We start from the raw sequence: 115,343 nt of genomic DNA on the forward strand, positions 1-115,343 counted from the left end.
CGGCAATGTTTCGACCGAGAATATCGGTGGACCTATCACGGTCGTACAGATTGCAGGCCAGGCAGCCCAGACGGATGTCTCGAGTATCCTCCTGGTCTTGGCGTTCCTGAGTATTCAGCTGGGAATTCTCAACCTATTGCCCATCCCTATTCTTGACGGAGGACATATTGTTTTTAATTTGTTTGAGCTTATATTCCGCCGCCCCCTTTCAACTCGGACCAGGGAAATCGCTCAGCAAATCGGTTTGATGCTGCTTATCCTGTTGATGATCCTGGCTTTTTATAATGACCTCATGCGCATTTTCGGTGGGATCAGTGGATGAAAGTGACCCTTCTCGCCATTGATACCGCCAGCTCCGCGGGCAGCATCGCACTGTGCCGCGATGAAAAACTCTGCGGTGAAATTCTTTTCAACGTACACAGCACCCACTCGGAACGCTTGATGGTCGGCGTGCGTCAAGTGCTTGCCGACACCGGCACTGCATTGGAATCCGTAGACGCCTTTGTCGTGGTACACGGCCCCGGCTCATTCACCGGACTCCGGGTCGGCATGGCGACGGCCAAGGGCTTGGCAATGGCGACAGGCCGACCCCTGATTGGGGTGTCCTCTCTGCAAACTCTGGCGATGAATGTCGCCGAAACCGAATACCCTGTGTGTGCGCTGCTCGATGCGCGCAAAAAGGAAGTCTACGCAGGACTCTTTCGCATGCGCCGCATGCATCCGGTGCCTCTTGCGAGTGAGCGAGTCATTGCCCCTGCAGACCTGGTGCGGCAGATCAAGGAACCGATGCTGTTTGTCGGCGAGGGCGCAGTCGTTTATCGGAGTCTGATCGAGGACCATCTTGGCGTTCAGGCTCACTTTGCGCCCTGGGTTTTGAATTCACCACGGGCGTCACTTGCCGCGCTGCTCGCCCTGGAGCGATTACGGCTAGGCGAAACGCAGACGCCACTGACCTTGATTCCCGCCTATATTCGACCCTCCGAAGCCGAGATCACCTGGGCTCTCAAGCATCCGGGCCAGGGTTCTTGACGGTTGACAAGCAGAGCGCCATCCGATATTTTAAGATCGTGCTTTCCAAACTCTTTCAACCCTCTAACCGTGCGGGAGGTGTTACATGGAGGAACTGGACATGGAGTTGGTAGGGCAACTGGTGAGCGAAAGTCCTAAATTTCGCATGCTTTTTGAAGAACACCGGTTGCTTGAGAAAGAGCTGGATGAATTTGACAAGAAAAAATATCTGACTCCCGAAGAGGAGATGGAGCGCAAGAAAATCCAGAAGATCAAGTTGGCCGGAAAGGACGAGATGATTCGTCTCCTGCGCGGATACAGCGCGACCGTCAACTAACACAAATCAATTTATGGGGGGGTTGGGGACAAACACCCGACTCCCCTTTTTGTCTGAGCCGGTTTTTCGGCCGTGACCGATTCCGGCCAACAGGTTTATCAGGGCAGGGGTCTTTTTCAGGACCCCTGTTGTTTTTGGATCCGACAACCGAATTCATTTTCCGCAAAGGCAGTGAACAATCATGGCATCCAAACGCAGCGACGTCATCACTAAAGGGTTCGAGCGCACCCCACATCGCGCGCTTCTCAAGGGCACCGGCGTACCCGGCGAGCAAATGGATAAACCTTTTATCGGTATCGCCAGTTCTTTTACCGACTTGATCCCCGGACACATCGGCATGCGTGATCTGGAGCGCTTCATCGAAAAAGGTGTGCACACGGGCGGTGGATTTTCATTTATATTTGGGATTCCAGGTGTTTGTGACGGGATTTCGATGGGACATAAGGGCATGCACTATTCCCTCCCGACGCGTGAACTCATCGCCGACATGATTGAGTCCGTCGCCGAGGCCCATCGTCTCGACGGCCTGGTGCTGCTGACCAACTGCGACAAGATTACGCCCGGCATGTTGATGGCCGCGGCGCGTCTCGACATCCCCTGTATCGTCGTCACTGCGGGACCCATGCTTGCCGGGCGGGGGCGGGGCGGGCGTGCCTTCTCCTTTGTGACGGATACTTTTGAAGCCATGGCCCAGTTTAAGGCCGGGGTTATCGATGAGCAGCAACTCCAGGTCTGCGAGGACAAGGCCTGCCCCGGGGCCGGTTCCTGCCAGGGGTTGTTTACGGCGAATACCATGGCGATTCTCACCGAGACCATGGGCATGAGCTTGATGCAATGCGCCACGACCCCCGCCGTCTCCGCTTATAAGCGACGGTTGGCCTTTGCCTCCGGGCAGCGCATCGTGCAATTAGTGCATGACAACATCACGCCGCGTCAAATTATGACCCGTGAAGCTTTTGAGAACGCCATCCGCGTTGATCTTGCCCTGGGTGGATCGAGCAACACGGTTCTGCATCTTCTGGCTATTGCCCGCGAAGCCGGAGTGCCTCTGCCTTTGGAGGAATTTGACCGTCTTAGTCGCGAAACTCCTCAGCTGGCATCGATGAATCCGGGCGGGAAATATTTCATGGAAGACCTGGATGCCGCCGGCGGTGTGTCGGGAGTCCTCTATCAATTGCGCGACCGCATTCTCGATAACCCCACACTCAGTGGCTTGACTGTGAAGCAGGTGATCGATCAGGTGCGTGAGGTGGACGAGGAGGTTATTCAGCCTTTGAGTCGCCCGGTGCGTGCCGAAGGCGGAATCGCTATCCTCGCCGGCAATCTTGCGCCCAAGGGCGCTGTTGTCAAGCAATCCGGCGTTTCGGAAAAAATGATGCATTTTGAGGGGCGCGCGCGCTGTTTTGAATCGGAAGAGGCGGCCATGGCGGCGCTCATGGGCGGGCAGATCCGTGGCGGCGAGGTTGTGGTGATTCGCTACGAAGGTCCCAAAGGTGGCCCCGGCATGCGGGAAATGCTGGCTCCGACCGCCACCCTGATGGGTCTGGGTTTGGGAGACAGCGTGGCGCTCATAACCGACGGACGCTTTTCCGGTGGAACGCGAGGCCCTTGCATCGGTCATGTTTCTCCTGAAGCCGCTGAGGGTGGACCCATCGCGCTGGTTGAAGATGGTGATGTCATTTGTCTGGACATTCCCGGGCGCAAACTTGAGCTTAAGGTTGATGATGAAACCCTGGCCGCACGCCTGGAGAAGTGGCGCAAGCCCGAACCGAAGATCAAAACCGGCTGGTTGGCCCGTTATGCCAAAGTTGTTACCTCGGCGTACACCGGCGCGGTGACCAGTATCGACGAGTAAGCAAAAAGCCTATGTCGTGTGCCGGCGGGGAGGTCGTCGCACGGTTTTCTGCAGTGATCCAATGGCTCATGGAGGAACTTGATTTTGAAAATGACCGGATCCAAAATTCTGCTGGAATGTCTGCAACGCGAAGGTGTGGATACCATCTTCGGTTATCCCGGCGGCGCAGTCATCAACATCTATGACGATCTCTTCGATTCGCCCATTCGCCATATCCTGACGCGTCACGAGCAGGCCGCGGTGCACGCGGCCGATGGCTATGCGCGGTCCACGGGCAAAGTTGGAGTCGCCCTGGCCACCAGCGGTCCCGGCGCAACCAATACGGTAACCGGCATCGCCACTGCCTACATGGATTCCATCCCTTTGGTGGTTATCACCGGCCAGGTGCCCACGCCCTTGATCGGCAACGACGCTTTTCAGGAAGCCGACATGGTCGGGATTACACGCCCCATCACCAAACATAGTTACCTGGTCAAGAACGTCAAGGACCTTGCGCGTATCGTCAAGCAGGCCTTCTTTATCGCCCGCACCGGACGCCCCGGGCCGGTTCTCATCGATTTGCCCAAGGATGTGCAGGTCGACAGCACCCGCTTTGAGTACCCCGGAGCGGTGGAGCTGGCAGGCTATAAACCGACCTTTGGCCCCAACGCGCGACAGGTCGAGAAGGCCGCGTCCATGATCCTTGAAGCGCGCCGGCCGGTGCTTTACGTGGGAGGCGGTGCCGTTCTCTCCGATGCCGCCGACGAGCTCATGGCCTTGGCCGAACTGATTCAGGCCCCGGTGACCACCACTCTTATGGCCAAGTCGGCCTTTCCCACGCGCCATCCATTATGTCTGGGGCTGTTGGGCATGCACGGTACCTACTGCGCCAATATGGCGGTGACCAATGCCGATGTTCTGATTGCCGCAGGCGCTCGTTTCGACGATCGGGTCACGGGGCGTATCGCAAGTTTTGCTCCCAATGCCAAAATCATCCACATCGATATCGATCCCACCTCCATCAAAAAAAATGTGCGCGTCGATTTGCCCATCGTCGGCAATCTGCGCGACGTGCTCTCGAAGATGGCCACCGGGTTGGGCCAAAACCAGGACGGACTGTCCACCCTGATTGAGGCTACCTCCGCTTGGCGCAGCCAAGTCAACGATTGGAAGCAAGCGCAACCCTTGTCCTACCAGAATTCGGAAACTGTAATCAAGCCGCAGTTCGTCATTGAAAAAATCCGAGAGCTGACGCGTGATGACGCCATCATTACCACCGAGGTGGGACAGCATCAGATGTGGACGGCCCAGTTTTTCGATTTTATCCAGCCCCGCACTTTTCTTACCTCGGGCGGACTCGGGACCATGGGCTTCGGTTTGCCGGCGGCTCTCGGAGCTCAGGTCGCCTTCCCTGACAGGCAAGTTATCGATATCTCCGGCGACGGCTCTTTTCAGATGAATTCGCAGGAACTGGCGACCCTGGTGCAATACCGTCTGCCGGTGAAAATCGCCATCCTCAATAATAATTTTCTTGGCATGGTGCGCCAGTGGCAGCAGATGTTTTTCGACCGTCGCTACAGCCAAACATGTATGGAGCTGCCCATCGATTTTGTTAAGCTGGCCGAGGCCTATGGCGCCGCCGGCCTGCGGGCCGAGAGGCCAGACGAAGTCGCGCCCTTGATCCGCCGGGCTCTGGAAATCCCCGGCCCGGTAATCATGGAATTCAAGGTCTCTCGCGAGGAGAACGTGCTGCCCATGGTGCCGCCGGCGGCCGGCCTCAATGAAATGGTGCTCTCCAGCTGATATCTGATGTAATTCGGTTTGATCGTCTATCCAACTAACGAGGTATGTCCATGAAACACACCATATCGGTCCTGGTTGAAAATGAGTTCGGCGTGCTTGCGCGGGTGGCGGGGCTTTTTTCCGGCCGTGGCTTTAATATTGAAAGCCTATCGGTGGCCACGACTCTTGACCCCAGCATTTCGCGCATGACCATTGTGACCTCGGGCGATGACCAGATACTTGAGCAGATTACCAAGCAGCTCAACAAGTTGATCGACACCATCAAGGTCATCGATTTCACCGGCGGTGATTTCGTCGAGCGCGAAATGGCTCTGGTTAAGGTTTGTGCCGAAGAAGGTACGCGCGCCGAGGTGCTGCGCGTGGTCGATATCTTTCGCGCCAAAGTGGTGGATGTCACAGCCAAATCCTATACCGTTGAGGTCACCGGCGCGCCCGGTAAAATCAATGCCATTATCGAGCTTCTGCGTCCCCTGGGGATCAAGGAGATTGTCCGCTCGGGCCCGGTCGTCATCGGTCGCGGCCCCAAAGGATGGAAAAACGTATAGCCCCCGGGCGCCGCTAAAAGGTTGGCAGCTGGTCCGCACCTATGCTATAAGGTTCCGCTATTCGCGATTTATCAAGAATTAATCCAGCAGGAGGACGACCATTCATGAAGGTATACTACGATCAGGACGCCAACCTCGGCGTGCTCAAAGGTAAAAAAGTCGCAATCATTGGCTACGGCAGCCAGGGGCACGCACACGCCAACAATCTCAAGGATAGCGGCATCGACGTTATCGTCGGTCTGCGCAAAGGCGGGAGTTCCTGGCCGAAAGCCGAAAAAGCCGGGTTGCCCGTTATGGAAACCGCAGCCGCGGTTCAGGCTGCCGACGTGGTGATGATTCTCGTCCCCGACGAACTGCAGAGCGATCTCTATTACGCCGAGATCGAGCCCAATCTCAAGCAGGGCGCCTATCTCGCCTTTGGCCACGGCTTCAATATCCATTTTGGTCTGATCGTGCCGCGAGAAGACATCAATGTGTTCATGGTCGCTCCCAAGGGGCCCGGTCATCTGGTGCGCCACGAATACACCCGCGGCGGAGGGGTTCCGAGCCTCATCGCTCTCTATCAGGATCCGGCCGGCAACACGCGCGACGTTGCCTTGGCTTATGCCAGCGCCAATGGCGGTGGCCGCGCCGGGATTATCGAAACCAATTTCAAGGAAGAGACAGAAACCGATCTGTTCGGTGAGCAGGCGGTGCTGTGCGGTGGTGCCAGTGCCTTGGTGCAGGCCGGGTTCGAGACCCTGGTCGAAGCCGGTTACGCTCCTGAAATGGCTTATTTCGAGTGTCTGCACGAACTCAAGCTGATCGTCGATCTGATGTATGAAGGCGGCATTGCCAATATGCGCTATTCCATTTCCAATACGGCCGAATATGGTGATCTGACCCGTGGCCCGCGCGTTATTACCGATGCCACCAAAAAAGAGATGAAGAAAATTCTCGACGAAATCCAATCGGGTCAGTTCGCTCGCGAATGGATGCTGGAAAACAAGGTCAACCAGCCGACCCTCAAAGCCATGCGCCGGCGGGGCATGGACCATCCCATCGAAGAGGTGGGCGAGAAGCTGCGCTCGATGATGAGCTGGATCGGCAAGAACAAGATCGTCGACAAGGATCGCAACTGATTTTCATTTGGCAAGGCGAACGAGGGCAATTTTGCCCTCGTTCTGTTTTTGCCCTGGAGGCCGCAGGGATACAACATGCGCAATCAAAATCAACCCATTGCTGTTGAAGGCTATCCGTTCATCGGTCTTTTTGCTTTCGTCACCATTGTCTTCGGACTTCTGGGCTGGGGTTTTCTGACTTTTGTTCTGTTTGCCCTCACCCTTTTTACCATTTACTTTTTTCGCAATCCCGAGCGTCTTGTTCCCGCCGAGGAGGGCGCGGTGGTGGCCCCCGCCGACGGCAAAGTGATCTTTGTCGGCGAGGTTGAGGAGTCGCGTTATTTTCAGGGTCCGGCCGTCAAGGTCAGCATTTTCATGAATGTCTTCGATGTTCATGTCAACCGCTTTCCTTGTGACGGCAAGGTTATCGACTCTTTTTACAACAAGGGCATGTTTCTCAACGCCTCGCTGGACAAGGCTGCGTTGGAAAACGAACAATCGGGGTTGCTGATTGAAGCCGTCAACGGGCAGCGCTTGCTGTGTGTGCAGATCGCAGGGTTGGTCGCTCGGCGCATTGTCAGTTATCCCGAGGTGGGCGAGCAGCTCAGGCGGGGTATGCGCTACGGCCTGATCCGTTTCGGCTCGCGCGTTGATCTTTACCTGCCGGTCGGCACGCCCGTGCGTCTGAGGGTCGGGGATCGCACCGTGGCCGGGGAAACCCTCATCGCCACCCTGTCCTGATTTGGCGCGCAGCCGATGCGCCAAACGCTGCTGGGGGCGAAGGGCAGTCAGTTTAAGTTCGACTGATTTTTCGGTGAGCGTAAAGACGAATGTGGCGATACCGAAAAAACGTCCAAGGTTCCGGGATCCCTGGAAATGTCGCTTGACAGAAGCCCGCTATCTTTGATCTACTTTGCGATATAGTGTTTTAAAAGCTGTGAAGAGGAGTAGTAGACCTCAACTTTCGTCACAGAGAGCCGGCGGTTGGTGCAAGCCGGTACGAAAGCGGTCGAACTCGCCTTGGAGCTGCTCGGGTCAAGCCGCAGCCATGCGGCCAGCTCGGGTCGTGAACCTGCGTTAAGGGTGAATGAAGGGCTCGGTCAAGCCGGGCTGAAACAGGGTGGTACCGCGAAGTCTCAAGGCTCTCGCCCCTGAAGTGGGTGAGAGCTTTTTTTATTTCAACGGATAAGTGGTTAGTTGTTTAGAGTCGGATCTGAGTCACTTGGGCAAACCTCGGGTATTGCCGTACCGGTAACGCCAAATCCGTCGCAGGATAAGTCACCCTGACAACCAGGAGGAGCCATGAGCAGCGAACGTATTATCAAAATTTTCGATACCACCTTGCGTGATGGAGAGCAGTCACCCGGCGCCAGCATGAACATGGACGAAAAGCTGCGCATCGCCCATCAACTCGAAAAGCTCAATGTCGATGCCATCGAGGCCGGTTTCCCCATCGCTTCTGACGGGGATTTCGAAGCGGTTAAAAAAGTTGCGCAGACCATCAAGGGACCACAGATCGCCGGACTGTGTCGCGCCAACAACATGGATATCGATCGCGCCTGGGAGGCGCTCAAGTACGCCAAAGAGCGTGGGCGCATCCACACCTTCATCGCCACCAGCGATATTCATATGAAGTACAAGCTCAAGATGAGCGAGCAGCAGGTGCTGGACATCGCTGTGAAAGCCGTGCAGCGTGCCAAGGGCTATACCCACAATGTGGAATTCAGCGCCGAGGACGCAGTACGCACCCGTTTGCCCTTTCTCGCCAAGGTGGTACAGGCAGTGATCGAAGCCGGCGCCACTACGGTGAATATTCCCGACACCGTGGGCTATACCATCCCGTCGGAATTTTTCGAAATTATCAGTTACCTGCGGGGCAATGTGCCCAATATCGATCAGGCCACCATTTCCGTGCACTGCCATAACGACCTGGGGCTGGCCGTGGCCAACAGCCTGGCGGCCATTCAGGCGGGTGCCGGGCAGATCGAGTGCACCATCAACGGGATCGGCGAACGTGCCGGCAACTGCTCTCTGGAAGAGGTGGTGATGACTTTGCGCACCCGCCAGGACGTGCTGCCGTACAAGACCAACGTCGTTACCGAACACATTTACCCAACCAGTCGCATGCTCTCAACGATTACCGGTATTGTCGTGCAGCCCAATAAGGCGATTGTCGGTGCCAACGCCTTCGCCCATGAGGCCGGAATTCACCAGCACGGCGTGATCATGGAGAAATCCACCTACGAAATCATGACTCCCGAGTCCATCGGCCTCAACCAGAGCAAGCTGGTTCTCGGCAAACACTCCGGACGCCATGCCTTTAAGCAGCGCCTGGAGGAAATGGGCTATGATCTGAACAAAGAAGACGTTGAAAAGGCTTTCGTGCGCTTTAAATCGCTGGCCGATGCCAAGAAGGAAATCTTCGACGAGGATCTCGATGCCATCATCGCCGACGAGATCGTGCGCATGCCTGAAAAATACAAGCTGTTGCAGATGAACGTATCTTCTGGCTCTTTTGCCGCGCCCACCGCCACGGTCGAGATGGATGTCGCCGGCAAGGTGAAAAAGGTCGCGGTCATGGGCGTGGGGCCGGTAGACGCTGCCTTCAAGGCGATCAAAAAACTCACCGGCAGCAAAGCCCAGTTGCTCGCTTTCAACGTCGGCGGCATCACCGGCGGAACCGACGCTCAGGGTGAATGCTCCGTGCGTCTGCTCGCCGATGGTCGCGAGACCATTGGCCAGGGCGCGCATCCTGATATCATCGTCGCCAGCGCTCGGGCATATGTAAACGCCCTGAATCGCCTGGCCTCGACCCTGGAGCGCAAAAGTCCGCAAATTTAAAGCGGCGGACTTTCACAAAGGATTTTCGGGCGGCCTTAGGGCCGCCCTGCCTTTGCCAAACAGGTGGCAGACGTTCGTTGCGTTGCCGTCAACGCCGGATTTAGGTTAAACTGCCTGCGTTTTGTCTTATTTCGTTTAAAGGAGCTGTTATGGGAAAGACTATCGCCGAAAAGATTTTCGACGCGCACCTGCGGGACGAGCCGTTTCCGGGAACCTGCGTGCTCGACCTCGACCGGGTCCTCTGCCATGAAATCACCACGCCCGTGGCTATCGCCGACCTTGAAGCGCGCGGCAAGGACCGGGTGTTCGACAACACCAAGATCAAGGCCGTTATCGATCATGTGACGCCCGCCAAGGACAGCAAAACCGCTCTGCAAGGCAAGATGCTGCGTGACTGGGCCCATCGGCATGCGATTAAGGATTTTTTCGATGTTGGGCACAACGGTGTCTGTCATGCCCTGTTTCCGGAAAAGGGCTATATTCGCCCCGGTTTCACCGTCATCATGGGCGATAGTCATACCTGTACCCACGGAGCCTTCGGCGCTTTCGCTGCCGGTGTCGGCACCACCGATCTGGAAGTCGGCATTCTCAAGGGGGTGTGCGCCTTTCGCAAACCCAATTCCATTCGCGTGAATCTGACCGGCACCCTGGCGCCGGGCGTCTACGCAAAAGATGTGATTCTTTTCGTTATTGGCAGCATCGGGGTCAACGGCGCCACCGACCGCGTCATCGAGTTTCGTGGCAATATCGTCGATGAAATGTCCATGGAAGCGCGCATGACTTTGAGCAACATGGCCATTGAGGCCGGCGGTACCAGTGGCATCTGTCTGCCCGACATGACCACCGTGGATTATCTGTGGCCTTTTATTCAGAGTGATTATGCGAGCAAGGAAGCGGCGTGCGAGGACTTTCGTCGCTGGCACTCCGACGCGGATGCGACCTACGAAAAAATCCTCGACTTTGACGTGTCAGATCTTGAGCCCATGGTGACTTACGGCTATAAACCCGACTGCGTCAAACCGGTGGGCGAAATGGCCGGAGGTCGGGTCGATCAGGTGTATATCGGCACTTGCACCAACGGTCGCATTGAAGACTTGCGGGTCGCGGCTCAGGTGCTCAAGGGCAAAAAAATTGCCGAGCATGTGCGTGGCATCGTCTCGCCCGCCACGCCTAAAATTTTCAAGGATGCCCTGCATGAAGGGATTATCGATATCTTCATGGAGGCGGGTTTCTGCGTCACGAATCCGACCTGTGGCGCCTGCCTGGGCATGAGCAACGGGGTCTTGGCCGAAGGTGAAGTCTGTGCCTCGACCAGTAACCGCAATTTCAACGGGCGTATGGGCAAGGGCGGCATGGTGCACCTGATGAGTCCGGCGACCGCTGCGGCCACGGCCATTGCCGGGGTGATTGCCGACGCGCGCAAAATTTAGATCGGCTCTAATGGTGACGTAGGGGCGTACCCTGTACGCTCTGGGCGGACGCGGTCCGTCCCTGCATGAATCTTCACATGGAGTAGAGAGACCATGAAAAAGACTTTCGGCGGCCCGGCGATTTATCTCGACCGCTCCGACATCAATACCGATGAAATCATTCCTGCCAAATACCTGACGGAAGTGACCAAAGAGGCGCTCAAGCCCTATATCCTCGAAGATCTCAAACTGGACGGCTTTGATCCCAAGGGTGAGAAGCTGAAAAATGCCCGGGTTCTGATTACCCGTGAGAATTTCGGCTGCGGCTCGTCCCGCGAGCATGCCCCCTGGGTGTTTGAAGTCAACGGCATCCACACCATCATCGCGCAGAGTTACGCGCGCATTTTCCGCCAGAACACCTTCAATGGCGGCATGCTCGCCATTGAGTTGCCCAAGGCCGACATCGATCAGCTTTTTGCCCTCGATCAAGAGGGTGAAGTGGAAATTGCCGTCGATCTTGATAATCAGACGCTCAAGGCGCGTGCTGGTGGGCGCGAAGAGGTTATCCGTTTTGACATCAGTCCGTTCGACAAGGCCCTGGTTGAGGCGGGAGGATGGGTGGAGTTCGCCGACGCGCGTTATTGAAAAATTGTAACTGTTCAGCATGCACCGCCGCACGTTGCAGCTGAATAGCAACGAAAAATTATTGATTCACCGCGGCGGACGCCAAGAACGCAGAGTTTTTAAACTTTTCCCCTGAGATTTTCTCAGCGCGCTTAGCGCCCTCTGCGGTGAAAATTTTCTTTCGGTTTCCTGTTAATTTTTCAAGGAGAGAGTTTCATGTCCAAGTCATTTAAAGTTGCGGTACTGCCTGGTGACGGCATTGGTCCCGAAGTCATGGCCGAGGCCCTGCAGGTGCTTGATGCCGTTGAGAAAAAGTACGCTGTGCGCTTCGAGCGGACCTTCGCCAACGTCGGCGGCGCCGGCATCGATGAGGAGGGCAAGGCCCTGCCGCAGACCACCGTGGATATTTGCAAGGGCTCCGATGCCATTCTTTTCGGGTCCGTGGGCGGCCCCAAGTGGGAGAGCCTGCCCCCCGACGAGCAACCCGAGCGCGGCGCGCTTCTTCCTCTGCGCAAGATTTTCGGTTTATATGCCAATCTGCGTCCGGCTATTATTTTCCCGGCGTTGACCGGCGCTTCGAGTCTTAAGGAAGAGGTCATCGCCGGTGGTTTCAACGTTCTGGTGGTGCGCGAACTGACCGGCGGCATCTATTTCTCCCAGCCCAAGGGGATTGAAGGACAGGGGCGCGATCGCGTCGGCATCGACACCATGCGCTACACCGTGCCTGAAATCGAGCGTATCACCCATGTTGCATTCCAGGCAGCACGCAAGCGCGACAAGCGCGTGACCTCCATCGACAAGGCCAACGTGCTCTCGTCCTCCATCCTGTGGCGTGAAATCGTCGAAGGCGTGGCCAAAGAGTATCCCGACGTCAAACTCAGCCATATGTACGTTGACAATGCCGCCATGCAGTTGGTGCGCTGGCCCAAGCAGTTCGACGTCATTCTCTGCGAAAACATGTTCGGTGATATCCTGTCGGATGAGGCGGCCATGCTCACCGGCTCCCTGGGCATGTTGCCCTCGGCCTCTCTGGCGCAAGGCAGCTTCGGCATGTACGAGCCTTCCGGTGGCAGCGCCCCGGATATCGCCGGGCAGGGCATCGCCAATCCCATCGCCCAGATCCTTTCAGCGTCCATGATGCTGCGTTATTCCTTTGCCATGGTCGAGGCGGCCGACGCTATCGATGGCGCGGTGGAAGCGGTTCTCAATCAGGGCTTGCGCACCGGCGACATTTTTCAGGATCGTCCCGGTGAGAGGCGTGTCAACACCAAGGAGATGGGCGAAGCGATTGTCGCAGCGCTTTAACCTGCCAAAGGAAATTGCTATGCTCAAAACTTTCAAGGTCGCTATTGTCGGCGCCACCGGCGCGGTCGGCACTGAAATTCTCCAGATTCTGGGCGAACGCAACTTTCCCGTGGCGGAGTTAAGACTGCTGGCCAGTGAGCGCTCAGAGGGCAATTTCCTGGAATTCCAAGGCGAACAGATTCTGGTCGAAAGACTGACCGCAGATTCTTTTGCAGGAATTGATATCGCCATATTCTGTGCTGGCGATGTTCGCAGCAAGGAGTACTGCCTCGCTGCGAGCGCCGCCGGCGCGGTTTGTATCGACGATTCCAATGCCTGGCGTACGGATCCCGAGGTCCCCCTGGTGGTGTCCGAGGTTAATTCGCAGGATATTGCCGGGTTCAGAGCCAAGGGCATTGTCGCCAATCCGAGCGGCTCCACCATCGCGTTGGCTTTGGCGCTTAAGCCGCTGCACGATTTTGCCAAAATCCGCCGAGTCGTGGTTTCGACCTATCAGTCCGTATCGGCAAGCGGGCTCAGGGCCGTTGAAGAACTACGGGTGCAGACGGGTGAACTGCTCAATGGCCGACCGGCTGTCAACCAGGTTTATCCGCATCAGATCGCCTTCAACTGTTTGCCTCACATCGATGGCTTTCTGGATAATGGTTGCACTCGCGAAGAGATGGCGTTGGTGCAGGAAACCCGCAAGATTCTGGGTATGCCCTCCCTGGGGATCTCTGCGACCGCAGTGCGCGTGCCGGTGTTTTACGGCGACAGTGAAACCGTCAATATCGAGACAGAAGCAAAGATCAGCGCCGCGCAGGCGCGGGAGTTGCTGAGCGCGGCACCCGGGTTGCGGATTGACGACGAGTCGGAGCAAAATATCTATCCCCTCGCGATAGACGCCGCCGGGCAGGATCTGGTACTGGTTGGGCGTATCCGCGAGGACCAATCCCTTGAAAACGGACTCAACTTATGGGTGGTCGCCGACAATCTGCGCAAAGGCGCCACCAATGTGGTGCGGATCGCCGAGATTCTGGCTGCTGACTATCTCTGATTTCCCCGAATGTTCCCTGGGCGCAGGGGGGAAATCCCCCTTTGCGCGGTCTTGTGACGATGCCCATTCTTGACGACTTGATTCTTGGGCGGTTTGAGCCCGGCGAATCATTGCTTCATCGCTTTGACGCTCCGTTGAAGCTGATCCTGATGCCGGTTCTGGTGATTTGCTCCTTTGCCGTCACCCGGCCTGCGGCTTTGACGGCATTGAGTGCCCTGGCGCTGATTCTTGCCGCGTGCAGCGGTTATCCCTGGCGCACCTGGTGGCGCGGATTGTTGGTTTTTCGCTGGCTGTTTCTCTTTACCTTGTTGCTGCATCTGTGTTTTTCTCCCGGGCGAACTTTGTTCGGCGTCGCATTCCTCTCGTTTGATGGGTTGCTCCAGGGTCTTCGGGTCATCTGGCAGCTAAGTTTGGCCGTGGTATTTTCTTCCTTGCTCACCCTGACGACTTCTCCTGCGCGAATCGCCCGGGCTTTTATCACCTTGGCGGCGCCTTTGCAGAAGTTGCGCCTGCCGGTGGCGCGAGCGGGTGAATTCATCCTTTTGACCTTGCATTTTCTCCCATTGCTCCGTGAGGAGCTGATTGTGGCGCGCACGGTCGGTGCCGGCCAGCCTGCCGGTGTCGCTGCAAGTGTGCGACGTTTGCGTGAAAATCTCGGGCCCTTATTGTTGCGCCTGGTGGACAGGGCTGAGGAGATGGCCCTGGCTCTGGCCCAGGGCCACGCCCTTCCTGCTATTGTCGACCCCGCCCCCAAGCGGAGTCTGTCATCCTGGCTGAACTGGACTCTTTTCGGCGCGGCTATGCTGGTGCCGGTTTTCCTGATTGGCTTACGTCTATGGCCAACATCCGCTTAGTCTTGGAGTTTGACGGGAGCAATTACGCAGGCTGGCAGCGCCAACCCAACGGGCTTGCCGTTCAGCAGGTTGTGGAAGAGGGGCTCGGCCGGCTTCTCGGCGCGTCCGTGACCCTGATATCTTCGGGGCGCACCGACGCCGGGGTGCATGCCCGCGGCATGGTGGCCAACTTTCACACGGAACGCATTCTGCCTCTGGCCGCTTACCGCGAGGGACTCAACGGCCTGCTCCCGCCGGATATTGCGGTGCAGGAAGCGACCCTGGTGGCCGACGATTTCCATGCCCGCTTCGATGCCCGCGGCAAATGGTATCGCTACTGCCTGTGTCTCAATCCCGTGCGCTCTCCACTCAATGCGCGCTATAGCTGGCAATTGCGGGCGAATCTCGACGTTGCGGCAATGACTGCCGCGGCAGCCGATCTGGTGGGGGTTCACGATTTTCAGGCGTTTCGCACCTCAGGCTGTGCGGCGCGGACGACCACGCGGGAAATATTCTCCATTGATCTGCTTGCCGCCGAAAAGTTGCTTTATATCGATGTGCGCGGCAGCGGATTTTTGCGCAACATGGTTCGCGTTATGTCGGGCACCCTCGTGGAAATTGGTCTAGGTAAGAGGCCTGTGAACGATGTCAAACGTCTTTTGCTTCAGGACCAGGGTCAGGCCGGCCGCACCGCTCCGCCCCAGGGACTGTGCCTGATGGAGGTCTGGTACTGAGGATTTCCGATTTCTTGCAAATCAGCCGCTGCCGGTTATAGTCACTAAAAAGTTCTGAATGGCGGCGGTTATGCAGATGAAGAAAAGTTTAAAAATTCTCGTTCCCATTGATTTTTCAAAGCACAGCCTTGAGACCCTGAGGTTTGCTCTGACCTTGAGAGATTATTTCGATCCGACCTTCTTTCTTCTCTATGTGGTCGTCGATGGTGAATTTGAGTATTTCACCCAGATGTCAGGCACTCCGCGTGAAGAGCAACGCCGGCAGATGCAAGCGGCACTAAGTCAATTGGAACAGGAAGCGCAGCGCATTCGCGAGATAGTTCCCGATGCGCGCGTTGAAGCAACGGTGCTCACCGGCACGCCCTTTAAAGAAATCTGCCGCTACGCCGAGCAACAGAGCGTGCAGCTGATCGTCATCGGCACCCACGGCCGCACCGGGCTCTCTCATTTGCTCATCGGCAGTACCGCTGAGCGCGTGGTGCAACAAGCTTCCTGCCCGGTTCTCAGTGTTAAGCCTTCCATTCTCTGAGCGTCTCGACAAAATACCCCAGGGCTCGGGGAAAATCCCTTGACATCAGATTTTCTTTCGGATAAGTTCTCAACTTCTGTGAGCCCCGTTCATACATCACAGATGACTGATAGAGAGGAAATTCATGAGCACCCGAGTCGTTTCAAATTCACAAGTCGAAAAGAGCTGGTACGTCATTGATGTCGAGGGCAAGGTTCTCGGCCGTGCCGCCACCGAAGTCGCCCGTATTCTGCGCGGCAAACACAAAGCGATCTACGCCCCGAGTGTCGATACGGGTGATTTCGTTATTATCCTCAACGCCGATAAGATTCGCCTGACCGGCAACAAGATGGCCGATAAGATGTATTATCGGCACTCCGGTTATCCAGGGGGCATCAAGTCGATCAACGCGGAAAAACTGCTGGCGACCAAGCCGGAAGAGTTGATCAAGAAAGCTGTCAAGGGCATGCTGCCGAAAAACAAACTTGGTCGGCAAATGTTCAAGAAGCTCAAGGTCTACACCGGTGTTGATCATCCGCATCAGGCTCAGCAGCCTAAAGAATTGACTTTTTAAGGTCCAGGAGATAGATGAATGGCTCAGGAAACCTTTAATGCCACAGGCAAAAGAAAAACCTCCGTGGCCCGGGTACGCATGATGCCCGGTCAGGGCAGGATCATGGTCAACAATCGTACGCTGGACGAGTACTTTGGTCGTGAAACCTCCAAGATGGTGGTGATGCAGCCTCTGGAACTGACCCAGAAGGTTGGGCAGTTCGATATTTTCGTCAACGTATTCGGCGGTGGGCCTTCGGGTCAGGCCGGTGCCATCAAGCACGGCATCACCAAGGCGCTTCTCGCGGTCGATGCGGAACTGCGTGGAACCCTGAAAAAAGCCGGGTTCATAACTCGCGACAGTCGCATCAAGGAACGCAAAAAGTACGGTTTGCGTGGGGCGCGGCGCAGCTTCCAGTTCTCCAAACGTTAAGTATTGCGTTTTTTGCGGCATTCAAAGGGAACCCCCACGGGTTCCCTTTTTGCTTTCAAGGAGTCCTTCATGGTCAATGTGGCGATTGTCGGTGCCAGTGGTTATACGGGTGTGGAGTTGGTGAGATTGCTTCATGCTCACCCGTCGGTGGAAATTACCTGTGTAACCTCAAGGCAGAGCGTCGGCGAAGAGTTGGCTGCGGTCTTTCCATCCCTGTTTGGACGAATTGCGCACGTTTGCGACGATGTCGACGTTGATCTGGTCTGCGCCAAGTCCGATGTCGTTTTCACCGCCTTGCCCCACCAGACCGCCATGGCCGTGGTCCCCGCGTTTCTTCGGGCGGGTAAGCGGGTCATCGATCTCTCCGCCGACTATCGGCTGCGCGATGTCTCGGTTTATGAGCAATGGTATCAGGCGCATACCAGCCCGGAGTTGCTGAGTGAAGCCGTTTATGGTCTTCCCGAACTCTACCGGGAGAAAATCGCCACAGCCCGCCTGGTGGCCAACCCGGGCTGTTATCCCACCAGCGTGGCGCTCGCCCTTAAACCCTTGCTCCAGCAGGGCTTGGTCGATGTCTCGACCCTGGTGGTTGATGCAAAATCCGGAGCCAGTGGCGCTGGGCGTTCGGCCAAGCTCGGCAGTCTTTTCTGTGAGGTCAATGAAGGTTTTAAGGCTTACGGCGTTGCCGGGCACCGACACACGCCGGAAATCGAACAGACCCTCAGTGACGTGGCCGGCACTCCGGTACGCCTGACCTTCACGCCCCATTTGTTGCCGATCAATCGCGGAATTCTTTCAACCTGCTACGCACAATTCGCCGCGGCGCTTTCGATTGGGGATCTGCGCGATATTTACCAGCAGCAATACGGCGACGAACCTTTCGTGCGGGTTCTTCCCGAAGGTGTTTGGCCCAATGTCGCTTTTGTGCGCGGCAGCAATTTCTGCGACATCAACCTGACACTTGACCCCCGCACCGGGCGGGTCATCGTCATTGCGGCCATCGATAATCTGGTCAAGGGAGCCGCCGGGCAAGCCGTCCAGAACATGAATCTGATGCTCGGCATCAATGAACGACAGGGTTTGGAGCAATTGCCGCTGTTTCCCTGATTGTGCGAGCGTTTTCCTGCCCGGCGCGGACCCTCTGGGCGGCTTTGTTGGGCCCGATTCAAGTTGACTTAGACAACCATTTATGGTTTCCTACGAAGCTGTATTTTCAGTCTTCGGGCAGTTCTCTTGGGCCCGTCGACAGGCGGTTTCATGCATCTGAACGACTTTAATTTCGAGCTTCCCGAACATCTGATCGCTCAACACCCCGCGCAACAACGCGATGGGTCGCGTTTGATGACCCTTGATCGCGCCGCGGGCTCGTTGCACCCGGGATATTTCCCCGACGTGGTCGGTGCGTTTCGCCCCGGCGATTTACTGGTTATCAACGACACCCGCGTGATTCCCGCTCGGCTATTGGGGCGCAAGGTGTCCGGGGGGCGCATCGAGGTTTTTCTGGTGCGCCGGCTTGTGGGAGAGGACGAAACCTGGCTTTGCCTGACCAGGTCTTCCAAGCCAGCTCGCCCGGGCACTCGGGTGCTGTTTGAGGGAGGGCTTGAAGGCGAGGTTCTCGGCGCTGACGAGCAGGAACCCGGTCAACGTCGGGTGCGGTTTAAGGTGCAGGGCGAATTTCTTCAAGTCCTGGAAAAAGTGGGGCGTATGCCCCTGCCGCCCTATATCAGCCGTCCGGATCACAACCTGGATCGGGAACGCTATCAGACGGTTTTCGCCCAGGAACCCGGGGCGGTTGCCGCGCCCACGGCGGGATTGCATTTCACCGAGCCCATTTTGCGACAACTTCGCGAGGTGGGCGTGGATATCTGTCCGCTGACCCTGCATGTGGGACCGGGAACTTTTCTTCCCGTCAGGGTCGACGACATTCGTGACCACCGCATGCATGCCGAGCATTACCGCGTACCCGTGGCGACCGCCGAAGCGGTTAATCGCGCCAAGCAGCAAGGTCGTCGAGTCTTCGCTCTCGGCACGACTGCCACTCGTGTGCTGGAATTCGCTCTGGACGATGCCGGTCGCTTGCTGCCGGGAGAGGGTGTTTCCGATCTTTTTATCTATCCGGGATTTCGTTTTCGCGTGGTCGATGGATTAATCACCAATTTTCATCTGCCGCGCTCTACTCTGCTCATGCTGGTTTGCGCCTTTGCCGGCCGGGAACTGACCTTGGAGGCCTATCGACGGGCCGTGGAAGAGCAGTTCCGGTTTTTCAGCTACGGCGACTGCATGCTTATTCTTTGACAGGCGGTTGCAACAGAACCTTGAATCATTTCCAGTTCTCTCTTTTAACTGCCGATCCTGAATCCGCAGCTCGCCGTGGGCGCATTCAAACACCCCGCGGTGTTATCGAAACGCCGATCTTCATGCCGGTGGGTACACAGGGGACGGTCAAAGGGATGTTGCCCGAGGCGCTTAAGGATATTGGCGCGCAGATTATTCTGGCCAACACCTATCACCTTTTTTTGCGCCCCGGGCATGAAAGGGTGCAGCGACTCGGTGGCCTGCATCGCTTCATGAACTGGGATCGGCCGATTCTTACAGATAGTGGCGGCTTTCAGGTTTTCAGCCTCGGCGAGTTGCGGCGCATTACGGAAGAAGGGGTTGTGTTCCAGTCGCACCTCGACGGCAGTGCCCACCTCCTGTCTCCCGAACTCTCGATTGGCGTGCAGCAGGCTCTGGGGGCCGACATTATAATGGCCTTCGATGAGTGCATTCCTTATCCGGCTACGCGTGAATATGTTTTGCAGTCGACGCTACGCTCGACCCGCTGGGCCCTGCGCTGCAAAAACGCTTTAGGGGAAAAGGGTCAGCAGGCGTTGTTCGGAATTGTACAGGGCGGAATGCATTCCGATCTGCGCCGCCAGAGCAGCGATCAATTGCAGGAAATCGGTTTTGATGGTTATGCCGTCGGTGGGCTTTCCGTGGGGGAAGAGGCCGAAGTCATGTACGAGGCCATGGATTTCACTCTCCCCCTGCTGCCTCAGGATCGACCCCGCTATGTCATGGGTGTCGGAACTCCGGAAAATCTCATTGAGGGCATCCGTCGCGGGGTAGATATGTTCGATTGTGTCATGCCGACCCGCAACGCACGCAACGGCGTATTGTTCACCTCATTCGGCAAAATCAGCATCAAACAGGCTCGCTACATGGACGATCAGCAACCCGTCGACTCCGTCTGTAGCTGCTATGTATGTCGCAATTACAGTCGTGCCTACCTGCGGCATCTTTATCAGAGTGGTGAAATTCTGGCGTCGGTTCTTAACACCCACCACAATCTGCACTATTATCTGGACCTGATGACACAAGCCCGACAAGCGATAGAGGAGGGTTCTTTTTCCCGGTTCCGGCGGGAATTTTACCGAATCCGCCAAGAACAGAATTTACTTTCGGAGAGCTAGGCCGCGACTAAGCGTCTTTTCTCCACCAACTGCCCATAGAGGAGGAATAACAAAATGGTTTCTGAAGCTTTTGCCATGGCTGGGAACGGCGCACAACAGGGTAACCCCTATTCGGGCATCATCATGCTGGTGCTCATGTTCGCCATTTTCTACTTTTTGCTGATCCGGCCTCAACAGAAGCGGGCCAAGCAGCACCGGGAGTTGCTTGACGCGCTGCAGGTCGGCGACCGAGTAGTGACAGCCGGAGGACTTCACGGCCGCATCGCGACTTTGGAAGATTCCGTGGTGACCCTGGAAATCGCCACCGGCGTGAAGGTCAAGGTTAATCGCGCATCGATTGCCAACAAAAAAGCGGAATAATCGCGGCGTCCGCAATTTGGCCCCGGCGGCTTTCACCCTTTGGAGACGCCGGGGGATTAAACAACGCAAGGAGAGTTGAACGATATGTCCAAAAGCCTCAAGATGCGGGGTGCGGTCATCCTGCTGCTGGTGATTCTGTCCTTCTTCGCCCTGGGGCCCACTCTTTTCGGCGATAAGTTGCCGGAGTGGTGGACCAGGACTTTTGACCCCATTCATCTGGGGCTCGATCTGCAAGGCGGGATGCACCTGATCCTCGGTGTCGAGGTCGACAAGGCCGTTGAGAGCCGGTTGGACAGCCTGGTGGATCAGGCGGAATCTCTGCTGCGCGAACGCGATCTGATCTATCGCAGTGTCTCGCGCGATCTGGCCGCCGGTGGAATCAGCATCACCGTTTATGACGAAGAATCGGCGCGGCAGGTTGAAAGAATCATGCGCGATAGCTTCCCCAATCTTGAGGAACAGACCCAACCCCTGGACGGCGGCTATATTGCCAAACATTTCCGCTTCACTGAACGTGAAATCGAACAGATCAGGGATTATGCCCATCGGCAGGCATTGGAAACTTTGCGCAATCGTGTCGATCAGTTCGGCGTGACGGAACCGGTCCTTCAGCGTCAGGCGGATCACCGCATTCTCATTCAGTTGCCCGGCGTGGATGACCCCCATCGCGCCATTGCGTTGCTCGGCAAGACCGCTCGGCTGGAGTTTAAAATGGTGGCCGAGGATGTGACCCCCACCGACATTGCCGAAGGGCGATTGCCGTCTGGAACCGAGATTCTTTACGAGCGGCGCGTCGATCCGCGCACCGGCGCGGTGACGGAAACTCCTGTTGCGGTACACACCGCGACTCTTATGACCGGGGATCTGCTTGCCGATGCGCAGGTGCGTATCGATCCGCGTTTCAATGAGCCCTATGTCGCCATCGATTTCAATGCCCTAGGGGCGCGGCGCTTCGATCAGATCACCGCGGCCAATGTTGGCCGGCGCATGGCCATCGTATTGGATGATACCGTCTATTCTGCGCCCGTCATCCGAGAACGGATCTCAGGAGGAAGCGCGCAGATTTCCGGGGCCTTCACCGAGCGCGAGGCTACCGATCTCGCCATCGTACTGCGCGCCGGTTCTTTGCCCGCGCCGGTGCAGATCATGGAAAACCGCACCGTGGGACCATCCTTGGGGCGCGATTCCATACAACAGGGCATCGTTTCGATTACTGTCGGTGGCGCCCTCGTCGTGGTGGCTATTGCCGTTTACTACGGGTTGTCCGGGCTGGTGGCCATTCTTGCCCTGGTGCTCAATCTGGTCTTTATCATGGCGATGCTGACCTTGTTCAAGGCCTCTTTGACGTTGCCCGGAATCGCCGGAATCGTGCTGACGGTCGGGATGGCCGTGGATGCCAACGTGCTGATTTTTGAACGTATCCGTGAAGAATTGCGGATCGGCAAGACGGCGCGTGCCGCTCTTGAGGCCGGCTACGCCAAGGCATTTTCAACTATCATCGACGCCAATATCACCACCCTGGTCGCCGCCCTGGTTCTTTTTCAGTTCGGTACCGGCCCGGTCAAAGGCTTTGCCGTTACTCTGTCAGTGGGTATCATTGCCTCTCTGTTTACCGCTATTTTCGTAACGCGGACGGTTTTTGATTACTTTCTGACCAGCGGCCGAGCCAAGCGGTTAAGCATCGGCTGAGGAATAAGGAGCGATTCATGCGGTTGATCAAGTCCGACACCAACATCGATTTTATCGGTAAGCGCAAGCTCGCCGTTGCGTTTTCCCTGGTGATGATCCTGGTCGGGATCGTTTCGCTCATCGCCAAGGGCGGTCCCAATTACGGCATTGACTTTGCGGGTGGCATGCTCGTTCAGGTCAAATTTCAAACCGACACCACCCCTCCCGAGATCAGAGAGGCTCTTGCCGGTGTAGATCTCGGCCCCATCGGCGTCCAGCAGTTCGGGGACGAAGCCAACGAGTTTCTGATCCGTACCCAAGTCACGACGACTGAAATCGAGGGTTTGGCCCAGCAGGTTGACCTGGTTCTTGAGCAGTCTTACGGCGCGGATATGGTTGAATTGCGCCGTGCCGAAATGGTCGGCCCTCAGGTCGGTCAGGAATTGCGCACCAAGGGGATGCTTGCCATTCTCTACGCCATGGTCGGAATTTTGATCTACGTCACCTGGCGTTTCGAGTTTCGCTTTGCGCTGGGTGCCATCATTGCGCTGATGCACGATGTGCTCATTACCCTGGGTCTTTTCTCGTTGTTCGGGCGCGAGATTGACCTTCCCATCGTCGCGGCCTTTCTGGCCATTATCGGTTATTCGCTCAACGACACCATCATCGTCTATGACCGCATACGAGAGAACATGGCCAAGCATGGCCGCGAGGGTCTGCCCGCGGTAATCAACAAAAGTATCAACCAGACCCTGTCGCGCACCATTTTGACATCGGGTACGACCCTGATGGTGGTTCTGGCCCTGTTTATTTTTGGCGGCGGGGTGATTCACAACTTCGCCTTTGCCCTGCTCATCGGGGTTATCGTCGGGACCTATTCGTCCATTTTTGTCGCCAGCCCGATCCTGATTTTCTGGGAAAACTGGCGGCCGAGGAAAGAGTCGCAGGCTGAAGACGTTGCGCAGGAGGTTGCATCATGAAGAAAGAGACTTGGATTCTGGCGGGCGCAGCCCTGATCATCGGTGTTCTGCTCGGTGTCATTCTCACCAAGGACGGCAGGGATTCGACGCCTGCCCGCACCGCCGCGCCTCCATCCTCGGCGCCCAATGTCAACTTGTCGCAGAACATCCAGATGCTTGAAGAAATTGTGCGCAAGGAACCCGGCAATCGCAGTGCCTGGGTTCAACTCGGGCACAATTACTTCGACAGCAACCAGCCCATGAAAGCCATCGAAGCCTACAATAAGGCTTTGGAGCTTGATCCGAACGATCCGGACGTCATCACCAATCAAGGGGTTATGTTTCGCCGCGTCGGCTGGTACGATCGGGCCATCGAGAACTTTCGCAAGGCCAACGACATGAATCCTTTCCACCCGCAGAGTCTCTACAACATGGGTGTCGTATACCGCTACGATTTGCAGGATCTGGACAAGGCCTATCAGGCCTGGTCGCGCTATGTTGAGCTGCATCCCACCTCGCAGGGCACCGAGCAACTCCGCGGCGAATTGCGTGCCATAGAAGCTCTTCGCCAATAGTCGCTCGGGGAGGGTGCCGCCGTTTGTCAGCTATTGCGAAAGGCCGGGATTTTTCCCGGCCTTTCGTCTATGTGGGTGCATGACCACAAAGGGGAAGCAGATATCATGAAATCCAGATGTTTCATCTGCGCACTGCTGCTGTTGGCTCTGTCCGGATGCGCCATGTCGCAGCGCCCGGTGACGGGCGTTCTTTTTGGTGAGATCCTCTGGGAGAACACCGTGTACGTGCGTGGCGACGTCACCCTCGAGGAGGGGGCGACTCTGCATATCGCACCAGGCACACAAGTGCTGTTTCTACCTCCCCTTGAGGGTGAAGATCTTCTTCAGGTTCATCCCTTTTTCCCCGGCAGTGAACTGATCATTCGGGGGCGCATCCTGGCACGGGGAACTGCCGATGAGCCTATCGTGTTTCGCTCCGCACAGGCCGATGCCGGTCGTGGGAGCTGGGGGGCGGTTAATTTGCGGCAGAGCCCGGAGGCAATTTTTTCTCATTGCATCTTCACCCAGGCCGACAGTGCTATCCATAGCTTCGATTCCCTGGTGCGGGTTGAGCACAGCCTGTTCGAAAATAATCTGGTTGCCCTGCGCTTCAATACCAGCGACATCCGCATCGAGCATAATTTGATCCGTGACAACGCGGCCGGGATTCGGTTTCACTACGGTGCGCCAATCATTAATAACAACCACCTGGTGGACAATGGCAAAAGTTTTTTCATCACTTCCCATCCTCGCGATTATTTGATCCGGAACAACAATATCCTGCGCAGTCGCGAGTATTCCGTGGTGTTTGGCGAAGAGGTCCCCGAAGATGTGCAGATGGCCGACAACTACTGGGGTAGCACGGATCCGGCGCAGATCGAGGCAAGCCTCTTCGATGGCCGGCGACTTGCTTATCTTGGTCAGCTCATCTATTTGCCGGCGGCCACCCAGCCTTTTGCCGAGGCGGGGCCCTCATGGATCCGGTGAGCCTGCGGCGCTGGTTGCCGCGCCGCTCCGATTGCACACCGCTGCAGGTTGCGAACCTTGCCGCTGAACTCAATCTCTCCTCCCTCTGCGCACGTGTGCTTGCCGGCCGCGGATTGACTGACCCCGCACAGGCGCAAGGGTTTCTCGAAGCGCGTCTTGCGGCGCTGCCCGATCCCTCGCTGTTGAGCAACATGGATCTTGCCGCAGAGCGTCTGGCGCACGCGGTGCGTGAGCAGCAAAAGGTGACGGTGCACGGCGACTACGATGTGGACGGCATCAGTGGCGCTGCCCTGCTTGTTGAAAGCCTGGGCGCCATGGGTGCGCAGGTTGATTTTCACATTCCCCTGCGTCTGCGTGATGGTTACGGTCTCTCTGCCGATGCCCTGCGCGCGGCCCATGCTCAAGGCAAGAATTTGGTGGTGTCCGTCGACTGCGGCATCAGCGCCCATGAAGAAGCCGATTTAGCGCGCGAATTGGGGCTGGATCTGATCATCACCGATCACCATCAACCCCCGAATGCTCTGCCCCGTGCGTTTGCTCTGGTCAATCCGCATTTGCCGGGTGATGCATTTCCCGACAAGCAGCTCGCCGGAGTTGGCGTAGCATTTTTTCTGGCTCTGGCGGTGCGCAGGCAGTTGCGCGCCCAAGGCTGGTTTAGCCTGCGTCCCGAGCCGGATCTGCGGCAGGTGCTCGACTTGGTGGCGCTGGGCTCTATTGCCGATATCGTGCCCCTCACCGGGGTCAATCGTATCCTGACCCGGGCCGGTCTGGAGCTGATGGCCCAGGATCGGCGGCCGGGTCTGGCTGCGTTGCGCCAAGTGGCCGCCGTGCGCGAAATGAACTGCGGCGCTGTGGGGTTTCAGCTGGCGCCGCGGCTCAATGCCGCCGGGCGCTTGGATGATGCTGCCTTGGCCGTTAGATTGTTGCTCACTGCCGACGTACAGGAGGCGCAAGGCATCGCGCGACAATTGGATGAGTGCAACCGAGAGCGCCAGGGAATCGAAACCGAAACCTTTGCCCAGGCGCTGGAGCGCCTTACAGCCCTTGATCAACCGCAGCGGCGTTCCATCGTGCTGGCTGATGAGCGATGGCATCCCGGGGTCATCGGCATTGTCGCCAGCCGAATGGTGGAACGCTTTCACCGCCCAGCCGTGCTCATTGCCCTTGATCAGGGTCGCGGCAAGGGTTCGGGCCGTTCGATTCGTGGGTTCCACTTGCACCGTGCCCTCGTCGAGTGCAGTGCGCGTCTGCAAGGGTACGGCGGGCACGAGTATGCCGCCGGCTTGACTCTGGCAGAGGATCAAGTGGAGAGCTTTGCCGCGCAATTCGAAAACCTGGCCCAGGATCGTCTTGGCGAGGAGGATCTTATCCCACAGTTGCTGCACGACGGCGAGGTCGATCTGACGGCGTTTGCTCAACAGGATGTCGCGGAACTTGCGTCCCTGGCGCCCTTTGGTCCCGGCAACGCCGAGCCCCTTTTTTGTGTTCGGAACGCGGAGTTTCATCAACCGCGCTGCGTTGGCCGCGATCATCTACAATTTCAGTTGCGCCAAGGATCGCTCAGGTTGCCGTGCATTGCCTTCGGGGTGGCGTCACGCTGGGAGGGGATTACCGGGCGGGTCGATGCTCTTTGCACGCCCCAGATCAACAACTGGCGAGGGCGTGAATCCGTGCAGTTGCGCGTGCGGGATTTGCGAAAGATTTTGTAACTATTCAGCTGCAACGACCCACAGTGCCGCCGCACCCTGCGGTGCGTGCTGAACAGTTGCAAAATTACTTGATGAAAATAAGAAGGGCCGGTCCTGCAAGACCGGCCCTTGGTTTTTCAAGCAGAAAGGGTCTCGGCGGCCAATTTATCCCAGGCCGGCAGACTAGCTTCAATCATGGCCAGGTCGACGCAGTAGGCAATACGGAAAAATCCCGGAGCGCCGAAACCCGACCCCGGCACCAGCAGCAGGTTGTGTTTCTGCGCCTGCTTGACGAATTCAACATCGTCGGCCAGGGGCGATTTGGGGAACAGGTAAAAACCGCCGTCGGGTTTGACCATCTGAAAGCCGAGGGCGCTCAGGTGGTTGTAGAGCAGGTCGCGCTTTTTCTGGTATTCGGCCACATCCACGCTGGCGCGCTGCAAGCCGGCCACCAGCAACTGCATGAGAGCCGGCGCATTGACGAACCCCAATACGCGGTTGCAGAATATCGCCCCTTCCATGAATTGCTCGACCTCACGCATCTGCGGGTTGGCGGCGAGATAGCCGATGCGTTCACCCGGCAGGGCCAAGTCCTTGGAATGGGAGGTGGCGATGACCGCGTTGCGGATGCAGGCAAAGATGGATGGTACTTCCTTGCCGTCGTAACTTAAACGTGCGTAGGGCTCATCGGAAATCACGTAGATCTGGCGGCCCAGTTCCTTTTCCTTCTGCTCCAGCATCCGCCCCAGTGCGGCCAGGGTTTCGCGCGGATAGACGACGCCGGTGGGGTTGTTGGGCGAATTGAGAATAAGGGCTCGGGTTTTTGGGCCGATCGCCGCGGAAATTGCCTCAATGTCGGGCTGAAAAGTCTCCCGGTCGGTCCACACCTCCACCGGCACGCCGCCGTGATTGTCGATATAGAACTTGTACTCAACGAAATAGGGGGTGAGGATAATGACCTCTTCCCCCGGGTTGAGAATGGTCTTGAGAATCACGTTGAGGGCGCCGCCCGCGCCGCAAGTCATGATCACATGGCGGGCGGCCACCGGCAAACCGCTTTTCTCGGTGAGAATATCGGCCACGGCGGCGCGAGTCTGTTCATGCCCGGCGTTATTCATGTAACGGTGCATGCCGCTCAGAGGTCGTTGCGCCAATTCCAGCAACTGCACGCGAAATGCCTCGGGCGGCTCCACGGCGGGATTGCCCAGGGTGAAATCAAACACATTCTCCGCGCCGTATTTTTCGCGCAGGGTCGCGCCTTCCTCGAACATTTTGCGGATCCACGAGGCGCGCTCGATAAATCCCTGGACCTTGTCGGCTATGGCCATGTCAATCAACTCCTTGAGGTAGGTGAGGGCTACGCAGAATACACCGCAGCTCACAATCGGCGCAGTTTAGCTTTATGTGCGCAACGGGGTCAAGAACTGCGGTGGTGAATTTAGGGCCTTGGAGCGATGTGGAACTGGTCCGGCACTGAGAAATTCTTCCGGCCCGAAGTTGCATTTTGCCTTGGATTAAGCTAAATTGCCTGCTTTCCAACTGATGGAGAGGTGTGACATGGCAGAGGATAAGCTCGGCCCGCTGCGGCAGAAAATCGATGAAATCGATGACCGGATTCTGGACCTTCTCAATGAGCGGGCGCGGGTGGTCATCGAGGTCGGTCACGCCAAGGCCGGTGAGCAGAAGGAATTTTATGTTCCCAGCCGCGAACAGGCGATCTATCGACGTCTGAGCGACGGCAACCCGGGGCCGTTTCCCTCGGAGGCGATTCGTAGCGTTTATCGCGAGATCATCTCCGCCTGCCTATCGCTGGAAGAGCCCATGAAGGTTGCTTTTCTCGGGCCTCAGGCGACCTTTACCCATGTCGCCGCCATGCAGCAGTTCGGACTCTCCGCGCGCCTGGTGCCGCTCAAAAGCATTTCCGCGGTTTTCGAGGAGGTACAGCGCGGGCGTGCCCATTACGGCGTGGTGCCTGTCGAGAACTCCAATGAAGGCATCGTCTCCCATACTCTGGACATGTTTATGGGGTCGGATCTCAAGGTCAGTTCCGAGATTCTCTTGGAGATTTCCCACGATTTGCTTTCGCGTAGTGGGCGTCCCGAAGATGTGCGCAAGGTTGTCTCACATCCTCAGGCCCTGGCCCAGTGCCGCCGCTGGCTGGAGGAAAATCTTCCAGAGGTGCCGTTGGTCGATGTGGCCAGTACGGCGTTAGCTGCGCAGATGGCGACCGAGGACGAGAGTGCCGCGGCTATTGCCAGTGAGATGGCGGCATCTTTTTATGGCCTTAAAGTCGTGAAGGCCAAAATTGCCGATAATCCAAATAATTTTACGCGCTTTCTGGTAATCGGGCGTAACACCCCCGAACGTAGCGGCAAGGACAAAACCTCCATCATGTTCAGCGTCAAGGACGAGCCGGGCATTCTTTACCGCATGCTCGAGCCGTTCAGCAAACGCCAGATCAATCTGAGTAAAATCGAAAGTCGGCCTCTCAAGTCAAAGGCTTGGGAATATATCTTCTTTCTTGACCTGGAAGGACACCTTGACGATCCGGCGGTTGCCGAGGCGATTGCCGAACTGCACAACTACTGCCAGTTTCTGAAGGTCCTCGGTTCCTATCCCAAAGCGCGCCCCTGAGGTTGATTGTGACGAATACTGATTTTTTCATTCCCCGCCTGGCAATTGTCGGCGTCGGCCTGATCGGAGGGTCTCTGGCGTTGGCGTTGCGCCAAGCCGGAGCGGTGGGCGAGGTCATCGGCATCGGCCGCGGTTTGGCCAATCTCGAAAAAGCCCTGGAGTTGGGCATCGTCGATGAAATCACCCAGGATGTGGTGGCGGGCACCCGCGAGGCCGACGTGGTGTTTCTTGCCACCCCGGTTTGTAAGCTGGGCGAGGTGGCAGCGGCGATCATCCCGTCTCTGAAGGACGGCGCGGTCGTCACCGATGGCGGCAGCGTCAAGGCCAGTGTCATTGCCGAGATTGAGCCGCTATTGCGACCCGAGGTTTCTTTCGTGCCCGGTCATCCCATTGCGGGGACCGAACAGAGCGGTGCCGAGGCGGCCTTTGCCAGCCTGTATCGCAACCGGCGCTGCATTCTCACGCCAACGGCGCGCACCTCTGGCGAGGCACTGGAGCTGGTGCAGCGCATGTGGCAGACGAGCGGCAGTGAAGTGGTGGTCATGGAGGCTGAAAAGCATGATCGCATTCTTGCCGCCATCAGCCACCTTCCGCACATGGTCGCCTACTCCTTGGTCAATGCGGTGGGATCCTACGATCGCTACGAAGAAAACATTCTTGAATACTCCGCTGGTGGATTTCGTGACTTCACCCGCATCGCCTCTTCCGATCCCAGCATGTGGCGCGACATCGCCTTGACCAATCCTGAGGCCCTCATCGAGATGATGGAGCGCTTTGAGTGCTTTTTCGCGGAACTCAAGGAAGATGTGCGCAGCGGCAAGGGTGAGCGACTCTATGAGTTTTTTCAGCGTTCCAAGGAACTGCGCGACAACATCCTGTGAGGCGGCAGTTTTCCGGCCGCCAGTGAGAAGCAAGCCATGACCCAGTCTTTGACTCTGACCGCCTCGGGCGGACTGCGCGGCGAAATTACCGTGCCCGGCGACAAATCCATCTCTCATCGCTCCATCATGCTCGGATCCTTGGCCGAAGGCACGACCCGGGTCCATGGTTTTCTCGAGGGCGAGGACAACCTCTCCACCCTCAAGGCGTTCCAGGCCATGGGCGTGGACATCATCCGTCACGCCGGCGGCATGCTTGAGATTCAGGGCCGCGGCCTGCATGGGCTGCGCGAACCGGGTGATGTGCTGGACTGTGGCAATTCGGGCACGACCATGCGCCTGATGACGGGGCTGTTGGCCGCCCAGCGGTTTTTTACGGTACTGACGGGTGACCAGTATCTGCGGCGGCGACCCATGAAGCGTGTGGTCGAGCCTCTCTCTCTCATGGGCGCCCGCATCTGGGGCCGCGACGGTGGGGAGCGGGCTCCTCTGGCGATCAACGGCTCTGCCCTGCAGGGCATTGAATATCGCTCGGCGATTGCCAGCGCCCAGGTCAAGTCGGCCCTGTTGTTGGCGGGTCTCTATGCTCAAGGGGAAACCTCGGTGTATGAGCCGCATCTCTCTCGCGACCATAGTGAACGCATGCTCGCTTTCTTCGGCGCCGATTTGCGCACTCGTGACGGTGGTGTGACGCTCTCTCCACAGCCACGCCTGGAGGGACGCGAAGTTCAGGTTCCGGGGGATATCTCGTCGGCGGCGTTTTTTCTGGTGGCGGCCCTGATTGTGCCGGGTTCGGAGTTGCTGGTGCGAAATGTCGGCATCAATCCGACCCGCAGCGGGGTGATCGATATCCTGCAACAGATGGGCGGCGATCTGCGCTTGCTTGACGAACGCAACCTTTCGGGCGAACCGGTGGCCGATATCCTGGTGCGCGGAAGTTCCCTGCGCGGCATCGTGATCGGTGGCGACCTGGTGACGCGGGCGATTGACGAGTTTCCGGTAATCAGCGTGGCGGCGGCGCTGGCTGAAGGCACCACACTCATCCGTGATGCCCAGGAGTTGCGTGTCAAGGAAACCGACCGCATCGCCGCCATGGTCAAGGAACTCTGCGTCCTCGGCGCTCGCGTTGAAGGTCTGGAGGACGGTATGCGCATCGAGGGCGTCGCTGATTTACAAGGTGGTCGCGTGGGTTCACATGGCGATCATCGCATTGCCATGAGCATGGCTGTGGCTGCTCTGCGAGCCAGGGCACCGGTGACCATCGAGGATATCGGCTGCACAGCCACTTCTTTTCCCAACTTCTGGCAACTTCTTGAGCAGGTGAGAAAGTAGAGTTTCTCATTGGGCCCTGGTTGTTTGTAAGGTGCTAAAAGCAGACAACTGACCGAGCGGGTGTCCAAGATCAGGGACAAAGGACAAAGGACGGAATGAAAAGACAACCCATTGTCGCCATCGATGGTCCTTCTGGAGCCGGCAAGAGCACCATCAGCAAGCTTCTTGCGCGCCGCCTCGGTTTTGCCCATATTGACACAGGGGCCATGTATCGCTGCGTTGCCCTGGCGGCATTGCGGCGCGGCATCGATGCCGAAGATGAGGTTTCTCTTGCAGAATTGAGCCTGGCGTTGCGTATTGAATTCCGCCCCGTTGGTGACGAGCAGCAGGTTCTGCTTGACGGCGAAGATGTCAGCGGCGCCATTCGTACCCCCGAAGTCAGCCTGCTGACCTCGCGCGTATCCTCGGTATCCGAGGTGCGCGAGAATCTGGTGGAGCTTCAGCGGCGCATGGGCGAAGTGGGGGGCGTGGTGCTTGAGGGGCGCGACATAGGCACGGTGGTTTTCCCCCAGGCCCAAGCCAAGTTTTTTCTTACCGCTTCAGCGCGGGAACGAGGTCGTAGGCGCTATCTGGAACTCAAGGGCAAGGGGCTTGACGTGGATCTGGAGACAACCATCGCTGAGGTCGAAGCCCGTGATGCCGCCGACAGTACGCGACAGCACTCACCTTTGGCCCAGGCGCCGGACGCGGTGCTGATCGATTCAACGGGGCTGAGTATTGATCAAGTGGTTGCGCGTATGGAAGCGGTGGTGGTCGCGCGCCGCAAAATGCAGGAGTAAGGCGTATGCCCATAAACATTCTTCTGGCGCGCAGTGCCGGCTTTTGCTTTGGTGTTAAGCGTGCGACTCGCATGGCTTTTGAGGCCGCCGAATCCCATGACGGCATCTGTTCCCTCGGCCCCATCATTCATTCGCCGCAACTGGTGAAAAAGCTCGAAGAAAAAGGCGTGGTGGTGGTTGATAGGGTCAATGAAATCCCCGAGGGAGCGGTCATCATTCGCTCCCATGGCGTCACCAGCGGTGAACTCAAAGAGATTAACGACCGCCATTTAGAAGTGGTGGATGCCACCTGCCCATTTGTTAAAAGTGCCCAGGACCATGCCGCCTTGCTGAGCCGTGAGGGGTATGCGGTGGTGCTGGTCGGGGAACGTGAGCACCCTGAGGTGCAGGGCATTCTCTCTTATGCTGAGAGTGGAGATGTGTTTGTTGTCGGGGCAGCGGCCGAGGCCGAGGCGATTTCGCGCCGCAAACGTCTAGGGCTCATCGCGCAGACAACGCAATCCTTTGAAACTTTTCGTCAGGTCGCCGCTATCTGCCTTGATAAATGTCAGGAACTTCGAATCTTTAATACCATCTGCGATGCAACCAGTGTCCGCCAGGACGAGGCGCAAGAAATCGCACACAGATCTGACCTGGTGCTTGTCATCGGTGGTTTTAACAGCGCCAACACTTCCCGCCTTGCGCAGATCTGCGCCGATATCCAGCCGCGCACTCAGCATATCGAAACCGCCGAGCAGCTGCGCAAGGAGTGGTTCGAAGGGGTTGAAACCGTCGGGATTACGGCCGGTGCATCGACTCCGCGCTGGTTGATTGATGAGGTGATCCTCGGGGTTCAGAAGATCTCCAATTAAAGAGTTTGTTTTTTCCTTCAGTTTATGCTACTTTCCGGTCCTATTGTTTCGAGAAACAAAGGAAACCTGCCGAACGGCGGCAGGAAATTCGCTAGGGGGAACCGCTTTAATGGTCGAAAACAAGGGTCAGTTTAACGAAAACGAAGACGAGTTTATGGACGGCGACGACGAGTTGGAAGACGCGGAAACGTTTGCCGAACTCCTTGACAGCACGCATAAGGCGCTCAAGCCGGGTGAAGTCGTCAAAGGGGTCGTGGTGCAAAAGAATCCCGATTCCGTCGTGGTTGATGTCGGGTACAAATCGGAAGGGATCATCTCCCTGAACGAGTTTGTCGAGGATGGTGTCGCCGCTGACATCGGCGTCGGCAGCGAATTCGATGTGCTCTTCGAAGGCACGGACAACGAAACCGGTCTGGTTCGCCTTTCCAAGCGCAAAGCCGATCAGCAGAAGGTCTGGAACGGCCTGGAAGAAGATGCTGTCGTGGAGGGTCGCATCCTGTCGCGCATCAAGGGTGGCCTTTCCGTTGATATCGGAGTTAACGCATTTCTGCCTGGATCCCAAGTTGATCTGCGGCCGGTGCGCAATCTGGAGAAGATGATCGGCGAAGTTTTCAAATTCAAGATCATCAAGCTCAATAAAAGACGCGGAAATATTGTGTTGTCGCGTCGTGTACTGCTTGAGGACGAGCGCGAGAATATGCGCGGCAAAACCCTCGAAAATCTTGAGGAAGGCAAAGTTGTCGAAGGGGTTGTTAAAAACCTCACCGATTACGGCGCTTTTATCGATCTTGGCGGTATCGACGGTTTGCTGCATATCACCGACATGTCGTGGGGCCGGGTCAATCACCCCTCCGACATTCTCAATGTCGGCGATCGCATCAATGTCAAGATCCTTAAGTTTGACCAGGAAAAAGAGCGGGTTTCTCTGGGTCTTAAGCAGATTACCCCGGATCCCTGGGAAGAAGCTTCCGGCAAGTATCCCGTGGGAGAGCGGGTTGTCGGCAAGGTTGTGAGTCTTACCGATTACGGTGCTTTCGTCGAGCTTGAAGAAGGCGTCGAAGGCTTGATTCACGTTTCGGAGATGAGCTGGACCAAGCGCATCAAGCACCCCAACAAAATCCTCAATATCGGTGATGAGGTCGAGTCTCTGGTGCTCGCCGTTGATGCCGATAACCGTCGCATTTCCCTGGGGCTGAAGCAGGTTGAGCCCAATCCCTGGGATATCATCGGCGAGAAATTCCCGGTCGGCACCATTATTGAGGGACAGGTCAAGAATATCACCGATTTCGGTATCTTTGTCGGGGTCGATGAAGGCATTGACGGTTTGGTGCATATCTCCGACATCTCCTGGATCAAGCGGATCAAGCATCCCTCCGAAGTTTATAAGAAGGGCGACACGGTCAAAGCCGTGGTTCTCAACATCGATCGCGAGAACGAGCGCTTCAGCCTAGGCGTCAAGCAACTGGCCGCGGATCCCTGGGAAACCATTCCCCAGCGTTACCGCCCCGGTACGATCGTCAAGGGCCAGGTCACGTCCGTCACCGATTTCGGCATCTTCCTTGAGATTGAAGAGGGGATTGAAGGTCTGATTCACGTCTCTGAAATCAGCAAGGAAAAAGTCGATTCGCCCAAGAATTTCGCCAAAGTCGGTGATGATCTTGAAGCGGTGGTGCTCAATGTCGATATGGATGACCGTAAAATTGGTCTTTCCATCAAAAAGATCTCCGACCAGAAGGAAAAGGCCGAGGTCGATGCCTATCTTGGCTCGCAGAAAGAGGCGACCTCAAGCCTTGGCGCCCTGCTTCAGGGAGCCATGAGCAAGGCCGCCGGGGATAAAAAAGAAGACTGATTCCCCTTCGGATGACTCTCCGGATCCCCGGCCCGTGCGCCGGGGATCCGCTTCGGTCCGAAAGAAATTATGAATAAACGTCCCTTCCTGATGGCGCTTGCAACTTTTGGCGCCATTTTCCTTGTATTTTTTTTGATTATCCTCGCCGTCGGCAGCCTGACGGGGCGCTCCGCCTCGTTTCCTCTCGGAGACAGAGTTGGGGTGGTTCCCATTACCGGGGTGATTTTATCCTCTGAAAAAATAAACGAGAGTATCGTTAAATTCCGTGACGACCCTTCCATCAAGGCTGTTGTTTTGCGTATCGATTCGCCTGGAGGAGGAGTAGGGCCATCTCAGGAAATTTTCGAGGAGGTGCGACGTACCGCAGAAATAAAGCCGGTTGTAAGCTCCATGGGGTCGGTTGCAGCTTCGGGAGGATATTATGTCGCTGCACCATCCACACGCATCGTGGCCAATCCTGGAACGATTACCGGCAGTATCGGGGTGATCATGGAGTTCACTAATTTTCAGGAACTTCTGGGAAAAATCGGACTTAAGACGCAGGTGATTAAAAGTGGGGAGCACAAGGATATCGGATCACCTGTACGCCCCATGACCGAGGAAGATACACAAATCCTGCAAGCCCTTATCGACGATGTCCACGACCAGTTCGTGGCAGCCGTGGCGCAAGGTCGTTCTCTGGAGTACGCCGAAATTCTCGCACTTGCAGATGGGCGTATTTTCAGCGGGCGTCAGGCCTTGTCCTTAGGGCTTGTCGATGAAATGGGCAATTTGCGCGATGCCATCCAATTGGCTGCTGAATTGGCTGGTATTAAGGGCGATCCCCGAACCGTTTATCCGGCGGCGGAAAAGCCTAAACTCTTTGATTATCTGATTCAGGAAAGCGCGGCACGATTGCGCCAGAGCCTGCAGGGGCAGAATGCCGATGGCCTGCAATATTTGTGGCAGGGGAATTGACCAGGAGAAATGAAACCATGACTAAAAGCGAGTTGATTGAGCAATTGGCTGTTGAGAATGTGGCTTTGAGTAAAAAAGAAGCCGAACTGGTTGTTAACACTATTTTCGACAGCATCAGCCAGGCATTGATTGGAGGCGATCGTGTTGAAATCCGCGGATTTGGCTCCTTTACCATTCGCGAACGTGATGCTCGTGAGGCACGCAACCCCAAAAGCGGTGATCTTGTGAAAATTCCGCCGAAAAAGACCCCTTTTTTCAAGACCGGAAAAGAACTGCGGGAGAGAGTAAACAACGGATCCTGCTGCTGAAAGGCCACGGCGACGTTAGGACCCGAAATTACATAAAGCCCCGCGATCGTCAGATTGCGGGGCTTTATGTGTTGGAAAGCAATTGGCAGATGCGCTGGAGCACTTTCTTCACCCGCTATCAGGCGCTTGTTGTTTCTTCCAGGACCAACTTCGTGTGAATCCAGCGCCGGAAGATCAAACGTTGCACCTGATTTGGGAAGTCGCTGCTTCAAGCGGGTGAGACTTTACGGGCATTGCCGCTGCTCCGCGACCTGCCAATTGCTTATTCGCCTCCGGAATGCCGATCGCCAGCTTGTCGTCGTGACCTTGAAAAATTCGCGGAATTTCACCGGAGGATCACTTCAGGCGTCCCACTCGATGATGGGCAGGCTCACCATGATCACTGGCCGGATGCTTTGCACAAAAAATGTTGGTCACCCCGATAAGGTCCGTATCGCGCATCCCAGAGAAACTTTCAAAGATCCATTACTCTTATCTGTAACACAGGTTTTTTATCTGTCAATAGGGAGGGATTTTTTTTCACCTTCGCTTTGGTTGGGTTTTTCGGGATAATGTTTTTCGCGGCAGGCTGAATTTTGAAAATTTGGTAACTTTTCAGCAAGCGTCGCGGTTGATTATTTATAAACAGAGTCCGTGAAAAATTCCGGGTATAGGTTTTGGTGACTGGAAAGCCTGATGAAGGATCGCAATGAGTTGCACCGTTTTGAGGTAAGGGCAGAAGAGGCTGGTCGGCGCCTTGACCAGGTTATGGCAGCACATCTGCCCGGGCGCTCGCGTACTGTTTGTCGGTGCCTTATTGACCTGGGCGGTGTGCATGTCGATGGACGGCGTACTTGCCGGTGTTCCTTCCAGGTTAATGCCGGTGCGCAAATAGAGGTTTTTATTGACGGCTTGCCTCTGGAACCTTTTTCTCTGGAAATGCGTCACATTATTTATCGTGATCGCCACCTGCTCGCCGTCGACAAATCGGCGGGTATTGATACGCAGCCGACCCATGCCCGCTATAAGGGGACTCTCTATGAGGCGCTACTGCGCTTTCTTCAGGATCCTTTTCGGCCCCATTGCCGTCCGGAATTAGGCATGATCCAGCGTTTGGATCGTAACACTTCGGGAATCATGGTATTCTCCGTACACCCGCAGGCGCACAAAGCCCTGACCCTTGCCATGACCTCACGAGAGATCGAAAAGGTCTATCTTGCACTGGTTCAGGGCGTCCCAGCACAAGGCCAGGGCGAAATCCGCTCACTGCTGGCGCGCGGTCGGCGCAACAATCTGATGAAATCCGTCGAACGTGGCGGGCGTGAAGCAGTGACCCGGTATCGTGTTGTGCATGCCTGGGAAAAGACGGCCCTGGTCGAGGTGCGCATCCCTACCGGCCGCTCTCACCAAATTCGGGTGCACATGGCCGAATTGGGTCATCCGCTGCTCGGGGACACAGCCTATGGCGGATTTGACCATGTCGGGGACTTTCCCGTTGGTCGCCATATGCTTCATTCCTACCAACTGAAATTAAGGCATCCTGTCCGTTCTGATCTCCTCCAATTGGGCGCCCCCATCGCTGCTGACATGCAGGCACTCTTGGCCCATCTCGGCTTGCGGTGCAGCTCAATTGCAATTATGCCTCCTAAGGAACAAAGCTCATGTTGAATTTTCCTCAAATTGATCCTGTAATCGTAGAAATCGGTCCGTTGGCCCTACGCTGGTACGGAATGATGTACCTCCTCGGTTTTTTTGTGGCCTATCTGCTGATTTCCCATCTCAGCCGGCTGCGGGGACTGCCTCTTAAACGTGACGATATATCGGATTTGATCTTTTATGCCGTGGTCGGGGTCATTGTCGGCGGACGCCTTGGGTATGTAATTTTTTATAACCCTCTGCATTTTCTCAGTCATCCCCTGGAAATTTTCGCGATATGGACAGGGGGAATGAGTTTTCACGGTGGGCTGCTCGGTGTGGTGGTGGCCGCCGTCTGGTTTGTACATAAGAAACAATTGCCCCTCTTGCTCACTGGCGACATCTTGGTCATGGCTTCTGCCCCAGGCCTTGGTTTTGGCAGGTTGGGAAATTTTATCAATGCCGAACTCTGGGGGCGCACCACTGACATGCCCTGGGGCATGATTTTTCCCGGTGCCGGTCCCTTGCCCCGGCATCCCAGTCAGCTTTACCAGGCCGTCCTCGAAGGGCTGGTACTGTCAGTGGTTCTCTACATTTTGCACCGGCGCCAGGCCCGGGCCGGAGTGCCCCTTTTCACGTTCGTCGCCCTATACGGCCTCTTTCGCTTTATCGTGGAATTTTTCCGCGAACCCGATGCACATCTCGGGCTGCTCTGGGGTGGTGCGACCATGGGGCAGTTATTGTCCCTTCCAATGATCGCGGCCGGATTGATCGGAATTTTCTGGTGCAGAAAAAAACAGGTCTGAAGCTGAAGGGTCAACAGGGAAGGATGGGGAATGCTGGGCGCCGGAGGTGCGAGCCTAAGGGCAGGGGGTTGGAACCTTGCGCAGCGCGAGGCGCCTCGATTGCGCCTATTGCAGGGCTTTGATCATTTCCAATACGTGCCCGCCGTTGAATTTACGATAGCTAACGCTGTCCATCAGGGTATGGATGATGAAAACGCCGCGGCCATGTTCTTCCAAACAGCGGACTTCGGGCACCGGTAAGGTGCTGATGTCGAATCCTTGCCCCTGATCGTAGACTTTGATGCAGAGTTCCTTGTCTTGGATGGTGATGGTGATGTGAACTTCTTTACTGGGATCACCCTCGTGAGCATGACGGATGGCATTGGTCATTGATTCGGTCAATACCAGATTGATATGGTAGGCCAGCTCTTCCCGGTCCCCCTTGTATCTTTTTAAAGTTCTGGCGACATCCTCGCCAATCTTACCGATCAGACTGAGATAGCGGGTCTGATTGGGGACTTTGATATCCACCTCGATTTTTTCTTTTTTCATACGCCCCCCGAAAGGCCTTTTAAAAACTCGCCAAAGCTTCCTCAAGGCCGGAGAAAATTTCGAAAACCCGATGCAGGCGAGTTAATTCGAACATGGACTTGACCTGGGGCTGCAGCCCGCAGAGTTTAAGGTTGCCGTTGCGGGCACTGGCGTTTTTAAATCCGGAAACCAAGGCCCCCAAGCCCGACGAGTCGACAAAACGAACTTCCTGCAAGTCAATGACGAGGTGATTCTTGCTTTCCTCAAACAGGCTCAGCATCTGGCTTTTGAGCTCGCCGCTGTTATGGGCATCCAGGCGCTCTTCTTTGACCTGGATAACGACCACCTCACCTTTTTCTTCAACCTTCAAAATCATCACAGTCTCCTTTGTATAGAGCCTGCCGCAGCGGGTTTTCAGCTTGCCGCAGCCTATTGAATTTTCAATATGAAGTTAAATTGGTTCAATCATAACGATAGCATAACTCTTCTCGGTGCGCCATGCCTGTTTTTGCATTATCGGCTCCTCAGGATTTAACCTGCATAACGATCATGGAGACATCATCAGTAAAATTCTGGGTACCGGTAAACAGCCGCACCTGATCGAGAATCTGATTGAGCAGTGCGTCAGGGTCAAGCTCATGGTACTCGTGCAAAAGGGTACACAACCGCTCGGTACCGAAAAATTCACCGCGATCGTTCTCCGCTTCAATGATTCCGTCAGTATAAAGCAGAATTACGTCCCCGGGGTCAAGTTGTCCTTTCTCCTGTGCGAAGTCCACCTCATATTTAACCCCTAGAATCAACCCCTCGGCATCGAGTTCCTCGCATTGGCGCTGATTTCGGCGCCAGATCAAGGGTGGATTGTGCCCGGCATTGGCATAGCAGATCTTGCGGGTATTTGTGTTGAAGTTGAGATAAAACATGGTGATGAAGAGTTCGGCGCGCGTCAGATCGTCGTAGAAAAAACGATTGAGTTCAACCATCATCTGGTCCGGCGTGTGGATGCCCCGTGCTCGTGCCTGAATGAAGGTGCGGGTTTCGGCCATGAGCAGTGCGGCCCCGACATTGTGGCCGGAGACATCGGCAATGACCAGATCAAGACTGTCGTCATCACGCACCAGGTAATCATAATAGTCGCCACCGACTTGGCTGGCCGGCACGCAGATTCCAGCCAGTGCGATGCCGGGGACATTCGGAACGCTGGTCGGCAGGAGGCTCATCTGGATGTTCATGGCGATTTCGAGTTCGCGCTCACGTCCGCGCGCATCGATCAGTTTAGAGGTCTGGATGGCGTTGCGCCAAGCGACCCCGATCTGCCCCGCCAAGCTGCGAAAAAGTGCCACGAACTCATCCGTGAAGATTCCCTTGACCGACCGCGAAAAGGCGGAAAGCACACCGACCGGCTGGCCTTCGATGGTGATGGGCGCGTGGGCGAAGGATTTGATTCCTTCGCGATGAATGATCTGTGCCGAGTGAGGTTTGTCGAGAAAGTCGGTATCATTTGCTTTGACAACCGAGTTGGTCAAAAAAGCCTCGCCGATGTAGGTGTCGAGAGAAATATCGCGCTCGGACTCTCCCAGATGTTCGGAGGTCATGCCTTTCTGGCAGCGGACCACGAGGGTGTTTTTTTCATCATCCAGGATACGGATGACGCAAAGATCGAACTTGAACTGCTGGACAAGAAGTTCAAGCATTTGATCGAGAATGTTGTCGAGATGATCACCGCTTGCCACGATGCGTGCAGCCTCGTAGAGTACGCCGAGCTGTTCGCGGCCGGTGGTGCGGCTGAGTGTCACCGATCCGAAGATATCAAAAACATCCTCCATTTTGCTGCCGCGCGCGGCAAGATAGTTTTCGATAATAATCCGTGCCGGAGCGGCTCCCACGGAGCCCGCCAAGGTGCGCTCGGTGAAACGTTTCAGGTTGGGTAGCTCATATTCCGAAAGTCCGCCGCGCTCGTCTATTTCCCGATCGCCAAGATATTCGGTAATTGACGAATGGGCCTGCTTCTCGCCGATGAACTTGGCCATCAGATCAACAAATTCCATGACTGAGGGCGCTTTGCTGATCCGCTTACGGGTCTGATCCTCTTCTTGGTAGACATAGGCGTTGACAAATTTCTCGGCCTGCTCTTCCTCCAGCCGGCTGCGCCGGGTGAACAAAGAGAACATCAAATAGGCCGAGAGATTGAAAAACATGGACCAGAACAAGGCGTGGCTCCAGAGGTCGAAGCCCGAGAGCCCGAACAGTTCGGTCGGACGCAGGATGCTTAAACCGAACAGTCCGCGTTCGAGAATTTCGCTCTCCATCCAGCCCGAGCGAACGAAAGAAGGCACCATCAGGGTGTAGAACCATACACAGAACCCGAGCAGTATGCCGGCCATGGCACCGCGGCGATTGGCGCGCTCCCAGTATAAACCGCCGATGGCCGCCGGGGCGAACTGGGTCGCGGCAACGAAGGAAATCAGTCCGATGTTGACCAATGCCAGCGTGTCGCCGATGATTTTGAAGTAAAGGTACCCCTGAAAGACCACCGCCACGATCGCTAGGCGCTTGATGTTGATCAGGAGTCCGGAAATGTCGCTGGCCTGGACGTGCAGACGCAAAACAATCGGCATGACCAGGTGGTTGAGAATCATGGTCGCCAGGGCGACCGCTGAAACCATGACCATTCCGGCTGCCGCGGAAAATCCGCCGAGAAACACCAGCATGGCCAGCCAGGTGTGTCCGGCCTCAAGGGGCAGGTGCAGGACGAAATAGTCGGCATTGGTCGTGTCGCCGCCACTGAGCAGCAACCCACCCAGGGCAATGGGCAGGACGAAAAGATTGATGAGAAACATGTAGAGAGGAAAACGCCACATGGCACTGCGGATGTGTTTTTCATCCGAGTTTTCGATCACCATGATATGGAATTGGCGCGGCAGGAACATGACCGACATCATGGAAATGAATGTCAGAGTGAACCATTTGGAATAGGGAATCTGCTCGGTTCCGAGCATGATCAGGTGTTTGCGTTCGGGAAAGGTTTCCAAAAAACGTGTGAAAATGTCTGAGAACCCATTGAACAGGCCGTAAGTGACGAAAATCCCCACGGCCATGAAGGCCACAATTTTGATAAGCGATTCCAGGGCGATGGCCGCGACCAGGCCTTCGTGGCGGGCTGCGGCGTCCAGGGTGCGGGCGCCGAACATCACGCCAAACAGCGACAGCACCGCGGCGATAATGAAAGCGGTGTCCAGATTGGCGGGAAGCCAGTGCAGAGCGCCGTGCCCGCCGACTTCGGTCGCGCCATGCAGGACGATCAGCTCAAAGGTATGGGAAACCGCTTTGAGCTGCAAGGCGATGTAGGGCATGATGCCGACCACCGCGAAGAGGGTGACGATCGCTCCCAGGGGAGCCGATTTTCCGTAGCGGCTGGAAATAAAGTCGGCAATGCTGACGATGTTCTGCTCCTTGCTGATGTGCACCATTTTGCGCAGCAGAAACCACCAGGAAAAGGCAATAAGAGTTGGACCGAGATAAACCGGAAGAAAGTCGAGGCCCGAGGTGGCGGCGCGTCCGACACTGCCGTAAAAAGTCCAGGTCGTAAAATAGACGGCGAGGGACAGGGAGTAGATATGGGAGTTGGAGATAATGCTGCGGCCCTGCTCTCGGCGCTTGTCGGCGTAGTAGGCGACTGCGAAGAGCAGGGCGAAATAGGACAGGGTAATTAAAATGACGTATTCGACAGTTATCATGTGGTCGCGCTATTCATCCTTTTCTGTTTTGTCGAGGATGCGGGCAAAAATATAGACTACCAGAATCGACAGCGGCCACCCGGCAAGGAAATACAGAACCAACAGGGGAATTCCGAAGATCAGGATATCCTTGTTGAAAATATGTATAAAAGGAAAATTGATCATGACCACCCCGAGGGTGAAAAACAGTACCCAAGACTCTCGGAGGTGGGAAGACGGAGCTTTTTTCATGCCGGGAACCCTGCCCGCTGGATGATTTCATCTAATATGTATTCGACATTGTCATCTATGTGGGCGCTTGCGTCAATCTCAAGAACCTGCGGGCCGGCCGGCGGCTCAAAAGCCTTCTCTTGCGGCCCCAGTAGTTCAATTCGTCCGTCGGACACATCTGTCCCTTTTTCTGTTCGCGCTCGCAGGCGTTTTTCCAGAACGAGCGTATCGCAAGTGAGGTGGAGGACGAAACAAGGGCGTCCCGCGACGTGAGCCAGCTCGAAAAAGCGAAGGCGTTGCGCACTGTCGGCGAATGAGGCATCGGCAATCACAATCCGGCCCTGGTGCAGGGCTGCCGTCGCTCGTTGCGCCAAGGTATCGTAGGTGCGGCGCGTCCATTGGGAAGAATAAATCCCCTCTTCGAATCCTTCTTCAGACGATTTTTTGCCGGTGTCGCCGGCAAGCTCCTTGCGAATTTCATCCGAACGCAGGATTTCAGCACCCGTCGCCCACGCCAGGGATCGGGCCAGAGTCGTTTTGCCGCTACCCATGAGGCCGCAGGTGAGAATCAGGCACGGCTGCATCAAATAGCCCAAAGCCAGATTGAAATAGCGCCGCGCCTGACGGCGTGCCTCCGTGCGCAGAGCTTCCGCGACGGTTTCGTCGGCACTCAGAAATGACTCGACTTTGCCGCGCACAAAAGCCCGGTAAACTTTATAGAACGGCAACAGGATGTCGAGATCGGGGTCGGCGGCGGAATTGCGCTGGAAGCCCGCCAGCAACTCCGCGGCCAGATCGCGGCGGTCACGGACTTCTAGGTCCATGAGCAGAAAAGCCAGATCGGCAGCCACGTCCGCGATGCGAAAGCGGCGGTTGAATTCGATGCAGTCATAGATGCGGATGGGATCGGTCAGGCAGATATGTTCGGCGTGCAGGTCGCCGTGGCCATCGCGCACAAAACCGTCCAGTTCCCGCTGGAGCAGCAATTCCTGGTGGGATTGAACAAAGGCGTCGACATAGCTGCGGCACAGTTCCAACGATCTGGTGGAGAGAGTTTGTCCTGTATAAGGGGTGATTTGCTCGAAATTCTCCCGCCAGTTGCGTCGCACCTCCTCAAGGTTGCTCATGCCGCTGTTTTCACGGCAGATATCAGCATCAGCTTCGATGCGGGCAAGCAGGGCGCCGAGGGGGGCCATGGTTGCCGGTAGTTCCGCAGAGCGGGCTTTGATCAGGTTGTCGAGCATGCGTTCATCAGGCAGGCGCTTCATCCACACGGCATAATCAAGAAGTTCGCCGCTACCGTCAAGGCGAACGCCCTCGGAGCTACGGCGAACCTCCTTGATCCCCAGATAGGTGTCGGGCGAGAAGCGCCGATTCAAGCGAACTTCTTCCTCGCAGTAAAACCTTCGGCGGTCCAGGGTTGTGAAATTTAGAAAGCCGTAATCGACTGGTTTCTTGATCTTGTAGACAAAGTCACGGGTGAGGTAGAGACGCGAAACATGAGTCTCCTTGAATTCGATTTCTGCCGGGGCGTCCGGATAGGCTTGCGGTTGCATCAACGCCTGATGGACAATATCGGAAGTCATTCTACCCCCTCTGCTAAATGCTAGAATTCACACAAAACTTTAGCATAAACGGCAATGCTGTAAAGATTTTGCCTGCGCGGGAAACAAATTGACCCCCCATTGCCGCCTGACGTATGATATCTGGAATTTTTCGCCGGCTTTCCGGCAAGTCATTTGGGTGTTGTCAAAAATGAAAAAAATAATTTCCGGGATTATTCTTTGCCTGTTTCTGGCTGGATGTCTCCCCGCGACCGCCTCGGTAAAAAGCCCCACCGATTCCGGGAGCGCTGAAATCCCCTTTACCTACCGTGCCAAAGTCCGAGATGGCGAAACCAGGGCTCTGGCAGCCTATGCCAAAGGGCAGTTTGCCGCAAAAATGGGTGAACTGGCAACGGCTGCAGACTTTTTGCGCCAAGCTGCCGATTTGGGCAGCGAGCGCGGCGGCATTCTTCTTGAACTGGCTCATTTGCATCTGCGCCAGGGCAATCTCGAAGAAGCGGTGCGCGCCTCCGAGGACGCTCTGATCGCCGATCCGGATTTGCTTCTTGCCCATCTTTTTCTCGGCGAGGTGCATCTGCGAACCGGAGAATCGGCGCAGGCCATCACGCACTATGAGCGGGCTATCGCTTTGGACCCGGACCGGGAAGAGACTTATCTCAACCTGGCCTTGGTTCATGCCCGCCGGGGCGAGAGCGAAGAGGCGGCGCAAACCCTCAAGGATCTGGTGGCAAGGGATCCGGATTCGCTCAACGCGCGCTTCATGCTTGCACGACTCTACCAGGAAATCGGACTGGAAGGGTTTGCCGAAGAGGTGTTGCGCGAGATGATCGAAAGGTTTCCGGATTCCGATAAAGCCTACCTTGAGTTGAGTGGTCTGCTTGAAAGCCAGGGGCGGTGGCGCGAAGCGGCGGAGACCTATCGACAGGGGCTGGAGTTTACGCCCGACAACACGCAATTGCGTCATTTGCTCATCGGGGTTCTCATTCGCGAGGGTCGCCTCGGTGAGGCACGCCGCGAGCTTGAAACACTGCTCGCCGCCGATCCTGCCGATGTCGAAGCTTGGCGCAAGGAAGGTCTCATAGCTCTTGAGCAGGGTGCTTGGGAAGATGCGGGAGAGGCTTTCGCGCGAATCCTAGAAATCGAGCCGGCGCATCATCAGGCGCGCTATTATCTGGGAAGCGCTCTTGAGCAGCAGCAACGCTACGAAGAGGCCGTAGAGGCCTTCGCCGCGGTGCCGTCCGAGACTCCCCTTTACAGCGAGGCGCTGATTCACCTGGGTTATCTATATCAGCGCCTGGGGGAGGAGGCTCGGGCGCGGGACATGATGAGAGAGGCCCTTGCCTCAGACCCTGCGCGCCTGGAGTACCATCTGTATCTGTCCGCCTTGCTCGACGAACAAGGTGATGTCGAAGGGGCCCTTGAAGTTTTGGCCGAAGCGCGCCGGCTTGATCCCCAAAATACCAATCTTCTCTATCGCAAAGGGATCCTGCAGGGCAAGCTCGAGCGCTGGGACGACGCGGTGCAGACCATGCGCGAGCTGCTGGAAATTAACCCTGAGCATGCCGATGCGCTCAATTATATTGCCTACCATTATGCCGAAGTCGGACGTCATCTTGATGAAGCCCTCGACATGGCCCTAAAGGCTCTGGCTCTCAAGGCGGCGGGTTATATTCAAGATACCGTCGGTTGGGTCTATTTTATGCGTGGTGAATATGAAGAGGCCCTGGCCTATCTTGAAAAGGCGGCACGCGAATTGCCTCAAGACCCTGTCGTCATGGAGCATCTCGGTGATGTTTTGCACAAACTTGGACAGAATGACAGAGCCGTCGAGGCCTATCGCAAAGTTCTCGAAATCGACGAGACTGCCCAAGGCGTGCAGGAAAAACTCGATGCGTTGAAGGAGCTCTGATTTGTTGCGTTTTTTATTTCTCCTCAGTTTGTTTATGCTCACGGCTTGTGCGCCGCGCCCCAAAGTCGTCGTGCCGGAGATCGAACCGACAGAGGTTCTGGTTCAGACTTTGCTTGAGCGCCTTGCCCAACATGCCGAGATTGCCCATTCTCTGGAAGGGTTTGCCCGGGTGCGCATCGTTCATCCGGAGCGGCGTCTGGGCGCCAACCAGGTTCTGTTTGTTGAAAAGCCTGATCGTTTGCGTAGCGAAACTCTGAGCCCCTTCGGTCAGCCGGTCCTTCTGGCGGCGACCGATGGCGACATGTTCAGCGTTTATTTGCCTGGCGACCGGTCTTTTTACCGCGGGGCGGCGACCCTGCACAATATTCAGCGCTTCGTGCCCATCCCTCTGCACGTAGCGGATCTGGTCCACATTGTTCTCTATGATCCCCCGGTCATCGCCTACACCAGGACCAGCCTGAAGATCGAACCTCAGCGCGGCTATGTCTTGACTCTTGAAGCTGCTGCGGGGGTGCGTCAGGAGATGGTTTTTGACGGTAGCCTGCGCCTGCGCGAAGCAAATTACTATCAGGACGCGAGTTTGCACATGACGATTCGCTATGATCAATTCAGCGAAGAAAATTCGCGGGATTTTCCCTTGACCATCGAAATGCGCATGCCGGAACTTGGTACCCGGGCCACGGTTGATTTACGCGATATAGAACTCAATCCCAGCATTCCCGTTGAGCGTTTTTCCCTCACGCCCCCTGATGGCGTTCCGATTCTGCCCATTCCCTGATGCGATTCTTGCGGAGACCAAAGATGCGCCTGGTGATTTTCGCTTTGTTTTTGTCCGTTCTCTTCGGCTGCAAACCTGATGCCGGCGTGGTCCTGGACGAAAACGACACGACCGTGCCGACTTACGGCGACACCATCATTCAGGGCAGCATCGGTGAGCCCAGCACTCTGATTCCCGCCCTGGCCAGTGATTCCGCTTCATCCGACATCAACGGTCTGGTTTACAGCGGGCTCGTGCGGTACGACAAAAATCTCGAAATCGAGGGAGAATTGGCCGAATCCTGGGAGTTCTCCGAGGACGGCTTGACCCTCACTTTCAACCTGCGGCGCGGCATCACCTGGCATGACGGTGCGCCTTTTACCTCAGCCGACGTGATGTTCACCTATGAACTCATGGTTGATCCGAACACACCCACCGCGTATGCCGATCGCTATCTCCAGGTGATTGCCGCCGAGGCGCCCGATCCCTACACTTTTCGCGTGCACTATGCCGAACCTTTGGCGTCGGCTCTGATCAGTTGGGCGCTCTCCATTCATCCGCGCCATCTGCTCGCGGGTGAAGACGTGACCCGCAGTCCTCTGGCGCGCGCCCCCATCGGCACCGGCCCCTACCGGTTCGTCGAATGGGTGAGCGGACAGCGTTTGGTGCTTGAGGCCAATCCTGATTATTTCGAGGGGCGGCCCTATATCAAGCGGGTGATCTACCGCATTATTCCGGATCCAACCACCATGTTTCTCGAACTTCAGGCGGGTAACATCGATCAGATGGGCCTTACACCTTTGCAGTTCGCACGCCAGACCGAAACGGCCACCTTCCAACGGCGCTTCAATAAATATCGTTATCCGGCTTCAAGCTATGTCTATCTCGGTTATAATTTGCGTCGTCCTCTGTTTCAGGACCAAAGGGTGCGCCAGGCGCTCTCGCATGCCATTGATCGGCAGGAACTCGTCGACGGGGTGCTCCTGGGTCTCGGCCAGGTGGCGCACGGCCCTTACAAGCCGGGCACCTGGCCCCATAATCCCGATGTGCGCACCTATGCTTATGATCCCCAAAGAGCTTTGGAGCTTTTGGCCGAAGCCGGCTGGCGCGACTCGACGGGTGACGGGCTGCTCGACAAGGATGGACGAACCTTTACTTTTACCATTCTGACCAATCAGGGCAACGACCAGCGCATCAAGGCCGGCGAAATTGTTCAGCGCCGGTTGCGCGAAATCGGCATCGACGTGCGGCTCAGGGTCATCGAATGGGCATCGTTTCTCAAGGAGTTCGTCACTCCCGGAAATTTCGACGCCATCATCATGGGCTGGACCATTCCCCCAGATCCCGACGCCTATGCCGTATGGCATTCCGCAAGTGCCCGGCCGGGGGGACTCAATTTCATCGGTTTTGAAAACGCCGAAGTCGATGAACTTCTGGAAAAGGGGCGCCGCACCCTCGATCAGGACGAGCGCAAAAAATACTACGACCGTTTCCAGGAAATTCTTGCCGAAGAGCAGCCCTACACTTTTCTCTTCGTGCCCGATGCCCTGCCGGTTGTGGCCCGGCGCTTTCGCGGCATCGAACCGGCACCGGCGGGAATCGGTTACAATTTCATCCACTGGTATGTACCCGAAGGCGAACAGAAGTATGACTGGTAGGGCGCACCGGTGTGTGCCCGAGGGCGGACTGAGTCCGCCCCTACACATTCCTTTCAATCAATGACTCTGGCTGATTAACTCAATGTTGCACTACCTGGCCAAACGCCTGTTGATGATGATTCCCCTGCTGCTGGGGATTACTCTGATTTCCTTCGTGGTGATCCATCTGGCGCCGGGCGAACCCACCGACCTGCAGGTTGAACTCAATCCCGAAGCCAGCGTCGAGCTCAAAGAGCGCCTGCGCGCCCAGTACGATCTCGATAAGCCGCTGATGGTGCAGTACGGCTTATGGCTCAAACGCCTGGCGGTTCTTGATTTCGGCGAATCCTTCAGTCAGGACCGGCGTCCCGTGATGGAGAAGATTGCCGAACGTCTGCCCATCACCATTCTCATCAATGTGCTCTCCATCGGCTTGATCCTGCTGGTCGCCACGCCCATCGGCATTCTTTCCGCGGTGCGTCAGAATTCCCTTTTCGATCGGATCACCACGGTGTTTGTCTTTATCGGCTTTGCCACGCCGTCTTTCTGGCTTGCGCTGCTGCTCATGGATTATCTGGGGGTGCGGCTAGGTCTGTTTCCGATCTCCGGAATTCGCTCCCTGGGTTATGAGTATCTGAGCTGGGGCGGGCAACTCTGGGACCGGCTCCATCATCTGCTGCTGCCGGTATTCGTTTCGGCCTTCGGCGGACTGGCGGGATTTTCGCGCTACATGCGCTCCAATATGCTTGAGGTGGTACGTCAGGACTACATTCTTACCGCCCGCGCCAAGGGCCTCTCCGAAAGCGTTGTGATCTACAAGCATGCCCTGCGCAATGCCCTGTTGCCGGTGATTACAATCCTTGGTCTGTCGGTACCGAGCCTGATCGGCGGCAGCGTGATTTTCGAGACGATTTTTGCCATTCCCGGCATGGGCAAACTGTTCTTCGACAGCGTCATGATGCGTGACTACCCAGTGATCATGGGAGTGCTGGTCATAGGTGCGGTTCTGACCCTGGTCGGTAACCTGATTGCCGACATCAGTTACGCCCTGGCCGATCCGCGCATCCGCAATACCTAGAACCCGGGAGTCGAACGTGCTGCGTGCAAAACCTATGAAACTTGGGAATATGCTCAAAGAAGCCGGACTGATTAACCCCATTCAGCTCAAATCGGCCCTGTCCTATCAGCGCAGTAGCGGCGGACGCCTGGGCTCGGCCCTGATCGCTCTGAAATATATTTCCGAAGATACCCTGCTGGATTTTCTGGCTGAGCAACTGAAAGTGACCCGCATCGATTTGAGCCGACGGCGCCTCTCGGAAGACATCGTCCGATCCCTGCCGGAGAGCAAGGCCCGCCAGTACAACGTAATTCCCGTGGCGCGCAAGGAGCATGGCGGGGCGCTATATTTGTTGGTGGCCATGAGCGATCCCACCAATCTTGGCTTGACGGATGAGTTGCAGGCCCTCACCGGATGCCGCATTCGACCGGCCCTCGCTAGCGAGGATTCCATCCGCGAGGCCATCGACACCTATTACAGCGCTCTCAGCGGCGAAGATGAAAGTTCCCTTTCTGAAGCCCTGGATCAGATTCTTCTGGCAAGTGGGCGCTCTGAGCCGTCCGCGGATGCAGCAAGGCCCTGGAGCGATGCTCAGGCTGATCGTCTGCACCGCCTGGTCGAATTGCTGGTCCGCAAAGGGGTGCTCAGTGTCGAGGAGGCCAGGTCACTGCAATGAGCGCCATTCCCGATTTAAATCGATCCTCTTTTTTGCGCGATGTTTTTTTGCAGCGTCTGCGGCGCAATCGCATGGCCATGGCCGGGGCGAGCATTGTCGCTTTCATGTTTATCCTGGCGATCGTCGCGCCCTTGTGGAAGGATCCCGCGCACATCGACATCACCCTGGCCCTGCTGCCGCCGAGTTGGGCTCATCCCCTCGGTACAGATGATCTCGGCCGTGATGTTCTGGCGCGCATTCTCTTCGGGGCGCGCATTTCGCTGCTGGTCGGTTTTGTCGCGGTGGGCATCGCTACCCTCATCGGCATTGTCCTGGGTGCGTTGTCCGGCTATTACGGACGCTGGACCGACAGCGTCATCATGCGCTTTGTCGACATCATGCTGTGCTTTCCGACATTTTTCCTGATTCTGGCGGTAATCGCTTTTCTCGAGCCGTCCATCTGGAACATCATGATCATCATCGGCTTGACCGGCTGGATGGGCGTGGCGCGCCTGGTCCGCGCAGAGTTTCTCTCTCTGCGCGAGCGTGATTTTGTTCAGGCGGCGCGGGCCCTGGGAGCCTCCGATGGGCGCATTATCTTTCGCCATTTGCTGCCCAACGCCCTCTCACCCGTGCTGGTATCCGCCACCCTGGGGGTCGCCGGGGCGATTCTCACCGAAAGTGCCCTGTCGTTTCTGGGGATAGGCGTCCAGCCACCGACGCCGTCCTGGGGCAATATGCTGATTTCAGGCAAGCAGACTCTGGGCACCGCCTGGTGGCTCTCCGTGTTCCCCGGAGTGGCGATTCTTCTTACGGTGCTGGGCTACAACCTGCTCGGCGAAGGTATCCGCGACGCCCTGGATCCGCGACTGAAGGAATAGTGATGAGTGATGAGACGGATAAGGTTTCCGGAACCTTGGCGTTGAGTTCGGATCTGGAACCGGTGGACATTCTTGCTCTGCGGGTTCGGGCTTTTCGCCTCGGTGAGTTTGGCCTGGTCTATGACAGCTATCATGCCGAGTCTTTTTTTCGCGAACAGTTTCCCGATCGCGATGACTACATCCGCTATGCATGGGCGCATCTGCGGCGCGATTTTCGGATTCGGTTTTGCCGGGTGCTGGCATCGCGCCTGGTGAGCGCTGAAGAATTTCATCTGATCTTTCATCAGGCCGTCGAGGTTACGCAAGGGCAGATCGAAACTTTGGAAATGGCGCGCTTTTTCGCTACCGAGCAAGGTTGGCGCTATCACTCCAGCCAGAAGATGGAACGCAGCGAATTTGATGGCCCCGTCGAAAAAATTCGCTTTCTCGATTTCGATAAATTGCATCCTCGGCTGTTTTTCTAACCTCCTTGCGGAACATCCATGCCTGAACTTCCCGAAGTCGAAACCGTGCGTCGTGGCTTGGCGCCCCACGTTCGCGGACGCCGCATAACACGGATTCTGGTGCGTAATGCAGGTCTGCGACAACCGGTTCCCAGCGACCTTCAGCACCGCTTCAGCGGCGCATTGGTTCATGAGATTCAGAGACGCGGCAAGTATCTGCTGTTTGGGACCGATGTCGGCTGGATGATACTGCACTTGGGCATGTCGGGGGTTTTGCGGCTGGTCGACTCGTCGCAACCGGCCCACAAGCACGATCATGTGGATATGGACTTGGACGACGGGCGGGTGCTGCGTTTCACTGATCCGCGCCGCTTTGGCCTGCTGTTGTGGACTGCCGAGAACCCCTTGCAACATCCCCTGCTGGCCGGACTGGGCCCTGAGCCCCTGGATGCAACTTTTGACGGCGCCTACCTGTGGGCCAGGGCGCGGGGGCGCAGTTTGGCAGTTAAATCCTTTCTTATGGACAGCCGAATTGTGGTCGGCGTCGGCAATATTTACGCCAGCGAAGCCCTGTTCCGCGCTTGTATTCGTCCCGATCGAGCGGCAGGCGGCATCGGGCGCCTGCGCTACGAGAGGCTCGCCCAAGCCGTCAAGGCGGTTTTGGCTGAGGCCATTGAGGCGGGCGGCACCACTCTGCGCGATTTTGTCGACGGCGAGGGGCGTCCCGGCTATTTCCGTGTGCAGCTTCAAGTTTACGGTCGCCGCGGCGAACCCTGCCCCCGCTGTGGAAAGCCCTTGGCGGTGGCCACCATCGGACAGCGTTCAAGCTTTTTCTGTCGCAGTTGTCAGCGCTGATCCCGGCGCGGAGAGCGCATTGCGTGATGTTGCGGGGAAGGGAGCAAGGAATGGAGAATTTTTCTTTTGTCATGCCGTACAAAGTGCGCGTCGTGGACATCAACTACGGCGGTCATGTCTCCAATGCTGCGGTGCTCAACTACTTTCAGGATGCCCGCATTGCCTATCTTGCCGCTCTCGGCCCCTATTCCGAACTCGATATCGGCAACGGCTGCGGCCTGATCATGCCCGAATCCCACGTGCACTATCATGCGGAAATGTTTCACGGTGAGGATCTGAATATCGGCGTGCGGACCCACCTGTTAGGGCGCTCGTCCTTTGAGCTTGCGTACCGTATTGAACGCGGCAGCGAACTGGTCGCCGAAGGCACCACGCCCTTGGTCGCCTTCGATTATCAGGCTCGCAAACCACGCCGCCTGCCCGCCGCGTTCAAAGAGTCCCTGGCTCGGTTTGAGAGACTCGATCCACGCAATCCGCCCGAGAAGTGCTAAGCTTATAGATAAAACAGACAACAGACAACGGACAAAACGGAGGTCATCATGCCTGTCCCCCGTATCAGCCCCGCAGAAGCACGAAGCAAGGTACAGAACGGCTCAGGATTGCTGGTTTGTGCTTACGCCGAGCCGGAGAAGTTTTCGCAAAATCACCTGGAAGGAGCCCTGTCGCGGCAGGATTTCGAGGCGCGCCTTGGTGAAATTTCGAAAGACACGGAGATCATCTTTTACTGCGCCTGAACAGCGGAACACAGTGCTGCCGGTCTGGCGGCCGAATACCGCAAGCAGGGTTACGAAAACGCTAAAGCTTTGCTGGGTGGCGTAAAAGGATGGCAGGAAGCGGGCTTTAAGCTGATTTAGCGAGCCTCAGGTCTCCTTGAGTTTGCCCGGGGTTGCCCATAAAGGGTACTCATGAGAAGGTCAACATTAGGCCAAGCTTCCGGACGTTTCTGACAAGAAAAAAGCCTGCCGTGGGGGCAGGCTTTTTTCTTGTTTAAAAAGGGTTGGGTTGCGATTAGTTGCCGGGCAGAATTTCGACAAGCTCGAATTCGAAATTTAGTGCATTGCCGGCCAGGGGATGATTTCCGTCAAGGGTAATGCTGTCGGGACTGACCGCTGCCACCCATACGGGAAATCCCTCATCCTCATTCTCATCGTCATCGCCGGCGAGTTCAAGCATTTCACCTTCTTCGGGGTCCATATCCGGGGGCAGGTCGCTACGCGGCACTTCAAAAACCATTTCAGCGCTGCGCTCGCCATAGGCGTCCGCGGCTTCCAGACGTACGGTGCGGCTTTCGCCCGGACTCATTCCGATGATGGCCTGCTCGATGGCGGGGAAAACTTCGCCGGCACCGACAGTGAACTCCAGAGGTTCGGCCTCACAGCCGCAATCATCTTCAGTGCTGCCGCAGCCCTGACCTTCGTGCTCACCTTCGCAGCCGCAATCATCATCGTTGCAGTCTTCGGAGGATTCAAAAATGGTTCCGTCATCAAGGCGACCGATAAAGTGCAGCCTTACCCGGTCGCCGGTTTTTACCTGGGTCATGAATTGATCCTTTCAGTGTTGGTATAAGGTCCGAGAATTCTAGCGCGAATGCCCATTCAGGAGCAAGGGAAAGTGCGGTGCGATCAGCCGGTTTCCCTGGTCGGCAACCGCAGAAGATGGAGGGTTACGCCCGAAGCGATGAGAAAAAGCAGTGCTTTGACCCAAGTTATAGGCACCACCAGCAGAGCGGAAATGGAGATGCTGATCCACAGCAGGGTAATGGCGCTGATCTTGGCGCGTAGAGGAATCCCCTCACCTTCCAGATAGCCGTTGATCATTGGCCCGAGGCGCGGATGGCCGATGAGCCAGTTGTAGAATTTTTCGGAACTGCGTGCAAAGCAGGCTGCGGCCAGCAGCAACAAGGGCACGGTCGGCAGCAGTGGCAGGAAGATGCCAAGGACGCCAAGTCCGGTGCTGAGGAGCCCGGCGGCGAGGAGCGCCAGTTTCAGCGCTCGGGCTCGTAAGGGCTCAGGGGTTGGTTGATCGACAGGAGTCATAGGTTTTTTCAGCATGAGATCAGAGGGTGCAGATTTTCAGGATAATCGCGGATACATCAATGACACAGAGTAAAAAGAAAATCCACCTCGATCCAGCCTTTTCTATGTTTATCCGCGCCTACTGATCTGAGTTTTGCAAGCAGTATAAGCGATGATCGCGACTGTGTCTTTGACTCTTGTCAAGAGTGCATAAAAAAAGCCCCGGAAGCTAGGGTACCGCTTCCGGGGCTTTTTTGCGATCAGGGCTTAAATGTCAGCAACCAAGTTGCTTAAAGAAGTCGTTGCCCTTGTCATCGACCAGAATGAAGGCCGGGAAGTCGACCACTTCGATTTTCCACACCGCCTCCATTCCCAGTTCGGGATAGTCGATGCATTCGACCTTCTTGATGTTTTCCTCGGCCAGCAGCGCGGCGGGGCCGCCGATGGAGCCCAGGTAGAAGCCGCCGTGCTTTTTGCACGCATCGGTGACTTGCTGGCTGCGGTTGCCCTTGGCGATCATGATCAGCGAGCCGCCGTTGCTTTGCAGCAGGTCGACATAGCTGTCCATGCGTCCGGCGGTGGTGGGGCCGAAGGAACCCGAGGGTTTTCCTTTAGGCGTTTTTGCCGGTCCGGCGTAGTAGATGGGGTGCTTCTTGAGGTAGTCGGGCAGGGGCTTGCCGGCGTCAAGCAGTTCCTTGAACTTGGCATGAGCGATGTCGCGCCCGACGACGATGGTGCCGGTGAGCAGCAGCGGAGTGGCCACGGGATGCTTGGTCAGTTCGGCGAGCATCGCCTCCATGGGCTGGTTGAGGTCGATCTTGACGCCGTGGTCGTGCTTGCGCCGATAGGCGTCGGGAATCAGGCGGCCGGGGTTGCTGTCCATTTCTTCGACCCACAGCCCTTCCTTGTTGATTTTGGCCTTGATGTTACGGTCGGCGGAGCAGGAGACACCCATGCCTACCGGGCAGGAGGCGCCGTGGCGGGGCAGGCGGATGACGCGGATGTCATGAGCGAAGTATTTGCCGCCGAATTGTGCGCCGATGCCCAGTTTCTGTGCCGCTTTGAGCAGCTTTTCTTCCAGCTCGACGTCGCGAAAGGCCTGGCCGTGCTCGTTGCCCGTGGTGGGCAGAGAATCATAATACTTGGTTGAGGCCATTTTTACCGTCTTCAGGCAGGTCTCGGCCGAAGTGCCACCGATGGCAAATGCGATGTGGTAGGGGGGGCAAGCGGCGGTGCCCAGGGATTTCATTTTTTCCACGAGAAACTTTTCAAGCTTTTCGGGCGTCAGCAGGGCCTTGGTTTCCTGGTAGAGCATGGTCTTGTTGGCGCTGCCGCCACCCTTGGCGACGAAAAGGAATTTGTACTCATTGCCCTCGGCCGCATAGAGATCGATCTGCGCCGGAAGGTTGGTGCCGGTGTTCTTTTCGGTGTACATATCGAGGGCAACGGTTTGCGAGTAGCGCAGATTCTCTTCCGTGTAGGTTTTGTAAACCCCCTGGGAGAGCATTTCCGCGTCGTTGCAGTCGGTCCAGACTTTCTGGCCTTTTTTGCCGACGATGCAGGCGGTGCCAGTATCCTGGCAGAAGGGCAATTCAAAGTTGGCCGAAACCTCGGCGTTGCGCAAAAAGGCGACGGCTACCCCCTTGTCGTTCATGGAAGCTTCGGGGTCGGAGAGAATTTTGGCGACCTGCTCGTTGTGTTCGGGACGCAGCAGGAAGGAGACATCGCGAAATGCCTGGTTAGCCAGCACGCTCAAGCCTTCGGGCACAACTTTAAGAATTTCCTGGCCGTCGAAATTTGTTGTGCTGACGTACTTCTGCGACTCGGGAAGCAGGCGGTACTTGGTTTCGTCTTTGCCCAGCGGAAAAGGTTCCTGGTACACGAAATCCGGCATCTTCTTCTCTCCTTTGCTCATGGGAATTGTAGTCGGCAGCGGTGCAGGACACAGCCGCTGCCCATCGAACCTTGTGCAGCCGTTATTATATATACTGTATACACTTTTGTCGACCATTTAGCGGCGTTCTCGCAGTGTGATTTCAGTAAGGTATAATTGTCTGCAGACAGTGCCGGCAAAACATTCCATAAAAGGATTTTGCGATGAATAAAAATCAGCCACGCGCAGCCATCATCGGCGGCATGCGCACTCCCTTCGTTAAGGCAGGGGGGCCATTTCGTCACATCGATCCGTTGAAGCTTTCGAGCCACGCCGTGCGCGGTCTTCTGGAGCGCTTCGCTCTTGATCCCGCGAAGGTCGATCGGTTGGTGTGGGGCCGGGTCATCCATGATCCGCACATCTCCAATCTGGCACGGGAAATCGTCTTTGATCTCAAATTGCCTGCCCATATTCACGCTGACCTGGTGTCCAACAACTGTATAACCGGCATTCATGCCATGATGGCGGTGAGCGACGCCATTGCCCTGGGTCAATGTGAGGTCGGCATTGCCGGCGGGGTGGAATCCATGTCCAACACGCCGCTGCTGTTCGGTCACGATGCCACGCGCATTTTCACTGACGCGGCCATGGCTAAGGCCTTGGTCGACCGTTTAAAAATTCTGGCGCAATTGCGACCGGGACATTTTAAACCCCGTGCCCTTGGCGTCAAGGAACCCTCGACCGGATTGTCCATGGGCGAGCATGCGGAAATTTCTGCAAAAAAGTGGGACGTTAACCGCCGCGAACAGGACGAAATCGCCCTGCGCAGCCATCAGCGCGCGGCTGCCGCCACCGCCGATGGACGGCTGAAGGCAGAGATTTATCCTCTAGGAGGCGTGGCGCACGACACTATCGTGCGCGGCGACACCAGCCTGGAAAAACTCGCAAAACTACCAGCGGTTTTTGATCGCAGCGCCTCTGGGACCATTAGTGCCGGAAACGCGAGCCCCTTGACGGATGGTGCCTCAGCTTTGCTGCTCATGTCCGAGGAGCGTGCCGCGGTCGAAGAGCTTGAGGTTCTCGCCCTTATCAAAGCCGTGGAATTTGCCGCTATCGATCCCGCTGATGGGTTGCTCATGGCGCCGGCGGTGGCGGTGCCACGTTTGTTGCGGCGGACCGGTTTGACCCTTGACCAGATGGATATCGTGGAAATGCATGAAGCCTTTGGTGCCCAGGTGGCGTGTAATCTCAAGGCCTGGGAAAAAGGCTGGAAGGAGGCTGCCGTCGGTGGGGTTGACCCGGAAAAACTCAATCCCCTGGGCAGCTCCATTGCCGTTGGCCATCCCTTCGGCGCTACGGGTACGCGTATTCTCACCACTCTGGCGAATGAGATGGCACGCCGCAAAGTCAAATATGGGCTCGTATCCATCTGCGCTGCGGGTGCCATGGCGGCCGCAGTGATCCTTGAACGGCCGTAGGGGCGAACTTTGTATTCGCCCTGTGTATTCGCCCAAGCTGTGTTCGCCCAGGGCAAGGCATGCCTTGCCCCTACGAGGTTCTCCGTGGTAAATGTTTAGCCTGCCAGATGAATCTCACCCCCCTCCAGGATTTTCCCCATGCAGAAGATGTTGAAGCTGATCCTGACCTCCAGGGTCTACGATGCCGCCATTGAAACCCCTTTGGACGAGGCACAGGGTCTTTCTGCCCTCCTTGGCAACCGGGTACTGCTCAAGCGCGAGGATCTGCAGCCGGTTTTTTCCTTCAAGCTGCGCGGTGCCTACAACCGCATTGCCCATTTCTCTCCCGAAGAACGCAGCCGCGGGGTCATTGCCGCCTCAGCAGGAAATCACGCCCAGGGCGTGGCTTTTTCGGCGCGTATGCTCGGCATTGCCGCCACCATCGTCATGCCGGCGACCACCCCGCAGATCAAGGTGGATGCCGTTTCGGGTTACGGTGCCCGCATCGTGCTTTTTGGAGACAATTATTCGGAAGCCGCCGACCATTGCGCCCGTCTTGCCGAAGAAACGGGCATGGCCTTCGTTCATCCCTTTGATGATGAACTGGTCATTGCCGGACAGGGGACCGTGGCCGATGAACTCCTGCGGCAGAGCGCGGGCAAGCTCGATGCCGTATTCGTACCCGTGGGCGGCGGCGGACTGATAGCTGGAATGGCGGTATACCTCAAGGCGCTGCGGCCCGATGTGCGCATCATCGGAGTTGAGCCCCGGGATGCCGACGCCATGACGCGCTCCCTGGAGGCTGGCCGCCGCGTGCGACTTGATTCGGTGGGGATTTTCGCCGACGGGGTGGCGGTGCGCGAGGTCGGGCGGCTGAACTTCGAGCTGTGTCGCAAGTATGTGGATGAGATGGTGCTGGTCGATACGGACGAGCTGTGCAGCGCCATCAAGAGCGTTTACCAGGCCACCCGCTCCATCGTTGAGCCGGCTGGAGCGCTGGCTTTGGCCGGGCTGCAGAAATACGTGCGTGAGCGCAAGCCGGTGGGCCAGACCCTGGTGGCGATCAATTCCGGGGCCAATATGAATTTCGACCGGTTGCGCTATGTGGCCGAACGCACCCTGGTGGGGGAAAAAAAAGAGGCCCTGTTCGCCGTGACCATTCCCGAGCAGCCCGGTTCCCTCAAACGCTTCTGCCAGGACCTGGTAGCGGGGCGCAATATCACGGAATTCAATTACCGCCTGTCACAGCGTGATCATGCCCATATTTTTGTCGGCATCACGGTGCGCGACGAGGAGGAGCGCCTGAGTTTCGGCAAGCGTATGAACGAGGCGGGTTTTGTCAACCTCGATTTAACCGATAATGAACTGGCGAAAACCCATATCCGCTACATGGTCGGCGGCCGTTCGACAACGGCCGGCCGCGAGTTTCTCTACCGTTTCTGGTTTCCCGAGCGGCCGGGTGCCTTGGGGCGATTCCTCGACGCCATGGGCGCCAACTGGAACATCTCACTTTTTCACTATCGCGCCCAAGGTGGAGAGTTCGGCAGGGTACTCATCGGCCTGGAAATTCCCGAAGGAGACGATGCCGAGTTCCAGAAGTTTCTCGGAAATCTCGGCTATCGGTATCAGGAAGAGACGAGCAATCCTGCCTACCGACTTTTTCTCTGAATCGGACTGGCCGCTCCGGGGTTTCCTGGTAAAGTGTGACTTGTAGGTCCAACCCAAGGAAAGGAGGATTCTTTATGGTGCGCTTTTATGATCCCCCCAACATCGCCGAACAGGCTGTCGTCGAAGGTATCCTGCGCAAGGCCGGAATTGAATTTGTCCTGGCGCCCGGTGCCGAATCAGAAAACGGCCCGTCCCAGATTCTTGTCGCCGAGGAAGATGTGCCTCGCGCCATGGAGCTTCTCGCTCAGCAAGGCCGTGCCTGAGGTAAAAGTTCAGATGCGATTGATTCATCGCTCCGCAGCTTGCGGTGCGTCCTGAAACAGTTCGCGACGGACTGTTTGTCCTGATCTTATCAACTCCTGCGAGGAGTTTTTTTATGACGAAGGGTTGGTCGTCGGTTTTTCCAATGAACGAGGCAGTTTTTTTCCGGTCATTACGCGGAGGTTTTGTTTGAGATTCCGGCATTTCGCGAAAGCAGAAGTGTTTGGAAGGCAAGGAAAATCTAATGGTCTTGTTTTTTAGTCAAACCTTTAACGCTTAATGATTCATTATATCCATAGCTTGTCATCAGTCGTGGTTCGCCGGACGTTACCCCTGGCATGCGCCCTGCAAAAAACCGGACATCCATCTATATGTTTTCGCTTTTTTGCTCCTAGGGAGGAGTGCCCGTGACCCAGACTATCTTTATCGCCGATCCCGAGGCGACCGAAAGCCTGCTGAATGGACTTGGCGCCAGGGGATTCTCGCCCCTGCACGCACAAACTTTCGACCAGCTTCTGTCTCTCTGCGAGGGGCAGCGACCCGACATTGTTCTCATCGATCTTGGGCTCCCCGGCTTCAAAGGCTCTTCAAGCCTGAGAAAACTCCGTAAATTGCCCGGTCTGGACCAAGCCTCTTTCCTTTTAAGTGCCTCGCCGCCGGCCTCGCAAACGCGGCTCAATCCCTTCACTGTGCAGGTCGATGATTACCTGGCCAAACCTTATGGCGACGACGAGTTGCTCGTTCGATTGGGTGCTTGTCTGGCACGCAAGAGGCTGCTGTCGGAATCCGGGGCGCAGGCGCAGGATTCCAAGTCGCTTCAGCCGCAAACGGATGCCACGGCTCAAGACGATCTTTTCCAGGTCATGCAGAAAGTTCTTAAAGATCTTTCCCGTTTTAAAAATCTCGAGCGTTGTTCCGTCGCCTTGCTGCAGCAGGACCGCAGCCTGGCCTATGTCATCGCGTCCAGCGACGCCCCGGCTCCTGCCGGCTGGCGGCTCGATCTCGCAAACTATCCTGAACTGCGAGAAGTCGGGCGAACCGGTCATCCCCTCATCATTCGCAACGTGCGCCAATCACCACTCATGGCGGATGTCGCCGAGCGCCTGCACAGCCAGTTGTTTCAGTCCCTGCTGGTCGTACCCGTGGTGATCGGGGAGTGTGTCGTTGGTGCCCTGGTGTTGCGATTTTCCGAAGCCGATCCCGAGTTCGGCCAGGAGGAACTCTTCTTCTGTCAGCTCATGGCTCTGATGTTTGCCCAGGTGATCAAAAGTTCTCAGGATTTGCCCCAGTTTCACTCCATGCTGCGCGAGGAGAATCGGCAACTTGTTAAAATGTTGGAAAAGCGCGACCAGTTTGCCGTCAAGGCGATTGCTGCCCTACATACTCCCGTGACCGTCATTCACGGCTTTTGCGCATTGATCAAAGATGGCGGCGTTTCACGGCTCACTGCGGATCAGCAGGAATATTTCGACAAGGTTATCGAAACCTGTGAAGCTCTTGACGGGTTGATGGGCGATTTGCTTGAACTCTCACGCTTTATTTCCGGACACGCCGCCCTGGAACTGGGCGAGCGGGATCTGTGCATGATTCTGCGCAAAGTTTACGAAAAGGTTTGGCCGCAAGCCCTGGCCAAGGGACTTATTTTTCAATGGGATATGGAACCCTCCGATTGTCGCGCTTGGTTCGATGCCGCGAGCATTCAGCGGGTGCTTGAAGGCCTGGTTGCCAATGCCATACGTTTTACCGCCCCTGGCGGTCAGGTGCGCATGGTCGTGGAGGATCGCAGTCAGGAAATTCATGTCCATGTGCAGGATTCCGGTGTCGGCATCAAGGAGGCTGATCTGGCCCGCATGCTCGGCGAATGCACCGCGGAAACGGCCCTTGGCGAGGATTCGGGCTGCGGCCTCGGCATGGCTTTGTACCGCGCTATCCTCGCCGCGCATCAGGGGCGGCTGTGGGCCAAGAGCCGCCCGGGGCAGGGCAGTTTGTTCAGCTTCAGTCTGCCGAAAAGGCCGGTGGTTGTCGTCTGATTTATTTCAAGAAGTGGGTGACTGTTCAGCCTTACCCTCCGAGTTTCCCGGCTGAATGGTTGCGGCAATTTGTTGGAGAGCAGGGTCGTTGCAGGTTTGCAGCGGCCCTGTTTTTTTTATAACCTCTCAACCTGTCCCGCAGCCACGGCGGCATCGCTTGGGGTGAAAACTCGCCTGCGGCGCAGATATTCCCCGCGGCTCTTAACCGCCACGACCTGCGCCGCGATTGGACGTTGCAGCTAAGGCGCTATTTTTTTCAAGCAAAATAATTGACAGTTTTGATCAGGTATGTTAATCAGTTTAGTAAGTCGCATGAAGTTAATCTCTTGTAATCTCATGGAGTTTTCAAAAATGCTAGCAGCCATCAGGGAAGACATCAAGGCGGTATTCGACAGAGATCCGGCAGTGCGCAGTGTTGCAGAAGTTATCTTTTGCTATCCCGGGTTTCATGCCATGTTGTTTTATCGCATCGCCCATTCACTGTGGATGCGCAAGTTCTATTTTCTTGGGCGTTTCATCTCTCACCTCGGACGATTTTTCACGGGAATCGAGATTCATCCCGGTGCCCGTATCGGGCGGGGGTTTTTCATCGACCACGGTATGGGTGTGGTCATCGGGGAGACGGCGGAGATCGGCAACAACTGCACTCTTTACCATGGGGTGACCCTGGGGGGTACCTCCTGGGCCAAGGAAAAACGCCATCCCACCCTGGGTGACAACGTCATCATCGGTTCGGGCGCCAAGGTTCTCGGACCCTTCACTGTCGGCGACAACAGCAAGATCGGCTCCAATTCCGTGGTGGTCAAGGAAGTTCCACCCAACAGCACGGTGGTCGGGGTGCCGGGGCGCATGGTGATGTCGGGTGGCCGTAAAATCGAGGAGCGGGCTGATCTTGAACACGACAAACTGCCCGACCCCGAGGCCAAGGCTATTTCCTGCCTGTTTGATCAGTTACGGGCCCTGGAGCGCAAGGTTAAGGAGCTTTCCGCGCGCCTGGAGGATGGGGTAGACGTGTCTGGCGAAGATCAAGCCTCTGAGAGTCCGGACGCGCAAGAGAAAAAGGTCGCGGGGTAGAAATCATGCGCCTTTCAACCAAAGCCCAGTATGCGGTGCGCGCCTTGGTCAGTCTCAATCTCAACAGCGACGGCACGCCCATGACGATCAAGGATATTTCGGCGCGCGAAGGCATTTCGCTGACCTATCTTGAGCAACTGTTCGTCAAACTGCGTCGGGGCAAGATCGTGCAGAGCGTACGCGGTCCCGGCGGCGGTTATGTTCTGGGCCGTCCGGCAACGCGGATTCAGGTTGATCAGATCATCGACAGCGTTGAAGAAACCCTGGTTCCCGTATCCTGCATGGAGAAAGACGGCACCTGTGCCTGTACCGATCAGTGCATTACCCATACGGTATGGCAAGGGCTCGGCGAAAAGATCCGAGCCTTTCTTTCGTCCATCACGCTTGAAGACTTGACCCGCGAGGCGCGCGAGCGCATGAGCGCACGTGAGGTGCAATAGCCCATCTGACAGCAACGGAGGAGTTAAACCGTGAAACCTATTTATATGGATTACAATGCAACGACTCCGGTGCGGCCGGAGGTGGTGGAGGCTATGCTGCCCTTTTATCGGGAACACTTCGGCAATCCTTCCAGTGTTCACTGGGCGGGGCGCATGGTCAGCGGCGCGGTCGAAAAAGCCCGCGAGCAGGTGGCGAAGCTCATCAACGCCGCTCCTGCCGAGATCGTCTTCACCAGTTGCGGCAGCGAGGGCGATAATCTCGCTCTCAAAGGGACGGTCGAAGCCCTAAAGGATAAGGGCAACCATATCATCACCACGGCCGTAGAGCATCCAGCGGTGCTCAACACCTGTGAATTCCTTGAAAAGATCGGCTGTGAGGTCACTTATCTGCCAGTCGATGCCGGCGGCATGATCGATCTGGCCCAACTCGAAGCCGCGATTACTGAAAAAACCATCCTCATATCTGTTATGTGGGGCAACAATGAGACCGGCACCATTTTTCCCATCGAGGAAATCGGCGCCATCGCCCGTAAATACAAGGTGCGCTTTCATACCGATGCGGTGCAGGCGGTGGGCAAGTTGCCCGTCGACGTGCAAAAGGCCGGGGTTGACCTGCTGGTGATTTCCGGACACAAGATCGGCGCTCCCAAAGGCGTGGGCGCTATGTACGTTCGCCGTGGCGCGCGCATGGTGCCGCTGATTCACGGGGGCCATCAGGAGCGGAATCGCCGTGCCGGAACCCACAACGTGGCCGGCATCGTCGGGTTGGGCCTGGCTTGTGAACTGGCCGGACAAGGTCTCGAAGAAAGCGCCGCGCGCATCAAGGCGCTGCGCGACAAACTCGAACGCGGCATCCTGGAGAACATCCCCGACGTCAAGCTCAACGGGCATCCGACCCAGAGGTTACCCAATACCCTCAACGTCAGCTTCGCCTATATCGAGGGGGAATCCCTGCTGCTCAATTTCGACATGAAGGGCGTGGCGGCCTCATCGGGCTCGGCTTGCACCTCGGGCTCCCTGGAGCCCTCGCACGTCATGGGCGCCATGGGCGTGGACGTCGCCCTGGCTCATTCGAGTACGCGTTTCAGCCTCGGTCCCGACAGCAGCGAGGAGGACGTTGATTACATCCTTGAAATCCTGCCGCCCATCGTTGCGCGGCTGCGGGAAATGAGCCCGCTTTACCCCGGCAACAAATAACCCGACGCAGGGTTTTATCTTTTGACCGGATTTTGCGAAAAAGGTAGATAAAAACATCCGAGGAGACAACAGCTATGTACACCGAAAAAGTCATGGATCATTTCAGCAGTCCGCGTAACGTCGGCGAGATCGAAAATGCCGACGGCGTGGGCGAAGTGGGAAACGCCTCCTGCGGCGACATCATGAAGATCTTTCTCAGGGTAGAGGACAATATCATCAAGGAGGTCAAGTTCAAGACTTTCGGCTGTGGCGCCGCCATCGCCACCTCGTCCATGGTCACCGAAATGGCCATCGGCAAGACCCTCGATGAAGCGATGGAGTTGACCAACGCCGCCGTCGCCGATGCCCTCGACGGGCTGCCCGCCAACAAGATGCACTGCAGCAACCTCGCCGCCGACGCCCTGCACGAGGCGATCAAAAATTATAAGGAAAAGCAGGGGGTAGGGTAGGCAAAGGCCAAACCGACGACTTTAACGAGAGGGCTGCTGATACTGGGCGGTCCTTTTCGTTTTGCTTTTTTTGTTCGTAGTCCGTTGTCCGTTGTCAGTTGCTCAAAGCAACAACCCTGAACAAGGGACTACGGACCACGGACCACGGACCACGGACCACGGACCACGGACCACGGACCAATGACAACCTTTAAAAAAAGAATCGTCGTCGCCATGAGCGGTGGCGTTGACTCGTCGGTGGCGGCGGCACTGCTCAAGGAGCAAGGCCATGAAGTCATCGGCATGACCATGCAGATCTGGGATTATTCCAAATTCACGGCGCAAAACGGCGAGACCTTCGGATCCTGCTGCTCTCTGGATGACGTCTATGATGCGCGGCGCGTAGCCCAGGCGCTGGATATTCCCTTTTATGTGGTCAATTTCGAGAAGCAGTTTCAGCAGGAAGTCATTGACGATTTCTGCGATGCCTATTTTTCCGGACGCACACCCAATCCCTGCGTGCTATGCAACCAGGTGCTTAAATTCGATCTGCTGTTGCGCCGGGCGCGCGAACTTGAAGCAGACTTTCTCGCCACTGGGCACTATGCCGTTATCGAGCAGGATGGGCAGGGAGGGCAAGTCCTGCGCAAGGGACAGGATGAAAGCAAGGACCAGAGTTATTTTCTGTTCACGCTGACTCAGGAGCAGATGGCGCGAGTGCGTTTTCCCTTGGGCTCTATGAGTAAGGATGAGGTGCGCGGACACGCCGCGCGCTTCGACCTGCCCGTGGCCGAGAAGGCCGAAAGCCAGGATATCTGCTTTGTTCCCGATGGCGATTATGTCCGGTTCCTTGAAGAAGAGCGCGGCGCGGGGCGCATGGACGGCGAGATCGTGCATGTGTCCGGAAAGGTTCTCGGCCGGCACCGCGGCACCTATCGCTATACCGTCGGGCAGCGCCGTGGTCTGGGTATCGCCTGGCCTGAGCCTCTGTTCGTCGTGGGTATTGACGCGGAAAAACATCAGGTGGTCGTTGGTGAAAAAGTTTTTCTTGAACGTGGCACTCTGATCGTGGAGCGGTGCAACTGGCATATCCCGGTTCCTCCCCAGCCTCTGCGCGCCGCCTGCCGTATCCGTTATCGCCACCAAGAAGTGCCAGCCGTCATCACTCCTTTAGCCGATGGCCGGGCCGAAGTGCACTTCGATGAATCGCAGCTTGGTGTCACGCCTGGGCAGGCCGCGGTTTTCTACGACGAAGATCGGGTGCTGGGGGGAGGCTGGATTTTATGAACCGCAACGTTGCCGTCACCACTTTGGGGTGTAAAACCAATCAATACGAGTCGGCGGCCATGGAAGAGCGGCTTGTCGGTGCCGGCTACATGATCGTGCCCTTCGAAGAGGGTGCCGAACTGGTCATCGTCAACACCTGCACTGTCACCGCCGCCACCGATCGCCAGTCGCGCAACCTCATCCGCCGTGCCCGCCGCCTCAATCCGGCTGCGCGCATCGTGGTGACGGGCTGTTATGCCCAGGTGGCGCCCGACAAGCTGGTGAATTTGCCCGGTGTCGCCTTGGTGATCGGAAATGCCGAAAAAAAGGAATTTCTCGATCTGCTGCAGGATGTGGCCGACACCCCACGCGTCAAGGTTTCCGACATCGGCCGGGAGCGCAACGCGGTGGCCTTGCCCCTGTCGCGTTTTGCCGACCGCAGTCGTGCCTTTGTGCAGATTCAAAACGGCTGCGATGCTTTTTGCAGCTACTGCATTATTCCCCATGCGCGCGGGCGCAGTCGCTCGCTGCCGCCCGAAGAGGCCCTCGTCCAAGTCCGGCAACTGGTGGCGCGGGGCTATCCCGAGATCGTGCTGACCGGCATTCATATCGGTGGTTACGGCGCCGATCTCTCCCCCTCGACCTCTCTGCACGAGTTGGTGGCCCGTATCGAGGCCGAGACCGATGTGCGGCGATTGCGGCTGGGCTCCATTGAGCCGACGGAGATTCCCAACGCCCTGGTCGAGCGCGTGGCCGCTTCGGCGGTGGTCTGCCCGCATTTTCATATTCCTTTGCAGTCCGGTGATGACGGCATTCTGCAGCGCATGAACCGTCTCTACGACACACAGTTTTTTCGTCGAATGATTGCGGGGATTCACAGCCGTATGCCCGAAGGGGCCATTGGACTCGACGTGATTGTCGGCTTTCCCGGAGAAACCGACGAGCAATTCGCCACCACCTGTCGGTTTGTCGAAGAATTGCCCGCCACCCATTTGCATGTTTTTCCCTTCAGTAAGCGACCCGGCACCCCCGCAGCCCTTATGCCCGACCAGGTGCCGGCCGCCGTGGCCAAGGAGCGCGCCGCACGCCTGCGTGCTCTAGGCGAGGAAAAAACCCGCGCTTTTGCCCAGAGGTTTGTCGGCCGTGAGCTGGAAGTGATTGTGGAAGGTGGCGGCAACGCCGAGGGGCGCAAGGGTCTCAGCCGGAACTACCTCCAGGTGGCTTTCCCCGGTTCCGACGCCTTGGTGGGCCAGGCCGTCCAGGTCAAAATTACCGGCTTGAACGAACGCGGCCTTAAAGGAATTCTCGTTTAGACGTTAGAGTTCAGGATTGTCCAGATGGATCAGGCCGTACGTCTTGTCACTCACCGCATAGGGGTTGAAGCTCTTGCCTGCGGCGAACGTTTGGATCTTTTTTTGGCGCGCCGCATCACCGGGGCTTCGCGTAAAAAAATCAAACGCGCCCTGGACGACAACCGTATTAAGGTGAATGGCCGCGTGGTGCGCCGCGCCGGGCACCTGCTGGCAGGTGGCGAGCAGATTGTTGCGCTGGTCGAGGTGGATGAGAGTTCCGATCCCCAGTGTCTTGATGTTCTGTTTCGCGATGATTGTCTGTTGGCGGTGAACAAGCCTGCCGGGCTGGCGGCCCATGGAGGGCCTGGTGGCGGCGCCAACGCCCTGGATCTGGCTAGAGAGTTGCTGGGCGCGGACGCGACCCCGCCCATTTTGCTGCATCGCCTCGATCAGGACACCAGCGGTGTTCTCCTGTTTGCTCTTTCCCCTGCGGCCAATCGCGAACTGGCCCGCCAGTTCAGTGCCCGCGAGGTTGAAAAAATCTATCTCGCCCTGGTGCAGGGCGCTCCCCCGCCCTGCTTCTCCGTCCAAAATCACCTCAAGGCCAAAAGTCGTGGACGCACCCTCGCTGTGCACAGCGGCGGCCTGGCGGCGCAAACCAACTTCACTACCCTGCATCGCGGCACTGGGTTGGCCCTGGTCGAAGCGCGCCCCCGTACCGGCCGCACCCATCAAATCCGTGTTCACCTGGCAGGAGAAGGTTTCCCTCTGCTGGGCGACATTCTCTATGGCGGCCCCGGATTCGTCGCGCTGGGTGGAGCAACCCTGGCTGTTTCACGTCACCTGCTTCATGCCTGGCGGTTGCGAGTCATGCATCCGCGCAGCGGTACGCTTTTGTCCCTCGAAGCACCCTTTCCCGAAGATTTCAAGCTGATCCTCAATGGGGTTTGCGGCCCACCAGAATAATCTTGTTTTTGGGTCGCAGAATCGGGGGGCGCATGCCGAGCAGCTCATCGTAACCGGTACCTTGAGCCAGAATCTCAAAGCCTGCCTGCTCCACCAGTTGAGTCAGTTGCCTGGGTGTGAAGATCTGTTTGTGGCCGTAGGGCAGGGGGGAGTAATAACCGGGCAGAAACAACGAAGCGCGTCCGCCGCTCAGGCGATAGACCTGACAGCTGATGCGGTAGGGCAGAACCTCACGCGAAGGGGTGTCGAGAAACAGGGCGCCACCGGGTTTGAGCAGGGCGAAGGCAATCGCGATGGTGGGGACGGGGAAATTGACGTGCTCGATGACATCCCAGAGAGTGATCAGATCAAAGGACGCCCTGTGCTTTTCCCGCCAGAAGGGGGTCTCGATCGTTTGTTCCTCAAGAGCCAAGTCGAATTTGCGCTGCGCGAACCGGCGGCGCAGGCGGCTTGGCTCAATGCCTTCGCCTTTGGCATTGGCTTCGCGCAGGAGCAGAAGAAACTGACCGACCCCGGCACCGATGTCCAGGCACCGCGCACCCGGAAGGGAGCAGTATTTTTCCACCAGGCGCAGGCGCCATGCCAACTCGCCTTCCGCGATCGCCAACCGCTCTTCGATGTACTTCCAGGATTTGTCATCAAGCTCCGTATCCGGGGCATCTTGCGTACCGGGCAGCGGGTCGAGATGGTTGATGAAATGAAAATCACAGCGTCGGCAGACGTAAATGGTGACTCTCGCCAAGCGATAAGTCGGCACGGCGCTGTGTTCGGCGCACAGTTTGCAAAAGCTGAAATCATAAGCGTCGGGATTTTGCAGTTGAGGTGCCGCCGGATCAGTTGTCATTTTTTTTGCCAGGGGCGCTCAAGGCCGATCTTGATGACCAATAATATCGTTGGCAGCACGTGAAAGAGCAGATCGAAAAAATCCAGGGGGCGGGTGAGAGTGCCCTGGAAAAGCATCCGCAGCTTTTCGATCAGGTGCGGCTCGGGGTAGAAGGGCGAGAGGCCGAGCAGTACCGCGATAAAAATCAGAATCGGATAGTCGATTTTGGCTAGAAAGCGTCTCATGGTGGAATTATAGCAAAGCGGCACCCTGCACCGCGAATTTTTTCCCTGGTTGGTGGAGTCTCTTCCGCATTCCAGTGCTCACTGTAAAGTTTTACAACAACCCTGACCTTGTGCGATAATTCAATGTTGCGCACGGTTGGCTAGCCTTGTCGCTTCAGTCAGTCTGCCGGCCCATTCAGGACGCCGAGTGTCCCGGACCGGGACACTCGGGTGAAGAGGTTCCTTTAGAGGTGTAAATTCTGATGATTTCGGATTTGAGTTTTCGTTGGTATGAAACCCAGCGTTTTCTGGCCGCAATTTTTACCAGTCGCCAGGGACGCGGTTTTCTTTTCGCGCACGTTTTGAATACCCTGCTCCTTGCTGTCCTGGTGTGGATTGCCCTGTCCCTAGCGCTGTTCGGCTTGTTGGAAGGTTATGTCATGCGGCGGCGCATGATGGCCTTGAGTCTGGCCACCCTGTTTGCTCTGTTGGCCATTTTACCCCTGGCGACCATGCCCTTCTTTTCCTTCAAGGATGTGGTCAACCGCTGTGTGCGCGCCCTGACCCGGCGCCGCCTGTTCGTTAATCTAAGCCGCCATGTGTATTTCCGACCGACCCTTGGTGGTGATATCTCCCTGCACTTGGCCAAGGCGCACACGGTTCTGGCCGAAAAACGCAAACTGGTCGCCGCTGGATCTGCTCTTGGTCAGAACACCAGTCGCCAACTCGCCTGCTCCCTGGCCCGGTCCATTCGTGATGCGGTGCGTCGGGCGCGGCGCCTGGTGCGCAAGGGCATGCTGGAGCCCAATCAGCAGATCGTCGGCGCCACCTACGGTTATCTCTTTGGGGCTGCCAAAAGCAAGTTGCGCCTGCGTCGTCATGTGCCCTCGCGGTTTTCGCGTCTGCTCAGCGGAGTTTTTTATCGCTACGGCGCTCTGCACGCGGTCTATATGTACTTCATTATCCATGATCGTTTGCCGGCCGCTTTCGATCCTGTTTATTTCGTCGCCAGCGTTGGTGAGGTGGTGAGCGGCAAGGGCGGCTGAGCCCTGCCGGGACGATCAAGATATTTTGTTCAACGCCGGGGTGGAAAAACACCTGGTGGGGCTTGGCGATGATGCGGCTCGCACTCAATGTGGTAAATAAGTAGTAGAGGAGCACCAACAGGTGGGCGCAGTGGCGGCGCCCGAAAGAGGAATCCCCCATGCTCTCTTCACCCTATCTTTTCGGCAGCTATGAATTGGCCGTGCTGCTCAAAATCCTACTGGCGGCCGTGGCCGGCGGTCTGGTGGGCGTCGAGCGTGAAAGGCACGGTCGACCTGCTGGCTTGCGCACCCATCTTCTGGTCGCCACCGGCGCTTGCCTTATGATGATCGTCTCTGAGTCATTTTATCTCAAATATGGGGGACTTGAGGCGGATCTGACCGCCACCCGTCTCGACCCGGCCCGCGTGGCGGCACAAATTGTCACGGGAATCGGTTTTATTGGTGCCGGCGTCATCATCAAAGAGGGGCTTGCGGTGCGCGGATTGACCACCGCCGCTTCTTTGTGGCTGGTCGCTGGACTGGGAATGGCCTTCGGCGCCGGGTTGATCTGGCCTGGGGTGGTCGCCACCGCCACGGCATTGTTCGGGCTCGTTGTGCTTAAGCGGTTTGAGCCCGGCATCCCCAAGGATCGTTATCTCCATCTGACCCTGACCGCCGACAGGGTTCCCGATGTCTACCCCGAGCTCGAAAGAACTCTTAGCGAAAAAAATATGATAATTCGCGAACTCGGTTCGACGATTGATCTCGAGAGCCAAACGACCGTTTACCGCTTAACCCTCACTCAGCACGGCACACGGGCCAGCAGGGATCTGGCTTCCACCCTTTCCGAATTGCCCGGCATCCGAAAAATAACCTTCGATTAAAAACTTTCCATATCAACGTTTTTCACTTCCTCGCCACCTCCGGTCTTCGCAATTTCTGATAAAGTTCCTCCATGCTCATGCGGGTTTTACCGTAAACATTCGAACGATGTCGAGACAGGGAGGACGCCATGAAAAAGACGCATGCACCCTTGGTTTTTGTACTGGCATTTGTTCTGGTCGCAGGCTGGTCGGTCCAGGCACAGGGCTGGTCTCGTGGGGGCTTTGACGGCCGCGATTCGGGCGCGGAGTGGGATGGCGGTGGCTTCAGCGGGAGTTGGGCGGCAATTTTCAATGGTGCTCCCACCGAGGAAGCCTGCCGTGAATGCCATGAAAATTTACAAATTTTCCCGCGTTTGGAGTTTCTCAACCCCGATAAGCATCATCTTTTGCTCGGCCAGCAAATTCCCCAATCCACAGTCGCGCCCAATGGCCAGGTTGGCGGGGTTTACGATTGCTTCTCTTGCCACGCGGTCGAGCAGTTCGGTGATGTTTTCCAGGTGATTACCGTGCGTGATTGTCTTCAATGCCACACTCGTCGAACTGTGACGGGCAGTCCGCGAAGCAGCAATGTTCACCACCTCAGAGATATCCGCCGGCATTATTCCTGTGGTGATTGTCACGATTTCGGTGGCAGACGGGGAAGATAGGGCAGATAGTGTAAATTAATTCGACACATGCCTCAATTCACTCTGAGCGTGTCCGGTGACTCTGGGTTGTTCAAAATTCCCTTGTAATTTAAGCATGTTGTGTCATATTTGTCGGCGAAGAAAGGGCGTGGTGATTTGTCGGAAATTTTTACATCTTCTTGGGGCGGGTGCGCAAGGTTTCTGAAAATGCTTTTAAAAACAGCCACTTGTCAATTGGTGTGTTTTTTGCTTGCTAATTAGCTTGGAAAGGCTCTAATTTTTACGCTCATGAAAATAGGAGGGTTTGTGAAAAAAACATTGTTTTTTGTCGTCGGCTTGTGTGCTTTGGTGGCTCTGAATGTAAATTCCGGCAACGCGGCCCTTATCGCCCAATACACTTTTGACGACTTCTCTCTGTCGGATTCAAGTGGCTCCGCGACCGCCTATAACCTTAGCGCGGTGGGTGCGGCGCCGGATTTGTCGAAGCAGGCCTATTTTTCCGATGGCTCACCCGACAACTATCTCCAGGTCGCAGGCCCCGGCGGCATGCCGAATTGGACATTGTCCTTGTGGGTCAACACCCGGGTGTTGGACCAGGGAACTTTCAAGGCACTGTTCAGCAACAGCACTGACGCCAATGCGGATTTTTCCTGGCAGATCGACAGCCACAACGGCGAATACCGTCTGGTGTCGCGCACAACGAGCAACAATCCGACGATCATCATCGGCGCCCCGACTTTCGATACCTGGGAAAATATCATTATTCAAAAATTCGACGCAAGCAACGTCCGGGCTTTCTTTAACGGGGACCTTGTCGCGACTGAAGGGTTTAATCCTGGTGGCCTGCAGAATTTCCGCCTGGGTATCAACCGCAATTCCAATCAGTCCTTCCTTGGCTACCTCGGTAACATTCAGATCTGGGACGACAGCCAGGTTGATCCCTGGACGATCTTTAACGCCGGTCCGGGCACCCATCAGGTCGATCCCATCCCTGAACCCTCTACCCTTCTGCTTTTGGGCGGGGGATTGCTTGGTGTCGCGATCCTGCGTCGTCGGATGGGGAAGAAAGTCTGATTGGTTCAGTTTAGGAAAACGAAAAAAGGGCCGCCTTTTTAAAGGGTAAGGCCCTTTTTCTGTAACTACTCAGCTGCAATGCCCAATCGCGCTGGTGACCGAGGCAGTCAACCACCGCGGCCTACGGCATGATGAACCCTTACCTTTTATACAAGTCGCTGGATAAACACATTACAGTGGCCACACCCAGAGCAGCATCGGAAGGCTGACAACGATTACAAGAACTTCGGTCGGCAGTCCCAGGGGCCAATAATCCCCAAAGCGAAACCCACCGGGTCCGAGTATGAGGGTGTTGTTCTGATGCCCGATGGGGGTCAGGAAGGCGCAGGATGCGCCGACAGCCACCGCCATGAGGAAAGTGTCGGGATTGACATCAAGTTGGGACGCCGTACTCAGGGATAAGGGGCACATAAGTGCCGCGATGGCTGCGTTGTTCATGAAGTCCGTGAGCACCATAGTTACTATCAGAATCACCGCCAACCCGATGATCGCATGTCCCTGGGCGAGATGGTCAACGAAAAAGCTCGCGATCAAATCGGCTGTTCCCGTTGTCGCCATGGCACCGGCCACCGGAAGCATGGCGGCCAACAGCACGATGACTGACCAGTCGATGGCCGTGTAAACGGATCGCAGGGGGACAATTCGCATTGATACCAATGCTAGAACACCGGCGGCGAAAGAAACCGCCGCGGTTAAAATCCCCAACGCGGCACTGCCCACAGCCGCGCCCATGATAAGAGTGGCAAAAAGCGCCTGACGCTTGTCGGGAACGCGGATGTCGCGTGTGGCCAATGGCAGGCAACCGTATTCGCTGGCAAAAGAAGAAAGGGCCTGGGGCCCCCCGCGCATAAGCAAAACATCCCCCGGTTGAATGACGGTTGAGCGCAATCGTTTGATGGATCTGCGTCCTTTGCGGGATACCGCGAGAAGATTGATGCCGTAACGGGTACGGAGTGCGATGTCCGTCGCTGAGCGACCGATGAGGATCGCATTGGGCATGACGGCCAGTTCCTGAATTACGATTTCTTCAACTTCAGGCTTTTCCTCTTCCTCCTCTGTCTCCTCTGTCTCCTCTGTCTCCTCTGTCTCCTCTGTCTCCTCTGTCTCCTCTGTCTCCTCTGTCTCCTCTGTCTCCTCTGTGGCATCGGCCTTGTGTTCGGCGGCCTTTATGTTCGGCTTGGTTTCACCTTTTCCCTCTTCATCGCCGTTTTCAGGCTCATTTGAGACATCTTCCTCAAGCTTTAGTCCGGAATTCGCTAAGGCCGCTGACAGTGACTCCGGCTCGGCCTCGATGACCAGAATGTCCCCTTCCCGCAGCAGGTGCCAGGGGTTGGGTGCGGTGACCTGCAAATCGTTCCTGACCAAGCCGACAATCTGCGCGTCGGCCTGGTCAAGCATTTCCTCCACCTCGCGCAGGCGTTTGCCCACAGCTTTGCTTCTTTCGACAATGCGTACTTCGCTGAGATACGTTCCAGTATCAAAGCTTCCTTCATCGGCCTGTTTTCTTGCCGGTACTAAGTGTCGGCCAATCAGGGCAATGAATGCCGTACCCGTGACAGCAACCGCGAGGCCAACCGGCAGGAAATCGAACATGGCGAAACCGCCGAGTCCAGCCTCCGCGCGAAATCCGGAGACGATCAAGTTCGGCGGCGTCCCGATTAGAGTCATTGTTCCACCGAGGATCGAGCAGAAGGCCAGCGGCATCAAGACCTTTCCAGGAGGCAAATTCTGTTTTTCCGCCATCTGAATGGCGATGGGCATCAACAGCGCCATGGCCCCGACATTGTTCATAAAGCCGGACAGGGCGGTGGCCAAACCGCAGAGGGCCAGAATGCTTAGCGTCGGCCCGGCCGATGAAGGCAGGATGCGCTTGGCCATCACATCCACCGCGCCGGTGATCTGCAGTCCATAGCTCAGTACCAGAACACAGGCGACGGTGATGACCGCCGGATGACCGAACCCGGTGAACGCGTCGGCCCCAGGTACCAACCCGGTGAAGGCGCACACCAGCAAAGCGCCCATGGCCACCACGTCGTGGCGCCATCGCCCCCATAAAAACGCACTCATGGTTGCCGCGAGAACGGCAAGAATAATGATTTGATCGCCGGACATGAGACCTCATCGCCAGGTTGAAGAAAGTGAGTCGAGTGCCTGCTTATTTGTTGAATGATAACAGAATATTGCCGTGATTAAATGGGTGGGGATCGTCCAGGGGAAAGAAGGGGGATTTTTCGGATGTAGAAATTGGTTGCGCCGGATCGCCGTAAAAAAAGCCGGAAAAAGCAGGGGACGTTTTCCTGCTTTTTCCGGCTTGTTCGTGTCGGGGGTAAAGAAGCCTATACTTCGACCAGGCGAAACCCCTGCCCTGCAAATTGAATATTCGATGCATCTCCGCTGCGTGGCGGTGAGACGGCATGGATGCCGCCGCACACAGGGCATTTTCCGACAAAGGTCGCCAGTAAAAAATCACTGCCGCATCCTCGGCAAGCCGTGTGCAAGCCGCCGCCGGGAATGGGCCGATTTCTCAGGCTGCCCCCGTGTGCCTGGGCGACGAATTCGACGAGTTCCCGTCCCTGGGAAAAGGGACCGGCACCGCTTCCTTCATTTGAGCAACATCCCATAGATCTGATCTCCTTTTGAACGAGAAAAAGTATACGCACACCATCAGACTACCAGGGAGTCGCCACGGAATGTATGACCCAAGTCAAAAAAAAGAGCCGGCGGTGCTGGTAAACAAATGAAAACCCGGCACACCCCGTCCTCTCTCATCGTGAAGGGAGCGGGAAACATGTCCCTGGTTTTTTAGGCTCAATACACGGCCACTAATGTCCGCAACTTTCACAGACAAAAGCCGATTTTTCCCCTTCCTCTGCGACCGCCTCGGAAAAACGATCATGCACCTCGCTCTTGGATCCCTTTTGGGCTGCTTCCTGCCCCTTGGGAATGTCATGCGGCCGGCAGGTGCTGCAAATGAAAGGTGACTTATCCTGAAGTTCTTCGACGGCTTCGGTAAATCGATCTGTCATGGCCTATCTCCTTTCCGACAAGCTCCCTGGCGGCTTTTCCCGCCCACAACGAGCATCCAGCCAAGCAAGCCGGCAGGGAAGAGCTGACTCCTTACCTAAGTAATTTTATCATGTTTTCAGGGGATTGGTTAAACTCTGACTCTTGAGAGGCTACAGCTGATGGTTTTGGTAAAAAAGGGAAAATCAGGCCTCATGGCCATGGCATGCAATAGAAATTTTTCGTCATTCTCTCAGCTGGTTGCATCGTTGCGCAGAATGTTGACTTTGGCGCACAACTGTTCGAGGTAGCGCGACCCCGTTTGGCTTTGCGCCAAGGCCCTTTTTACGGGAGAGAGTTTGAGGATGCCGCCCAGCAGAGCAGCCAGGGCTCGGTGGCTCCACAGCACCTGATTGTCGAAAATCAGGTGCTGCAATGTGCCGCGTTCGATGGCCATGAGCACCGTCTTATGCACCGCGTTGACGGGGGTGATCACGCGTTGGGCGCGCGGGTTCATGTGCAGGGCTTGCAGACGGCAGGCACGGACGCACACGCCGCAGCCCAGGCACAGAGTTTCGTCAATGACGGCGCGTTTGCGTCCACGGCCGGCGGGCTGCTCCGTTTCCAAAGTGATGATTTTTGCAGGGCAGACCGGCAGACAACGGCCGCAGCCCGAACAGTTCTCGGCCACTGTGGCGATGAAGTTACTGGTGTGGATGGGATGCTCGTGGCCGAAACGCTGATGGGCGAGCATTGCTTCACAGCAGCAGGGGCAGCAATTGCAAATAAAATTGACGTCGCGTTGAACATTCTCGGCAAACTGAGCGAGATTCTGCTCGCGTGCTTTGCGCAGAAGCTCTTTGCATTCGCTGCGCTCGACGCGTCGCACCTGGCCGTGGCGAATCAGCGAAGCTGCCACGCTGTTGAAGGTCATGCAGATGTCCATCTCCGCCGCGCAGGCTTTTCCCAGGTGGGCGCGTTTGTGGCGACAGTAGCACAGGCCGATGCCGATGTGCGTGGCTGCATCAATGACCGCTTCGGCGCGTTCGTAATCCAGCACGTGCAGGGCATGCTCACTGCTCAGCGCATCCTCGCCCACCAGAACCCGGCCGAATTGGGTTTCGCCGCCGGCAAAGAGAGCGCGCACAAAATCGTCCTCGACGCTGATGTACTGTTCGAATAGCCGGGAGAGCAGTTTCTGGTCGAGGTCTTCGCGCACCCGCATGAGAGCGAATTCAAAAAATCCCGCCATGGGAGGCGGCAGCACGTAAAGAACCTGCCCGCCTTGCTGCATATCCACCAGCAGGCCACGCGCCGCGAATTGTTCGAGCAAATTTTGTGCCTGTACCGACGGCATAGACCAGACGCGTGCGGCCTTGGCTGCCGAAAAAGGGCGCAGGGGCAGCCGCGCCACCAGATCGGCCTCCTTGGGGTCAAAAAGCAGGGCCAGGATCTTTTCCAGCAACTCCGAGGGCGGGGCTCCCTGAGGAAAGCGATTGAGGCGTTCAGTCAGACGAGCATAGGAGGAGCGAGCGGTCAGATGGGCCATGGTCGGCTATCCCTTCGATGCGCTGTGCAGAGCATTTTTCCAGGAGTGCCGTGCCACGAGGTCGGGGGCCATGCCCCAGTTTGGGGTGCATGGAATCGTTCCCATCCGGAGACTCCGGTGGAAAAAATAAATGGCTGCGATGGGATCTTTATAGCAAAGACATTATCCCTGCTGCAACCCAACGACCAGGGCCAGAGTAAAAAGAACCGTGAAAATGCCGCAAAGAATTTTGGCGATTTTGGTCACGGGGGGCGATATGTTGAGAAACCCTAAAACGAGGGCGATGCAGGCAATGGTGAAAAAAACGGTGGCCCAATTCAACATGATGTCTTTCATGAGATTTCCTCCTTGATGCGAGGTATGTGGAAGCTGTCATCACTGAACGTTCTTGCCTGAGTGATCCCGAGACGCCGATGAGAATCCGGTAGATGTCCAAGATTTAGTTGATCAGCCTGGGGATCATGAGGATTAAGATGACGGCGATGATTGCGAGGATCGGCTCAATCTGTATACATCATGGCGCTACTCCTTAAGAATAACTGCCACTTGAAAGACTGAGCTATTTCGAATTTTATAGCAGTCGGGGGGCGGGATTGCAACAAAAACCGGTAAGTCGGGGGGGGGCATGGAGGGACGAACAAGGAGGTGCCGGGTGACCGGCACTTCTAAGGAAGACCTGGTTCTATTCCCTCCGGTCTTGCCCGACAATGATAGATGTCCAACTCTTTACAGCAACAAAAACAATACCTTAACCGCCAGAATTTTGCTGATCAAGGCCACCGGATACACCGTGGCGTAGGCAGAGGGCGCGTAGGGGGTTGGGGAGAGCGTTGCGGCGGCGGAGAGGCCTGAAACGCTGGTCATGGCGCCGACCATGACGCCGAGCATGCGCAAGAAACGGATGCGCAGCAGCCACAGGCCCACGGCCATGCCGACGAGGATGGGCAGCAGGGTGACAAGGATGCCGGAGACGACCAGCGGCAGACCGTAGGCTTGCAGGGTAGGGACGAAGGTCACGCCGGCGCTGGTGCCCACGGCGGCCATAAACAGTGCCAAGCCCAGATCGCGAATCAGGCGATTGCCGGTGGTCGGGATTTCCCAGATGAGACGTCCGGTCTGGTAGCGCGCGCCGAGCAGCAGTCCGGCAAGCAGAGCGCCCCCGGTGGTGCCGAGGGTGAAGGGACCAAGTATGGGCAGGGGCAGGGTGATGCGGCCGAGCAGAATGCCAAGGAGCAAGCCGAGCAGAATAGGCAGTAGATTGATGTCGTAGGTGGCCTTGAGATCGTTTCCGACGATGCGGGCGATGTTGCGCAGGGAGCGCTCATCGCCCACCGCGTGCAGCACGTCGCCCAGGTGCAGGCGGGTATTTGCGTCGGCGGGCAGGTCGACGCCGTTGCGGGTGATGCGCGCGATCTGGACGTTGAAGACCTCGCGAAAATTGAAGAAACCCAGAGTCGCGCCGGCGAAATGAGGTTTGGAAACGACGATGTCTTTCTTGGTTAGAACGCGATCAAAGGCGATCTCGCCCTCGATGGGTCGGCCGATGTAGAGTTGGATCTTTTCCAGGTCCGCGGGGCGCCCGACCACCCGCAGGTGGTCGCCCTCGTTAAGCGTCGTGTCGGCGCCCACCAGCACCGGCTCATCGGCACCCCTGCGCAAAAGTCGGGTGATGGTGACCGGGGCGATGCTTTTGAGATAAAGGTCCGCAACCCGCCTGCCGAAGATGTTGGGATTGCTCACCTCGATGTGCTGATAAGTAATGGGCGGATTGATGGCGGCCAGTTCCTGCTCCAGTCGTTGCTCTTCGGCGGAAATGTCGACGCGCAGGAGTTTGGGCAGCAGCTTGACGCACAAGGCCACGCCGATGACGCCGATGCCGTAAGTCACGCCGTAGGCGGCCGGCGCCTTGTCGGGGCCGAGCAGTTCGACCGCCGTCGCCAGGGACGGGGTGCTGGTCATGGCGCCGGAGAGCAGGCCCGCGCCGATGCCGGCGTCGAAACCGAACAGCCGGCAGCATGCGTAGGTGACGGCGATGCCCACCAGAGTCATGATAAAAACGGCAAGGACCATGACCAGGCCGTGGCGGCGAAAGGAGCTCACGAAGCCGGGGCCGGACTGCAGGCCAATGGCGTAGATGAACATGGCCAGACCGAGGGTCTGCACCTCTTCAGGCAGGGTAAAGCCGTAGTGACCGAAACCCAGGGCCACGAAGATGATGGCCGAAGGGCCCAGGGAAAGGTTCCACAGCCGGACCTTGCCGAGCATTTCTCCGAGGACGACGACCAGCAAAAGCAAAAAGATGGGATTGTTCAGCAGGGACATGGGCTCTGCTTTATACTAACCATCGGGCAAAGTCCAGTGTAAACATTTGCAAGGGTGGGAGGACGCGCGCGGATGCCATCGACCGACTCTTGCCAATTCGTTTGACATCGCCGCGGGCGATTGATTACCATGGCGGCCAACATTCCAGAAAAGGTGAAAATATCAGCGAAATGACGAAGTTTTTCTATCTTGAAACGTTCGGCTGCCAAATGAACGTGGTCGATTCGGAGCAGATCGTCGATCTGCTCGGCCGTGTCGGATATGTCCAGGTGGAGACCCCGGAGCAGGCCGATTTGATTTTGCTCAACACCTGCTCCGTGCGTGACAAGGCCGAGCGTAAGGTCTACGGCCATCTCGGCCGCTTCAAGCCTTTGAAAGAGCAGCGGCCCGACCTGATCATCGGCGTCGGCGGCTGCGTGGCTCAACAGGAAGGCGAGCGGCTGCTGGACAAGCTGCGCTTTGTCGACCTGGTGTTCGGCACTCACAATATTCACCGTCTACCCGAAATGCTGGCAGGTGTCACGGGGGAAAAGCAGCGCCGTTTCGAAACGGAATTTCTCGATGCCGAAACCCGTCGCCTGCTCTTCCCCGAACGCAAGGCCGACGATGCCGTGACCCGCTTCGTCACCGTCATGCAGGGTTGCGACAATTTCTGCTCCTATTGCATCGTGCCCCACGTGCGTGGCCGCGAGATCAGCCGTCCGAGCGGCGATATCCTGGCCGAAATCCGTGATTTGGCGGCGGGCGGGGTGAGGGAGGTGACTCTGCTGGGGCAAAACGTCAACTCCTACGGTCTGCGCGAGGCGGGGGAAATCTCTTTTTCCCAGCTGCTGCGCGCGGTGCACGAAATCGAGGGCATCGAACGCATCCGCTTCACCACCTCCCATCCCAAGGATCTCTCCGAGGAGCTGATCGCCTGCTTCGGTGAAATGCCCAAGCTCGTCAAGCACTTGCATCTGCCGGTACAGTGCGGCGCAGATCCGATTCTGGCGGCCATGAATCGCGGCTATACCCGTGCTCAGTATCTGGAAAAAGTGGCGCGGCTCAAAGACGTGTGCCCTGATATCCGCCTGACCTCGGACCTCATCGTCGGCTTTCCCGGCGAGACGGAGGAGGATTTCGGCGAGACTCTTGCATTGGTCGCCCAGGTAGAGTACGCCGACATCTACAGTTTTCTCTATTCGCCGCGCAGCGGCACCGCGGCGGCGGAGCTGGAGGAAAACCTTGATCCCAAAGACAAGCAGGCACGCTTCGACCGCTTGCTGGCTCTGCAGCAGGACATCAGCGCCCGAATCTGGCAGAGCGATGTCGGCCGGGTGCTGCCGGTGCTGGTCGAGGGCGTCAGCCGCCAAGGCGGCGGCCAGTTATTCGGCCGCACAACCTGGAACCGCATCGTCAATTTCACCGGTTCGCCCGATCTGGTCGGACGCATCGTGCCGGTGCGCATCACCGCCTCGTTCAAGAACAGTCAGGCCGGCGAGCTTGAAGCCGACGAGGTGCGCGCGGCAAGTTAAGTTACCTCCCCCATAACTGAAGACTGAAAAAAGAGGGGGAGGCGGCCGATCCCTCCCTTCTTTCACTGGACCCCGGTATGGCCAAAGGGCGCATTCTCGCCATTGACGACGAAAAGTTCTTTCGCGAACTCTACCGCGACATCCTTGCCCGCGAGGGCTATGTGGTGCGCACAGCGCAGAGCGGTGAAGAAGCCCTTGATGTTCTGCGCCGGGAGGATTTCGATCTGGTCATCTCCGATCTGGGCCTCAAGGGGATCGACGGCGTCGAAACCAGCCGCGCCATCAAAAGATTTAATCCCGATCAGGAAATCATCGTCGTCAGTGCTATGACTGATGTACCCACGGCGGTGGCGGCCATGAAGGCCGGTGTGGCCGACTATGTGTGCAAGCCCATCAATCCCGAAGAATTTCTTCTGCTGGTCAACAAAACTCTCTTCCGTCGCGCTCAGCATCTCGAACACCGCAAACTTCTCGACGAAAATCTTGAATATGTTTCCATCGTCGCCACTTACCAAAAATGTCGTCAATTTCTTCATGTCCACGAACTCGACCGCCTCGGTGATCTGATTCTCGATACGCTGATGGAACTGCTGGGAGCCGAGGGCGGGGCGCTGTGGCTCGCCGGTTTCGATGGCAGCTATTTCCGCCGCCGCTGCCGGCGCGGGCTGGCCCGGATCCTGCCGCAAGAGGAGACGCTGCAGCCGGGCGAGGACGAGGCTGTTTTGCCTTCGGGCAAGGAACCGGTTTTGCTCCCGGGTGAGGATCGGATGTGGGTGCCCCTGCGGCACGCGCGCGAAACTCTGGCGCTGATTCGCATTGAAGCTCCGGTGGGTCGCGGAGTTTTCAACCGGGGCGATCTCAAACTCGCCGCCGCCGCCGCCGAGTTTGCCGCAAGCGCTTTGCACAACGTGCTCCTGCATCGCGCTCTTGAGCAGCGCAGTCTGCGCATGCCGCGCGCCGAGGCTTACAACATGGCCTTTTTCCGCGACCATATGGAAAAGGAGCTGAGCAAGGTGCGGCGTTATGGGCGGAACCTGTCCCTGATTCGCCTGCGGGTGGATAATTACGCCGAACTGCATCATCATTTTCGCAGCCGCGAAATGGAAGCCGCCATGACGCGGGTCATCGAGGCGATCAATTCTATACTGCGCGATGCCGACATCATGGCCATGGCCGCCGCCGATGATTTCTACATTCTACTTCCGGAAACCGATTACTGGGGTTCGCTCATCACGCAGAAACGCATTCGCAAGGCGCTGCGCGGAAATCTGGTTCTCTGTGACCTGAAAAAGAGTTTTTCTCTCAAGGCGTATATGCGTTCCGCGGCCTTTCCTATGGATGGGGCGAGCTTCGAGCAGCTCAATGCGAGTGCTGAGGGACGCTTGGAACGCCTTAAGTCCAGTCTGTATCTCAAGGAAAATTGGGACCCCGTTTCCTTCTGGAGCGTGGTTGGTAAGATTCTCGGAAAAACGAGTGATTATCGCTTCAGGGATGCCGTTGTCGAGGTGGCGCCCGCCCTGGAATTCTATCAGGCGAAGTTCAAAAGCTGCTATGTGCGCATGCCTTTAGAAAATCTAGAAATCATTCAAGGCGCATTTTGCCGTGAGGTCGTCGAATCAAGCCGGGTGCGTGGTGTCATCTTTCGCGGCTGCGCGGACTTTTCCGAGGTGCGCTCCTCGCTTCCGCATCTGGAACATCTGGAAAAATCGGCCACCTCTTTGTTTCTGGTGGGAGGACACCAGCGCGTGCACTGGGATTATCAGCGCACCGTTCCCATCTTCATTAAGGAAGAGCCTTTTCACAAGGTCCCCTTTCTGTTGTATCTCAATGAGGATTCGGCCTATGCCCTGTTTGCCCGGCGCCGTGGTAGGGAGCTGGTCGGTTTTCACACGTCCGACTTTTATTTTGTGGAAAATATGATTGCCAAACTTCAGGAGCAGTATCAACTCCAGGTGCAGATCTGAATCCCATGGGTGAGCCGAACTCTCGCAAAATTCTATTTGCCGGTGCCCGCGGGGATTTCTCCGCGGTCGCCGAGTCCTTGCTGCGTCGCGGCTTCGAGGTCGAGTCCCGCGTGGACGGCACTCAGGCTCTGGAGCGTGCTTTGGCGTTGGTTCCGGATCTGATGGTGGTTGATGTGGACCTGCCCCTTATCGGGGCGGCTCGCCTTGCTCAGATCCTGCGGGCCAATCCGCGCACCGACAAACTGGCTTTTATTTTTGTCGGCCCCGAAGGGGGTGAGGTGGAGGGGTTCCGTCGCCATCGCGACCATTACCTGGTGCGTCCCTTCAACACTGAGCAGGTGCTTTCGGTGACCCTGGGACACCTCATGCGTCGGGAGCGCACCGAGCAGGTGACGCGCCAGAGCAAGCAGGTCGAGGGCAACCTGGAGCAGGTCTCGCTTACCGACATGCTGCAGATTTTCGGGCACAACCGTAAGGATGGCACCTTGACTCTGGAGTGCGACGAGCGGCGCGGCACAATCGCGCTGCTGGAAGGCGGTGTGATCAACGCCCGGGTTGGTCGGGTCGAGGGGGAAAAGGCCTTTTTCCGCCTGCTTTCCTGGGAACGGGGGCGTTTTTCCTTTTTCCCGGAAATTCCTGATGAAGAAGTGCGTATCACCCGGCCACTGGAGCACCTGATTATGGAAGGGCTACGCCAGATCGACGAACTCAATGCCGTCGCTGCCGATTTGCCCAGCCCTGATTCCCTGCTGTTTCTCAAGGTGCCTCTGGAGCGGTTGCCGCGTGGCTTGCGGCCGACCACCCAGGAAATACTGGTATTGCTCGAATACTATCAGAGGGTCGAGGAGATTCTCGATCACTGCCCACGCTGTGACTATGATATTTGGCAGATCATCCGCATTCTTCTGGAAAAAGGCCTGGTTGAAGAGCGGCGTGAAGAGTCCCTGGCGACGAATGATCTTACTCCGCTGCTGCACTCAGATGAAATCATCCTGATCAAGGATCATTTCGGCGAGCGCGACACGCTGCTGGAAGGTTCTACGGCCAAGTTGATTCTGCTGGCCCCGCGCGGCAGCGATATCCAGTCTTTTATCCGCTATCTGCAAAGCATGCCTGAATATGAACCTGCGGCCGAGGTTCTCAATGGTGCGGTTACGGCCGGGGTATGCGATCTGGGTCTTTTGCGCATGGGAGAAACCTTTGCCCTGCGCCTGTTGTCGTTGCCTGCCGGCGAGGACGCCGCGCCCCTGTGGTCGCCTTTTTGTCGTCGTCTCTTCGGCGTCTTGTCACCTGCGGGCACCGACAACCTCGATGCCGCCGAAAGTTTTTTCTCCAAGCGCAGCGATGTGCCGCTGGCGCGGGTTGCTTTCGTTCCCGAGGGCGAGGATACGTTTTTTCTGGCCAAAGGCAACCGTGAGGAACTGCGCCGCCTGTTGGTTTCTCTGCTGACTCGTTTAACCCAAAAGGATGTGTCATGATTGATCTGCATACTCATACACTGTTCAGCGACGGCGAACTGATTCCCGCCGAGCTTATCCGCCGTGCAGCAGTTGCCGGCTATAGTGCCTTGGCGATTACCGATCACGTTGATCTTTCCAATCTCGATTTCATCCTGCCGCGGATCATCGAAGGCGCTCAAATCTATGGGCCCGCCTGGGGGGTGAGGGTCGTTCCGGGAGTGGAGCTCACCCATATCCCCCCGGCGCAGATTGCCGCCGCCGCCGAGCGGGCGCGCGCTCTGGGGGCGCGGATCATCGTCTGTCACGGCGAAACCCTGGTTGAGCCGGTTTCACCCGGGACCAACGCCGCCGCTCTGGCCGCCGACATCGACATCCTCAGTCATCCCGGCCTGATCACCGAAGACGAGGTGCGCCTCGCCGCGCAGCGCGGAATTTGTCTGGAGATCACCACCCGCAAGGGACACAGCCTGGCCAACGGCCATGTCGCGCAACTCGCCCGCAAGCATGGCGCGAGGCTGGTGGTCAACAACGACGCCCATGCCCCTGGAGACCTGGTCTCAGCCGACATGGCCCGCAAAGTCGCCCTGGGCGCGGGTTTGAGCGAATCGGAATACGAGCAGTGCCGCCGCCACAGCGCGGCGCTGATTGAGAAGGCCTTGAAATAAAAAGCGTTTTTGGTCCTTGGTCCTTTGTGGAAACCAAAGGCAAGTGCATGACAACCAACAACCAACGACCAACGATAAATGACAAAGGACAGCCTTTACATGACTGATCAGAATTTCTCGTTTCTTAAGGAGCTCGTTGAAGCGCCCAGCCCCTCGGGTTTTGAACAGCCTGCGCAGCGGGTGATCCGCCGACATCTGGATGGCGTGGTCGATGAACTTACAACCGATGTCATGGGTAATGTCATCGGTCTGGTGAAAGGACAGGGTGAGAACCTGCCGCGGGTCATGCTTGCCGGCCACTGCGACGAAATCGGGCTGATGGTCAAGTACATCGACGACCAGGGCTTCATCTATTTCGCCGCCATCGGTGGCATCGACGCCCATCTGGTGCCCGGCCAGCGGGTTTATATTCACGGTCAGACGCGCTCGGTTCTGGGGGTGGTGGGCAAGAAACCCATCCACCTGATGGACCAGAAAGATCGCGAAACAGTGATTAAGCTCAAGAGCCAATTCATCGATATTGGTTGCCGCAACCGTGAAGAAGTCCAGGAATTGGTGGCCGTGGGCGACCCGGTGACTTTTGCCGTAGGTCTGGAGCGTCTTGAGAACGATCGGGTGATTTCCCGCGCTTTCGACGACAAGATGGGCGCCTTTATCGTTGCGCGGGTTTTGCAGGAAGTGCGCACGCGTGGGGCCGCTCCTGTCGATCTTTACGGGGTATCCACGGTACAGGAAGAAATCGGCCTGCGCGGCGGTGCAACCAGCGTGTACGGGGTCAATCCCGATCTCGGGATCGCCGTCGAGGTGGGATTCGCCACCGATGTTCCCGAAATCGACAAGAAGGAAAACGGCGAAACCAAGGTCGGCGGCGGACCGATCATTGCGCGCGGTCCCAACATCAACCCGGCGCTCTTCGAACTTTTGACCGCGACTGCGCGCGAGGAGAACATTCCCTGCCAAATCGTCGGGCATCCGCGTGCCACCGGTACCGACGCCAACGTCATGCAACTTTCGCGCGGAGGTGTCGCCACTGCGCTGGTCAGTGTTCCCTTGCGCTACATGCACACCCCGGTGGAACTGCTCTCGTTGGAGGATCTGGAAAATACCGTGCGCCTGCTGTCCGGATTGATTTACCGCATCGGCAACCGGAAGATGTTCATCCCGAACTGATGGATTTTCCACAGCCGCCACTGCCTGCGAGCTTGCTGATCAAACGATAATTATTTTTTGGGGTTTTTCTCTGCGTGCTTGGCGTTCTCGGTGGTGAAAAAGGTTTTATGGCTTGACCCTGGCGAAGATCCCGGGATAAATTTACCAATTATTTTTTTCGCCCTGTTGTGCTTTTCTCCTGCTTTTCCGCCCCTGATGTGAGGAGTTGCCCATGCTGGATCGCGATCACCTTCGCGAAGGTCTCACCTTCGACGATGTTTTGCTGCTGCCCGCCCATTCCACCGTCCTGCCCAAGGATGTCGATCTCACGACCCAACTGACCGCCGGAATCCGCCTCAATATCCCCCTGCTGTCCGCCGCCATGGACACCGTGACTGAATCCCGCACTGCCATTTGCATGGCGCGCGAAGGCGGCCTGGGAATTATCCACAAAAACATGGATCCTGCAGCCCAGGCCGTTGAGGTCGACCAGGTCAAGAAGTCGGAAAGCGGTATGATCGTCGATCCCATCACCATGGATCCCGACCAGAAGATTTATGAAGCTCTGGAGCTGATGGAGCGCTATCGTATTTCCGGAGTGCCGATCACCAAGGAGGGCAAGTTGGTGGGGATTCTCACCAATCGCGATCTGCGCTTTGAAACCAAGCTTGATCAGCCGATCCGTAATGTCATGACCAAGGACAAGCTGGTGACCGTGCCGCCCGGCACCACACTGGAGGAGGCCAAGTACCATCTGCATCAGCACCGTATTGAAAAGCTGCTGGTGGTGGATGATCAGGGCGCATTACGGGGACTGATTACCATTAAAGATATTGAAAAGGTGCGCAAATATCCCAACGCGTGCAAGGACGATATCGGTCGCCTGCGTGCCGGAGCCGCCATCGGGGTCGGCGCCGATCGCGAGGAGCGTCTGGAATTGCTGACGCGCGCCGGTGTCGACGTGGTGATCATCGATACCGCTCATGGCCATTCCCAGGGCGTTATCGACGCCGTGATCGATACGCGTCGTCAGTATCCCGATCTGCAACTTGTGGCGGGCAACATCGCCACAGGCGCGGCTGCTGAAGCTTTGATCAAGGCCGGGGTCGATGCCGTAAAGGTGGGCATCGGACCGGGTTCCATCTGCACCACGCGCGTCGTCGCCGGGGTGGGCGTGCCGCAGATCACCGCCATTGCCGACGTTGCCCGGGTGACGAGCAAGGCGGGCATCCCGTTGATTGCCGATGGCGGCATCAAGTTTTCGGGAGATCTGCCTAAAGCCGTCGCCGCCGGAGCAGATATTCTTATGATCGGCTCGTTGTTTGCCGGCACCGATGAAGCCCCCGGCGAGACCATCCTATACCAGGGGCGGACCTACAAATCCTATCGCGGCATGGGCAGTCTCGGCGCCATGAAGCAGGGCAGCAAGGATCGCTATTTCCAGGGCGATGTGGAGAGTGACATCAAGTTGGTGCCCGAAGGCATCGAGGGGCGTGTGCCCTATCGCGGCAGTCTTTCGGCCAACATTCACCAACTGATGGGCGGGTTGCGCTCAGGCATGGGCTACACCGGTTGCCACACGTTGAAGGAATTGCAGGAGCGAGGAGAGTTCGTGCGTATCACCAATGCCGGTTTGCGTGAATCCCATGTGCATGATGTCACCATCAGCCAGGAAGCGCCCAACTACCGCCTTGAGCGTTTCAATTAATCAAATTATCAAAACATTTTAATATTCGCCTGGAAACCTGGCGGGGGCGGCGCTCTCCAACCGTCCCCGCCCGCGTTTTTGGCACGGAGCCCTCAATGTCCCAGGATATTCACCAGGAAAAAATTTTGATTCTCGATTTCGGGTCGCAATATACCCAGCTCATCGCCCGCCGTGTCCGCGAGGCGCATGTGTATTGCGAGCTGCACCCCTTCGATATGCCGCTTGACGAGATTCGCGCCTTTGCGCCACGCGGCATCATTCTATCGGGTGGTCCCAAAGCCGTTTATGACGAGGGTGCTCCCGCCGTGGCGGAAGAGTTGTTCGAACTGGGTGTGCCGGTGCTGGGCATCTGTTACGGCATGCAGCTCATGAGCCGCCATTTCGGCGGTGAAGTGGTCCCCGCCGGCAAACGTGAATACGGCCATGCCGATCTTCTCGCCCAGGGACGTCCCGGTCCGCTGTTCGACGGCTTTTTCGCCGAGGGGCGCAGCCCCGTGTGGATGAGTCATGGCGATCATGTGGAGAGAATTCCCCACGGCTTCGAGGTCGTGGCCGGCACGGACAATGCGCCCGTGTGCGCCATTCAGAACGTGGAGCGCGGTCTCTACGGGGTCCAGTTTCATCCCGAAGTCAACCATACTCCGCGCGGCGAAACCCTGCTCAACGTGTTTGTGCGCCGCATTTGCGGTTGTCAGGGCCGCTGGACACCCGGCCAGATCATCGAAGATGCGGTTGCCCGCATCCGTGCGCAGGTCGGAGCGGAGCGGGTGATTCTTGGGCTGTCCGGCGGCGTCGACTCCTCGGTGGCGGCCGCTCTGATTCATCGCGCCATCGGCGATCAGTTGACCTGCGTGTTCGTCGACAACGGCCTGCTGCGCCTCAATGAGGGCGATCAGGTGATGGCTACCTTTGCCGAGAACAAGGGTGTGCAGGTGATTCGCGTCGATGCCGAAGAACGTTTTCTCAGTGCTTTGGCAGGCGTCGCCGACCCTGAGCTCAAGCGCAAGGTTATCGGCAATCTGTTCGTGGAGATTTTCGAAGAAGAAGCCGGTAAGGTAAGCGATGCCCAATGGCTTGCCCAAGGCACCATTTATCCCGACGTCATTGAATCGGCGGGCGGCAAGACGGGCAAAGCGCACAATATCAAGAGCCACCACAACGTGGGCGGGTTGCCCGAGCACATGAAACTCAAGCTCCTCGAACCCCTGCGCGAACTGTTCAAGGACGAAGTACGCGCCATCGGCGAGGAACTGGGTCTTCCTCATGCCATGGTCTGGCGTCATCCCTTTCCCGGACCGGGGCTGGGAGTACGCATCCTCGGCGCGGTCAATAAGGAGTATGCCGACATCTTGCGTCGCGCCGATGCCATCTACATGGAAGAACTTTACAGCAGCGGCCACTATCACAAAATCAGCCAGGCCTTTGCCGTGTTTCTACCGGTGAAAAGCGTCGGTGTCATGGGCGACGGGCGCACCTACGAATACGTTATTGCTTTGCGTGCGGTGGAAACCCGCGATTTCATGACCGCCGGCTGGTATCCCATGCCCTATGCCGATCTCGCTCGCATCAGCAACCGCATCATCAACGAGGTCAAAGGGGTCAACCGGGTGGTGTACGACATCTCGTCAAAGCCTCCCGCCACGATTGAATGGGAATGATCAGGAGGTGGGGAGGGGCAATTTGCGGGTTGATGCTGGTGCTGTTGGTGCCGTTGGTCTCCGCCGCTGAAGGCCGCCACGAGGATAAGAGTTACTGGAGTCGCTCTGAAACAGTTTTAACGTTAGGAGTTTTGAGCGGGGCTGGGATCTTTTCGATGTTTGACGAGAATCTTCGTCGCGAGGTTCAGCGAAATGACCGCAGCTCTCTTGATTCCCTGGCCGATGGTCTGGATGTCCTGGGTCATCCCGCGACGGGACTTGGCTTGTCGGCGGCCTTGTGGGGCGCGGGAGTCTGGCGTGAAGATGCATATCTCGCCGAAACCGGACAGATGGCTTTCGAAGCTGTCTTTTTGGGGCAGGCGGCGACGCTGGCTCTCAAGGTCGGTGTCGGTCGTAAACGGCCCGATTTCAGGGAGAACGCCTGGTCTTTTCGTCCCTTTTCCTTTTCCGCGGATTATGATTCCTTGCCTTCAGGGCATACGGCCAATGCATTTTCCCTGGCCGGTGTCCTGAGCCGGCGCAGTGAACAGGCCTGGATGCCATGGGTTGCTTATGGGATGGCATCGTTGGTGGGGGCGGCGCGCATTCAGTCTGATGATCATTGGGTCTCAGACGTGCTCGTTGGTGCACTGATGGGCGAACTTGCTGCGCGCATGGTGGTGCGCTTCCATGAACGCAATTCCGATTATTTTTTTGCTGCGGGTCCCATGGGATCGGACGGTGCCGGTCTTCGTGTTGCCTGGTTCTGGTAGGGTTCACAGGAGGGATCGATGAAAAAAATCTTTGTGACCGGCGGCGCCGGCTATATCGGCAGCCATGTGGTCAAGGCGCTGGGTGAACGCGGCCTGGAGGTGCTGACCTATGACAATCTTTCGACCGGGCACGCTGAGGCGGTGCTGCACGGGCAACTGGTGACGGGCGATCTGGCCGACCGTGCTCTGCTCCGCAAAACCCTGAGCGAATATCATCCCGATGCGGTGATTCATTTCGCCGCGCATATCGAAGTGGCGGAAAGCGTCGCCAATCCTCTCAAGTATTACCGCAACAACACCCTCAATGCCCTGAATCTGTGGGAGGTTCTGCGCGAGTTGCGTCTCTCCAACGTGATTTTTTCCTCCACGGCGGCGGTCTACGGAATTCCGCAGGACAATCCCGTTACCGAGGAAACGGCTCTGGCGCCCATCAATCCCTACGGTGCGTCTAAGATGATGAGCGAGCGTCTGCTCGCCGATCTGGCCGCAGCTGAAAAGGGGTTCGACTACGTTGCCTTGCGTTATTTCAATGTGGCCGGCGCTGATCCCCAGGGACGCATCGGTCAGAAATACCGCAATGCCACCCACCTCATTACCCGCGCCCTTAAAACCGCCAAGGGCGAATACGACAGGTTGCAGATCTTCGGCACCGATTATGCCACGCCCGATGGCATCTGCATCCGTGATTATATCCATGTCGACGATCTGGCCGCCGCGCATCTGGCTGCCCTGGATCATCTGGCCGGCGGCTGCGGCAGCGACATCTTCAATTGTGGTTACGGGCATGGTTATTCCGTGAGGGAAGTGGTGGATGTCGCCCGCCGGGTGACCGGGGTTGATTTTTGCGTCGAGGAAGCGCCCCGCCGTGCTGGTGACCCCCCGGCCCTGGTGGCCGACAGTGGACGCCTGCGCGCCGCCACCGGCTGGAAGCCCCGCCACGACGATCTCGAATTCATCGTACGCACTGCTTGGGAATGGGAAAGGCAATTGGCGTAGGGGCGCCGCGCGCCGCCCTTGCGAATCATGACAATTATTCGGGGAAAACGCCCCGTCAGGAGGGTTTTAGACTATGAATTTGACTGTAATCGGTACCGGCTATGTTGGTCTTGTGACGGGCGCTTGTTTCGCTGAAATGGGCAACACTGTCTATTGCGTTGATATCGACGGCGAAAAGATCGCGCGTCTCAAGCAGGGCATCATTCCCATTTACGAGCCGGGTCTTGAACGTATCGTGCAGAGTAACTACCAGGAGGGACGGTTGCGCTTCACGACCTCCCTGGCGGAAGCCATGGCCGACAGCAATGTTTATTTCATCGCCGTCGGCACGCCGCCGGGTGAGGATGGCTCGGCGGACCTGAGTTATGTCCTGGGCGTGGCAGCTGAAATCGGTCAGCACCTGAGCGACTATGCTGTGGTGGTGAACAAATCGACGGTACCCGTCGGCACCGCCGACAGAGTCCGTGCGGCCGTTCAGGGTGAATTGGCCAAACGCGGCGTCGAGCAGGCCTTCGACGTGGTCAGCAACCCCGAATTTCTCAAGGAAGGTGCTGCGGTAGAAGATTTCATGCGCCCCGACCGCATCATCATCGGTTCGGACAGCGAACGTGCCGGCGAAGTTATGCGCTTGCTTTACGCGGATTTTTCCCGCAATCACGATAGAATCATGGTCATGGGCGTGCGCGATGCCGAAATGACCAAATATACCGCCAACGCCATGCTCGCCACCAAGATCTCGTTTATGAACGAGATCGCCAATCTGTGCGACAAGCTTGGGGTCGATGTGGAGAAGGTACGTTTGGGCATAGGTTCCGACTCGCGCATTGGCTATTCCTTCATCTATCCCGGCTGCGGCTACGGTGGCTCCTGCTTTCCCAAGGATGTCAGCGCCTTGATTCATATGGCTGAACAGAACCAGCTCTTTCCCCTGGTGTTGCAGTCCGTGCACCAGCGCAACATGTTCCAGAAACTGCTTATGGGAGAAAAAATCGTCGCCCGCTTTGGCCAGGATCTCTCGGGAAAGACTTTTGCTCTCTGGGGCTTGGCTTTCAAGCCGGGCACCGACGACATGCGTGAAGCACCCTCGATTGTTCTGCTCCATCAACTGATCAGCTGTGGCGCCAAGGTTCAGGCCTATGACCCTATCGCCATGGACGCCGCCAGGCGAGAGCTGCCCCGCGCCTGGTTCGACAACGGTAGCCTGACCCTGGCCGAGCATCAGTACGATGCCCTCAAGGGCGCAGACGCCTTGGCCCTGGTGACCGAGTGGAAGCCTTTTCGCCATCCTGATTTCGACGCCATGAAACGCATGATGAACAGCCCGGTTATTTTCGATGGGCGCAATCAGTATGATCCGGTGCGCATGGCCGCTGAAGGCTTTGAATATTTCGGCATCGGCCGCGGCAAAAAACTTTCGGCCGGCCCATCGTGCGGCTAGTCATGCGTCTCTCATGACGGAAACATTGAACTGCGAGGACAAGCTTCATGAGCAAGTCGCCTGACGATGATCGCACCACTCTGAAGGAACTTAAGGATCGTGTCGCTGTTTTTGTGCGTGAGCGCGATTGGCAGCAGTTTCACACCCCGAAAAACCTCAGCATGTCCATCGCCATCGAGGCGGCCGAGTTGATGGAGCATTTTCAGTGGTTGAGTCCTGAGGCCTCCCAAAACCCGGAACCCGAGGCCTTAGCGGAAATCGGCGAGGAACTGGCCGACATCGTCATCTACTCCCTGTCGCTGGCGAACACTTTGGGCCTTGATCTGGCGCGAACCGTTGAAGCCAAGATGGAGAAAAACGTGCGTAAATATCCGGCCGAACGGGTCAAAGGCAAGGCGCACAAGTACACCTGGTACGAAGACAAGTCAGAGGTTTGAACACCAAGGACAAAGGGCAGCCTTCGTAAATGGGAAAACCGGCAAAAAAATACAGCCAGGCGGCGCGCCTGCATGATGTGATTCGCATCCTTGAAGCGCGCTACGGTGCTAGCGTTGACGAGTTGGCCGAAGAGTGTCAGGTCAATCGCCGAACCATCTACCGCGACCTGCGCGCCATCGTCGATGCCGGATATCCCCTGGTGCGCGATGAAACGGATGAAGGGCCTCTTTATCGGTTCTTGACGGGTTTCAAGAACGTGCCACCCATAACCTTCTCCCTTGAGGAGTTGCTGACCCTCTACTTGTGTCGTGAACAACTCGGGTTTTTGCAGGGCACGCCTTTTCAGGACGATCTCGAGGCCATTTTCGGAAGAATTCGCTCATCCTTGCCGCCGCGCAGCGTCGCGCATCTTGAACGCATTGCCTCAGCGGCTGCTCCCCGTTTTCAGGGGGTGCGCAACTACCAGGACAAAAAAGCGATCCTCGCGGCTCTGCGCCGCGCTCTGCTGTACCAGTACCGCTGCCGCATCCGCTATGCCCCGCCGCGCCGTGCTGCCGAAACTTATGAGTTTGATCCTTATTTGCTGCTCTTTTATCAGAACTCCCTCTACCTGGGCGGCTATGCGCACAAGCGCAAAAGCCTGAGACTGTTTCTCATCGACCGGGTGCAGCAGGTTGAGGTCCAGGATGAGCGATTCGAGGTTCCCGAGAACTTTCGCGCCGAAGACCTGACGGGTCAGGCGTTCGGTTTGATCGATGATGCGCCTCTGGAACTCGATCTGCGCTTTGGGCCCGCCGTGGCTCATCTTATTCGCGAGCGCACCTGGCATCCCGAGCAGATTCTCGATGAACTCGGCGACGGAGGGCTGCGTCTGCGCTTTACCGCAGCCGGCCGCGCCGAGATTCTTGCCTGGCTCTATTCCTTTATCCCGCATGTCGAGGTTCTTGGCCCCGCGCCCCTGCGGGATGATTTTCTTGAGGGGCTGCGGCAGGCTCTGAAAATGGATATTCCAGGGGATTGACATATTGTGTCGCATGGATGGTCTAGTCTTGGGATATCAGCAATTGACCCCGGGACAAGGAGACGACCCATGCTACCCATCCGCGTCAACAGCAACAACACCCACAGCGTTTATCTCGACATCCATCATGTTGCGCTTCCAGACAGGGGCGGCTCGGATTATCTGGTGATTTCCGCTATCCTCGGCGACGGCTGGTACGAGGGCGAGGTCGCCGTGGAAATCGGTTCTCGGGTCTGTGTGACCTTTGCTGATCAATACCTTGATGAACAGCGCATTGCGCCGTTTTTTGAGCGCATCGAACGCGCCGAACTCGAACAGGCAATTCTTGCCGCCGTGAGCGCGCTCATGTTCTCGGTTGGCAAGCCGGGCGCGCGGCAAAAGGTTCTGGCCTACCGCCACGATGATCGCATTCTTCACTTTTCCGGAAAAACCCGCCGTCGTACAGCGCCAACAAAAAGAACCGCAACTTGCCGGTCCGGGGCTCAGGCCGCCACCGCCTGAGGGCTGAGGGCGGCTTTAAACACTTTCGAGTGCAACTTTTTCACGAAATTCTTCTTGCCCTGCACCAAGTTAAGTGTTGAGGTGTTCTGGCAGGCAGCACGTGGTGCATTTGCAATTTGAATCCACCTCCCACCGTTGACGCACAGTTCACAGCGGGTACATTTGTTCTGGTCGATATTGAAATCAAGAAGCATCATGCGGCACTTGGTGATTGCAACCGCTGGCGGGAAATGAGGGACAAGAGATGCGATTATCAGCAAAAATCAGCTTGTTTGGGACACTCGTGGCGGTGCTTTTGCTTCTGGCCGGACAGGTCGGGGCGAAAGAAGTCCGCAATTACGATTATCCCTTTGAGAACCCCCTGGAGGCGACCGTTGTCGGCACGCCTGACGAGTACCAACCGGAACTCCCCGAGGAAATCCCCAAAGAGATTTTCAGTATAAAGACATTCGTCCGGCGACAGGTACCGAAAATTTTCTGGTACCAGAAGGGTATGGATTTCTCCCTCGTAGCTCAACCCCGAAAAGCGCCGCTGATATTTCTCATCGCCGGCACCGGGTCGGATTACGACTCAGAGAAAATGGTGATTCTGCAGCGCGCCTTCTACCAGGCGGGGTTTCATGTCCTCTCCCTTTCCTCGCCCACGCATATGAATTTTATCATCTCCTCGTCCGAAAGCATGGTTCCGGGCGATCTGCGCGATGATTCCCGCGATCTCTACCGCGCCATGGCGCTGGCCTGGCAGAAGGTACGGAGCAGGGTCGAAGTCAGTGCCTTTCACCTGGCCGGCTACAGCCTCGGCGGCGCTCAGGCACCTTTCGTCTCTCAAATCGATGATGAACGGCAGCTGTTTAATTTCGAAAAAGTGCTGATGATCAACCCGCCGGTTGACCTGTATGAATCAGTCAAACGCCTCGACCGCCTGCTGGAGGAGAATATCCCCGGAGGCCCGGAGAATTTCAACATCTGGTTTCGCGACGTCATGAACAAACTGGTTGAAATCAACCGAGAACTGGATCTGTTCAAGCTCAGTGGAGACGCCCTGTATAGCGCTTACAAGCGCTACCCGGTGACGGACGATTTTCTCGCCGCGTTGATCGGCATCTCCTTCCGCGTCTCGGCCGCCAATATGGTGTTTACCTCCGATGTGCTGCGTGGCGGCGGCTACATGATCCCGCCAGGGGTTGAACTGAGTCCCTATCAGCCCCTCGAAGATTATTTCATTGTGGCTCACCACACGCCGTTTGCCGACTATTTTAGTGAATTCATGCTTGCCTATTACCAGGACCGGTATGCGGGGCTTACGGGCGAGGAACTGCAAAGAAGGCAGACCCTGCAGAGCATTGCTAATTATCTGCAGCAAAATTCCCGCCTGGGCCTGATGCACAATCGCGACGACATCATCATCTCGTCCGAAGAACTTGACTGGCTGGAAAATACAATGGGCGAAAGGGCACGAATCTATCCCTATGGTGGCCACTGCGGTAACATGGCCCATTATGATAACCTGGCTGCGATGGTGGCCTTTTTCACCGGGCAGGAGCAGTGGAATGAGAACTGAGCGCCGCCTTGGGCTGACCTTCATTGCGGCGGTTATTTTTATGTGTGCGGGCTGCGGCCCCCTGGTGCCCTCCGCGCCCGAGCCGATGCGCCCGGTCGCACAATTCGTTGCGCCGGAAAAAGAGTATGCCATCAAGGTGTTCGACCCCCTGGAGCGGGTCAATCGCCTGGTCTATCAGTTCAACTACTATTTCGATGTCTATCTTTTTCTGCCAGCCGTCGACGGCTACCGCCGGGTCATGCCCGATTACGCCGAGGACCGCGTCAGTAATTTTTTCGACAACGTTCTCGAAATAAACAACCTCGCCAACTGCATCCTGCAACTCAAACCGAAAGCCACAGGCATTACCGCTGCGCGTTTGGTGGTCAATTCAACGGTGGGGGTGTTGGGGTTGTGGGACCCTGCCACCGGCTGGGGGCTGCCGCGCCAGGAGGAGGATCTGGGGCAGACTCTAGGGTACTACGGTATCGGCAACGGCCCCTACCTGGTTCTGCCGGTGCTCGGCCCCTCCAACCTGCGCGATGCCATCGGCAAAGCGGGCGATATCTGGATTTTCAACGAGATCGACCCCTTCAATTTTGAGAACAACTCGTTCCTGCTGCCCCTGACCTATGGCACCCTCAATGCCATCGACACCCGCAAACGCACGCCGTTCAGGTATTACAGATCCGGGTCACCCTTTGAATATGAATGGATCAGGCTGCTCTATACCGAGAAGAGGTTTCTGCAGATCATGCAATGAAAGCAAAAAAACCGTCCGCCAGGGGAGGCGTCAATGCTTTGAGGGAGGGGCTGATGCCGACTGCAACACCGCTGGCGACTTTCAAGCGCCGGTAGCTGACCGGCTATGCTGTGTCGTTCAATTGCCGCCCCAACCGCAGCGGACACCTGGTTCAAAACCGCTATAATTTTTCCACTTTCGGCTATACTCGTACAAGTCTTTTCAAAATAATGGTCAGCGCAGTGACTCGCAGTGGCCATATCGAGCCGAGGTCTGCAAAACAAGCGGGGAGGCGTTATGGAATCGAGGGAAATCTCTTTTGTTTCACTCATTGGGTTGGCGTCCTTTCTTGAGCAGCAAACCGATCTGGAGGACAGCCTCAACGAGTTGGCGGCCATGGCCGCCAATCTGCTGATGTCGGAAAACTGCTCGATTATGCTGTTTCGGGAAATGGATCGCGGCAATCCGCGTATGAAGATTTTTGCCAGCCACGGCTATCTGCCGCAGGCGGCTCATAGCGAGTCGGCGCGTCATAAGGAAGGCATCGCCGGGCATGTGGCCGCAACGGGCGAGGCGTTGTTGGTTGAGGATATAGAGCAATCTGCCTTTGCTTCCAAGGCTCGCTGGCCGCAAAAAACCTGCAAGGGCTTTTTGTCCGCGCCGATTTTTATCGGAGGCAAGGTGCTGGGCGTCATCAATATCAATACGCCTGTCGATGGGCGAAGCTACACGGAAAAAGACCTCTACACCCTGACCTGCATCGCTTTGGTGGTGGGCAAATCCATACAGGTCGTGCAGTTGCAGAACATTCTCAAATCGCGCTTTGCCCAGCATGCCTTGTTGCAGGAGGCGCGATCAACGGTGCCGCCATCGCTGGAAAACATCGTGCAGAGCCCTGAACGCCTGGCGCGCATCGTGGGAAAAAGTTTTTACCGCGAATTGAGCCAGGCGGGTTTCAACGACGAAGCCGTCATTCGGGTCGCGACGGAGATCATCTCGTTGCTTGGTCTTAAACTGAAAAGGCATCGCAAGCGCCTGTCAAAAGAAACGCAGTGACTCGCCGGCCAGGGCTTAGCTGCGGGTTGTGCGGGGTCGGACCTGCCCAAATATTTGAAACCACGGAGAAAAGCATCGATTTGATGCCATGTTCAGGGTCTTAAACGACCCATTTTGCCTATGAAATGAAGTGTTTAGGTGGAGGGGGAAAATGCCGCGCGCTTGTCGCTACTTTTTGCCAGGGCACGTCTGGCACATCACGCATCGCTGTCACAAAAAAGAATTCCTGCTCAAATTTGCTCGAGATTGCATGAACTGGGTCGGATGGCTTTTTGAGGCTAAAAAACGCTATGGGCTCTGCATTCTCAACTATGTGGTCACTTCCAATCATGTTCATTGACTGATTCAGGATGACGGACGGGGAGAAATTGCCAAAAGCATGCAGCTGGTTGCCTGGCGGGTCGCCCAGGAATTCAATCAGAGAAAGTCCCGAAAGGGTGCCTTTTGGGAGGACCGTTATCATGCCACTGCGGTTTCCACCGATCATCACCTTGCCCGCTGCCTGACTTACATCGACCTGAACATGGTCCGCGCTGGCGTCGTAAAAGATCCAGCCCTCTGGCCCGAGAGTGGTTATGCTGAAATAATAAACGGCCGGCAGCGGTACCAGCTGGTGGACCATCGCACCCTGGCTGCACTGCTTGATCTGTCAACGCTGGGAGATCTCCGGCTAGCGCGGCAGGACTGGATCAAGGATGCTATCGAACAGGGGATGATGAGCCGTGACAGTTGCTGGTCCGAGGGTTTGGCAGTGGGCAGTGCTGAGTTTGTTCCGAAGATAAAAGACAATCTGGGGATCAAGGGCCGATACCGGGAAGTGCGAAATACCGGCCGGGAGTCTATTTTGCGGGAAAACGAGCTTAGATGGGGCATTTTACCATCAAAAAGCGCTCTCTAAGGCTTCTGAGGCGGTTATTTTTATCCGAAAACGGTGAAGTAACGCGATGTTGCGCAGGGCCGACCCGGTTTACATGAACGTGCCGCCGCAAGGCGACAGGATAAGATTCCGATTATAAAGGGAAAATTGAAAAGAAGGAGGGCGTGGCGCGGGAAAAGTCGTCAGCGGAATCCGTCAAACTTGGCATAGCCGTCACATATGGTGGGAGACGGACAAAGCGAATTTTTTGGTTCTATGTCCTTAGCCCAAGGCCACCTCAATTTGATGGTCTCGGCGGTCATCTACCAACGGAATCGTCTCCCCTTCGATGACGACCCCGTCCAGGATGATGCGCTGCCCCGGCGTCGTCGCTTCAACAACGTTTCTGATGGTGAGATGGTACATCGTCTCGCGATAGCGATAGCGGACTTTGTACGCCGGCCAATGGACCGGGATACAGGGGGCAATACGCAGTTGGTCCACCTCCAGGTGCAAGCCGAGCAGGGTTTCGACGGTCAGTTGGTACATCCAGCCCGCCGCCCCGGTGTACCAGGTCCAGCCGCCCCGACCGGTGTGGGGGGGGACCGCGTAAATGTCGGCGCACATGACGTACGGCTCGACCTTATAGCGCGCAATTTCCTGCGGCTCGTGGCCGTGGTTGACGGGGTTGAGCATGGCATACAATTCCCAGGCGCGTTCTCGCTCACCCAGCAGGGCAAACGCCATCGTCGCCCAGATCGCGGCATGCGTGTATTGCCCGCCGTTTTCGCGCACGCCGGGTACATAGCCCTTGATGTAGCCCGGTTCAAGCTCGGACTGATCAAAGGGCGGCGTGAGCAGTTGAATGAGCTGCGCATCCCGACGCACCAACCGCTTGTCAAGCGCATCCATCGCCTGACGGGCGCGGCCGGGGTCTCCGCCCTGGGAAATGACCGCCCAGCTCTGGCTGATGGAATCGATCCGGCATTCGTCGTTGACGGAGGAGCCCAGGGGAGTGCCGTCATCGAACCAGGCACGCCGATACCAGGCACCATCCCAGGCATGCGCCTCGATGTTGCCGCGCAGCCGCTCTGCCTGCTCGCAGCACAGGTCGGCAAAAGCGATGTCATTGCGGCCCCGCGCCAGATCGGCAAACAGGCGCAGATTTTCGTACAGGAACCACGCCAGCCACACGCTTTCGCCCTTGCCCTCGTGGCCGACCATATTCATGCCGTCATTCCAGTCGCCGCAGCCCATCAGCGGTAATTGATGCTCGCCAAAGCGTAGGCCGTGGTTGATGGAACGCACGCAATGTTCGTAGAGGCTGGCCGTTTCACTCGACCGTTGCGGCTGATCATAGTAGGCCTCTTCTTCGGGGTTGAGCAGACGCCCTTCAAGAAACGGAACCACTTCGTCGAGGATGCCGGTATCGCCGGTCGTCTTCACATAACGACAGGTGGCATAGGGCAGCCACAGATAGTCATCGGAGAAATGGGTGCGCACCCCTTGTCCGCCCGGTGGGTGCCACCAGTGCTGCACGTCGCCTTGGGGGAATTGCCGCGAGGCGCAGCGGAGCAACTGCTCACGGGCCAGCCAGGGTGTGGTATGGAGCAGTGCCATGGTGTCCTGCAGCTGATCGCGAAATCCGTAAGCGCCGCCGGATTGGTAATAGCCGCTGCGTGCCCAGAGCCGGCAGGAAATGGTCTGGTATACCAGCCAGCCGTTGGCGAGCACATCCAACGCGGGGTCGGGGGTCTCGACCTGCACCGCGCCCAGGGTGCGGCTCCAGTGTTCCCATACCGCCTCCAGGGCCTGCCAGGCGCCGGCTGTGCCGCCGAACTGCTGAATCAGATGCCGTGCCTGGTCGGCATTTTCGGCGGCGCCAAAGATGAACACGATCTCGCGCTCTTGCCCTTCGGCCAGCTCAATCCGAGTTTGCACTGCGGCGCAAGGATCGAGCCCCGCGCCGGTTCGGTTCGACAAACGCTTACGCCCCATCGCCGCCGGGTTGGATAGCGACCCGTTGCGGCCGATCAATTCGCTGCGGCTGCCGCTCACGCTGCGCTCCGGCTCACTGACCTGCGCAAAAACGACCCGATTGCCACATTCGCGGCCATAGGCGTTGCGAGCCAACAGCGCCCCGCTATGCGGATCTGTTTCGGTCACGATGTGCATCAGATTGGCGTGTCGCCATTCACCGAGTACCAGCTCCCAATAGCCGGTCAGCGACAAGCTTCGCGGGCGCCGCGATTGGTTGCGCAGTTTGACCACAAGGAACTTCACCGGCGCATCCATGGCGACGTAGGTGCACAGCTCCGAAACGATGCCGGCCTCGAAGTGTTCGAATATGCTGTAGCCAAAGCCGTGTCTGCAGACATAGCCGTTTCGCCCAGGGGCGGGGAGCGGCGTCGGCGACCAGAAGGCACCCGTCTCCTCGTCGCGAATATAGAGGGCCTCGCCGCTGCTGTCGCTCAGGGGGTCGTTGTGCCAGGTACTCAGCCGGAACTCGTGGGCATTGTCCACCCAGGTGTAGGCGCTGCCGCTCTCGCTGACCACGGTGCCGATATGCGGACTGGCGATGACATTGGCCCAAGGCGCCGGGGTGTTCTGACCGGGTTCGAGGGTGACGACGTATTCGCGTCCATCGGGGGTGAACCCCCCGAGACCGTTACAGAAAATGCGCTCGCGGGGCAACAGGGGCTGGACCGGCTCTGCCGCTGGTTGCTGTACGGGCTCCAGACCGTCCGACACCCGCTCCGGCGAGACCCGGCGTTCCACCTGCTCGACCAGGGTTGCGACGGAGTCTTTGTAGACCACCCGGGCGACCGTCTGCAGCAACACCCGCTCGTCCTCGGAGAGTTCCTCGGCACGCCGCACGAAGACCCCGCCCGGTTGGTTCAGCATCTGCGCTTCAGGGCCCGTGTTGATCAATCCCATAATCTGGTCTTGCAACTCCGCCCGGTAGCCCGAAAAATCCTCATTGACGATCACCAGGTCGGCAGCCAGCCCCTTCATTCGCCAATAGGCGTGGGCATGCAGCACCTGTTTGACCAGCTCGATCCGGTTCAGATCGCCGATAGTGAGCAGGACGATCGGCAGGTCACCGGAAATGGCAAAACGCCAGAGTCCTGACTGGCCCAGTTGATTGCGGGCAATCACGTCCGGCGCGGCGCGTCGCAAGGCATTGCTGAAGACAACCGAGGTCGCCAAGCGGCCATAGCGCTGGGCCTCGGCCTCGGTGATCCCCAGGTGACGCAGCACCTCCTGGCTTTGGAACCAGGCCATTTCAAAGGCACGCTCAACAAAGTGCCGATCACAATATTCTTCCAGCAACGCCAGGGCGCCATCACGGGTGCCCGCGACCCCGGAGATGATCTGCACGGTCGCGGATTCGTCGGGTCCCAGGGTCAGGGTGCGGCGAATCGCCACAATGGGATCGAGCACCGGACCATCTGTGTTCGACAACCGCGAACGGTGATCACGGCTGTCGACGGCCACCGGGTTAGCCGCGGTTCGCCCGCGTCCGATAAATTTGGCGCGATCCGTCTCGTAAGAGGGCTCGTCGCTGAGCGCGCCCGGGGCGGCCAGCAGGTGAAACATCCAGGGTGGCTTCTCTCCCGGGGTGCGGCAGCGGCGCGTGCAGAGGATTGCCTGGCGCTCGGGCAGGATTTCGGTTTGTACGAACAGGTTGCTGAACGAGCGATGGGCCAGGTCGGCGTTGAGTGGAGCCAACACCACCTCGGCGTAACTGGTCAGCTCGATATGGCGGGTCCGGGACGACTGGTTGGTGAGCGTGACCCGGCGAATTTCCACATCGTCCTCGGGGGAGACACTGATTTCGGTGTGTGCATCAATCCCTTGGTCGTGCCGCCGGTATTCAGCGCGCCCCTGGACGAAGATCGCTTCATAATGCTCGGCTTTGCGCCGGGTCGGTTGATAAGCGGTGGACCAATAGCGCCCCGAGTCGCAGTCGCGCAGGTAAATAAAGGATCCCCAACCATCGCAGGTGGCATCCTCGCGCCAGCGGGTGACGGCCAGGTCGCGCCAGCGGCTGTAGCCGCCGCCTGCATGGGTCGCCATGACGTGGTAGTTGCCGTTGGATAACAGATGAATTTCCGGAGCCGGCGTGTTCAGGTCGGTAAAGACGCGCATGATCTCGCCGGTCTCTTCGACAGGGTGCGCGGCGGCGCTCACTTCGGCCGCGTGGGGGTACACCGTCGCCACCTTTTTCGGTACCCGTTCCTGCAGCAGCAACTCGGTCGCCTTTAATATGGGGTCGGACATGAAGCGGCGCTGCATCGGCTGGTTAAGCAGGACATGGGCAAAGGCCAGCAGGCTCATCCCCTGATGATGGGCCATGAAGGAGCGCACAACGACGTGATTTTTACCCCGCGGCACCCGCGACGGGGTGTAATCGATTGCTTCGTAGAACCCATAGCCGCCCTGAAAATTCTGACTCGCCAGCGTCTGCAAGTTGCGGCAGGCGGCCTGCGGCATCACCATCAGCGCCAGCGCGCTGGCATAGGGCGCGATGACCAGATCCTCGCCCAGCCCACGCTTGAAACCGAGCCCCGGCACGCCAAAGGCGCGATATTGATAGATCTGGTGCATATCGGTGAGGTTATAGCACGACTCGGAAATACCCCAGGGCACGGCGCGTTGCCGGCCGTATTCGATTTGACGCGACACCGCGGCTTTGCAGGTCTGCTCCAGCAAGGTATTGGGGTAGCTCGGCATGATCAACTGGGGCATGAGGTACTCGAACATCGAGCCGCTCCAGGAAATCAGACTGACGTCGCCGCCATGACTGGTCAGCAGACGACCGAGGGAGAACCAATGCTTCTGGGGAACCTGCCCCTCGGCGATGAGCAGAAAACTGGCCAGGCGTGCTTCGGAGGCCAACAGATCGTAACAGGCCGCATCGCGGCGGCGTTCCCCGACGTCGTAACCGATGCAGAGCAGACCCCGCGAGCTATTGTAGAGAAAGTTAAATTCCATCGCCGCCAGTTCGCCGCAGCGCTGCATCAGATCGTCGATGGTTTTGAGCCGCTTGATTGCGGCCAGCGACCGCGTACTCGTGCCGGCCGGGCCACCCGTCGCCAGTTCCGAGAGCTTCGGGATGCCAACAAACCGCTGCGACTCAGGCAGCAGTGAGCGCAGCTCATCGCGCAGGGCGTGGACTTGCCGATCGAAGGCCTGCGCCCAGGAGGTGAGTTCGCCATCAAGATCCAAATCCGCCGGCAACCAGGCCAGCAACTCCCCGCCCAGGCGCTGAATTTCATCCAGCAAACGCTCGGCGTCGTCCAGGGTCTGGGGCGGCCCGTTCAGGGTGCCGGCGGAGAGTCTGTTCTGAAGCGCGTGGATCTTTTCCGCCAGGGCCGGGGCGGGCACTGCGGGCAGATGCTCGGCAAGCACCTCCAGGGTGTCCTGTAAGCCCGCGAAGGCCTGGTTGGAGAGCACCGGCTGGTCTTTCAACTCGGCCAATCCCGCCTGCAGGGTGAGCAGGCTGCCGACCAGATTGCCGCTGTCCACCGAAGAAATGTATTGCGGGCGCAACGGCTCGAGGGTGCGTGTGTCGTACCAGTTGTAAAAATGGCCATGATAGCGTTCCATCTTTTCCATGGTCGCCAGGGTGTTTTCGGTCAAGCGCAGGCATTCTCCGGCGCTGATAAAACCAAAATCACAGGCGCTCAGGTTGGCCAGCAGCGCCATGCCGATGTTGGTGGGCGAGGTTCGCCGGGCGACGCCTTGTGCAGGATATTCCTGGACATTGTCAGGGGGCAGCCAGTTGTCCTCGGGGCCGACGAAGTCCGCGAAATAGCGCCAGGTTCGCCGGGCCGAGGCGTGCAGGAAGGTCCGCTGCGCCGCGCTCAGGTCGGGCGCCGGCTCCACCAGCGGCCGGCTGAGCCACCATCCGACCAGAGGTGAGACCAGCCACAACAACAAAACCGGCGTCGCAAACAGCCATTGCACCGGCGGGAGAAGCCAGGCCAGCGCCATCCCCAGCAGCACCGCAAGCAACGGACCGATCCACATTTCAACAACAAAATCGGCCGGCGTGTGGCGCCTGTTGCGGCGGGCATAAGACGGCAGTTGCCAGAGCAGCAAGCCGCGCCGCGTGAATAGCATCCGCACCCCCGAACGCCCGATCGCATCGAGGGCAATCAGCGCATCGTAGGGCAACAGGATCAAGCTCAGTAAAGCCAGCAGCAGCGGGCGTCCCGCGGATCTGCCGGTCAGATTCAGATGCAGCAGCCAGGAGCGGTCCCGGGGCTTGCGGAGCAATTCGATGCCGGCGGCAAGCAGGGTCGGCAAGCAGATCAGCGTTACCACCAGCAGGGACCAGAACCACGCCGGCCCCGGACCCACAAGCCAGCCCGCGATCAGCACCGCCAGCAGTGACGGCGGGACCAGGCTGCGGCGCAGGTTGTCGAACAGCTTCCACACCGACAGCGCACTTAAGGGGTTGGGTTGCCGCTGCCCTGGTGCGCCATGGGGCCCTCTCGGCCCTGGGACACGGGGCAGCAACCAGCCCGCCAACTGCCAGTCGCCGCGGATCCAGCGGTGGCGCCGGCTGGCCTCCATGGTGTAGCTGGCGGGATGTTCTTCAATCAGGTCGACATCGGTCACCAGTGCCGAGCGCGCATAGCCGCTTTCCAGCAGGTCGTGACTGAGAATGAGATTCTCTGGAAAACGCCCATCGACGGCCTGCCGAAAGGCGTCCACATCGTAGATGCCCTTGCCGATGAATGAGCCCTCGCCGAAAATATCCTGATAGACATCCGACACCTCGCGGGTATAGGGATCAATGCCCGCATCGCCCACGAACAGCTTGGTGAAGCGCGACTGGCCGGCACTGGTCAGGCTGATCGAAGCGCGCGGTTGGAGGATTGCAAAGCCTTCGACAATGCGGCCTTTGCCGGCATCGTAATCCGGTCGATTAAGAGGATGGGCCAGGTTGCCGACCAGGGTGCGAGCCGCATCGCGCGGCAACTGGGTGTCGGTATCGAGGGTGATGACATACTGGATCGACCCCAGAATGGATGGGTCGCCGACGATCTCCGAGAAGGCGTCGTGCGCCTCGCCCCGGAGGCGGGCATTGAACTGCTCCAGCTTGCCGCGCTTGCGCTCATAGCCCATCCACACCCGTTCCACCGAATTCCACAGTCGGGGCCGATGGAACAGGTAGAAGATGTTTGGGCGATCCTCGCGGTAGGTTGCATTGAGCGCCTCAACCGCGCTGCGCGCGTAAGCAAGCAAAGCCGCGTCTTGCGGCAGCGTTTGCTCGGCAGCATCGTGAAAATCGGTCAACAAGGCAAAAAACAGATTGGCATCGCGATTGCCGAGATAGCGGATTTCCAGGGCTTCAAGCAGATCGTCGACGTCCTGTGGTCTGGCCAGCAGAGTGGGAACAATCACCATGGTGCGATGGTTGTCGGGGATTCCTTTGGAAAAATCGAGTCGTGGCAACACGCGCGGCGGCAGAACGAGGGTCGCCAGCAGATTCACCAGCGCAATGGCCAGAGCCGACGTTCCGATAACCAGCGGTGGTGCCAACAGCCAGACCCGCCAGTCCCCGGGATCGAATCCGACCGCGGCGAACACGCCTGCGGTCAACAGCAGGCTGAGCATCAGGATGGGACCGAGATACAGCAGGAGGCACCGCCGCCGGCCCGCCCGGCCGACCCGGCATTTCAGCGACAACCGGTAGCCGACGGCACGCTCCAGCAGCGGCCGTCCCTGATCGATGAGGTAGTAGCCGACATGCGCGGTGCGGTCGCTGCTGCTAGACTTCTGGGCAGCCGTCTGCGCCAGGCCGATGGCGGCGCGGGTCACCTCCAGCTCACTGCACGTACTGTCCCGGGCCAGGTCTTCGATCACATGCCGGTAGCGATCCCGGGTGGCGAAGTCCTGGTCGGCGTGCAGCCCTGACGGATCCTCACCCAGGGCCTGTTCGACGACACTGAGCGATTCGACGAACTCCCGCCAATCCATGGCGTCGATGAAACGCAGGCTGCCGATGCTGTTGGCGATTGAGATCTGGTTGGCAGCGGCGGTGCGGCTGGCGGCCGCCGACAGCTGGGTAGCCGTCACGCCCTGTTCAAGCAGTTTCTGCTCAACCCAGGTTTGAACGAAGGCCATCGCGGGCCCCTGGGCCTGGAGCCGGGAGTAAAATTCCTCAACAAACGGCGCGGTCAGCGGCACATCGGCATTGGCAAACTCGGCCAGCAGTTGGATCAGCTGTTTCGGATCCCTCTCAGCTGCTGCGAGCATGCGGTCTGCCCAAGTGATGGCCGTATCGAGATCCTCCCGCCGATGGGCAATCCGCAGCCCGACACGGCTCAGATTTTCCAACAACGCCAGTTGCAGCATGATCGGAAACGCCCACAATTCACCGATTTTTAAAGGCTCAATCTGTTGGTAAGAACTAAGGAGCTGGGTGGTGTTGTCTTGATCGACGCGACCATCCATGTGCGAGATCAGCTGTAAAGCGATGTCGTAGATGCGCGGGAACCCGGCGGACGGATCATCCTTCAAACACGGCAACTGCCGGCTGTAGCCACGGGGCAGATGCCGACGCGCCAGCCCGATCTGTTGTTCGATGAGATAAAAATTGTCGAGTAGCCAGGCTTCTGCCGGTATGATCCGCTGCCCCGGTGTGGCGGCGATCACGACGTCATGCGCCGCCATCAGAACGCGGGCATTGTCGTCCAGCCGTGGCAGCAAACGATCCGCTCCCGGAGACGGATCCAGGCGATGCCGGCGCGCCAGCGTCTGACCATGACGTTTGAGTTGCTCAAGGCTGAACAGCTCCGATCGCAGCAACTCCGTTTCCCGGTCAGGCCGCAGCACATGGTGGGCGCGGGACGTATATTTCGATATTTTCGTCGTTATCACATGCTCCTCAGTTCATTTCGCGGTCGATACCGCACCAAGTCGAACAGCCCGGCTACTTTTCGGACAATGCATCTTTCGCCAGCGAATCCAGGTCAGCATCGGTAACCGACGGCAGATAGCGCTTTCGATACAGCTCGTCGTGAATGATAATCACGACGGCGACCAGAGGTGTCGCGACCAGAACCCCCAGCACTCCGAAGGCGGCCACGCATAAAAGCATGGAAAAGATCACCGCCAAGGGATGCATTTTCATGCCTTGCGCCATGATGAACGGGGTGATCACATTGTTCTCCAGGGCTTGGACTACGAGGTAGGCGAGCAAGACCCACAATGGGGTCATTCCCCCTTGGCCAAGAGCTAACAGGATGGCCGGTATGGCGGCGAGGATCGGCCCCAGAAGGGGAACCGCTTCCAGAAGACCCGCGATCAGCCCGAGAACCAGCGCGTCCTTGAATCCGAAAATCGGCCACATGAGCATAAAAACCAGCAGGCCGACCGTCAGCATTCCCAGCAACGTCATCCCGACCCACCTGGGCACAAATTCTCCAATCCGTTGTACGATGCGCAGGGTCTGTTCGTGGTGGCGCTCGGGCACCAGGGAGAAAATGCCCCGAAAGATCGGCCGCGGATTCATCAGTGTAAAGGCCACACCGAAAAAAACCGTCACCAAAACAACCAGGATCTGAGCCGTGTTGACCGCAACCGCCGTGAAGCTGCCGACCACCCCCTGGAGCATTGCGCTCAAATTGGAACGAAGCGATCCAGCCTCCTTTGTCGGTTCAGGCGGTGGCGCTTCGGCGATCTGTCGCGCAGCTTCAAGATCACCTTCTTGCGCCTCGGTCCAGGACCTTTCACTGATGACTTCGGCCTGGAGTTTTTTCTCGGAAAGCTCCGCCTGCTGTTCCATTTTAATCAGGGGTTTTTGGAGACGTTCCCAGTATGCGGGTAACTGTTCCGAAAGCTCCGTCACTGAGTCCTTCATGGGTCCGAAGAACGCCCAGCCGGTGAAGGCAACAATCCCAACGAGCATTACCACGATCAGTCCCGTCGCACTTCTTCGCCCACCCCACAGCCCCCGCATCCAGTATATGACCGGATTCACGGCTAGAGAAATCAGCATAATCAGCAGAAACGACAACAGAATGGGTGACAGCAGCCGGAACGACTGGACAAAAACAAAAAACGCCGCACCTAAAAATATATAGAAAGATATTGAGCGAGGTTTTGCCTCTGACCTGGGGTCGTTTGTCATGACATTTTTCCCGATGTGATCTTATTGCCTGACGTTCCTGTAACTTTTCCCAAGCTTTGCCGAGGGGATATTTTCAAAAAATAATCGCAACGAACGTGCCGGCAGAGTATGACCGGTGCTGTAAGCGCAGCCCTTTGAAAACAAAAAGAAAAAACGAATGAGAGTGGGGCGGGGGGCGAGGAAAGCCGTCAGCGGCGGCCGTCATAATTGGCATATCCGTTTGATATGACGGGTCAGAGTGGAGGGGAATCTTTCGTATTTAACGGCGGATGGCGAGTTTTCGCGCCATCTTGATCCCCTCGATGCTTGGGAATGGAACATCCTGAGGGTTTCTCTCTGTGTGGCAGCAGCCAGGCTGCCAGAGCCGGAAGCAGGAACAGGGCGCCGAGCATGTTGACGATAAAGAGAAAAGTCAAAAGAATCCCCATATCCGCCTGGAATTTAAGCGGCGAAAAAATCCAGGTGGCGACCCCGATCGCCAGGGTGACGCCCGTAAAAGCCACGCCGTTGCCGGTGATCGCCAAGGTGTGCAGATAGGCATTTTCCAGGGAACGTCCTTCATCGAGATAACTGCGCAGGCGGCTGAAAATATAGATGCCGTAGTCGACCCCCACACCCACGCCGAGAGCAACCACGGGAAGGGTAGAAACCTTGAGGCCAATTTCCAGAAGGCTCATCAGGGCATAGGTAAGAATGGATACCAGCGCCAGGGGCAGGATGATACACAGAACGGCACGCCAGGAGCGAAACTGGACGAAGCACAACAGAATGACCGCTGAGAACACGCACAGCAAAATGGGATACTGCGCCGCGGCGACCAACTCGTTGGTGGCGGCCATCACCCCGATGTTGCCGGTGGCCAGACGATAGCTGACTTCGGGATGGGCCAGGGTTTCGCGGAAGTCCTTGACTTCGGAGACGATGCGCTCAATGGTGCCGGCTTTGTGATCTTCGGTAAACACCATGACCGGCATGACGCTGCAATTTGGATTGAGCAACCCGGTGGCGGTCGGCACGTAGCCGACCGCCTGCACCATGGTGGTCGGGTTGCGGGGCAACACCCGCCATTTGAGGCTGCCTTCGTTCCAGCCGGCGTTGATCACCTTGGCAACACCCGGCAGGCTCACCACCGACTGGACTCCTTCGACATTTTGCATGTGCCAGGCAAAGTAATCGATATTGGTCATAATGTCGTAATCCATGCAGCCTTCGGAGCGCGTTTCGGTGATAACCGACAGGGTATCGATACCGATGGCGAAATTTTCGGTGATCACTTCGCTGTCCTGATTGTAACGCGAGTCCTGTCGCAACTCTGGAACCCCGCTATGCATGTCGCCAATCTGAATATCGGACGCTTTCCACAGCCCCACGCCCAATAAAACGAGCGATACACCGATGATTGCCGCGGCGGGCTTACGGCGCGTTGCTTTGGAAAAGAAATGCCAGTAGGGCCGCAGATCTTGCGTCTGCTCCGCGACGCGTGAATGGTATCCCTCATCGAAATGGACATAGGACAGCAGCACCGGCAGCAGCAAAAGATTGGTCAGAATGATGACCGCCACCCCGAGACTGGCGGTCACGGCCATCTCCTGAATCACTTGCACGTCAATCAGGCTGATGGTCACAAAGCCGATGGTATCACTGACCAGAGCGATGGTTCCGGGAATGACCAACTGGCGAAAGCTGGTGCGCGCGGCGTCCATAGCGCTTGCGCCGGTGCGAAGCGCAGCGGTATTGGCGGTGATCATCTGCACGCCGTGGCTTACCGCGATGGCAAAGATGAGAAAGGGCACGAGCAGCCCCATGGGATCGATTCCGTAACCGAGTAGCGGAAGCAGCCCGAGCTGCCAGATGACTGCAATCAGCGAACAGCCGATCGGCACCAGGGTCAATCGGAAGGAGCGGGTATAGAAAAAAACCAGGACCGAGGTGATGGCTAACGCCACAAAAAAGAACAGGACGATGCGCGTTGCACCCTCTGCTATGTCGCTGACCACCTTGGCAAAGCCGATGATGTGGACATCGACGGTGTCACTTTGGTAGGGGGCGCGAATCTGCTCCTCGAGCAGGCGCCCCACGGCAATATAATCAAGGCGCTCTCCGGTAATGGGGTCGACATCGAGAAGCTGTGCGCTGATGATCGCCCCGGAAAAATCGCCGGCCACCAGGCGTCCCAGAATGCCTGCTTTGAGTATGTTTTGGCGAACCTGCTCAAGCCCTTCGGTTGTCGGTTGAAAATCGGCGGGAACGACGTTGCCGCCGGAAATACCGTCCTCCACCACCTCAGTGAAGCGCACGTTGGGTGTGAAAATGGAAGAGACCTGCGCGCGATCAACACCAGGGATGAAAAAAACGTCGGCGGTGGCCTGTTCAAGCGTTCCAAAGAATTCCGGAGTGAAGATGTCGCCGTCTTTGGCTATCAGGGCAATCAGAATCCGGTTGGCGCCGCCGAATTCCCGCTCATATTCGACAAAGGTCTGCATGTACTCGTGCTTGAGTGGCAGCAGCTTGGCGAACCCCGCATCAATGCGCAGGTGGGTCGCCGACCAGGCCATGAGCACGGTGAGAACGACAAAGAAGGCGATAATCCAGATACGCGCGCCAAAGATCAGATTTTCAAGGCGGCGAGTGATGGAACCTTTTTTCATTCACGAAACTCCAGGAAACGAAAACGAATGCAAATGACCTGCATATTTTCAGTCAATCGGCAGGCGTGGGGGACGCAGGCATTGCGATCCGGTCAACGCCGAATTCTCCGACACCAAACACGCTTCCGTCATCCATCTGCAGCAAAGCGGAGAGTCCCTGGCGATCGGGTCGCAGATGAAATGCGAAGCTGGCGCCGCCGTCATCACTGATGAGAAGCGCCCCGGCAAGGCCGGCAATCAGGATGCGGCCATCAGCAAGTATCAGCGCATTATTCAACGTGGCCTGGGTGCCGCTGTCGATCTCCTGCCAGGATTCTCCAGCATCATCGGAGCGGAACAGGTGGCCACGCAGGCCAAAGAGCAGCAGGCTTTTGCCGTTGAGAGGCAGAACGCCGAAAAAAGATCCCTCATAGGGCGGGTAGCGTTCGTCCCAGGTTTCTCCGCCGTCTCGCGAGCGATAGAAATTGCCGGCCTCGGCGGCGATATAAAGAATGTCCCGGCCGACTGCCATTTTGTTCAGATGATAGTCGTGCTCGCTTATCCAGCGCGAATCCCAAGTTTCTCCACCATCCTCAGTCTCAAGGAAAGCGCCGTAGGCGCCGATGACAAAACCTCTTTGATCATCCGTGAACCAGACATCCAGCAGCGGACTTTCGGCCTCAGGATCAGCGTACATCAATTGCCAGGACTCACCGCCATCGACGGTCTTGAGGATGACCTGATCATGGCCGACCGCCCAACCGAGTTGTCGGTCTTGAAAATGCACCGCCGTCAAGGTGGCGCGGGTCGGCACTCTGACCTGATGCCAGCTTTGCCCTTTGTCTTCCGATCGCAGAATATGACCGCGTTCCCCGACGACCACTGCCAGGCCCTCGACAGATTGGCCATCGAGCAGCAGCGAGCGCACCGCAAGGGGAGCCTGAATGGCGTATTGCGTATCACCGGCCGGAATTTTTAAGGGTGAAAGGGTCATGATCAGGAAGAATACGAGACAAGAAATCCGGCGCATACAGGCTCCGAAAGTACACACATGAAAACGGCCGGATCAGGGACCCGGCCATTTTCATGGTCGTTTTCATCCGGGCAAGCCGGATGGTCGTTAGCGGGTTCCGCCCCGGCGTAAGGCGCCGGGAGCAAAGTCAGACAGGCTGGGACGAACATCGAAGTTGAACATGGTGCTCTCGTTGTTGAGCCCGACGGCCAGGTAGCGCCCGGATTGCAGGTCGGTGTGGACCTCAAGGGTCGTCCACAAGGTCGGTACCTCATAATAATTAATGACATGCCCCTCGGAGACGCGCCAGAGCTGATCACGGTTGTCGTAGATATCCACGGCCAGAATCTGCCAGCTGTCTTCATCGACATAAAAGGTGCGGCGTTTGTACAGATGCCGCGCCCCGTCCTTCAGGGTCGCGTCCACCACCCAGACCCGATGCAGTTCGTAGCGCAGGTGCTCGGGATTGACGTGCAATGGGGTCAGAATGTCGGAATACTTCAGGCGATTGCTATGAAGTTTATAGGAGTTGTAGGGCACATAAATTTCTTTTTTGCCGACCAGCTCCCAGTTGTAGCGATCGGTCGCCCCGTTGAACATATCGAACTGGTCGTTGGTACGAATGCCGTCCGAAGCCGTGCCCGGATTGTCGTAAGCCACATTGGGGGCACGTCTGACGCGGCGCTGGCCGGGATTGTACACCCAGGCGGAGCGCGGTTCTCTGACCTGGTCGAGGGTTTCATGCACCAGCAGGATTTCTCCGGCCAGGCGGGCCGGCGCAGTCACTTCCTGTTTGAAAAACAAAATCCGGTTGCCCAGTTCCTCCTCGGTGATGCCTTCTTTGGCGTAGAGCAGAAAATACTCTTCCTTGAACTGCACAAGAGTGTAGTTGCCGCCGCGGGTTACAGCGGCCTGGGCAATGCGCCGCTGGGCAGCTTCACCGCGAAAACGCAGCAGGTGGTTCCAGATGACTTCAATCCCCGATTTGGGAATGGGGAAGGGGATGCCAACGACCGCACCGGCGACGCCATCGCCATCGTTGACCAGACGCGCGGTGGCGGCCACTTCGCGCGTCGCCTCATAGATGCGCTGGGGCACTGCGGCGCTGCGGCGGGTTGGATAGACGTTCATGTGGAAACTGGGATAGGTTTCCAGCATGGCTTTGTGGCCGACGGTCAGCTTGTCGGCGTGTTGTCCCATGTTCTCCGCAGTAATGGTGAAGAGGATGGCATCATCGGCAAAAGGATCGGGGTGATGGTCGCCCTTCTGGTACCCCGCGGGCGGCGCGGTCAGGCCGCCGGTCCAGGGAGGAATGGTTCCGTCTGCGTTACCGGCCTTCTCGGCACCAAGAGGGGTCAGATCATTGCCAAGTCGCGCGATTTCCTCAGGGAGCAACTGTGCCGAAGCAAAACTAGCAACCCCAAGCACCAGAAAAAGGGCTCCCAGTAAACGAAAGGTTTGTTTGAACATGAGGTTCCCCCTATTTCTAGAATGAATACTTGATGTTGGCGGCGATGATGTCACGATCATTGATCAGATTGTAGCGTCCGGCACCGAAGAAATTGGTGTAGCTCAAATCGGCACCCCAGCGCAGCTGGTAATCCGCACCGATGCCGAAGGTGATGGCCTTGCGGCCCTCAACAAAGTTGCCGCCTGGGCCGGGCGTGGTGCCCTGCACGTCGTGCTGCCAGGCAATGCGCGGCGAGAGGGTGACGGCGCCGATGGCGTTGTTGTAATCGAGACGTCCCACCATGCGATATCCCCAAGACGTAGAGTCGGCAAAACGGCCGGCGGGTTCGACCTCA

102 protein-coding genes, 1 other RNA gene, 1 pseudogene and 1 other annotated feature (2 of these 105 cut by a window edge) are annotated in these 115,343 nt (G+C 57.3%); of the genes and pseudogenes, 79 read left to right on the forward strand and 25 right to left on the reverse strand.

Annotated elements, in window-relative coordinates; genetic code table 11:
- From rseP to recJ, 27 genes are all read left to right on the forward strand, one after another.
- Positions 1-322, forward strand: partial view of an RIP metalloprotease RseP gene (gene rseP / locus GFER_RS10555; protein ID WP_040099279.1) — the 3' portion only. 1,007 nt of this gene lie to the left of the window's left edge; only the last 322 of its 1,329 coding nucleotides appear in the window; its start codon lies beyond the left edge, outside the window; the stop codon is at positions 320-322.
- Positions 319-1,029, forward strand: coding sequence for a tRNA (adenosine(37)-N6)-threonylcarbamoyltransferase complex dimerization subunit type 1 TsaB (tsaB, locus tag GFER_RS10560; protein ID WP_235264064.1), 711 nt, complete (start codon positions 319-321; stop codon positions 1,027-1,029). Before rseP ends, tsaB begins: the two co-directional genes overlap by 4 nt.
- A gap of 85 nt (positions 1,030-1,114) precedes the next feature.
- Entirely contained in the window at positions 1,115-1,345 is a 231-nt protein-coding gene (locus GFER_RS10565) for a YdcH family protein (protein WP_040099281.1), read from the forward strand.
- A gap of 181 nt (positions 1,346-1,526) precedes the next feature.
- Positions 1,527-3,200: a dihydroxy-acid dehydratase gene (gene ilvD, locus GFER_RS10570; protein ID WP_040099283.1), complete on the forward strand. Its 1,674-nt coding sequence runs from the start codon at positions 1,527-1,529 to the stop codon at positions 3,198-3,200.
- Positions 3,201-3,284: 84 nt separating this feature from the next.
- Positions 3,285-4,982, forward strand: a complete 1,698-nt coding sequence (ilvB, locus tag GFER_RS10575) for a biosynthetic-type acetolactate synthase large subunit (RefSeq protein WP_040099589.1) — start codon at positions 3,285-3,287, stop codon at positions 4,980-4,982.
- 50 nt (positions 4,983-5,032) lie between these two features.
- On the forward strand, positions 5,033-5,527 hold the full coding sequence (ilvN, locus tag GFER_RS10580; protein WP_040099285.1) for an acetolactate synthase small subunit: 495 nt from the start codon (positions 5,033-5,035) through the stop codon (positions 5,525-5,527).
- A 104-nt stretch (positions 5,528-5,631) separates the two neighbouring features.
- A complete protein-coding gene (gene ilvC / locus GFER_RS10585; RefSeq protein WP_040099287.1) occupies positions 5,632-6,648 on the forward strand; it encodes a ketol-acid reductoisomerase in 1,017 nt (338 codons plus the stop codon).
- A gap of 75 nt (positions 6,649-6,723) precedes the next feature.
- On the forward strand, positions 6,724-7,368 hold the full coding sequence (locus GFER_RS10590; RefSeq protein ID WP_040099289.1) for a phosphatidylserine decarboxylase family protein: 645 nt from the start codon (positions 6,724-6,726) through the stop codon (positions 7,366-7,368).
- 187 nt (positions 7,369-7,555) lie between these two features.
- Positions 7,556-7,783, forward strand: a binding site (T-box leader).
- Positions 7,784-7,929: 146 nt separating this feature from the next.
- On the forward strand, positions 7,930-9,468 hold the full coding sequence (locus GFER_RS10595; protein WP_040099291.1) for a 2-isopropylmalate synthase: 1,539 nt from the start codon (positions 7,930-7,932) through the stop codon (positions 9,466-9,468).
- Between the two features lie 149 nt (positions 9,469-9,617).
- The gene (locus tag GFER_RS10600) at positions 9,618-10,898 is read left to right on the forward strand and encodes a 3-isopropylmalate dehydratase large subunit (protein WP_040099293.1); all 1,281 of its coding nucleotides are present in this window, start codon (positions 9,618-9,620) and stop codon (positions 10,896-10,898) included.
- Between the two features lie 93 nt (positions 10,899-10,991).
- Positions 10,992-11,522, forward strand: coding sequence for a 3-isopropylmalate dehydratase small subunit (gene leuD / locus GFER_RS10605; protein WP_040099295.1), 531 nt, complete (start codon positions 10,992-10,994; stop codon positions 11,520-11,522).
- 195 nt (positions 11,523-11,717) lie between these two features.
- Positions 11,718-12,806, forward strand: a complete 1,089-nt coding sequence (gene leuB / locus GFER_RS10610) for a 3-isopropylmalate dehydrogenase (protein ID WP_040099296.1) — start codon at positions 11,718-11,720, stop codon at positions 12,804-12,806.
- Between the two features lie 19 nt (positions 12,807-12,825).
- The gene (locus GFER_RS10615; RefSeq protein WP_040099297.1) at positions 12,826-13,842 is read left to right on the forward strand and encodes an aspartate-semialdehyde dehydrogenase; all 1,017 of its coding nucleotides are present in this window, start codon (positions 12,826-12,828) and stop codon (positions 13,840-13,842) included.
- Positions 13,843-13,883: 41 nt separating this feature from the next.
- Positions 13,884-14,696, forward strand: a complete 813-nt coding sequence (locus GFER_RS10620; protein ID WP_040099299.1) for an energy-coupling factor transporter transmembrane component T family protein — start codon at positions 13,884-13,886, stop codon at positions 14,694-14,696.
- Complete coding sequence (gene truA, locus GFER_RS10625) at positions 14,678-15,409, forward strand: tRNA pseudouridine(38-40) synthase TruA (protein WP_040099301.1); 732 nt, start codon at positions 14,678-14,680, stop codon at positions 15,407-15,409. Before GFER_RS10620 ends, truA begins: the two co-directional genes overlap by 19 nt.
- Before the next feature lie 76 nt (positions 15,410-15,485).
- Positions 15,486-15,938 carry a universal stress protein gene (locus GFER_RS10630; protein ID WP_040099591.1) on the forward strand — a complete coding sequence of 151 codons (453 nt, stop codon included), beginning with the start codon at positions 15,486-15,488 and terminating at the stop codon, positions 15,936-15,938.
- 124 nt (positions 15,939-16,062) lie between these two features.
- A complete protein-coding gene (gene rplM / locus GFER_RS10635) occupies positions 16,063-16,491 on the forward strand; it encodes a 50S ribosomal protein L13 (RefSeq protein ID WP_040099304.1) in 429 nt (142 codons plus the stop codon).
- 18 nt (positions 16,492-16,509) lie between these two features.
- Positions 16,510-16,902, forward strand: coding sequence for a 30S ribosomal protein S9 (gene rpsI, locus GFER_RS10640; protein WP_040099306.1), 393 nt, complete (start codon positions 16,510-16,512; stop codon positions 16,900-16,902).
- A gap of 69 nt (positions 16,903-16,971) precedes the next feature.
- Positions 16,972-18,009, forward strand: a complete 1,038-nt coding sequence (argC, locus tag GFER_RS10645; RefSeq protein WP_040099308.1) for an N-acetyl-gamma-glutamyl-phosphate reductase — start codon at positions 16,972-16,974, stop codon at positions 18,007-18,009.
- Between the two features lie 150 nt (positions 18,010-18,159).
- Complete coding sequence (gene queA, locus GFER_RS10650) at positions 18,160-19,197, forward strand: tRNA preQ1(34) S-adenosylmethionine ribosyltransferase-isomerase QueA (RefSeq protein ID WP_040099310.1); 1,038 nt, start codon at positions 18,160-18,162, stop codon at positions 19,195-19,197.
- A 20-nt stretch (positions 19,198-19,217) separates the two neighbouring features.
- Entirely contained in the window at positions 19,218-20,354 is a 1,137-nt protein-coding gene (gene tgt / locus GFER_RS10655; RefSeq protein ID WP_040099313.1) for a tRNA guanosine(34) transglycosylase Tgt, read from the forward strand.
- 54 nt (positions 20,355-20,408) lie between these two features.
- On the forward strand, positions 20,409-20,714 hold the full coding sequence (gene yajC, locus GFER_RS10660) for a preprotein translocase subunit YajC (protein WP_040099315.1): 306 nt from the start codon (positions 20,409-20,411) through the stop codon (positions 20,712-20,714).
- A gap of 84 nt (positions 20,715-20,798) precedes the next feature.
- Entirely contained in the window at positions 20,799-22,403 is a 1,605-nt protein-coding gene (gene secD, locus GFER_RS10665) for a protein translocase subunit SecD (protein ID WP_040099317.1), read from the forward strand.
- Positions 22,404-22,420: 17 nt separating this feature from the next.
- Positions 22,421-23,362, forward strand: a complete 942-nt coding sequence (gene secF, locus GFER_RS10670) for a protein translocase subunit SecF (RefSeq protein ID WP_052446292.1) — start codon at positions 22,421-22,423, stop codon at positions 23,360-23,362.
- A complete protein-coding gene (locus GFER_RS10675; protein WP_040099319.1) occupies positions 23,359-23,916 on the forward strand; it encodes a tetratricopeptide repeat protein in 558 nt (185 codons plus the stop codon). The genes secF and GFER_RS10675 overlap by 4 nt, the downstream gene beginning before the upstream one ends.
- A 105-nt stretch (positions 23,917-24,021) precedes the next feature.
- On the forward strand, positions 24,022-24,882 hold the full coding sequence (locus GFER_RS10680) for a right-handed parallel beta-helix repeat-containing protein (protein WP_040099321.1): 861 nt from the start codon (positions 24,022-24,024) through the stop codon (positions 24,880-24,882).
- A complete protein-coding gene (gene recJ, locus GFER_RS10685; protein ID WP_040099323.1) occupies positions 24,870-26,591 on the forward strand; it encodes a single-stranded-DNA-specific exonuclease RecJ in 1,722 nt (573 codons plus the stop codon). The genes GFER_RS10680 and recJ overlap by 13 nt, the downstream gene beginning before the upstream one ends.
- A gap of 116 nt (positions 26,592-26,707) precedes the next feature.
- Here recJ and GFER_RS10690 read toward each other — a convergent pair whose 3' ends face one another.
- Positions 26,708-27,898 (reverse strand): pyridoxal phosphate-dependent aminotransferase, encoded by a 1,191-nt coding sequence (locus tag GFER_RS10690; protein ID WP_040099324.1) that lies wholly within the window; start codon positions 27,896-27,898, stop codon positions 26,708-26,710.
- Positions 27,899-28,127: 229 nt separating this feature from the next.
- Between GFER_RS10690 and pheA the strand changes: the two genes are divergently transcribed.
- The 8 genes from pheA (at position 28,128) to GFER_RS10730 (ending at position 36,158) form a co-directional block, all read left to right on the forward strand.
- Positions 28,128-29,204, forward strand: coding sequence for a prephenate dehydratase (gene pheA / locus GFER_RS10695; protein WP_040099327.1), 1,077 nt, complete (start codon positions 28,128-28,130; stop codon positions 29,202-29,204).
- 8 nt (positions 29,205-29,212) lie between these two features.
- Positions 29,213-30,085 carry a prephenate dehydrogenase gene (locus tag GFER_RS10700; protein ID WP_040099595.1) on the forward strand — a complete coding sequence of 291 codons (873 nt, stop codon included), beginning with the start codon at positions 29,213-29,215 and terminating at the stop codon, positions 30,083-30,085.
- A gap of 36 nt (positions 30,086-30,121) precedes the next feature.
- The gene (gene aroA / locus GFER_RS10705; protein WP_040099330.1) at positions 30,122-31,414 is read left to right on the forward strand and encodes a 3-phosphoshikimate 1-carboxyvinyltransferase; all 1,293 of its coding nucleotides are present in this window, start codon (positions 30,122-30,124) and stop codon (positions 31,412-31,414) included.
- A gap of 95 nt (positions 31,415-31,509) precedes the next feature.
- Positions 31,510-32,193 (forward strand): (d)CMP kinase, encoded by a 684-nt coding sequence (gene cmk, locus GFER_RS10710; protein ID WP_040099332.1) that lies wholly within the window; start codon positions 31,510-31,512, stop codon positions 32,191-32,193.
- An 11-nt stretch (positions 32,194-32,204) separates the two neighbouring features.
- The gene (gene ispH, locus GFER_RS10715; protein ID WP_040099597.1) at positions 32,205-33,044 is read left to right on the forward strand and encodes a 4-hydroxy-3-methylbut-2-enyl diphosphate reductase; all 840 of its coding nucleotides are present in this window, start codon (positions 32,205-32,207) and stop codon (positions 33,042-33,044) included.
- Between the two features lie 109 nt (positions 33,045-33,153).
- Positions 33,154-34,893, forward strand: a complete 1,740-nt coding sequence (locus GFER_RS10720; RefSeq protein ID WP_040099334.1) for a 30S ribosomal protein S1 — start codon at positions 33,154-33,156, stop codon at positions 34,891-34,893.
- A gap of 69 nt (positions 34,894-34,962) precedes the next feature.
- Positions 34,963-35,850: a signal peptide peptidase SppA gene (gene sppA / locus GFER_RS10725; RefSeq protein ID WP_040099336.1), complete on the forward strand. Its 888-nt coding sequence runs from the start codon at positions 34,963-34,965 to the stop codon at positions 35,848-35,850.
- A 17-nt stretch (positions 35,851-35,867) separates the two neighbouring features.
- Positions 35,868-36,158: an integration host factor subunit beta gene (locus tag GFER_RS10730; RefSeq protein ID WP_040099338.1), complete on the forward strand. Its 291-nt coding sequence runs from the start codon at positions 35,868-35,870 to the stop codon at positions 36,156-36,158.
- Between the two features lie 265 nt (positions 36,159-36,423).
- Here the strand turns inward: GFER_RS10730 and ssrS are convergent.
- A non-coding RNA gene (gene ssrS / locus GFER_RS19875) (6S RNA) lies at positions 36,424-36,610 on the reverse strand.
- 223 nt (positions 36,611-36,833) lie between these two features.
- Here ssrS and GFER_RS10735 point away from each other — a divergent pair.
- Together GFER_RS10735 and lgt are read left to right on the forward strand one after the other, a co-directional pair.
- Positions 36,834-37,805 (forward strand): RluA family pseudouridine synthase, encoded by a 972-nt coding sequence (locus GFER_RS10735; RefSeq protein ID WP_052446293.1) that lies wholly within the window; start codon positions 36,834-36,836, stop codon positions 37,803-37,805.
- The gene (lgt, locus tag GFER_RS10740; protein WP_040099600.1) at positions 37,802-38,578 is read left to right on the forward strand and encodes a prolipoprotein diacylglyceryl transferase; all 777 of its coding nucleotides are present in this window, start codon (positions 37,802-37,804) and stop codon (positions 38,576-38,578) included. The genes GFER_RS10735 and lgt overlap by 4 nt, the downstream gene beginning before the upstream one ends.
- A gap of 105 nt (positions 38,579-38,683) precedes the next feature.
- Here the strand turns inward: lgt and GFER_RS10745 are convergent, their stop codons facing one another.
- The 5 genes from GFER_RS10745 to GFER_RS10765 all read right to left on the reverse strand — a co-directional run bounded on the left by GFER_RS10745 (position 38,684) and on the right by GFER_RS10765 (position 44,621).
- Complete coding sequence (locus tag GFER_RS10745) at positions 38,684-39,109, reverse strand: ATP-binding protein (RefSeq protein ID WP_040099340.1); 426 nt, start codon at positions 39,107-39,109, stop codon at positions 38,684-38,686.
- A gap of 19 nt (positions 39,110-39,128) precedes the next feature.
- Complete coding sequence (locus GFER_RS10750) at positions 39,129-39,464, reverse strand: STAS domain-containing protein (protein ID WP_040099341.1); 336 nt, start codon at positions 39,462-39,464, stop codon at positions 39,129-39,131.
- A gap of 148 nt (positions 39,465-39,612) precedes the next feature.
- Complete coding sequence (locus GFER_RS10755; protein ID WP_040099343.1) at positions 39,613-42,825, reverse strand: SpoIIE family protein phosphatase; 3,213 nt, start codon at positions 42,823-42,825, stop codon at positions 39,613-39,615.
- 9 nt (positions 42,826-42,834) lie between these two features.
- Complete coding sequence (locus tag GFER_RS10760) at positions 42,835-43,056, reverse strand: hypothetical protein (RefSeq protein ID WP_040099344.1); 222 nt, start codon at positions 43,054-43,056, stop codon at positions 42,835-42,837.
- Complete coding sequence (locus GFER_RS10765; protein WP_040099346.1) at positions 43,053-44,621, reverse strand: bifunctional aminoglycoside phosphotransferase/ATP-binding protein; 1,569 nt, start codon at positions 44,619-44,621, stop codon at positions 43,053-43,055. The genes GFER_RS10760 and GFER_RS10765 overlap by 4 nt, the downstream gene beginning before the upstream one ends.
- A gap of 169 nt (positions 44,622-44,790) precedes the next feature.
- On the opposite strand from GFER_RS10765, the gene GFER_RS10770 reads away from it, so the two are divergent.
- The 10 genes from GFER_RS10770 to GFER_RS10815 all read left to right on the forward strand — a co-directional run bounded on the left by GFER_RS10770 (position 44,791) and on the right by GFER_RS10815 (position 53,528).
- Positions 44,791-46,509, forward strand: a complete 1,719-nt coding sequence (locus GFER_RS10770; protein WP_139172085.1) for a tetratricopeptide repeat protein — start codon at positions 44,791-44,793, stop codon at positions 46,507-46,509.
- Between the two features lies 1 nt (position 46,510).
- Positions 46,511-47,287, forward strand: coding sequence for a LolA family protein (locus GFER_RS10775; RefSeq protein ID WP_040099349.1), 777 nt, complete (start codon positions 46,511-46,513; stop codon positions 47,285-47,287).
- 23 nt (positions 47,288-47,310) lie between these two features.
- Positions 47,311-48,924, forward strand: coding sequence for a peptide-binding protein (locus GFER_RS10780; protein ID WP_040099351.1), 1,614 nt, complete (start codon positions 47,311-47,313; stop codon positions 48,922-48,924).
- A gap of 82 nt (positions 48,925-49,006) precedes the next feature.
- The gene (locus GFER_RS10785) at positions 49,007-49,981 is read left to right on the forward strand and encodes an ABC transporter permease (RefSeq protein ID WP_040099354.1); all 975 of its coding nucleotides are present in this window, start codon (positions 49,007-49,009) and stop codon (positions 49,979-49,981) included.
- A gap of 16 nt (positions 49,982-49,997) precedes the next feature.
- Positions 49,998-50,636: a GspE/PulE/PilB domain-containing protein gene (locus GFER_RS10790; RefSeq protein WP_139172087.1), complete on the forward strand. Its 639-nt coding sequence runs from the start codon at positions 49,998-50,000 to the stop codon at positions 50,634-50,636.
- Complete coding sequence (locus GFER_RS10795; protein ID WP_040099356.1) at positions 50,633-51,496, forward strand: ABC transporter permease; 864 nt, start codon at positions 50,633-50,635, stop codon at positions 51,494-51,496. The genes GFER_RS10790 and GFER_RS10795 overlap by 4 nt, the downstream gene beginning before the upstream one ends.
- A gap of 2 nt (positions 51,497-51,498) precedes the next feature.
- On the forward strand, positions 51,499-51,960 hold the full coding sequence (locus tag GFER_RS10800; RefSeq protein WP_040099357.1) for a hypothetical protein: 462 nt from the start codon (positions 51,499-51,501) through the stop codon (positions 51,958-51,960).
- 18 nt (positions 51,961-51,978) lie between these two features.
- The gene (gene mutM, locus GFER_RS10805; RefSeq protein ID WP_040099358.1) at positions 51,979-52,794 is read left to right on the forward strand and encodes a bifunctional DNA-formamidopyrimidine glycosylase/DNA-(apurinic or apyrimidinic site) lyase; all 816 of its coding nucleotides are present in this window, start codon (positions 51,979-51,981) and stop codon (positions 52,792-52,794) included.
- 50 nt (positions 52,795-52,844) lie between these two features.
- Positions 52,845-53,285, forward strand: a complete 441-nt coding sequence (locus tag GFER_RS10810) for an acyl-CoA thioesterase (protein WP_052446294.1) — start codon at positions 52,845-52,847, stop codon at positions 53,283-53,285.
- 48 nt (positions 53,286-53,333) lie between these two features.
- Positions 53,334-53,528: a rhodanese-like domain-containing protein gene (locus GFER_RS10815; RefSeq protein WP_040099360.1), complete on the forward strand. Its 195-nt coding sequence runs from the start codon at positions 53,334-53,336 to the stop codon at positions 53,526-53,528.
- A gap of 274 nt (positions 53,529-53,802) precedes the next feature.
- Here GFER_RS10815 and GFER_RS10820 read toward each other — a convergent pair whose 3' ends face one another.
- The 3 genes from GFER_RS10820 to GFER_RS10830 form a co-directional block, all read right to left on the reverse strand.
- Positions 53,803-54,333: an FKBP-type peptidyl-prolyl cis-trans isomerase gene (locus GFER_RS10820; RefSeq protein WP_040099362.1), complete on the reverse strand. Its 531-nt coding sequence runs from the start codon at positions 54,331-54,333 to the stop codon at positions 53,803-53,805.
- Between the two features lie 83 nt (positions 54,334-54,416).
- Positions 54,417-54,830 (reverse strand): YbaN family protein, encoded by a 414-nt coding sequence (locus GFER_RS10825; protein ID WP_040099364.1) that lies wholly within the window; start codon positions 54,828-54,830, stop codon positions 54,417-54,419.
- Positions 54,831-55,083: 253 nt separating this feature from the next.
- Positions 55,084-56,703 (reverse strand): fumarate hydratase, encoded by a 1,620-nt coding sequence (locus tag GFER_RS10830; RefSeq protein WP_040099366.1) that lies wholly within the window; start codon positions 56,701-56,703, stop codon positions 55,084-55,086.
- A gap of 203 nt (positions 56,704-56,906) precedes the next feature.
- On the opposite strand from GFER_RS10830, the gene GFER_RS10835 reads away from it, so the two are divergent.
- The 11 genes from GFER_RS10835 to GFER_RS10885 all read left to right on the forward strand — a co-directional run bounded on the left by GFER_RS10835 (position 56,907) and on the right by GFER_RS10885 (position 68,761).
- Positions 56,907-58,160 carry an acetyl-CoA C-acyltransferase gene (locus tag GFER_RS10835; protein WP_040099367.1) on the forward strand — a complete coding sequence of 418 codons (1,254 nt, stop codon included), beginning with the start codon at positions 56,907-56,909 and terminating at the stop codon, positions 58,158-58,160.
- 138 nt (positions 58,161-58,298) lie between these two features.
- Positions 58,299-59,807: a threonine ammonia-lyase, biosynthetic gene (ilvA, locus tag GFER_RS10840; RefSeq protein ID WP_040099368.1), complete on the forward strand. Its 1,509-nt coding sequence runs from the start codon at positions 58,299-58,301 to the stop codon at positions 59,805-59,807.
- Between the two features lie 74 nt (positions 59,808-59,881).
- Complete coding sequence (locus GFER_RS10845; protein ID WP_040099371.1) at positions 59,882-60,070, forward strand: putative signal transducing protein; 189 nt, start codon at positions 59,882-59,884, stop codon at positions 60,068-60,070.
- 405 nt (positions 60,071-60,475) lie between these two features.
- Positions 60,476-62,098: a hybrid sensor histidine kinase/response regulator gene (locus tag GFER_RS10850; protein WP_040099373.1), complete on the forward strand. Its 1,623-nt coding sequence runs from the start codon at positions 60,476-60,478 to the stop codon at positions 62,096-62,098.
- A 312-nt stretch (positions 62,099-62,410) separates the two neighbouring features.
- Entirely contained in the window at positions 62,411-63,172 is a 762-nt protein-coding gene (cysE, locus tag GFER_RS10855) for a serine O-acetyltransferase (protein ID WP_268746203.1), read from the forward strand.
- Positions 63,173-63,177: 5 nt separating this feature from the next.
- Entirely contained in the window at positions 63,178-63,612 is a 435-nt protein-coding gene (locus tag GFER_RS10860) for an Rrf2 family transcriptional regulator (RefSeq protein WP_040099375.1), read from the forward strand.
- Positions 63,613-63,642: 30 nt separating this feature from the next.
- Complete coding sequence (gene nifS / locus GFER_RS10865) at positions 63,643-64,809, forward strand: cysteine desulfurase NifS (RefSeq protein WP_074669524.1); 1,167 nt, start codon at positions 63,643-63,645, stop codon at positions 64,807-64,809.
- A gap of 74 nt (positions 64,810-64,883) precedes the next feature.
- Entirely contained in the window at positions 64,884-65,258 is a 375-nt protein-coding gene (nifU, locus tag GFER_RS10870) for a Fe-S cluster assembly scaffold protein NifU (RefSeq protein ID WP_040099379.1), read from the forward strand.
- Between the two features lie 180 nt (positions 65,259-65,438).
- Positions 65,439-66,524, forward strand: a complete 1,086-nt coding sequence (mnmA, locus tag GFER_RS10875) for a tRNA 2-thiouridine(34) synthase MnmA (protein WP_040099382.1) — start codon at positions 65,439-65,441, stop codon at positions 66,522-66,524.
- Positions 66,521-67,816, forward strand: a complete 1,296-nt coding sequence (gene mtaB, locus GFER_RS10880) for a tRNA (N(6)-L-threonylcarbamoyladenosine(37)-C(2))-methylthiotransferase MtaB (RefSeq protein ID WP_040099384.1) — start codon at positions 66,521-66,523, stop codon at positions 67,814-67,816. The genes mnmA and mtaB overlap by 4 nt, the downstream gene beginning before the upstream one ends.
- Positions 67,817-67,840: 24 nt before the next feature.
- A complete protein-coding gene (locus GFER_RS10885) occupies positions 67,841-68,761 on the forward strand; it encodes an RluA family pseudouridine synthase (protein ID WP_052446296.1) in 921 nt (306 codons plus the stop codon).
- On the opposite strand, the gene GFER_RS10890 is transcribed toward GFER_RS10885, so the two are convergent.
- Complete coding sequence (locus GFER_RS10890; protein ID WP_040099386.1) at positions 68,733-69,605, reverse strand: class I SAM-dependent methyltransferase; 873 nt, start codon at positions 69,603-69,605, stop codon at positions 68,733-68,735. The two genes, GFER_RS10885 and GFER_RS10890, sit on opposite strands and share 29 nt — an antisense overlap.
- A complete protein-coding gene (locus tag GFER_RS10895; protein ID WP_040099388.1) occupies positions 69,602-69,829 on the reverse strand; it encodes a hypothetical protein in 228 nt (75 codons plus the stop codon). Before GFER_RS10895 ends, GFER_RS10890 begins: the two co-directional genes overlap by 4 nt.
- A 242-nt stretch (positions 69,830-70,071) precedes the next feature.
- Between GFER_RS10895 and GFER_RS10900 the strand changes: the two genes are divergently transcribed.
- From GFER_RS10900 to GFER_RS19355, 4 genes are all read left to right on the forward strand, one after another.
- Positions 70,072-70,854, forward strand: coding sequence for a hypothetical protein (locus GFER_RS10900; protein ID WP_040099390.1), 783 nt, complete (start codon positions 70,072-70,074; stop codon positions 70,852-70,854).
- A gap of 158 nt (positions 70,855-71,012) precedes the next feature.
- Positions 71,013-71,717, forward strand: coding sequence for an MgtC/SapB family protein (locus GFER_RS10905; protein WP_040099392.1), 705 nt, complete (start codon positions 71,013-71,015; stop codon positions 71,715-71,717).
- 128 nt (positions 71,718-71,845) lie between these two features.
- Positions 71,846-72,364 carry a cytochrome c3 family protein gene (locus GFER_RS18690; protein ID WP_139172089.1) on the forward strand — a complete coding sequence of 173 codons (519 nt, stop codon included), beginning with the start codon at positions 71,846-71,848 and terminating at the stop codon, positions 72,362-72,364.
- Between the two features lie 285 nt (positions 72,365-72,649).
- Positions 72,650-73,417: a LamG-like jellyroll fold domain-containing protein gene (locus tag GFER_RS19355; protein ID WP_040099396.1), complete on the forward strand. Its 768-nt coding sequence runs from the start codon at positions 72,650-72,652 to the stop codon at positions 73,415-73,417.
- A gap of 171 nt (positions 73,418-73,588) precedes the next feature.
- On the opposite strand, the gene GFER_RS10920 is transcribed toward GFER_RS19355, so the two are convergent.
- The 6 genes from GFER_RS10920 to GFER_RS10940 form a co-directional block, all read right to left on the reverse strand.
- Positions 73,589-75,529 carry an SLC13 family permease gene (locus GFER_RS10920; protein WP_040099398.1) on the reverse strand — a complete coding sequence of 647 codons (1,941 nt, stop codon included), beginning with the start codon at positions 75,527-75,529 and terminating at the stop codon, positions 73,589-73,591.
- Between the two features lie 224 nt (positions 75,530-75,753).
- Positions 75,754-76,038, reverse strand: coding sequence for a hypothetical protein (locus GFER_RS10925; RefSeq protein WP_040099401.1), 285 nt, complete (start codon positions 76,036-76,038; stop codon positions 75,754-75,756).
- A gap of 201 nt (positions 76,039-76,239) precedes the next feature.
- Complete coding sequence (locus GFER_RS10930; protein ID WP_040099403.1) at positions 76,240-76,443, reverse strand: hypothetical protein; 204 nt, start codon at positions 76,441-76,443, stop codon at positions 76,240-76,242.
- A 230-nt stretch (positions 76,444-76,673) separates the two neighbouring features.
- Entirely contained in the window at positions 76,674-77,969 is a 1,296-nt protein-coding gene (locus tag GFER_RS10935; protein WP_040099406.1) for a 4Fe-4S dicluster domain-containing protein, read from the reverse strand.
- Between the two features lie 162 nt (positions 77,970-78,131).
- Entirely contained in the window at positions 78,132-78,305 is a 174-nt protein-coding gene (locus GFER_RS18270) for a DUF1328 domain-containing protein (RefSeq protein ID WP_235264066.1), read from the reverse strand.
- Positions 78,306-78,695: 390 nt separating this feature from the next.
- Positions 78,696-80,291, reverse strand: a complete 1,596-nt coding sequence (locus GFER_RS10940) for an aspartate:alanine exchanger family transporter (protein ID WP_040099408.1) — start codon at positions 80,289-80,291, stop codon at positions 78,696-78,698.
- A 170-nt stretch (positions 80,292-80,461) separates the two neighbouring features.
- Between GFER_RS10940 and miaB the strand changes: the two genes are divergently transcribed.
- The 13 genes from miaB (at position 80,462) to GFER_RS11005 (ending at position 95,555) form a co-directional block, all read left to right on the forward strand.
- Positions 80,462-81,805 (forward strand): tRNA (N6-isopentenyl adenosine(37)-C2)-methylthiotransferase MiaB, encoded by a 1,344-nt coding sequence (gene miaB, locus GFER_RS10945; RefSeq protein WP_040099410.1) that lies wholly within the window; start codon positions 80,462-80,464, stop codon positions 81,803-81,805.
- 77 nt (positions 81,806-81,882) lie between these two features.
- Complete coding sequence (locus tag GFER_RS10950) at positions 81,883-83,769, forward strand: response regulator (protein ID WP_040099412.1); 1,887 nt, start codon at positions 81,883-81,885, stop codon at positions 83,767-83,769.
- A 5-nt stretch (positions 83,770-83,774) separates the two neighbouring features.
- A complete protein-coding gene (locus GFER_RS10955) occupies positions 83,775-85,247 on the forward strand; it encodes a DUF4388 domain-containing protein (RefSeq protein WP_040099414.1) in 1,473 nt (490 codons plus the stop codon).
- On the forward strand, positions 85,244-85,894 hold the full coding sequence (locus GFER_RS10960; protein ID WP_040099416.1) for a histidinol phosphate phosphatase domain-containing protein: 651 nt from the start codon (positions 85,244-85,246) through the stop codon (positions 85,892-85,894). The genes GFER_RS10955 and GFER_RS10960 overlap by 4 nt, the downstream gene beginning before the upstream one ends.
- A 99-nt stretch (positions 85,895-85,993) precedes the next feature.
- Complete coding sequence (locus tag GFER_RS10965) at positions 85,994-87,064, forward strand: M42 family metallopeptidase (RefSeq protein WP_040099418.1); 1,071 nt, start codon at positions 85,994-85,996, stop codon at positions 87,062-87,064.
- A gap of 211 nt (positions 87,065-87,275) precedes the next feature.
- Positions 87,276-88,751, forward strand: coding sequence for an IMP dehydrogenase (gene guaB / locus GFER_RS10970; RefSeq protein ID WP_040099419.1), 1,476 nt, complete (start codon positions 87,276-87,278; stop codon positions 88,749-88,751).
- A 95-nt stretch (positions 88,752-88,846) separates the two neighbouring features.
- The gene (gene guaA, locus GFER_RS10975) at positions 88,847-90,409 is read left to right on the forward strand and encodes a glutamine-hydrolyzing GMP synthase (protein ID WP_040099421.1); all 1,563 of its coding nucleotides are present in this window, start codon (positions 88,847-88,849) and stop codon (positions 90,407-90,409) included.
- Between the two features lie 155 nt (positions 90,410-90,564).
- A complete protein-coding gene (locus GFER_RS10980; RefSeq protein WP_052446297.1) occupies positions 90,565-91,161 on the forward strand; it encodes a phosphatase PAP2 family protein in 597 nt (198 codons plus the stop codon).
- Positions 91,162-91,179: 18 nt separating this feature from the next.
- Positions 91,180-92,157 (forward strand): UDP-glucose 4-epimerase GalE, encoded by a 978-nt coding sequence (gene galE / locus GFER_RS10985; protein ID WP_040099422.1) that lies wholly within the window; start codon positions 91,180-91,182, stop codon positions 92,155-92,157.
- A 73-nt stretch (positions 92,158-92,230) separates the two neighbouring features.
- Positions 92,231-93,595 (forward strand): UDP-glucose dehydrogenase family protein, encoded by a 1,365-nt coding sequence (locus GFER_RS10990; protein WP_040099423.1) that lies wholly within the window; start codon positions 92,231-92,233, stop codon positions 93,593-93,595.
- 47 nt (positions 93,596-93,642) lie between these two features.
- Positions 93,643-94,032 carry a nucleotide pyrophosphohydrolase gene (locus tag GFER_RS10995; RefSeq protein ID WP_040099425.1) on the forward strand — a complete coding sequence of 130 codons (390 nt, stop codon included), beginning with the start codon at positions 93,643-93,645 and terminating at the stop codon, positions 94,030-94,032.
- Between the two features lie 29 nt (positions 94,033-94,061).
- Positions 94,062-95,054, forward strand: a complete 993-nt coding sequence (locus GFER_RS11000; protein WP_040099426.1) for a helix-turn-helix transcriptional regulator — start codon at positions 94,062-94,064, stop codon at positions 95,052-95,054.
- A 69-nt stretch (positions 95,055-95,123) separates the two neighbouring features.
- On the forward strand, positions 95,124-95,555 hold the full coding sequence (locus GFER_RS11005; protein WP_040099427.1) for a hypothetical protein: 432 nt from the start codon (positions 95,124-95,126) through the stop codon (positions 95,553-95,555).
- On the opposite strand, the gene GFER_RS18700 is transcribed toward GFER_RS11005, so the two are convergent.
- Positions 95,537-95,752: a hypothetical protein gene (locus GFER_RS18700; protein ID WP_139172091.1), complete on the reverse strand. Its 216-nt coding sequence runs from the start codon at positions 95,750-95,752 to the stop codon at positions 95,537-95,539. The two genes, GFER_RS11005 and GFER_RS18700, sit on opposite strands and share 19 nt — an antisense overlap.
- A 47-nt stretch (positions 95,753-95,799) precedes the next feature.
- Here GFER_RS18700 and GFER_RS11010 point away from each other — a divergent pair, with 47 nt between their 5' ends.
- From GFER_RS11010 to GFER_RS11025, 4 genes and pseudogenes are all read left to right on the forward strand, one after another.
- Positions 95,800-97,116, forward strand: a complete 1,317-nt coding sequence (locus GFER_RS11010; protein ID WP_040099428.1) for an alpha/beta fold hydrolase family protein — start codon at positions 95,800-95,802, stop codon at positions 97,114-97,116.
- Positions 97,106-97,858 carry an MlaA family lipoprotein gene (locus GFER_RS11015; RefSeq protein WP_040099429.1) on the forward strand — a complete coding sequence of 251 codons (753 nt, stop codon included), beginning with the start codon at positions 97,106-97,108 and terminating at the stop codon, positions 97,856-97,858. Before GFER_RS11010 ends, GFER_RS11015 begins: the two co-directional genes overlap by 11 nt.
- 276 nt (positions 97,859-98,134) lie before the next feature.
- On the forward strand, positions 98,135-98,893 hold the full coding sequence (locus tag GFER_RS11020) for a GAF domain-containing protein (protein WP_040099430.1): 759 nt from the start codon (positions 98,135-98,137) through the stop codon (positions 98,891-98,893).
- A 151-nt stretch (positions 98,894-99,044) separates the two neighbouring features.
- A pseudogene (locus GFER_RS11025) lies at positions 99,045-99,791 on the forward strand (transposase).
- A gap of 240 nt (positions 99,792-100,031) precedes the next feature.
- On the opposite strand, the gene GFER_RS11030 reads toward GFER_RS11025, so the two are convergent.
- The 6 genes from GFER_RS11030 to GFER_RS11055 form a co-directional block, all read right to left on the reverse strand.
- Positions 100,032-108,575, reverse strand: coding sequence for a GH36-type glycosyl hydrolase domain-containing protein (locus GFER_RS11030; protein ID WP_040099431.1), 8,544 nt, complete (start codon positions 108,573-108,575; stop codon positions 100,032-100,034).
- A gap of 124 nt (positions 108,576-108,699) precedes the next feature.
- A complete protein-coding gene (locus GFER_RS11035; protein ID WP_040099432.1) occupies positions 108,700-109,899 on the reverse strand; it encodes an AI-2E family transporter in 1,200 nt (399 codons plus the stop codon).
- A 233-nt stretch (positions 109,900-110,132) separates the two neighbouring features.
- On the reverse strand, positions 110,133-112,547 hold the full coding sequence (locus tag GFER_RS11040) for an efflux RND transporter permease subunit (protein ID WP_074669526.1): 2,415 nt from the start codon (positions 112,545-112,547) through the stop codon (positions 110,133-110,135).
- 52 nt (positions 112,548-112,599) lie between these two features.
- Positions 112,600-113,556 (reverse strand): WD40/YVTN/BNR-like repeat-containing protein, encoded by a 957-nt coding sequence (locus tag GFER_RS11045; RefSeq protein WP_040099433.1) that lies wholly within the window; start codon positions 113,554-113,556, stop codon positions 112,600-112,602.
- A gap of 90 nt (positions 113,557-113,646) precedes the next feature.
- Complete coding sequence (locus tag GFER_RS11050; RefSeq protein WP_040099435.1) at positions 113,647-115,008, reverse strand: DUF1329 domain-containing protein; 1,362 nt, start codon at positions 115,006-115,008, stop codon at positions 113,647-113,649.
- A gap of 16 nt (positions 115,009-115,024) precedes the next feature.
- On the reverse strand, positions 115,025-115,343 hold the final stretch of the coding sequence (locus GFER_RS11055; protein ID WP_052446298.1) for a DUF1302 domain-containing protein. It continues 1,496 nt past the right edge of the window; only the last 319 of its 1,815 coding nucleotides appear in the window; its start codon lies off the right edge, out of view — the gene reads right to left on this strand; the stop codon is at positions 115,025-115,027.

Source organism: Geoalkalibacter ferrihydriticus DSM 17813, assembly GCF_000820505.1.
Taxonomy (GTDB): Bacteria; Desulfobacterota; Desulfuromonadia; order Desulfuromonadales; family Geoalkalibacteraceae; genus Geoalkalibacter; species Geoalkalibacter ferrihydriticus.

What these genes read in the sequence shown, in the direction of transcription:
- tsaB (WP_235264064.1), top strand. Translation starts at nt 319, where the DNA reads ATGAAAGTGACCCTTCTCGCCATTGATACCGCCAGCTCCGCGGGCAGC.
- GFER_RS10565 (WP_040099281.1), top strand. Translation starts at nt 1,115, where the DNA reads ATGGAGGAACTGGACATGGAGTTGGTAGGGCAACTGGTGAGCGAAAGT.
- ilvD (WP_040099283.1), top strand. Translation starts at nt 1,527, where the DNA reads ATGGCATCCAAACGCAGCGACGTCATCACTAAAGGGTTCGAGCGCACC.
- ilvN (WP_040099285.1), top strand. Translation starts at nt 5,033, where the DNA reads ATGAAACACACCATATCGGTCCTGGTTGAAAATGAGTTCGGCGTGCTT.
- ilvC (WP_040099287.1), top strand. Translation starts at nt 5,632, where the DNA reads ATGAAGGTATACTACGATCAGGACGCCAACCTCGGCGTGCTCAAAGGT.
- GFER_RS10590 (WP_040099289.1), top strand. Translation starts at nt 6,724, where the DNA reads ATGCGCAATCAAAATCAACCCATTGCTGTTGAAGGCTATCCGTTCATC.
- GFER_RS10595 (WP_040099291.1), top strand. Translation starts at nt 7,930, where the DNA reads ATGAGCAGCGAACGTATTATCAAAATTTTCGATACCACCTTGCGTGAT.
- GFER_RS10600 (WP_040099293.1), top strand. Translation starts at nt 9,618, where the DNA reads ATGGGAAAGACTATCGCCGAAAAGATTTTCGACGCGCACCTGCGGGAC.
- leuD (WP_040099295.1), top strand. Translation starts at nt 10,992, where the DNA reads ATGAAAAAGACTTTCGGCGGCCCGGCGATTTATCTCGACCGCTCCGAC.
- leuB (WP_040099296.1), top strand. Translation starts at nt 11,718, where the DNA reads ATGTCCAAGTCATTTAAAGTTGCGGTACTGCCTGGTGACGGCATTGGT.
- GFER_RS10615 (WP_040099297.1), top strand. Translation starts at nt 12,826, where the DNA reads ATGCTCAAAACTTTCAAGGTCGCTATTGTCGGCGCCACCGGCGCGGTC.
- truA (WP_040099301.1), top strand. Translation starts at nt 14,678, where the DNA reads ATGGCCAACATCCGCTTAGTCTTGGAGTTTGACGGGAGCAATTACGCA.
- GFER_RS10630 (WP_040099591.1), top strand. Translation starts at nt 15,486, where the DNA reads ATGAAGAAAAGTTTAAAAATTCTCGTTCCCATTGATTTTTCAAAGCAC.
- rplM (WP_040099304.1), top strand. Translation starts at nt 16,063, where the DNA reads ATGAGCACCCGAGTCGTTTCAAATTCACAAGTCGAAAAGAGCTGGTAC.
- rpsI (WP_040099306.1), top strand. Translation starts at nt 16,510, where the DNA reads ATGGCTCAGGAAACCTTTAATGCCACAGGCAAAAGAAAAACCTCCGTG.
- argC (WP_040099308.1), top strand. Translation starts at nt 16,972, where the DNA reads ATGGTCAATGTGGCGATTGTCGGTGCCAGTGGTTATACGGGTGTGGAG.
- queA (WP_040099310.1), top strand. Translation starts at nt 18,160, where the DNA reads ATGCATCTGAACGACTTTAATTTCGAGCTTCCCGAACATCTGATCGCT.
- yajC (WP_040099315.1), top strand. Translation starts at nt 20,409, where the DNA reads ATGGTTTCTGAAGCTTTTGCCATGGCTGGGAACGGCGCACAACAGGGT.
- secD (WP_040099317.1), top strand. Translation starts at nt 20,799, where the DNA reads ATGTCCAAAAGCCTCAAGATGCGGGGTGCGGTCATCCTGCTGCTGGTG.
- secF (WP_052446292.1), top strand. Translation starts at nt 22,421, where the DNA reads ATGCGGTTGATCAAGTCCGACACCAACATCGATTTTATCGGTAAGCGC.
- GFER_RS10675 (WP_040099319.1), top strand. Translation starts at nt 23,359, where the DNA reads ATGAAGAAAGAGACTTGGATTCTGGCGGGCGCAGCCCTGATCATCGGT.
- GFER_RS10680 (WP_040099321.1), top strand. Translation starts at nt 24,022, where the DNA reads ATGAAATCCAGATGTTTCATCTGCGCACTGCTGCTGTTGGCTCTGTCC.
- recJ (WP_040099323.1), top strand. Translation starts at nt 24,870, where the DNA reads ATGGATCCGGTGAGCCTGCGGCGCTGGTTGCCGCGCCGCTCCGATTGC.
- GFER_RS10690 (WP_040099324.1), bottom strand. Translation starts at nt 27,898, where the DNA reads ATGGCCATAGCCGACAAGGTCCAGGGATTTATCGAGCGCGCCTCGTGG.
- pheA (WP_040099327.1), top strand. Translation starts at nt 28,128, where the DNA reads ATGGCAGAGGATAAGCTCGGCCCGCTGCGGCAGAAAATCGATGAAATC.
- aroA (WP_040099330.1), top strand. Translation starts at nt 30,122, where the DNA reads ATGACCCAGTCTTTGACTCTGACCGCCTCGGGCGGACTGCGCGGCGAA.
- cmk (WP_040099332.1), top strand. Translation starts at nt 31,510, where the DNA reads ATGAAAAGACAACCCATTGTCGCCATCGATGGTCCTTCTGGAGCCGGC.
- GFER_RS10720 (WP_040099334.1), top strand. Translation starts at nt 33,154, where the DNA reads ATGGTCGAAAACAAGGGTCAGTTTAACGAAAACGAAGACGAGTTTATG.
- sppA (WP_040099336.1), top strand. Translation starts at nt 34,963, where the DNA reads ATGAATAAACGTCCCTTCCTGATGGCGCTTGCAACTTTTGGCGCCATT.
- GFER_RS10730 (WP_040099338.1), top strand. Translation starts at nt 35,868, where the DNA reads ATGACTAAAAGCGAGTTGATTGAGCAATTGGCTGTTGAGAATGTGGCT.
- GFER_RS10735 (WP_052446293.1), top strand. Translation starts at nt 36,834, where the DNA reads ATGAAGGATCGCAATGAGTTGCACCGTTTTGAGGTAAGGGCAGAAGAG.
- GFER_RS10745 (WP_040099340.1), bottom strand. Translation starts at nt 39,109, where the DNA reads ATGAAAAAAGAAAAAATCGAGGTGGATATCAAAGTCCCCAATCAGACC.
- GFER_RS10750 (WP_040099341.1), bottom strand. Translation starts at nt 39,464, where the DNA reads ATGATTTTGAAGGTTGAAGAAAAAGGTGAGGTGGTCGTTATCCAGGTC.
- GFER_RS10755 (WP_040099343.1), bottom strand. Translation starts at nt 42,825, where the DNA reads ATGATAACTGTCGAATACGTCATTTTAATTACCCTGTCCTATTTCGCC.
- GFER_RS10760 (WP_040099344.1), bottom strand. Translation starts at nt 43,056, where the DNA reads ATGAAAAAAGCTCCGTCTTCCCACCTCCGAGAGTCTTGGGTACTGTTT.
- GFER_RS10765 (WP_040099346.1), bottom strand. Translation starts at nt 44,621, where the DNA reads ATGACTTCCGATATTGTCCATCAGGCGTTGATGCAACCGCAAGCCTAT.
- GFER_RS10770 (WP_139172085.1), top strand. Translation starts at nt 44,791, where the DNA reads ATGAAAAAAATAATTTCCGGGATTATTCTTTGCCTGTTTCTGGCTGGA.
- GFER_RS10780 (WP_040099351.1), top strand. Translation starts at nt 47,311, where the DNA reads ATGCGCCTGGTGATTTTCGCTTTGTTTTTGTCCGTTCTCTTCGGCTGC.
- GFER_RS10785 (WP_040099354.1), top strand. Translation starts at nt 49,007, where the DNA reads ATGTTGCACTACCTGGCCAAACGCCTGTTGATGATGATTCCCCTGCTG.
- GFER_RS10795 (WP_040099356.1), top strand. Translation starts at nt 50,633, where the DNA reads ATGAGCGCCATTCCCGATTTAAATCGATCCTCTTTTTTGCGCGATGTT.
- GFER_RS10800 (WP_040099357.1), top strand. Translation starts at nt 51,499, where the DNA reads ATGAGTGATGAGACGGATAAGGTTTCCGGAACCTTGGCGTTGAGTTCG.
- mutM (WP_040099358.1), top strand. Translation starts at nt 51,979, where the DNA reads ATGCCTGAACTTCCCGAAGTCGAAACCGTGCGTCGTGGCTTGGCGCCC.
- GFER_RS10810 (WP_052446294.1), top strand. Translation starts at nt 52,845, where the DNA reads ATGGAGAATTTTTCTTTTGTCATGCCGTACAAAGTGCGCGTCGTGGAC.
- GFER_RS10815 (WP_040099360.1), top strand. Translation starts at nt 53,334, where the DNA reads ATGCCTGTCCCCCGTATCAGCCCCGCAGAAGCACGAAGCAAGGTACAG.
- GFER_RS10820 (WP_040099362.1), bottom strand. Translation starts at nt 54,333, where the DNA reads ATGACCCAGGTAAAAACCGGCGACCGGGTAAGGCTGCACTTTATCGGT.
- GFER_RS10825 (WP_040099364.1), bottom strand. Translation starts at nt 54,830, where the DNA reads ATGACTCCTGTCGATCAACCAACCCCTGAGCCCTTACGAGCCCGAGCG.
- GFER_RS10830 (WP_040099366.1), bottom strand. Translation starts at nt 56,703, where the DNA reads ATGCCGGATTTCGTGTACCAGGAACCTTTTCCGCTGGGCAAAGACGAA.
- GFER_RS10835 (WP_040099367.1), top strand. Translation starts at nt 56,907, where the DNA reads ATGAATAAAAATCAGCCACGCGCAGCCATCATCGGCGGCATGCGCACT.
- ilvA (WP_040099368.1), top strand. Translation starts at nt 58,299, where the DNA reads ATGCAGAAGATGTTGAAGCTGATCCTGACCTCCAGGGTCTACGATGCC.
- GFER_RS10845 (WP_040099371.1), top strand. Translation starts at nt 59,882, where the DNA reads ATGGTGCGCTTTTATGATCCCCCCAACATCGCCGAACAGGCTGTCGTC.
- cysE (WP_268746203.1), top strand. Translation starts at nt 62,411, where the DNA reads ATGAAGTTAATCTCTTGTAATCTCATGGAGTTTTCAAAAATGCTAGCA.
- GFER_RS10860 (WP_040099375.1), top strand. Translation starts at nt 63,178, where the DNA reads ATGCGCCTTTCAACCAAAGCCCAGTATGCGGTGCGCGCCTTGGTCAGT.
- nifU (WP_040099379.1), top strand. Translation starts at nt 64,884, where the DNA reads ATGTACACCGAAAAAGTCATGGATCATTTCAGCAGTCCGCGTAACGTC.
- mnmA (WP_040099382.1), top strand. Translation starts at nt 65,439, where the DNA reads ATGACAACCTTTAAAAAAAGAATCGTCGTCGCCATGAGCGGTGGCGTT.
- mtaB (WP_040099384.1), top strand. Translation starts at nt 66,521, where the DNA reads ATGAACCGCAACGTTGCCGTCACCACTTTGGGGTGTAAAACCAATCAA.
- GFER_RS10885 (WP_052446296.1), top strand. Translation starts at nt 67,841, where the DNA reads ATGGATCAGGCCGTACGTCTTGTCACTCACCGCATAGGGGTTGAAGCT.
- GFER_RS10890 (WP_040099386.1), bottom strand. Translation starts at nt 69,605, where the DNA reads ATGACAACTGATCCGGCGGCACCTCAACTGCAAAATCCCGACGCTTAT.
- GFER_RS10895 (WP_040099388.1), bottom strand. Translation starts at nt 69,829, where the DNA reads ATGAGACGCTTTCTAGCCAAAATCGACTATCCGATTCTGATTTTTATC.
- GFER_RS10900 (WP_040099390.1), top strand. Translation starts at nt 70,072, where the DNA reads ATGATTTCGGATTTGAGTTTTCGTTGGTATGAAACCCAGCGTTTTCTG.
- GFER_RS10905 (WP_040099392.1), top strand. Translation starts at nt 71,013, where the DNA reads ATGCTCTCTTCACCCTATCTTTTCGGCAGCTATGAATTGGCCGTGCTG.
- GFER_RS18690 (WP_139172089.1), top strand. Translation starts at nt 71,846, where the DNA reads ATGAAAAAGACGCATGCACCCTTGGTTTTTGTACTGGCATTTGTTCTG.
- GFER_RS10920 (WP_040099398.1), bottom strand. Translation starts at nt 75,529, where the DNA reads ATGTCCGGCGATCAAATCATTATTCTTGCCGTTCTCGCGGCAACCATG.
- GFER_RS10925 (WP_040099401.1), bottom strand. Translation starts at nt 76,038, where the DNA reads ATGGGATGTTGCTCAAATGAAGGAAGCGGTGCCGGTCCCTTTTCCCAG.
- GFER_RS10930 (WP_040099403.1), bottom strand. Translation starts at nt 76,443, where the DNA reads ATGACAGATCGATTTACCGAAGCCGTCGAAGAACTTCAGGATAAGTCA.
- GFER_RS10935 (WP_040099406.1), bottom strand. Translation starts at nt 77,969, where the DNA reads ATGGCCCATCTGACCGCTCGCTCCTCCTATGCTCGTCTGACTGAACGC.
- GFER_RS18270 (WP_235264066.1), bottom strand. Translation starts at nt 78,305, where the DNA reads ATGAAAGACATCATGTTGAATTGGGCCACCGTTTTTTTCACCATTGCC.
- GFER_RS10940 (WP_040099408.1), bottom strand. Translation starts at nt 80,291, where the DNA reads ATGTCCCTGCTGAACAATCCCATCTTTTTGCTTTTGCTGGTCGTCGTC.
- miaB (WP_040099410.1), top strand. Translation starts at nt 80,462, where the DNA reads ATGACGAAGTTTTTCTATCTTGAAACGTTCGGCTGCCAAATGAACGTG.
- GFER_RS10950 (WP_040099412.1), top strand. Translation starts at nt 81,883, where the DNA reads ATGGCCAAAGGGCGCATTCTCGCCATTGACGACGAAAAGTTCTTTCGC.
- GFER_RS10955 (WP_040099414.1), top strand. Translation starts at nt 83,775, where the DNA reads ATGGGTGAGCCGAACTCTCGCAAAATTCTATTTGCCGGTGCCCGCGGG.
- GFER_RS10960 (WP_040099416.1), top strand. Translation starts at nt 85,244, where the DNA reads ATGATTGATCTGCATACTCATACACTGTTCAGCGACGGCGAACTGATT.
- GFER_RS10965 (WP_040099418.1), top strand. Translation starts at nt 85,994, where the DNA reads ATGACTGATCAGAATTTCTCGTTTCTTAAGGAGCTCGTTGAAGCGCCC.
- guaB (WP_040099419.1), top strand. Translation starts at nt 87,276, where the DNA reads ATGCTGGATCGCGATCACCTTCGCGAAGGTCTCACCTTCGACGATGTT.
- guaA (WP_040099421.1), top strand. Translation starts at nt 88,847, where the DNA reads ATGTCCCAGGATATTCACCAGGAAAAAATTTTGATTCTCGATTTCGGG.
- GFER_RS10980 (WP_052446297.1), top strand. Translation starts at nt 90,565, where the DNA reads ATGTTTGACGAGAATCTTCGTCGCGAGGTTCAGCGAAATGACCGCAGC.
- galE (WP_040099422.1), top strand. Translation starts at nt 91,180, where the DNA reads ATGAAAAAAATCTTTGTGACCGGCGGCGCCGGCTATATCGGCAGCCAT.
- GFER_RS10990 (WP_040099423.1), top strand. Translation starts at nt 92,231, where the DNA reads ATGAATTTGACTGTAATCGGTACCGGCTATGTTGGTCTTGTGACGGGC.
- GFER_RS10995 (WP_040099425.1), top strand. Translation starts at nt 93,643, where the DNA reads ATGAGCAAGTCGCCTGACGATGATCGCACCACTCTGAAGGAACTTAAG.
- GFER_RS11000 (WP_040099426.1), top strand. Translation starts at nt 94,062, where the DNA reads ATGGGAAAACCGGCAAAAAAATACAGCCAGGCGGCGCGCCTGCATGAT.
- GFER_RS11005 (WP_040099427.1), top strand. Translation starts at nt 95,124, where the DNA reads ATGCTACCCATCCGCGTCAACAGCAACAACACCCACAGCGTTTATCTC.
- GFER_RS18700 (WP_139172091.1), bottom strand. Translation starts at nt 95,752, where the DNA reads ATGATGCTTCTTGATTTCAATATCGACCAGAACAAATGTACCCGCTGT.
- GFER_RS11010 (WP_040099428.1), top strand. Translation starts at nt 95,800, where the DNA reads ATGCGATTATCAGCAAAAATCAGCTTGTTTGGGACACTCGTGGCGGTG.
- GFER_RS11015 (WP_040099429.1), top strand. Translation starts at nt 97,106, where the DNA reads ATGAGAACTGAGCGCCGCCTTGGGCTGACCTTCATTGCGGCGGTTATT.
- GFER_RS11020 (WP_040099430.1), top strand. Translation starts at nt 98,135, where the DNA reads ATGGAATCGAGGGAAATCTCTTTTGTTTCACTCATTGGGTTGGCGTCC.
- GFER_RS11035 (WP_040099432.1), bottom strand. Translation starts at nt 109,899, where the DNA reads ATGACAAACGACCCCAGGTCAGAGGCAAAACCTCGCTCAATATCTTTC.
- GFER_RS11040 (WP_074669526.1), bottom strand. Translation starts at nt 112,547, where the DNA reads ATGAAAAAAGGTTCCATCACTCGCCGCCTTGAAAATCTGATCTTTGGC.
- GFER_RS11045 (WP_040099433.1), bottom strand. Translation starts at nt 113,556, where the DNA reads ATGCGCCGGATTTCTTGTCTCGTATTCTTCCTGATCATGACCCTTTCA.
- GFER_RS11050 (WP_040099435.1), bottom strand. Translation starts at nt 115,008, where the DNA reads ATGTTCAAACAAACCTTTCGTTTACTGGGAGCCCTTTTTCTGGTGCTT.